The 99,823-nt window shown below is 72.0% G+C and carries 83 protein-coding genes, 2 tRNA genes, 2 pseudogenes and 1 riboswitch (1 of these 88 cut by a window edge); of the genes and pseudogenes, 34 read left to right on the top strand and 53 right to left on the bottom strand.

Annotated elements, in window-relative coordinates:
- The first annotated feature begins 302 nt into the window (after positions 1-302).
- On the top strand, positions 303-1,649 hold the full coding sequence (locus tag ACZ7OY_RS16995) for a UDP-glucose dehydrogenase family protein (protein ID WP_471912086.1): 1,347 nt from the start codon (positions 303-305) through the stop codon (positions 1,647-1,649).
- 157 nt (positions 1,650-1,806) lie between these two features.
- Here the strand turns inward: ACZ7OY_RS16995 and ACZ7OY_RS16990 are convergent, their stop codons facing one another.
- On the bottom strand, positions 1,807-2,313 hold the full coding sequence (locus tag ACZ7OY_RS16990; RefSeq protein ID WP_471912085.1) for a CGNR zinc finger domain-containing protein: 507 nt from the start codon (positions 2,311-2,313) through the stop codon (positions 1,807-1,809).
- Positions 2,314-2,433: 120 nt separating this feature from the next.
- Here ACZ7OY_RS16990 and ACZ7OY_RS16985 point away from each other — a divergent pair, with 120 nt between their 5' ends.
- A complete protein-coding gene (locus ACZ7OY_RS16985; RefSeq protein ID WP_471912084.1) occupies positions 2,434-2,793 on the top strand; it encodes a VOC family protein in 360 nt (119 codons plus the stop codon).
- A gap of 91 nt (positions 2,794-2,884) precedes the next feature.
- On the opposite strand, the gene ACZ7OY_RS16980 is transcribed toward ACZ7OY_RS16985, so the two are convergent.
- From ACZ7OY_RS16980 to ACZ7OY_RS16970, 3 genes are read right to left on the bottom strand one after another with little or no spacing between them, the layout of a single operon-like run.
- Positions 2,885-4,063 (bottom strand): dipeptidase, encoded by a 1,179-nt coding sequence (locus tag ACZ7OY_RS16980; RefSeq protein ID WP_471912083.1) that lies wholly within the window; start codon positions 4,061-4,063, stop codon positions 2,885-2,887.
- An 8-nt stretch (positions 4,064-4,071) separates the two neighbouring features.
- Positions 4,072-4,593 carry a 5-(carboxyamino)imidazole ribonucleotide mutase gene (purE, locus tag ACZ7OY_RS16975; protein WP_351620551.1) on the bottom strand — a complete coding sequence of 174 codons (522 nt, stop codon included), beginning with the start codon at positions 4,591-4,593 and terminating at the stop codon, positions 4,072-4,074.
- Positions 4,590-5,729 (bottom strand): 5-(carboxyamino)imidazole ribonucleotide synthase, encoded by a 1,140-nt coding sequence (locus tag ACZ7OY_RS16970; protein ID WP_351620548.1) that lies wholly within the window; start codon positions 5,727-5,729, stop codon positions 4,590-4,592. The genes purE and ACZ7OY_RS16970 overlap by 4 nt, the downstream gene beginning before the upstream one ends.
- Positions 5,730-5,927: 198 nt before the next feature.
- On the opposite strand from ACZ7OY_RS16970, the gene ACZ7OY_RS16965 reads away from it, so the two are divergent.
- Positions 5,928-6,428 (top strand): GtrA family protein, encoded by a 501-nt coding sequence (locus ACZ7OY_RS16965; RefSeq protein ID WP_471912082.1) that lies wholly within the window; start codon positions 5,928-5,930, stop codon positions 6,426-6,428.
- A 40-nt stretch (positions 6,429-6,468) separates the two neighbouring features.
- Here ACZ7OY_RS16965 and ACZ7OY_RS16960 read toward each other — a convergent pair whose 3' ends face one another.
- Positions 6,469-7,743, bottom strand: a complete 1,275-nt coding sequence (locus ACZ7OY_RS16960) for an ATP-binding protein (RefSeq protein ID WP_471912081.1) — start codon at positions 7,741-7,743, stop codon at positions 6,469-6,471.
- A 47-nt stretch (positions 7,744-7,790) separates the two neighbouring features.
- Positions 7,791-8,468 (bottom strand): response regulator transcription factor, encoded by a 678-nt coding sequence (locus tag ACZ7OY_RS16955; protein WP_471912080.1) that lies wholly within the window; start codon positions 8,466-8,468, stop codon positions 7,791-7,793.
- A gap of 560 nt (positions 8,469-9,028) precedes the next feature.
- Here ACZ7OY_RS16955 and ACZ7OY_RS16950 point away from each other — a divergent pair.
- The gene (locus ACZ7OY_RS16950) at positions 9,029-10,525 is read left to right on the top strand and encodes an oligopeptide:H+ symporter (RefSeq protein ID WP_471912079.1); all 1,497 of its coding nucleotides are present in this window, start codon (positions 9,029-9,031) and stop codon (positions 10,523-10,525) included.
- Positions 10,526-10,672: 147 nt separating this feature from the next.
- On the opposite strand, the gene ACZ7OY_RS16945 is transcribed toward ACZ7OY_RS16950, so the two are convergent.
- From ACZ7OY_RS16945 to ACZ7OY_RS16920, 6 genes and pseudogenes are all read right to left on the bottom strand, one after another.
- Positions 10,673-12,004 (bottom strand): hypothetical protein, encoded by a 1,332-nt coding sequence (locus tag ACZ7OY_RS16945; protein WP_471912078.1) that lies wholly within the window; start codon positions 12,002-12,004, stop codon positions 10,673-10,675.
- Entirely contained in the window at positions 12,001-13,206 is a 1,206-nt protein-coding gene (locus ACZ7OY_RS16940; RefSeq protein WP_471912077.1) for a hypothetical protein, read from the bottom strand. The genes ACZ7OY_RS16945 and ACZ7OY_RS16940 overlap by 4 nt, the downstream gene beginning before the upstream one ends.
- The gene (locus ACZ7OY_RS16935; protein WP_471912076.1) at positions 13,203-14,042 is read right to left on the bottom strand and encodes a COG1470 family protein; all 840 of its coding nucleotides are present in this window, start codon (positions 14,040-14,042) and stop codon (positions 13,203-13,205) included. Before ACZ7OY_RS16935 ends, ACZ7OY_RS16940 begins: the two co-directional genes overlap by 4 nt.
- A gap of 37 nt (positions 14,043-14,079) precedes the next feature.
- Positions 14,080-14,781 (bottom strand): LPXTG cell wall anchor domain-containing protein, encoded by a 702-nt coding sequence (locus tag ACZ7OY_RS16930; protein ID WP_471912075.1) that lies wholly within the window; start codon positions 14,779-14,781, stop codon positions 14,080-14,082.
- A gap of 310 nt (positions 14,782-15,091) precedes the next feature.
- Positions 15,092-15,628: an ATP-binding protein gene (locus ACZ7OY_RS16925; RefSeq protein ID WP_351613020.1), complete on the bottom strand. Its 537-nt coding sequence runs from the start codon at positions 15,626-15,628 to the stop codon at positions 15,092-15,094.
- Between the two features lie 358 nt (positions 15,629-15,986).
- Positions 15,987-16,364 (bottom strand): annotated as a pseudogene (locus ACZ7OY_RS16920) (STAS domain-containing protein); the annotation flags it as partial.
- Between the two features lie 249 nt (positions 16,365-16,613).
- Between ACZ7OY_RS16920 and ACZ7OY_RS16915 the strand changes: the two are divergent.
- Complete coding sequence (locus ACZ7OY_RS16915) at positions 16,614-17,531, top strand: RNA polymerase sigma factor SigF (RefSeq protein ID WP_471912074.1); 918 nt, start codon at positions 16,614-16,616, stop codon at positions 17,529-17,531.
- Between the two features lie 163 nt (positions 17,532-17,694).
- Positions 17,695-19,266: an RICIN domain-containing protein gene (locus ACZ7OY_RS16910; protein WP_471912073.1), complete on the top strand. Its 1,572-nt coding sequence runs from the start codon at positions 17,695-17,697 to the stop codon at positions 19,264-19,266.
- 6 nt (positions 19,267-19,272) lie between these two features.
- Here the strand turns inward: ACZ7OY_RS16910 and hutI are convergent, their stop codons facing one another.
- The 4 genes from hutI to hutU all read right to left on the bottom strand — a co-directional run bounded on the left by hutI (position 19,273) and on the right by hutU (position 24,759).
- Positions 19,273-20,454 carry an imidazolonepropionase gene (hutI, locus tag ACZ7OY_RS16905; RefSeq protein WP_471912072.1) on the bottom strand — a complete coding sequence of 394 codons (1,182 nt, stop codon included), beginning with the start codon at positions 20,452-20,454 and terminating at the stop codon, positions 19,273-19,275.
- 62 nt (positions 20,455-20,516) lie between these two features.
- Positions 20,517-21,875, bottom strand: coding sequence for a formimidoylglutamate deiminase (locus ACZ7OY_RS16900; protein ID WP_471912071.1), 1,359 nt, complete (start codon positions 21,873-21,875; stop codon positions 20,517-20,519).
- Positions 21,872-23,089: an allantoate amidohydrolase gene (locus ACZ7OY_RS16895; protein ID WP_471912070.1), complete on the bottom strand. Its 1,218-nt coding sequence runs from the start codon at positions 23,087-23,089 to the stop codon at positions 21,872-21,874. Before ACZ7OY_RS16895 ends, ACZ7OY_RS16900 begins: the two co-directional genes overlap by 4 nt.
- Positions 23,086-24,759 carry a urocanate hydratase gene (gene hutU / locus ACZ7OY_RS16890; RefSeq protein ID WP_471912069.1) on the bottom strand — a complete coding sequence of 558 codons (1,674 nt, stop codon included), beginning with the start codon at positions 24,757-24,759 and terminating at the stop codon, positions 23,086-23,088. The genes ACZ7OY_RS16895 and hutU overlap by 4 nt, the downstream gene beginning before the upstream one ends.
- 155 nt (positions 24,760-24,914) lie before the next feature.
- Here hutU and ACZ7OY_RS16885 point away from each other — a divergent pair, with 155 nt between their 5' ends.
- From ACZ7OY_RS16885 to ACZ7OY_RS16865, 5 genes are all read left to right on the top strand, one after another.
- Positions 24,915-26,306 carry a type III PLP-dependent enzyme domain-containing protein gene (locus tag ACZ7OY_RS16885; protein ID WP_471912068.1) on the top strand — a complete coding sequence of 464 codons (1,392 nt, stop codon included), beginning with the start codon at positions 24,915-24,917 and terminating at the stop codon, positions 26,304-26,306.
- Between the two features lie 254 nt (positions 26,307-26,560).
- Positions 26,561-26,968 (top strand): hypothetical protein, encoded by a 408-nt coding sequence (locus ACZ7OY_RS16880; RefSeq protein WP_450663255.1) that lies wholly within the window; start codon positions 26,561-26,563, stop codon positions 26,966-26,968.
- The gene (locus ACZ7OY_RS16875) at positions 26,965-27,783 is read left to right on the top strand and encodes a transcriptional regulator (RefSeq protein ID WP_471912067.1); all 819 of its coding nucleotides are present in this window, start codon (positions 26,965-26,967) and stop codon (positions 27,781-27,783) included. The genes ACZ7OY_RS16880 and ACZ7OY_RS16875 overlap by 4 nt, the downstream gene beginning before the upstream one ends.
- A gap of 46 nt (positions 27,784-27,829) precedes the next feature.
- Positions 27,830-28,498, top strand: a complete 669-nt coding sequence (locus tag ACZ7OY_RS16870; protein ID WP_471912066.1) for a roadblock/LC7 domain-containing protein — start codon at positions 27,830-27,832, stop codon at positions 28,496-28,498.
- A gap of 20 nt (positions 28,499-28,518) precedes the next feature.
- Positions 28,519-28,893: a roadblock/LC7 domain-containing protein gene (locus ACZ7OY_RS16865; protein WP_152890494.1), complete on the top strand. Its 375-nt coding sequence runs from the start codon at positions 28,519-28,521 to the stop codon at positions 28,891-28,893.
- A 37-nt stretch (positions 28,894-28,930) separates the two neighbouring features.
- On the opposite strand, the gene ACZ7OY_RS16860 is transcribed toward ACZ7OY_RS16865, so the two are convergent.
- The 3 genes from ACZ7OY_RS16860 to ACZ7OY_RS16850 all read right to left on the bottom strand — a co-directional run bounded on the left by ACZ7OY_RS16860 (position 28,931) and on the right by ACZ7OY_RS16850 (position 32,061).
- Positions 28,931-29,530 carry a hypothetical protein gene (locus tag ACZ7OY_RS16860; protein WP_471912065.1) on the bottom strand — a complete coding sequence of 200 codons (600 nt, stop codon included), beginning with the start codon at positions 29,528-29,530 and terminating at the stop codon, positions 28,931-28,933.
- 126 nt (positions 29,531-29,656) lie between these two features.
- Entirely contained in the window at positions 29,657-30,541 is an 885-nt protein-coding gene (locus tag ACZ7OY_RS16855) for a MurR/RpiR family transcriptional regulator (protein WP_384727313.1), read from the bottom strand.
- Positions 30,541-32,061 carry an aromatic amino acid ammonia-lyase gene (locus ACZ7OY_RS16850; protein ID WP_471912064.1) on the bottom strand — a complete coding sequence of 507 codons (1,521 nt, stop codon included), beginning with the start codon at positions 32,059-32,061 and terminating at the stop codon, positions 30,541-30,543. Before ACZ7OY_RS16850 ends, ACZ7OY_RS16855 begins: the two co-directional genes overlap by 1 nt.
- 313 nt (positions 32,062-32,374) lie before the next feature.
- On the opposite strand from ACZ7OY_RS16850, the gene ACZ7OY_RS16845 reads away from it, so the two are divergent.
- A complete protein-coding gene (locus ACZ7OY_RS16845) occupies positions 32,375-32,797 on the top strand; it encodes a hypothetical protein (RefSeq protein WP_471912109.1) in 423 nt (140 codons plus the stop codon).
- 411 nt (positions 32,798-33,208) lie between these two features.
- Here ACZ7OY_RS16845 and ACZ7OY_RS16840 read toward each other — a convergent pair whose 3' ends face one another.
- The gene (locus tag ACZ7OY_RS16840) at positions 33,209-34,597 is read right to left on the bottom strand and encodes a cystathionine beta-synthase (protein ID WP_471912063.1); all 1,389 of its coding nucleotides are present in this window, start codon (positions 34,595-34,597) and stop codon (positions 33,209-33,211) included.
- Positions 34,598-34,746: 149 nt separating this feature from the next.
- Between ACZ7OY_RS16840 and ACZ7OY_RS16835 the strand changes: the two genes are divergently transcribed.
- The 3 genes from ACZ7OY_RS16835 (at position 34,747) to ACZ7OY_RS16825 (ending at position 38,303) form a co-directional block, all read left to right on the top strand.
- Positions 34,747-35,802: an SGNH/GDSL hydrolase family protein gene (locus tag ACZ7OY_RS16835; protein WP_471912062.1), complete on the top strand. Its 1,056-nt coding sequence runs from the start codon at positions 34,747-34,749 to the stop codon at positions 35,800-35,802.
- Between the two features lie 133 nt (positions 35,803-35,935).
- Positions 35,936-37,156 carry an acetyl-CoA C-acetyltransferase gene (locus ACZ7OY_RS16830; protein WP_471912061.1) on the top strand — a complete coding sequence of 407 codons (1,221 nt, stop codon included), beginning with the start codon at positions 35,936-35,938 and terminating at the stop codon, positions 37,154-37,156.
- A 364-nt stretch (positions 37,157-37,520) separates the two neighbouring features.
- Positions 37,521-38,303 (top strand): hypothetical protein, encoded by a 783-nt coding sequence (locus ACZ7OY_RS16825; RefSeq protein WP_471912108.1) that lies wholly within the window; start codon positions 37,521-37,523, stop codon positions 38,301-38,303.
- 43 nt (positions 38,304-38,346) lie between these two features.
- Here ACZ7OY_RS16825 and ACZ7OY_RS16820 read toward each other — a convergent pair whose 3' ends face one another.
- The gene (locus ACZ7OY_RS16820) at positions 38,347-38,658 is read right to left on the bottom strand and encodes a hypothetical protein (protein ID WP_351618607.1); all 312 of its coding nucleotides are present in this window, start codon (positions 38,656-38,658) and stop codon (positions 38,347-38,349) included.
- A gap of 103 nt (positions 38,659-38,761) precedes the next feature.
- On the opposite strand from ACZ7OY_RS16820, the gene ACZ7OY_RS16815 reads away from it, so the two are divergent.
- A complete protein-coding gene (locus ACZ7OY_RS16815) occupies positions 38,762-38,992 on the top strand; it encodes a DUF4287 domain-containing protein (RefSeq protein WP_152890507.1) in 231 nt (76 codons plus the stop codon).
- Positions 38,993-39,167: 175 nt separating this feature from the next.
- On the opposite strand, the gene ACZ7OY_RS16810 is transcribed toward ACZ7OY_RS16815, so the two are convergent.
- The 3 genes from ACZ7OY_RS16810 to ACZ7OY_RS16800 form a co-directional block, all read right to left on the bottom strand.
- On the bottom strand, positions 39,168-40,076 hold the full coding sequence (locus tag ACZ7OY_RS16810) for a Bax inhibitor-1/YccA family protein (protein WP_471912060.1): 909 nt from the start codon (positions 40,074-40,076) through the stop codon (positions 39,168-39,170).
- 215 nt (positions 40,077-40,291) lie between these two features.
- Positions 40,292-41,467, bottom strand: a complete 1,176-nt coding sequence (locus ACZ7OY_RS16805) for a 4-hydroxybenzoate 3-monooxygenase (RefSeq protein ID WP_471912059.1) — start codon at positions 41,465-41,467, stop codon at positions 40,292-40,294.
- A 192-nt stretch (positions 41,468-41,659) separates the two neighbouring features.
- A tRNA-Leu gene (locus tag ACZ7OY_RS16800) sits at positions 41,660-41,742 on the bottom strand.
- A 428-nt stretch (positions 41,743-42,170) separates the two neighbouring features.
- Between ACZ7OY_RS16800 and ACZ7OY_RS16795 the strand changes: the two genes are divergently transcribed.
- Positions 42,171-42,971 (top strand): ABC transporter ATP-binding protein, encoded by an 801-nt coding sequence (locus ACZ7OY_RS16795; protein ID WP_471912058.1) that lies wholly within the window; start codon positions 42,171-42,173, stop codon positions 42,969-42,971.
- Positions 42,972-43,103: 132 nt separating this feature from the next.
- Complete coding sequence (locus ACZ7OY_RS16790) at positions 43,104-45,632, top strand: ABC transporter permease (protein ID WP_471912057.1); 2,529 nt, start codon at positions 43,104-43,106, stop codon at positions 45,630-45,632.
- 130 nt (positions 45,633-45,762) lie between these two features.
- Here the strand turns inward: ACZ7OY_RS16790 and ACZ7OY_RS16785 are convergent, their stop codons facing one another.
- The 16 genes from ACZ7OY_RS16785 to ACZ7OY_RS16710 all read right to left on the bottom strand — a co-directional run bounded on the left by ACZ7OY_RS16785 (position 45,763) and on the right by ACZ7OY_RS16710 (position 65,911).
- The gene (locus tag ACZ7OY_RS16785; RefSeq protein WP_471912056.1) at positions 45,763-47,052 is read right to left on the bottom strand and encodes a class I SAM-dependent methyltransferase; all 1,290 of its coding nucleotides are present in this window, start codon (positions 47,050-47,052) and stop codon (positions 45,763-45,765) included.
- Positions 47,053-47,255: 203 nt separating this feature from the next.
- Complete coding sequence (locus tag ACZ7OY_RS16780; RefSeq protein ID WP_471912055.1) at positions 47,256-48,638, bottom strand: NAD(P)/FAD-dependent oxidoreductase; 1,383 nt, start codon at positions 48,636-48,638, stop codon at positions 47,256-47,258.
- A gap of 454 nt (positions 48,639-49,092) precedes the next feature.
- A complete protein-coding gene (locus ACZ7OY_RS16775; RefSeq protein WP_471912054.1) occupies positions 49,093-50,034 on the bottom strand; it encodes a Ppx/GppA phosphatase family protein in 942 nt (313 codons plus the stop codon).
- On the bottom strand, positions 50,031-50,579 hold the full coding sequence (locus tag ACZ7OY_RS16770; RefSeq protein WP_351608034.1) for a DUF501 domain-containing protein: 549 nt from the start codon (positions 50,577-50,579) through the stop codon (positions 50,031-50,033). Before ACZ7OY_RS16770 ends, ACZ7OY_RS16775 begins: the two co-directional genes overlap by 4 nt.
- A gap of 29 nt (positions 50,580-50,608) precedes the next feature.
- On the bottom strand, positions 50,609-51,085 hold the full coding sequence (locus tag ACZ7OY_RS16765) for an FtsB family cell division protein (RefSeq protein WP_471912053.1): 477 nt from the start codon (positions 51,083-51,085) through the stop codon (positions 50,609-50,611).
- A 126-nt stretch (positions 51,086-51,211) separates the two neighbouring features.
- Complete coding sequence (eno, locus tag ACZ7OY_RS16760) at positions 51,212-52,498, bottom strand: phosphopyruvate hydratase (RefSeq protein WP_471912052.1); 1,287 nt, start codon at positions 52,496-52,498, stop codon at positions 51,212-51,214.
- Positions 52,499-52,815: 317 nt separating this feature from the next.
- Entirely contained in the window at positions 52,816-53,478 is a 663-nt protein-coding gene (locus ACZ7OY_RS16755; protein ID WP_471912051.1) for a transglycosylase family protein, read from the bottom strand.
- A 3-nt stretch (positions 53,479-53,481) separates the two neighbouring features.
- Positions 53,482-53,650: riboswitch (cyclic di-AMP (ydaO/yuaA leader) on the bottom strand.
- 345 nt (positions 53,651-53,995) lie between these two features.
- Positions 53,996-54,844, bottom strand: a complete 849-nt coding sequence (locus tag ACZ7OY_RS16750; RefSeq protein WP_471912050.1) for a transglycosylase family protein — start codon at positions 54,842-54,844, stop codon at positions 53,996-53,998.
- Positions 54,845-55,023: 179 nt separating this feature from the next.
- Complete coding sequence (locus ACZ7OY_RS16745) at positions 55,024-56,313, bottom strand: cytochrome P450 family protein (RefSeq protein ID WP_471912049.1); 1,290 nt, start codon at positions 56,311-56,313, stop codon at positions 55,024-55,026.
- Positions 56,314-56,385: 72 nt separating this feature from the next.
- Positions 56,386-58,362, bottom strand: coding sequence for a sel1 repeat family protein (locus tag ACZ7OY_RS16740; protein ID WP_471912048.1), 1,977 nt, complete (start codon positions 58,360-58,362; stop codon positions 56,386-56,388).
- Positions 58,363-58,442: 80 nt separating this feature from the next.
- Positions 58,443-59,411 carry a nucleoside triphosphate pyrophosphohydrolase gene (locus ACZ7OY_RS16735; RefSeq protein ID WP_471912047.1) on the bottom strand — a complete coding sequence of 323 codons (969 nt, stop codon included), beginning with the start codon at positions 59,409-59,411 and terminating at the stop codon, positions 58,443-58,445.
- 73 nt (positions 59,412-59,484) lie between these two features.
- Complete coding sequence (locus ACZ7OY_RS16730; protein WP_471912046.1) at positions 59,485-60,132, bottom strand: SurA N-terminal domain-containing protein; 648 nt, start codon at positions 60,130-60,132, stop codon at positions 59,485-59,487.
- 213 nt (positions 60,133-60,345) lie between these two features.
- Positions 60,346-61,173 (bottom strand): glycoside hydrolase domain-containing protein, encoded by an 828-nt coding sequence (locus ACZ7OY_RS16725; protein WP_471912045.1) that lies wholly within the window; start codon positions 61,171-61,173, stop codon positions 60,346-60,348.
- Between the two features lie 191 nt (positions 61,174-61,364).
- Positions 61,365-62,849, bottom strand: a complete 1,485-nt coding sequence (locus ACZ7OY_RS16720) for a protein kinase domain-containing protein (protein ID WP_471912107.1) — start codon at positions 62,847-62,849, stop codon at positions 61,365-61,367.
- A 38-nt stretch (positions 62,850-62,887) separates the two neighbouring features.
- Positions 62,888-63,571 (bottom strand): hypothetical protein, encoded by a 684-nt coding sequence (locus tag ACZ7OY_RS16715; RefSeq protein ID WP_471912044.1) that lies wholly within the window; start codon positions 63,569-63,571, stop codon positions 62,888-62,890.
- A 126-nt stretch (positions 63,572-63,697) separates the two neighbouring features.
- Positions 63,698-65,911, bottom strand: coding sequence for an N-6 DNA methylase (locus tag ACZ7OY_RS16710; RefSeq protein WP_471912043.1), 2,214 nt, complete (start codon positions 65,909-65,911; stop codon positions 63,698-63,700).
- Between the two features lie 195 nt (positions 65,912-66,106).
- Here ACZ7OY_RS16710 and ACZ7OY_RS16705 point away from each other — a divergent pair, with 195 nt between their 5' ends.
- Both ACZ7OY_RS16705 and ACZ7OY_RS16700 read left to right on the top strand, forming a co-directional pair.
- Positions 66,107-66,808 carry a hypothetical protein gene (locus ACZ7OY_RS16705; RefSeq protein ID WP_471912042.1) on the top strand — a complete coding sequence of 234 codons (702 nt, stop codon included), beginning with the start codon at positions 66,107-66,109 and terminating at the stop codon, positions 66,806-66,808.
- Between the two features lie 206 nt (positions 66,809-67,014).
- Positions 67,015-67,794 carry a hypothetical protein gene (locus tag ACZ7OY_RS16700; RefSeq protein ID WP_471912041.1) on the top strand — a complete coding sequence of 260 codons (780 nt, stop codon included), beginning with the start codon at positions 67,015-67,017 and terminating at the stop codon, positions 67,792-67,794.
- Positions 67,795-67,888: 94 nt separating this feature from the next.
- Here ACZ7OY_RS16700 and ACZ7OY_RS16695 read toward each other — a convergent pair whose 3' ends face one another.
- From ACZ7OY_RS16695 to ACZ7OY_RS16685, 3 genes and pseudogenes are all read right to left on the bottom strand, one after another.
- Entirely contained in the window at positions 67,889-68,011 is a 123-nt protein-coding gene (locus ACZ7OY_RS16695; protein WP_471912110.1) for a hypothetical protein, read from the bottom strand.
- Positions 68,012-68,135: 124 nt separating this feature from the next.
- Positions 68,136-68,180 (bottom strand): annotated as a pseudogene (locus ACZ7OY_RS16690) (hypothetical protein); the annotation flags it as partial.
- Positions 68,181-68,284: 104 nt separating this feature from the next.
- Positions 68,285-69,082, bottom strand: coding sequence for an HNH endonuclease family protein (locus ACZ7OY_RS16685; protein ID WP_471912040.1), 798 nt, complete (start codon positions 69,080-69,082; stop codon positions 68,285-68,287).
- A gap of 345 nt (positions 69,083-69,427) precedes the next feature.
- Between ACZ7OY_RS16685 and ACZ7OY_RS16680 the strand changes: the two genes are divergently transcribed.
- A complete protein-coding gene (locus ACZ7OY_RS16680) occupies positions 69,428-69,607 on the top strand; it encodes an antitoxin (protein WP_471912039.1) in 180 nt (59 codons plus the stop codon).
- Between the two features lie 126 nt (positions 69,608-69,733).
- Here ACZ7OY_RS16680 and mfd read toward each other — a convergent pair whose 3' ends face one another.
- The 3 genes from mfd to ACZ7OY_RS16665 form a co-directional block, all read right to left on the bottom strand.
- The gene (gene mfd / locus ACZ7OY_RS16675; RefSeq protein ID WP_471912038.1) at positions 69,734-73,267 is read right to left on the bottom strand and encodes a transcription-repair coupling factor; all 3,534 of its coding nucleotides are present in this window, start codon (positions 73,265-73,267) and stop codon (positions 69,734-69,736) included.
- Between the two features lie 247 nt (positions 73,268-73,514).
- On the bottom strand, positions 73,515-76,094 hold the full coding sequence (locus ACZ7OY_RS16670) for an ABC transporter permease (RefSeq protein ID WP_471912037.1): 2,580 nt from the start codon (positions 76,092-76,094) through the stop codon (positions 73,515-73,517).
- Positions 76,091-76,879 carry an ABC transporter ATP-binding protein gene (locus ACZ7OY_RS16665; RefSeq protein ID WP_471912036.1) on the bottom strand — a complete coding sequence of 263 codons (789 nt, stop codon included), beginning with the start codon at positions 76,877-76,879 and terminating at the stop codon, positions 76,091-76,093. The genes ACZ7OY_RS16670 and ACZ7OY_RS16665 overlap by 4 nt, the downstream gene beginning before the upstream one ends.
- A 466-nt stretch (positions 76,880-77,345) precedes the next feature.
- Here ACZ7OY_RS16665 and ACZ7OY_RS16660 point away from each other — a divergent pair, with 466 nt between their 5' ends.
- The 3 genes from ACZ7OY_RS16660 to ACZ7OY_RS16650 all read left to right on the top strand — a co-directional run bounded on the left by ACZ7OY_RS16660 (position 77,346) and on the right by ACZ7OY_RS16650 (position 81,224).
- Positions 77,346-78,848 carry an MFS transporter gene (locus ACZ7OY_RS16660; RefSeq protein WP_471912035.1) on the top strand — a complete coding sequence of 501 codons (1,503 nt, stop codon included), beginning with the start codon at positions 77,346-77,348 and terminating at the stop codon, positions 78,846-78,848.
- Between the two features lie 280 nt (positions 78,849-79,128).
- Complete coding sequence (locus ACZ7OY_RS16655) at positions 79,129-79,578, top strand: DUF485 domain-containing protein (protein WP_384736028.1); 450 nt, start codon at positions 79,129-79,131, stop codon at positions 79,576-79,578.
- Entirely contained in the window at positions 79,575-81,224 is a 1,650-nt protein-coding gene (locus ACZ7OY_RS16650; protein ID WP_471912034.1) for a sodium/solute symporter, read from the top strand. Before ACZ7OY_RS16655 ends, ACZ7OY_RS16650 begins: the two co-directional genes overlap by 4 nt.
- A 138-nt stretch (positions 81,225-81,362) precedes the next feature.
- Here the strand turns inward: ACZ7OY_RS16650 and ACZ7OY_RS16645 are convergent, their stop codons facing one another.
- The 3 genes from ACZ7OY_RS16645 to ACZ7OY_RS16635 form a co-directional block, all read right to left on the bottom strand.
- Positions 81,363-82,262: a cellulose-binding protein gene (locus tag ACZ7OY_RS16645; RefSeq protein WP_471912033.1), complete on the bottom strand. Its 900-nt coding sequence runs from the start codon at positions 82,260-82,262 to the stop codon at positions 81,363-81,365.
- A gap of 230 nt (positions 82,263-82,492) precedes the next feature.
- Positions 82,493-85,252: an SUKH-4 family immunity protein gene (locus ACZ7OY_RS16640; RefSeq protein WP_471912106.1), complete on the bottom strand. Its 2,760-nt coding sequence runs from the start codon at positions 85,250-85,252 to the stop codon at positions 82,493-82,495.
- Between the two features lie 8 nt (positions 85,253-85,260).
- Complete coding sequence (locus ACZ7OY_RS16635) at positions 85,261-86,283, bottom strand: SMI1/KNR4 family protein (RefSeq protein WP_471912032.1); 1,023 nt, start codon at positions 86,281-86,283, stop codon at positions 85,261-85,263.
- Between the two features lie 297 nt (positions 86,284-86,580).
- On the opposite strand from ACZ7OY_RS16635, the gene ACZ7OY_RS16630 reads away from it, so the two are divergent.
- Complete coding sequence (locus tag ACZ7OY_RS16630; RefSeq protein ID WP_471912031.1) at positions 86,581-87,117, top strand: YwqJ-related putative deaminase; 537 nt, start codon at positions 86,581-86,583, stop codon at positions 87,115-87,117.
- A gap of 46 nt (positions 87,118-87,163) precedes the next feature.
- Positions 87,164-87,658 carry an SUKH-3 domain-containing protein gene (locus ACZ7OY_RS16625; protein ID WP_471912030.1) on the top strand — a complete coding sequence of 165 codons (495 nt, stop codon included), beginning with the start codon at positions 87,164-87,166 and terminating at the stop codon, positions 87,656-87,658.
- A gap of 39 nt (positions 87,659-87,697) precedes the next feature.
- Here ACZ7OY_RS16625 and ACZ7OY_RS16620 read toward each other — a convergent pair whose 3' ends face one another.
- A complete protein-coding gene (locus ACZ7OY_RS16620; RefSeq protein WP_471912029.1) occupies positions 87,698-89,137 on the bottom strand; it encodes a sensor histidine kinase in 1,440 nt (479 codons plus the stop codon).
- A 390-nt stretch (positions 89,138-89,527) separates the two neighbouring features.
- Here ACZ7OY_RS16620 and ACZ7OY_RS16615 point away from each other — a divergent pair.
- The 6 genes from ACZ7OY_RS16615 (at position 89,528) to ACZ7OY_RS16590 (ending at position 94,340) form a co-directional block, all read left to right on the top strand.
- Positions 89,528-89,602 (top strand) — tRNA-Gln (locus tag ACZ7OY_RS16615).
- Positions 89,603-89,712: 110 nt separating this feature from the next.
- The gene (gene glmU, locus ACZ7OY_RS16610) at positions 89,713-91,161 is read left to right on the top strand and encodes a bifunctional UDP-N-acetylglucosamine diphosphorylase/glucosamine-1-phosphate N-acetyltransferase GlmU (RefSeq protein WP_471912028.1); all 1,449 of its coding nucleotides are present in this window, start codon (positions 89,713-89,715) and stop codon (positions 91,159-91,161) included.
- Between the two features lie 134 nt (positions 91,162-91,295).
- Positions 91,296-92,270, top strand: coding sequence for a ribose-phosphate diphosphokinase (locus ACZ7OY_RS16605; protein WP_384731477.1), 975 nt, complete (start codon positions 91,296-91,298; stop codon positions 92,268-92,270).
- Positions 92,271-92,492: 222 nt separating this feature from the next.
- The gene (locus tag ACZ7OY_RS16600) at positions 92,493-93,089 is read left to right on the top strand and encodes a 50S ribosomal protein L25/general stress protein Ctc (protein ID WP_471912027.1); all 597 of its coding nucleotides are present in this window, start codon (positions 92,493-92,495) and stop codon (positions 93,087-93,089) included.
- A gap of 83 nt (positions 93,090-93,172) precedes the next feature.
- Positions 93,173-93,775, top strand: a complete 603-nt coding sequence (pth, locus tag ACZ7OY_RS16595; protein WP_471912026.1) for an aminoacyl-tRNA hydrolase — start codon at positions 93,173-93,175, stop codon at positions 93,773-93,775.
- 64 nt (positions 93,776-93,839) lie between these two features.
- Entirely contained in the window at positions 93,840-94,340 is a 501-nt protein-coding gene (locus tag ACZ7OY_RS16590) for a hypothetical protein (protein ID WP_471912025.1), read from the top strand.
- A gap of 74 nt (positions 94,341-94,414) precedes the next feature.
- Here ACZ7OY_RS16590 and ppc read toward each other — a convergent pair whose 3' ends face one another.
- Entirely contained in the window at positions 94,415-97,150 is a 2,736-nt protein-coding gene (gene ppc / locus ACZ7OY_RS16585; RefSeq protein ID WP_471912024.1) for a phosphoenolpyruvate carboxylase, read from the bottom strand.
- 300 nt (positions 97,151-97,450) lie between these two features.
- Here ppc and ACZ7OY_RS16580 point away from each other — a divergent pair, with 300 nt between their 5' ends.
- Both ACZ7OY_RS16580 and ACZ7OY_RS16575 read left to right on the top strand, forming a co-directional pair.
- Positions 97,451-98,461, top strand: a complete 1,011-nt coding sequence (locus ACZ7OY_RS16580; RefSeq protein ID WP_471912023.1) for an acyl-CoA desaturase — start codon at positions 97,451-97,453, stop codon at positions 98,459-98,461.
- Complete coding sequence (locus tag ACZ7OY_RS16575; RefSeq protein WP_351609031.1) at positions 98,458-99,135, top strand: TetR/AcrR family transcriptional regulator; 678 nt, start codon at positions 98,458-98,460, stop codon at positions 99,133-99,135. The genes ACZ7OY_RS16580 and ACZ7OY_RS16575 overlap by 4 nt, the downstream gene beginning before the upstream one ends.
- A gap of 34 nt (positions 99,136-99,169) precedes the next feature.
- Here ACZ7OY_RS16575 and ACZ7OY_RS16570 read toward each other — a convergent pair whose 3' ends face one another.
- On the bottom strand, positions 99,170-99,532 hold the full coding sequence (locus tag ACZ7OY_RS16570; RefSeq protein ID WP_471912022.1) for a VOC family protein: 363 nt from the start codon (positions 99,530-99,532) through the stop codon (positions 99,170-99,172).
- A gap of 5 nt (positions 99,533-99,537) precedes the next feature.
- Positions 99,538-99,823: the 3' end of a trans-aconitate 2-methyltransferase gene (locus ACZ7OY_RS16565; RefSeq protein ID WP_471912021.1), read on the bottom strand. 533 nt of this gene lie beyond the right edge of the window; the window shows 286 of its 819 coding nt (coding positions 534-819); the start codon falls outside the window, past its right edge; the stop codon is at positions 99,538-99,540.

Raw genomic sequence — 99,823 nt, 5'->3', positions numbered from 1 at the left:
GGCCGCGAACGGGGCTATCTTCGCCTCGGCCAGCGAACGGACGGCGTCACGGAGCATGTCGTGCTCCTCGGACGGGCGGTACAGGTCGAAGTCAGCCGATCCGGCCAAGGTCTCTCACGCTCCAAGGAAACTGCGCTAACTACCGTTAAGTAACTCAAATTTTAGGGGCCCGCCCACCGGACAGATACGTGAGCTTGGCGACAGGAGGCAATCTGCCCGTTGAAGAGGCGCGGCACGCCCCGACTATGCTCGGGCGGCACCGCACAGCGCGTATCCGACGCCGTACACCCCAGGAGCACTGCATGGCCGCCCTCAGGATCACCGTGATCGGCACCGGTTATCTCGGCGCCACGCACGCCGCGGCAATGGCCGAGCTCGGCTTCGAGGTGCTCGCGCTCGACGTGGTGCGCGAGAAGATCGAGATGCTGGAGCGGGGCGAGACCCCGATGTACGAGCCCGGGCTCGAGGAACTGCTGCGCCGGCATGTCGCCGGTTTCGAGGGCACCACCGGCCGGCTGCGCTTCACCCAGGACTGGGCGGAGGTCGGGGCGTTCGGCGACGTCCACTTCGTGTGTGTGAACACGCCGCAGAAGCACGGCGAGTACGCCTGCGACATGTCGTACGTCGAGTCTGCCCTCTCCTCCCTCGCACCACACCTGAACAGGCCCACCCTCGTGGTCGGCAAGTCCACCGTTCCCGTCGGCTCCGCCGACCGGCTGGCCCGGATGGTCGCCGGACTCGCACCGGTCGGCGCGGACGCCGAGCTGGCCTGGAACCCGGAGTTCCTGCGCGAGGGCTTCGCCGTCCAGGACACGCTGCACCCCGACCGGATCGTGGTGGGCGTGCGCAGCGAGCGGGCGGAAAAGCTGCTGCGGCAGGTGTACGCCACCCCCGTCGGGGAGGGCTCGCCGTTCGTCGTCACCGACTTCCCCACCGCCGAGCTCGTGAAGACCTCCGCGAACTCCTTCCTCGCCACCAAGATCTCCTTCATCAACGCCATGGCGGAGATGTGCGAGGCCGCGGGCGGTGACGTGGTCAAGCTGGCCGAGGCGATCGGGCACGACGACCGGATCGGCAAGAAGTTCCTGCGGGCCGGCATCGGCTTCGGCGGCGGCTGCCTGCCCAAGGACATCCGGGCCTTCATGGCGCGGGCCGGCGAGCTCGGTGCCGACCAAGCGCTGACCTTCCTGCGCGAGATCGACTCCATCAACATGCGCCAGCGCGGGCAGATGGTGGAGCTGGCCCGCCAGGCGCTGGGCGGCGGTTCCTTCCTGGGCAAGCGGGTCGCCGTGCTCGGCGCCACCTTCAAGCCCGACTCCGACGACGTCCGGGACTCTCCCGCGCTGAACGTCGCCGGTCAGATACACCTCCAGGGCGGCCAGGTGACCGTCTACGACCCCAAGGGCATGGAGAACGCCCGGCGGGTCTTCCCCACGCTCGGCTACGCCGACTCGGCGCTGGAAGCCGTGCGGGGCGCCGATGTCGTCCTGCACCTGACCGAGTGGCGGGAGTTCCGCGAGCTGGACCCGGCGCGGCTCGGCGAGGCCGTGAAGGCCCGGCTGATCCTGGACGGGCGCAACGCCCTCGACCCCGAGCTGTGGCGCAAGGCCGGCTGGAGCTACCGGGCGATGGGGCGTCCGACCGCCTGACCGGCACGCAGAACGCGACGACGCCGGTTCGGCCGAGGCTCAGTCGGCCGAACCGGCGTTCTGCTGCATTCTGCCGCACCCGGCCGGCACGTGACGTAAGAACTTCCTGTGCGTCGCCGCCCTGGGCCGCACGCGACGCCCCGGGCGGGCCCGGCCCTCACCGGCCCTTGGCCCGGTAGCGGCGCATCTTCGCGCGGGCTCCGCACACCGACATCGAGCACCAGCGGGCCCGGCCGGCCGGGCTGCGGTCGTAGTACGCCCAGTGGCAGGTCACGTCCTCGCAGGCCTTCAGCCGGGTCCAGGTGCCCGCGACCAGGGAGTCCGCCACGGCGGCCGCGATCCGGGACCGCAGGGGCGCCTCGGCGCCGGGGATCAGCCGCGCGGAGCCGTCCCGGGCGTCGACCGCCACGTACAGCGGTGCCGCCGCCAGCAGGGCCCCCAGGTCGGTCACCTCGCGGTGCGGTGGATGACCCGCGTGGGCGAGCAGCGCGGCGCGCAGTGACTCGCGCAGGTCGCGGGCGTCCGCCAGCTCGTCGAGGGCGAGTCCGAGGCGCGCCCTGCCGTCGGGCGTGTCGAGCGCGTCGGCGCCGGACCCGAGGTCCAGCGTGTTCACCAGGGACTCGATCAGCGCCAGCCCGCCCGGTGCGGGCGATCTCTCACTCATGGCGGCGCGCCACCTCCGGTTCCCGGTATTTCCCTTGTGACGTTACCTCCAGTGGGGCAGCATGAGGTAACGGTTACTGGTTACCCGTCTCTACAGGTAACGCCGATCGAGGAGGAAGTCATGGCTCTCGCCAAGCTGGACACCGTCGTCCTGGACTGTCCCGACCCCAGTGCCCTGGCCGGCTTTTACGCCGCGCTGCTCGGCGGCACCCTGGAGGAGCAGGAGGACTGGGTCGACGTGAAGGTCGACGGCGCCCAGGTGCTGGCGTTCCAGGCCTCTCCCGGGTACGTACCGCCGAAGTGGCCCTCGTCCGACGGTTCGCAGCAGTTCCATCTGGACCTGACCGTCGACGACCTGGACTCCGCCGAGCAGGAGGTTCTGCGGCTCGGCGCCCGCCCGCTGGAGGTCGAGGACCGCTCGCGCAGCTTCCGGGTCTACGCGGACCCGGCGGGACACCCGTTCTGCCTGTGCCGGGCCTAGTACCGGTACGGGATCCGGCAGGAACGCGGGAGCGGGGCGGCCGTGCCGGCCGCCCCGCTCCCTTCCGTCAGCTGTCGGACGACTCGTCCGGTCAGCCGTCCAGCGACTCGATCGTCGCGTTGGACGGCGCCCGGGTGGCCCGCAGGTCGCGGGCCACGTCCTCGGCCGCGCCCAGCACCCGCACCGAGTTCTGCCAGGTCAGCTTGGCCAGGTCGGACCTGGACCAGCCGCGGTCGAGCAGTTCGGCGATCAGGTTGGGGTAGCCGGAGACGTCGTTCAGGCCGTCGGGGGTGAACGCCGTGCCGTCGTAGTCGCCGCCGATGCCGAGGTGGTCGATCCCGGCGACCTCGCGCATGTGGTCGAGGTGGTCGGCGACCGTCGCGACCGTGGCGACCGGCCGCGGGTTGCTCTCCTCGAAGGCGCGGTGCACCCGCATCGCCTCGGCCGTGGTGTCGAGGTGGTGGAAGCCGTGCGCCCGCATGTTCGCGTCGGCGGCGACCGTCCAGTCCACCGCCGCCTGGAGCACGAACTTCGGCACGAACGTCACCATCGCGACGCCGCCGTTGGCGGGCAGCCGCTCCAGCACGTCGTCCGGGATGTTGCGCGGGTGGTCGCAGACGGCCCGGGCCGAGGAGTGCGAGAAGATCACCGGCGCGGACGAGGTGTCCAGCGCGTCGCGCATGGTCGTCGCCGCCACATGGGAGAGGTCGACGAGCATGCCCAGGCGGTTCATCTCCCGGACCACCTCGCGGCCGAACGCCGACAGGCCGCCGACCGCCGGCTTGTCGGTCGCCGAGTCCGCCCAGGCCACGTTGTCGTTGTGGGTGAGGGTCAGATAGCGGACGCCGAGGTCGTACAGCCCGCGCAGGGTGCCGAGGGAGTTGGCGATCGAGTGGCCGCCCTCCGCCCCCATGAGGGAGGCGATACGGCCCTCGGCGCGCGCGCTCTCCATGTCGGCCGCCGTCAGCGCCCGGCGCAGGTCCGCCGGGTGGCGGTCGAGCAGCTGCCGTACGCAGTCGATCTGTTCCAGCGTCGAGGGCACCGCGTCGGGCAGGTCCGAACGGACGTACACCGACCAGTACTGCGCGCCGACCCCGCCCTCGCGCAGGCGGGGGATGTCGGTGTGCAGGTGGTCGCTCTGCCGGGCGGCGATGTCACGGGCTTCCAGGTCGTAGCGGACCTGCTCGCGCAGGGCCCAGGGCAGGTCGTTGTGACCGTCCACGACCGGGAACTCGGCGAGCAGCGCGCGGGCCTCTTCGAGGGACGTCATCCGCGCGCTCACTTCCCGAAGCCGAAGCCGGCCGTGCCCTCGACCTTGGCGCGCAGCCGTTTGCCCTTCTCGGTGGCCTGGTCGTTCAGCTCCTGCTGGAAGTCGCGCATCCGGGTGAGGAGCTCCTCGTCGTGGGTGGCGAGGATGCGGGCCGCGAGCAGACCGGCGTTGCGGGCGCCGGCGACCGAGACGGTCGCGACCGGCACACCGGCCGGCATCTGCACGATCGACAGCAGCGAGTCCATGCCGTCGAGGTACTTCAGCGGCACCGGGACGCCGATGACCGGCAGCGGGGTGACCGAGGCCAGCATCCCGGGCAGGTGGGCGGCGCCGCCGGCCCCCGCGATGATCACCTTGATGCCCCGGTCGGCGGCCTGCTCGCCGTACGTGATCATCTCGCGCGGCATCCGGTGCGCGGAGACGACGTCGACCTCGTAGCCGATCTCGAACTCGTCCAGGGCCTGGGCGGCGGCCTCCATGACGGGCCAGTCGGAGTCCGACCCCATGACGATGCCTACGACAGGGCTCATTCGGTGATCGTGCCTCTCAGGTAGCCGGCTGCGTGACGGGCGCGCTCCAGCACGTCGTCGAGGTCGTCGCCGTAGGTGTTGACGTGACCGACCTTACGGCCCTGCTTCACGTCCTTGCCGTACATGTGGATCTTCAGCTGGGGGTCGCGGGCCATGCAGTGCAGGTACGCCGCGTACATGTCCGGGTAGTCGCCGCCCAGGACGTTGACCATGACCGTCCACGGCGCGCGCGGACGCGGGTCGCCGAGGGGCAGGTCGAGAACGGCCCGGACGTGGTTGGCGAACTGGGACGTGATCGCGCCGTCCTGCGTCCAGTGGCCCGAGTTGTGCGGGCGCATGGCGAGTTCGTTGACGAGTATCCGGCCGTCCCGGGTCTGGAACAGCTCGACTGCGAGGTGGCCGACGACGCCGAGTTCCTTGGCGATGCGCAGCGCCATCTCCTCGGCCTTCAGGCCCACGGCCGGGTCGAGGTCGGGGGCGGGGGCGATGACCGTGTCGCAGACCCCGTTCACCTGGCGGGACTCGACCACGGGATAGGCGACCGCCTGGCCGTGCGGGGAGCGCACGACGTTCGCCGCCAGCTCCCGTACGAAGTCGACCTTCTCCTCCGCGAGGACCGGGACACCGGCCCGGAACGGGTCGGCGGCCTCCTCGACGGAGTCCACGACCCACACGCCCTTGCCGTCGTACCCGCCGCGGACGGTCTTGAGGACGACGGGGAAGCCGTCACCCTCCGCCGCGAAGGCGGCCACGTCCTGCGGGTCGGAGACGATGCGGTGCCGCGGGCACGGCACACCGATCGCGTCGAGCCTGGCTCGCATCACGCCCTTGTCCTGGGCGTGCACGAGCGCGTCGGGGCCCGGACGGACGGGGATGCCGTCCGCCTCCAGGGCCCTGAGGTGCTCGGTGGGCACATGTTCGTGATCGAAGGTGATCACATCGCACCCACGGGCGAACGCGCGCAGCGTGTCCAGGTCGCGATAGTCGCCGATGACGACGTCGCTCACGACCTGTGCCGCGGAATCCTGAGGGGTGTCACTGAGGAGCTTGAACCTGATGCCGAGCGGAATGCCTGCCTCGTGTGTCATACGAGCGAGCTGGCCACCGCCGACCATGCCGACTACCGGGAACGTCACGCCCCTAGGGTATCGGCCACACCGGGACGGCCGGATTCCGCGCCTCTTACCGACCGCTTTACTGCCTCATACCCGGCGTTTTCCGGGTTCTTTCCAAGCTGTTCCCGGCCTGTGGGCCGGTCCACAGGAAAGCCCGCGGGGGGCCGGTTAGCATGGCTGGGTTGACGTAAACCGACCCGGACGGGGGCACGCACAGCCATGGAACACGGTTCCTCGGGGCTGCGACGACTCGTGCGCGAGGTCGCGAAGTTCGGCGCCGTCGGCGGCGCGGGGCTTCTGGTCAATCTGGGTGTGTTCAACCTGGTGCGCCATGCGACGGACCTGCCCGTCGTGCGGGCCAGTGTCATCGCCACGATCGTCGCCATCATCTTCAACTACCTGGGCTTCCGCTACTTCACGTACCGGGACCGCGACCGCACCGGCCGCACCCGGGAGCTGACCCTGTTCCTGCTGTTCAGCGCGGTCGGTCTCGTGATCGAGAACGGTGTGCTGTACGCGGCGACGTACGGGTTCGGCTGGGACAGCCCGCTCCAGAGCAACATCTTCAAGTTCATCGGCATCGGCGTCGCCACGCTGTTCCGGTTCTGGTCGTACCGCTCGTGGGTGTTCCGGACGCTGCCCGCGCGGGAGGCCGTCGCGGACGCGGAGTCGCTGCTGAAGGCGGAGTCGAAGAGGACTCGGACCCAGCGGGTGAGCTGACCCGGCCTACGACGCGGAGTCCCGGCAGCAGAGCAGAGTCCTAGCGGACCGTCGGCTCGTCCTCCGTCACGAGCGTGCGCTTCAGCGGCGTACGCGACAGGAACAGGCCGAAGACCGGCGGCTGCGCCTGGAGCATCTCCAGCCGGCCGCCGTCCGCCTCCGCGAGGTCACGGGCCACGGCGAGACCGATGCCCGTCGAGTTGCGGCCGCTGATCGTCCGCTCGAAGATCCGCGCCCCCAGATCGGCCGGGACGCCCGGTCCCTCGTCGGTCACCTCGATGACCGCCTGGTTGCCGGTGACCCGGGTGCGCAGGGCGACCGTGCCCCCACCGTGCATGAGCGAGTTCTCGATCAGCGCCGCCAGCACCTGGGCGACCGCGCCGGGCGTGCCCACGGCCCGCAGATGGCGCTTGCCCGAGCTGACGATGGCGCGGCCCACACCGCGGTACGCCGGACGCCACTCCGCCAGCTGCTGCTGGATGACCTCGTCGAGGTCGAAGGAGACCGCCGAGCCGGTACGGGGGTCCCGGGCGTTGGTCAGCAGCCGCTCCACCACGTCCGTCAGCCGCTCCACCTGCGTCAGCGCGATGGTCGCCTCCTCCTTCACGATGTCCGGGTCGTCGGTGAGGGTGATCTCCTCCAGCCGCATGGAGAGCGCGGTCAGCGGCGTACGGAGCTGGTGGGAGGCGTCGGCCGCCAGGCGCCGCTCGGCGGTGAGCATCCGGCCGATGCGCTCGGCGGAGGCGTCGAGGACGTCCGCGACCCGGTCCAGCTCGGGGACGCCGTACCGCTTGTGCCGGGGGCGCGGATCGCCCGAGCCTAGGCGCTCGGCGGTCTCCGCGAGGTCGGTGAGCGGCGAGGCGAGGCGGTTGGCCTGGCGGACCGCGAGGAGGACCGCGGCCACCACGGCCAGCAGTGCCACCGCCCCGATGATCAGCAGGGTGCGGCCGACCTCCCGGGTCACGGACGAGCGCGGCTCCTCGACCGTGACCGTCTCGCCCTCCTCGCCCTTGGCGGTGGAGCGGATCACCTCACCGGCCGGCCTGGTGCCGATCTCGATCGGCCGCTGGCCGGGCATCACGATGCGGGCGTAGCGTTCCTGCGCCACCTGGCCGCGCAGTATCCCCGCGGTGACGGTCTCCTGGCCGAGCAGCCGGCTGTCCACGATGCTGGCCAGTCGCAGGGCCTCGGAGTCCACTCGTTCCTGGGCGCTGTTGCTGATCGTCCGGGTCTCGACGATCACCAGGGACACGCCGAAGACGGCGATGACGACGAGCACCACGGCGAGCGTGGACTGGATCAGTCGGCGGCGCATGACCTCTTACCTAGCGGACACGGACGCGTCACCCGGCAAACGCGGGTTCAGCTCTTCTCGAAGCGGAAGCCGACGCCCCGTACCGTCGCGATGTAGCGGGGGTTGGCCGCGTCGTCGCCGAGCTTCTTGCGCAGCCAGGAGATGTGCATGTCGAGGGTCTTGGTCGACGACCACCAGGTGGTGTCCCAGACCTCGCGCATCAGCTGGTCGCGGGTCACGACCCGGCCGGCGTCGCGGACCAGCACCCGCAGCAGGTCGAACTCCTTGGCGGTGAGCTGGAGTTCCTCGTCGCCCATCCACGCGCGGTGCGACTCGACGTCGATGCGCACACCGTGGGTGGCGGGCGGCTGCTGCGGCTCGGCGGCGCCGCGCCGCAGCAGGGCGCGGACGCGGGCGAGCAGTTCGGCGAGCCGGAAGGGCTTGGTTACGTAGTCGTCGGCGCCCGCGTCGAGACCGACGACGGTGTCCACCTCGTCGGCGCGCGCGGTCAGGATGAGGATGGGCACGGCGTGGCCCTCGGCGCGCAGCCGGCGGGCCACCTCCAGGCCGTCCATGCCGGGCAGGCCCAGGTCCAGCACGACCAGGTCGACGCCGCCCTGCATTCCTGCCTCGAGCGCGGTGGGGCCGTCCTCACGCACCTCGACCTCGTACCCTTCCCGGCGCAGGGCGCGGGCCAGCGGCTCCGAGATGGACGCGTCGTCCTCGGCGAGCAGTACACGGGTCATGAGGTGATGGTAGTCCGCCCCGGACGGCCGCCGAGGTGTGATCGCCCTTGCGGTTTCTTACCGAGGGACATGCCGGACATGGTCCGGGATCGGCCGCCTCGCGCACTTCTCCGGACGCGCCCGCGATCTTGTTACGGATCAGGGAACAGAAGATGTCATCCTTGGATCGGCACGTCGGCCTTCGAATGAACGCAATCAGTTCCATGATCGCCTGTGATCCCCGTCTCAACTCCTTCCATATCAGGCACTGTCCTGACGTATGGTGAATCAACGCCTCTAGCACAGCGGGGACCTTTGGCGAAGTGTGACGCTGAAGGTCTCTTTCATGTGCGGGCTGGCCACGCCAGCCTCGAGCAGGAATGACCTGTGGCCGGGCCTCTCAGCGCATTGACGCGCGTAGAGGCGTGGATCCCGGTGGTCGTCGTCCACCGCTCCGTGATCCGGAGCGGACCCCCTGTGGGCGTGGGGTGGACGTGACAGGACCGCCGGTGCCGGCCGCCCCCCACCGGGCGCCGCGACGCTCCAGCAGCGCGCGCGTCCCGAGCAGCAAGGAACGACCAATGGCGTCCAGCCTGACGAAGGATTCGGTCCGTCCGGGCACCCCCGGCTCCGAGAAGACCTTCTTCGGCCACCCCCGCGGACTGGCCACTCTCTTCATGACCGAGATGTGGGAGCGTTTCTCCTACTACGGCATGAAGGCCCTGCTCCCGCTGTACCTGGTGGCACCGGGGGGCCTGCACATGAGCGCGGCCACCGCCACGGCCATCTACTCGGTGTACCTGTCCCTCGTGTACCTGCTCGCCCTCCCCGGCGGCTGGTTCGCGGACCGGGTCCTCGGCCCCCGCAAGACCGTCGCCGTCGCCGGCGTCATCATCATGCTGGGCCACCTCACGCTGGCCCTGCCCTCGTCCGGCACCTTCTTCGCGGGCCTCGGCCTGGTCGCGATCGGCTCCGGTCTGCTGAAGTCCAACATCTCGACGATGGTCGGCCACCTCTACAAGGGTGCGGACGACGCGCGTCGTGACGGCGGCTTCACCCTCTTCTACATCGGCATCAACCTCGGCGCGTTCGCCGCGCCGCTGGTCATCGGCACCGTCGGTGAGAACGTCAACTGGCACCTGGGCTTCGCGCTCGCCGCGCTCGGCATGGCGCTGGGTCTCGCCCAGTACCTGCTGGGCTCCCGCCACCTCGACGCCCAGTCGAGCGTCGTCCCCACGCCGCTCTCCCCCGCGGAGAAGTCGGCCACGCTGCGCAAGTCGGCCCTGTGGGCGGCCGTCGCGGCCGTCTTCTACACGGTCGTCGTCGTCACCGGCCACTACACGCTGAACTGGCTGCTGGTCCCGATCACCATCGCCGGTCTGCTCATCCCCGTCCTGGTCATCGCCCGGATCAAGCGGGACAAGGACCTCGACCGCGCCGACCAGTCGAAGATGTCCGCGTACATCTGGTTCTTCGTCGCCGCGGCCGTGTTCTGGATGATCTACGACCAGGGCGGCTCCACGGTGTCCCTGTTCGCCGACTCCTCGGCGAAGAACACCATCTTCGGCTGGGACTTCCCGGTCTCCTGGTACCAGTCGGTCAACCCGGTCATGATCATGGCGCTGGCCCCGGTCTTCGCCTGGGCCTGGCTGGCGCTCTCCCGGCGCGGCAAGGAGCCGAGCACCGCGACGAAGTTCGCCATGGGCCTGGTCCTGATCGGCGCGTCGTTCTTCCTGTTCCTCGCCCCGCTGGCGATCGCCGACGGCGGTCACAAGGCGGCCGCGATGTGGCTGGTGGCGATCTACTTCGTCCAGACCGTCGGTGAGCTGACGCTCTCCCCGGTCGGCCTCTCCGTCACCACGAAGATGGCGCCCGCGAAGTACGCCTCCCAGATGATGGGTGTCTGGTTCCTGGCCGTCACCGCCGGTGACGCCACCACCGGTCTGCTCTCCATCGCCGGTGTCGACCTCAACAAGACGGGCATCGTGGCCTTCCAGGCCGTGCTCGCCGTGGCCGCCGGTGCCGCGGTGTGGATGTACCGCAAGAAGGTCAAGGAGCTCATGGGCGACGTCCACTGACGTCCCCCCGAGGCCGCCGACGTCCACCGGCGTCCGGCCGGGGCTGATCCACACGAGGGCCGCCGTACCCCCACCGGGGTGCGGCGGCCCTCTTGTGTGTGTCGGCGCCGGACCCGCCGCGCCGGGGCCGGTCCGGCGGACCATGCCCTACCGCGTCCGCCGGCGCGGCATGAACGTGAACACCGCACCGCCCAGCAGGATCGCCGTCCCCGCGACCAGGCCGAGGGCCTTCAGGGCGCCGTGGTCGCCCGCGCCCGTCTCCGCGAGGCCGCCGCCGGTGGAGGTGCTGCCGGAGGAGGTGCCGGAGGAGGTGGACCCGGAGGCGCCGCTCGCCTGTTCGGTGGTGTCCAGGGTCAGGGAGACCTCGGACGACGCCGGCGTGCAGGTGGTCGTCGTACCGAGGGCCTCGATCGTCAGCACGCCCGGGGCCAGCGTCGACTCACCGCTCGCGCCCGGCTTGTAGGTGCCGGTCAGATCGGGGATCTCGATCGGGTCGCCCGATTTGATCACGTCCGCGTTCAGCGGGCCCTCCACGTGCACCGTGCCGTGGTCGGCGCCGCCGAGCACGACCTCCATCGACGGCTTGACCGAGCCCTTCGGGATGTCCGCGGGGCTGTCCATCACCGACTGCCCGAACTTCACCGTGAGCGCGAAGTTCCCGCCGTCCTTCCGCGCGTCGATCTGCACGGCCGAGGTGGCGTTCTTGTCGCCGATGGGCGTCTTGCACGCGTACGGGACCTGCACCTGCTTGCCGGTGAAGTCGGTCTGCCCGGTGCCGTCGCTCGCCGACGCGGACGCGGACGCGGAGACCGAGGCGGAGGCGGACCCGGTCGGGGACGCCGTGTCCGTCGGGGACCCCGAGGGCGTCACGGACGCGCTGGACGAGGAGCTCGACGTGCCCCCGCCCCCCGCCGACACCTCGATGCTCGCCGCCTGCTGCACCGCCGACGTGGGTGTGCACCTGGTGTCCGTCGACATGGCGTTGACGGTGTAGGCGCCCGGGGTCAGCGTCACCGTCCCGGGCGTCGTGAGCTTCAGGGTGCCCTTCATGTCGGACAGCACCATCGCGGCGCCCTTGGGGATCGCCGGGTTCTCGCGCGGCCCCTGCATCGCGATGTCGGCGCTCTGCGCGCCGGCCGCCTTGAGGGTGCCGGACGGCTGCACCGAGTTCGCGGGCAGGTCGATGATGTCGGGGTTCTTCGAGGCGGCCTGGACGAACTTCCACACCACCTCGACCGTGTCGCCCACCTTCGCGGTGGCCGGCGCGGTGATCTCGACCTTGGTGGTGCCGTCCACGGGGTCGAGGCCGGCGGGCGGCACGCAGTGTGTCGCGAACGACACCTCGGCGGCCTGGGCGGGCATCGCGGCCACGCCCAGCAGGAGTCCCGCGCCACCCAGCACCAGCGCGGCCCCCGCCGCCCCGGCTCTGCGTACGCCGCCGGGGCGGCCGACCGGTGTGACTCTCCTTCGCATGCTCACGTGGGTCCCTTCGTGACGGGAGTCGTAGGACTCGCCGGGTTGTCGTCGTGCGGTGCGGAGAGCCGACCGGCCGCCGTGCCCGGAGCGGAGTCCGGGGTGAACCACGGCAGGGTCGAAGTCGGGCCGGGCCCGGCGGCGGCCGCGCCGGTCGCGTACGCCCCGTCCTGCGCGTCCGGTGCGTCCGGTACGTGGGGTGCGTCCGGTGCGTCCGTGCGGTCGCCGCGGCGCAGCCCCGGCAGCCACGGAAAACGAGCCGGCGAAGTCCGGCCGGTGGGCCGCCCACGGTGGGCCCGTCGCAGCCCGCGCGAGCGCCGTGACCGGTGCGGCCGGTGCGGCCGGTGCGGCCGGACGCGGTCCACCACCGCCATCCCGATACGGAACACCGCCACCGGTACGACCACGCAGAGCAGGATCCAGAACAGGGTCACGCCCCAGGGACGGCCGACGCCCCACGGCTGCTCGCCGAGGACCCGGCCGCCGTACGCGAGGGAGACGGTGTAGTCGCCGTGCGCCCCGGCGGAGAGCTCGACCGGCAGCCTGATCCGGGCCTTCCCGCCGGGCGCGAGGGTGCCCCGCCACTGCTGCTCGTCCCACTGCGGGGCGAACACGCCGTGGGAGACCCCGACCCGGAAGACGGGGTCCGTCACTGGGTCGGAGCCGACGTTGCCGACGGTGAGGACCAGCGTGCGGGAGGGCGGGGCGCCGAACCAGGTCAGCACGCCGCTCGATCCGTCGAGCCGGATGTCGGTGAGGACGGACAGCCGTCCGCCGTCGGTCCGCGCGGGCAGCGGCCGCACCGGGTGCCCGGCCACCCGCAGGACCGCGTCGGCCTGCGCCTTGGCGCCGGTCACGGTGGCGACGTGCACCACGCAGGGACACGGCACCGGCGGTTCGGTCACCGGCAGCACGCGGCTGAAGCGGCCGTCGGCGTCGGTGGTGACGGCCCGCCCGTCGGCGTTCGCGCAGGAGTTGGTGCCGCCGAGCACGCCCCGTGAGGGCGCCGACTGCCCGCACACCAGCAGCATCAGCAGGGCGTGCGACCGCCAGCCGCTGCCGCTGACGGTGATCGAACCGCCGGTTCCGGCCTGTGTCCGCGACAGTTGGACGCTGGGCCCGACGGCCGTCGCCGGTGCCGTGGGGGTCAGCACGAGCAGCGCCGCGAACGCCGCCACCAGCACACCGATCCGCCGTCTGCCGCTCACCGCAGCCCTCCCGTCGACTCGACCCGCGCACCCGGCCGCCGCGCCGCGGGACGGCCCGCCCTGCGGGCCCCGCGCCGCCGTACGGCGAGAAGTGCGGCGGCGGCCGCCCCCGCGGCGCCCGCCGTCCCGCCGACCGCACCCCAGGGCACGAACCGCGCCGACCCGCTCGCCGTGTCCCGGGCGCCGCCCGGCGCCGTCGCGGTCAGCGTCACGTCCACCGCGTCGAGGACGGGCCGGCCGGGCCAGGGTTCGCTGAGCTTCAGCCGGTGTCCGGGAGGCAGTTCGACGGGCAGGGCGCGCGGGGCGCGGTCCAGGAGCCGGCGGCCGAACAGGCCGTTCGCGCGTACCGCCAGCCGCGGGGCGAGCACCGTGGTGCCACGGTTGACCAGTTCGTACGTGATGCGGTCGGCGTGCACGGTGACGTGTTCGACGGTCAGCGCGGACAGTTCGGGTCCGCCGACCCGCAGTCGCAGCGGCACGGTCGCCGTACGGCCGTCGCCGCCGCGCGCCACGATCGTGCCGGAGCGGTCACCGGGGGCCGCGTCCGCCGGGACGGCCACCGTGAAGGGGACGTCGGCCCGGGTGCGGGCGGGGATCCGCACCTCGGCACCGGCGAACGTCACCGGGACGCCGGTACCCCGCAGCCGTACGGTGACCGGCCGCCGCCCGCGGTTGGTCAGGGACACCGTGTCCTGCTGGACGGCGCCGGGCGTGCCCTCCAGGTAGAAGGCCGGGCGGCCGTCGCCGGCGGGCGCGGCCGACCAGCCGTCGCCGGCGGGCGCGGCACCCAGCAGCAGCAGGACGGACAGGGGCAGGACGCGGACGGCGTACGACATCGGCGGCTCCATCGGGCAGGGGCGTCGCGACGGACGGTCAGTGGCGTTCCCGTGCCGTCTGGTTCCGGCGGGTCAGCCACAGCACGCCCGCCGCGCCGGCCAGGAACACGGTGCCGCCGAGCGTGCCGAGGGCGACGGCCGAGTCCGCGGGCCCGGTCTGCGGAAGTGCCGTACCGGAACCGCTGTCGCTGTGTGTGCCCCCGGTCGAGCCGCCGCTCGTGCCGCCGCCCGCCGACGTCACGTCGAGGGTGAGCGAGGGCCCGGGGTTGTTGGCGGGCGTGCACGTGGTGGTCGTACCGAGCGCCTTGATGGTGAGCACGCCCGCCGTGAAGGTGACCTTGCCGGTCGCCTTCGGGGTGTACGTGCCGCTCAAGTCATTGATCTTTATGGGCGTGTTGGCCGGGATGGCGGCCTGGTTGGCGGCGCCCGTGACGGTGAGGGTGCCGCTGTCGGCGCCGCCCAGCCTGACGGTGGCGCTCGGATTCATCGCGCCCTTGCCCAGTTCGACCGGGCTGGACGAGACGCCCTTCTGCCAGGACATGGTGATCCGGTAGCCGCTGCCGCTCTTGACGCCTTTGATGTCGATGGGCGAGACGGCGCTCTTGTCGCCGATCGGCGTCTTGCACTGGTAGTTGACGTTCACGACCTCGGCCCGGGCAGCCGGGGCGGTGAGCAGGACCGCCGAGCCGGCCAGGGCCGCGACGGACGCGAACGCGGCGGTTCGTTTCTGGTACGACACGGTCCCCTCGTTTCTGACGGAACATCAGATCGGCCGTCAAGGTACGCCCGGGGCCGCAAGGAGGGAAGACAAGGCACACGCCGGAGTTGCGCCGGTGTGATGGACATGAAGAGGAGGCCGCGTGAGCAACTAGAGCAGTCGACCCGGGAGTTCGGCCGAGGTCCCGGGAGTTCGACCGCGGGCCCGGCCTGAGGGCAACCGCGAGCAAGGGCCTGAGGGTCGGTCAGGTCCCGCGGACGGTGACGCCCCCGGGACCGGGTGCGGCGGAGCGGCTTCTCACCGGCTCATGCCGGAGCGGCTTCCCACCGGCTCATGCCGGTGCGCCCAGTTCCGCCCACACGGTCTTGCCGGTCACGCCCGGCGCGCGGACGACACCCCAGTCCAGACACAGCCGCTGCACGATGAACATGCCGTGCCCACCGGGCCGGCCGGCGCGGTGCGGGGTGCGGGGAGCCGGCTGGCCGGTGCCGCGGTCGGCGACCTCGACCCGGATCACCTTGTTGTCGCAGGAGATCCGGAGCGACTCGGGCCCCTCGGCGTGCAGACAGGCGTTGGTGACCAGCTCGGACACGACGAGCAGCACGTCCTCGGCGGCCGCCCGGCGGTCCGCGGTGGCGGCCGGCAGCCAGCCCCACGCGTACAGCGCCTGGCGGGCGAAGTCGCGGGCGAGCGGCACGACGCCGCTCTGGCCGTCCAGGCTCAGCCGGCGGACCTGACGACCCGTCGACGACGCGACCGCGTCCTCGCGGGACACGCCGCCACCTGGCACGTCACCCTCGGACGCCCCCGAAGCGCCGATCGGCTCCGGGCCGCGGTCGCCCGGCGAGCAGGGCCGGGTGGTGCTCATCAGCGCTTCACCTCACCGATTCACCAGTTCACGATTCAAGAGTCAGTACGTAGGCCGACGGCGATTCCGTCGACACGGCGCCGACACATTCAGGATGTCTCCTGCCCGACCGGGCCGACCGAACACCCCCCTGTCGGTACGAGCCGACGTCACCCGGGCACCGGTCCACGAGCGGACGCACAGGTTCACCCGAGCGGCGGCCGGACCGCACCCGGACGCGAGGGCCGGGAACGCCGGACGGCGGACCGGCTCAGGCCGACTCGCCGGACTCCCCCGCCGCACGGCCACCTCCGGTGTCCTTCGCCACATCGCCGCCGTCGTCATCACCGTCGCCGTCGCCACTGTCGTCGCCACCGCCGTCGGCGCCGTCGTCGGCCAGAGCCGAATCGACCGAGTCGTGGACGGTGAAGACCGCCTCGGCCCCGGTGATCTCGAACACGCGCGCCACCACGGGCAGCATCCCCGCGAGGTGCACCCCGCCTCCGGCGGCCTCCGCCTTCAGCCGCGCGCCCAGGAGCACGTTCAGCCCCGTGGAGTCGCAGAACTCCAGGCGCGAGCAGTCCACGACCAGCCTGCTGAAACCCTTGGAGAGGCAGTCGTCGAGGGGGTCGCGCAACAGATCCGCGGTGTGGTGATCGAGCTCACCCACCGGCGTCACGACGGCGCTGGAGCCCTCTTCCCGCACCTCCACCAGAAGCCGGCCCGACTGCGCGCTGCCGACCGTCCCGCGGTCCATGCGTCTCTCACTCCCGAGATCGTGACTGCTGACAGATGCTCTCGAACACTACGCCTTCTCCACACACCCTGACACCCGAACAACCGCCCAGAAACGGACATTTACCACCGAAACGGACTTGCGGTGGGCTCGGTGGAACGGGTAGGGCTAGTAGAGACACGTACCCGACACGGCCGGCTTTGGAGGCGCCGCACACCGCAGTGCAGCACTGGCTTCGGCAGCCATACGCCGAGAACGATGGAGGACATCATGTCACCCCGGCTCGACGCGTCGCATACCCATCGGACGACGCCGACACCCCTTCCGGAACATCTGGATCCCATCGAGCGGAACCACCCCGCGCCCGTCCCGCAGGACGACGTGCTCGCCGGGCTTCCGGAGATTCCCCCGTACGAAGAGGTCGGCCCCGTCGACGCGCGGGCCCTGTCCAAGACGCTGTTCGACCGGCTGGAGTCGCTGGAGGAAGGGACGCACGAGTATTCGTACGTCCGCAACACCCTCGTCGAACTCAACCTCGCCCTGGTCAAGTTCGCCGCCTCCCGCTTCCGCTCGCGCAGCGAGCCGATGGAGGACATCGTCCAGGTCGGCACCATCGGCCTGATCAAGGCGATCGACCGCTTCGACCTGGCCCGCGGCGTCGAGTTCCCCACCTTCGCGATGCCGACCGTCATCGGCGAGATCAAGCGCTTCTTCCGCGACACCTCCTGGTCCGTGCGCGTCCCGCGCCGGCTCCAGGAACTCCGGCTCGACCTGGCCAAGGCCGGTGACGAACTGGCCCAGCAGCTCGACCGCGCCCCGACGGTGGCCGAGCTGGCCGAACGCCTCGGCATCGGCAGGGACGAGGTCGTGGAGGGCATGGCGGCGTCGAACGCGTACACCGCCGCGTCGCTGGACGCGCAGCCCGAGGAGGACGACTCCGAGGGAGCGCTCGCCGACCGCATCGGGTACGAGGACCACGGGATCGAGGGCATCGAGTACATCGAGTCCCTGAAGCCGCTGATCGCCGGACTGCCGCCCCGGGACCGGCACATCCTCTCGCTGCGCTTCGTCGCCAACATGACCCAGTCGCAGATCGGCGAGGAACTCGGCATCTCCCAGATGCATGTGTCGCGCCTGCTGTCACGGACCCTGGTGCGGCTGCGGAAGGGCCTGACGGCCGAGGAGTGAGGGGTGCCCGGCACCGCCGCAACTCCACGCGCCAACAGCCACTTTGATTACCCGGAGATAACCCTTTACCCAAAGCCTCTCCTCCTTCACCATGGGCATCCCAAACTGGCTGGTACGTCAGGACGGTCGGGTGACCGCCGGGGTGCAAGGAGGGCCGGAGAACATGGCACAAGGTGGCGGCGATGCCCATACGGGGGCGTCCGATGCCCGGCTGACCGAACTGCTGCGCGCCGACACCGCGTCCGCCTATCCGGCGCTCCAGGAGATCCGGACCCGCCACCAGCCCTCGGTCCTCGCCTACGCCCGCCTGTGCGTGACCGGCGAGGCCGCGGCGCGTCAGCTGGCGGCGCAGACCTTCACCGCCGCGGCCCGCGAGACGGCACGCGGCACCGACCCCGACGTCCCGCTGCGCCACCGGCTCCTGCTGCTCACCGGCAGCGAGGCCGCGTCCTGGGCCACCGACGGGCGGGCCGCCGGCCTCGACCCCGGGCTGCTGCTGGTCCTGAACACCGCCCGGCCGGACGGCCCCGTCCCGCCCATGCTCGCCGCGTTCCGCTCCCTGCCGTCCCGCACACAGGGCCTGATCTGGTACGGCGTCGTCGAACGGGAGCCGGAGAGCCGGACCGCCGGTTTCCTCGGGCTCACCGAGTGGGACGTCCGGCACGGCATCCCCCAGGCGCTGCCGGCACTCGGTCAGGCCTGTCTGCGTGCCCGGCTGGCCGCCTCCGACGACCCGCGCTGCGGCGACTTCCGCAGGCTGATCGAGGAGTCCGCGCGGCCGGACAACCCCCGCCACAGCCCCGACCTGCACGCCCACATGACGCGCTGTCCGCACTGCACGAGCGCGTACGAGGAGCTGTCCGCCCTGCGCGACGACCCGCGCACGGCGCTGGCCGAGGGACTGCTGCCGTGGGGCGGCACGGCGTACGCCCAGAGCGGCGCGGCTGCCGCGACGCGCGTCATCCCGCGCGCCGATGCGCGCGTCACTGATCCTTCCGCGCCCCGGACCCGGACCAGGACCCGGACCCGGACCCGGCCGCAGTCCCGGCGCATCGTCCTGGCCTCGGCGGCGCTGAGCGCGGTCCTGGTGCCGCTGCTGCTGTTCCTGAACTCCTCGGACGGCTCGCAGGACCGGCAGCAGTCGGCGGGCGCGGCGGCCGTCCCCTCCAGCCCTCCGGTGACGGTCACGGCGACGGCCACGTACTCCGCTCCGGCCCCGTCCGCGTCCCCGACCCGCACCTCACCCTCGCCGAGCCACAGTTCGGCCCGCCCGAGGCCGACCACCCGAAAGCCGACTCCGCCCCCGACCCCCTCGCCCGCCGCACGCCCGCCGGGCGCGGCCTACTCCCAGGTCGTGAACGTGTCCACGGGCCGCTGTCTGGACGTCGCCGGGGACTTCGACAACGGCACGGACGTCGTCACCGCGCCCTGCTCCGCCTCGGACACCCAGCGCTGGCGGGTCGACGCGGACCGCGGTGTCCTCCAGTCGTACGCCGACCCCGACTTCTGCCTCGACAGCCGCGGCGACGTCGACAACGGCGTCGGTGTCTGGAGCTGCGACTCGGTCTACGGCAGCCACGGCCAGAACCTCACCTTCACGGTCGACGACGACGGGGTGATCCGTCCCGCGATCGCGATCGAGACCGGGGTGACCCCGCAGTCCTACGGTGACGGGGTGTCACTGGAGCCGCTGAGCGGGGGTCCGGCGCAGCGGTGGCGGGCGGGTTCCGCCTGAGACCGGTCAGAGCACCCGCGCACCCCGCCGCCACACCTTGCTGACCAGGGGCACGCCCGGCCGGTAGGCGAGATGGACGTGGCTCGGCGCGTCCAGGAGGATCAGGTCGGCGTACGCGCCGGGCGCGACGCGGCCGATGTCGTCGCGGCGCAGGGCCGCCGCGCCGCCCGCCGTGGCCGACCAGACCGCCTCGTCCGGCGTCATCCCCATGTCCCGTACCGCGAGCGCGATGCAGAAGGGCACGGAGGACGTGAAGGACGATCCCGGGTTGCAGTCCGTCGACAGGGCGACCGTGACGCCCGCGTCCAGGAGGCGTCGGGCGTCGGGCCACTGCGCGCGGGTGGAGAACTCGGCGCCGGGCAGCAGGGTGGCGACGGTACGGCCGTGCGCGAGGGCGTCCACGTCGGCGTCGGTGAGGTGGGTGCAGTGGTCGGCGCTCGCCGCGTCCAGTTCGACCGCGAGCTGGACGCCGGGGCCGTACGAGAGCTGGTTGGCGTGGACGCGCGGGTGCAGGCCCTTGGCCCGGCCCGCCGTGAGGATCGCGCGGGCCTGGTCGCCGTCGAAGGCGCCCTTCTCGCAGAAGACGTCGATCCAACGGGCGTACGGGGCACAGGCGTCGAGCATCTCGCCGGTGACCAGGGCGACATAGCCGGCCGGGTCGTCGGCGAAGTCGGGCGCGACGATGTGCGCGCCGAGGTAGGTCACCTCGTCGGTGTGCCGGGCGGCGATGCGCAGCGCGCGGGCCTCGTCGGCGACCGTCAGGCCGTAGCCGGACTTCGTCTCGAAGGTCGTGGTGCCCTGGCGCAGGGCCTCGTCGAGGTGGTGGGTGAGGTTGCGTTCGAGGTCCTCGTCGCTGGCCGCCCGGGTCGCCGCGACGGTGGTGCGGATGCCGCCGGCGCTGTAGGCCCGGCCGGACATACGGGCGTTGAACTCCTCGGTGCGGTCGCCCGCGAAGACCAGGTGGGAGTGGGAGTCGACGAAGCCGGGCAGCATCGCGCGGCCGCCGGCGTCGACCCGGTTGTCAGTGGCGGGTGCTTTGCTTGATTCACCGGTCCACACGACACGGTCGCCCTCGATGACGACGGCCGCGTCCCGGACCAGACCGAGGGGAGAGCCGTCACCGAGGGAGGGATCGTTGGTGACCAGAGTGGCGATGTTGGTGACGACGGTGCTGACCGTGCTGCTCATGGCGTCCTCGTGGGGGGCGGCGGGGCTGGATGCGGGTCGGGGGGCGGGCGCCTGGCGTCCGGTCAGGCGTGCAGTGCTTCGACGGCGGCCGCCAGTGCCCGCGGCACGTCGGGGACGAGCGTGTGCACCCCGTCCCGTACGACCTGACGGCCACCGACGACCGTGTGGCGCACGTCCGCCGCGGTCGCCGCGAATACGGCCGTCTCGGCGCCGAGCCTGGGCACCGGTCCCGCTGTTCTGACCGAGTCGAGCGCGACCGTCGTGAAGTCGGCGAGCGCGCCCGGTTCGAGAGCGCCCGCGTCGGTCCAGCCCAGTGCGGCGTGACCGTCGGCGGAGGCGGCGCGCAGCAGTGCCGCGGCCGTCCAGTGGCCGCGGGTGCGGGTGCGCAGCCGCTCGTTCAGCTCCATCGCGCGCGCCTCTTCGAGCAGGTCGATGACGGCGTGGCTGTCGGAGCCGAGGGAGAGCGGGGAGCCGGCCCGCTGGAGGGCGACCGCGGGGCCGATCCCGTCGGCGAGGTCGCGTTCCGTGGTGGGACACATGCAGGTGCCGGTGCCCGAGTCGCCGAGCAGCGCGATGTCGGCGTCGGTGAGGTGGGTGTTGTGCACGCCGGTGGTGTGCGGGCCGAGCACGCCGTGGTCGGCGAGCAGCTGCGTCGGAGTACGGCCGTGGGCGGCCAGGCAGGCGTCGTTCTCGGCGGTCTGCTCGGACAGGTGCACATGCAGCGGGGCCCGCCGCTCCTGTGCCCATCGCGCCACCGTGGCCAGCTGGTCCGCGGGCACGGCCCGTACGGAGTGGATCGCGGCCCCGATCCGTGCGTGATCCCGTTCCTTGAGAACTGAACAGCGTTCGGCCCAGGCGTCCGCGCTGCCGTCGGAGAAGCGCAGCTGGTGGCTGTTGGGCGGCTCGCCGAAGCCGGCCGAGAGGTAGGCGGTGTCCAGGAGGGTGATGCGCACGCCGGCCTCGGCGGCGGCCGCGATCAGGGCCTCCCCCATCGCGTTGGGGTCGGCGTAGGGGGTGCCGCCGGGGGCGTGGTGGACGTAGTGGAACTCGCCGACCGCGGTGATGCCGGCCAGCGCCATCTCGGCGTACACGGCGCGGGCGAGGGCGTGGTAGGTCTCCGGGGTCAGCCGGTCGGCGACGGAGTACATCACCTCGCGCCAGGTCCAGAAGGTGCCGGAACCCACCTGGACCGTGCCGCGCAGGGCGCGGTGGAAGGCGTGGCTGTGGGCGTTGGCGAGGCCGGGCAGGGTCAGGCCTCGCAGGGTCTCCGCGCCGGGCGGCGGGGTGGCGACGCCGGTGCGGACGGCCGTGATCCGGCCGCCGGACACCTCCAGGGCCACGCCCGGCTCGACCCGGGTGTCGAGCCAGGCATGCTCCAGCCAGTACGTCCGTGTGTGGGTCTGCGGGTGGTTCCGGTTCACCTGCGGGCCAGCCCTTCCAGTACGTCGGCGAGCGCGCTCACCCCGGCCGTGCAGTCGTCCTCGGCCGCGAACTCGGCCGGGGAGTGCGAGACGCCCGTGGGGTTGCGCACGAACAGCATGGCGGTCGGGACGCTGCCGGAGAGGATCCCGGCGTCGTGTCCCGCCCCGGTGCCGAGGACGGGCACCTTCAGCTCGGTGCCGGTGCCCAGGATGCGGGCGAGTTCGTCGCGCAGGGCGTGGTCGAACTCGACGACCGGTGTGAACGACTCGCGGACGACGTCCAGGTCGACGCCGTGGCGCTCCGCGTGGGCGCGGGCCGCCTTCTCGATGGCGGTGAGCACGGTGTCGAGGGTCTCCTGCCCCGCGGCCCGCGAGTCGAGCCAGCCCCGCACCAGGGAGGGGATGGCGTTGACGCCGTTCGGCTCGACGGAGATCTTGCCGAAGGTGGCGACGGCCCCGGCGAGTTCGGCCTCGCGGCGGGCGGCGAGGACGGTCTCGGCGTATGGCAGCATGGGGTCGCGCCGGTCCGCCGGCCGGGTGGTGCCGGCGTGGTTGGCCTCGCCGCGGAAGTCGAACCGCCAGCGTCCGTGCGGCCAGATGGCGCTGGCGATGCCGATCCGGTCGCCGGACAGGTCCAGCGCCCGCCCCTGCTCGACGTGCAGCTCGACGAAGGCGCCGATCCGGGCCAGCCGTTCGGGGTCGGGGCCGATGGCCTCGGGGTCGTATCCCGCGGCCTCCATCGCCTGCGGCAGGGTGATGCCGTCGCCGTCGGTGAGGCGGTGCGCCTGCTCTGCGGTGAGCGCTCCGGCGGTGAGCCGGGAGCCGACGCAGGCCAGCCCGAACCGGGCGCCCTCCTCGTCGCCGAAGTTGACGACGGCCAGCGGCCGGTCGAGCCGTGCGCCGCGGGCGCGCAGCTCGTCCAGGGCCGCGAAGGCGGACACCACACCCAGCGGTCCGTCGAAGGCACCGCCGTCGGGCACGGAGTCGAGGTGCGACCCGGTGACCACCGCGTCGCCCTGAGCGGGGTCGCCGAGCCAGGCCCACTGGTTGCCGTTGCGGTCGAGTTCACAGGCCAGCCCGCGGGAGCGGGCCTGCTCCTCGAACCAGGCCCGGCACTCGGCGTCGGCGGCGGTCCAGGCGAAGCGGCGGTAGCCGCCGGAGGCGGAGCTGCGGCCGATCGGCAGCAGCTCCGCCCACATGCTGTGGAACGTCACGCGGAGGCCTCTTCCTGACCTTCGCGCATCGGCACCCTGACACCGCGCTCGTCCGCCACCGACTCCGCGATGTCGTACCCGGCGTCGACGTGCCGGATGACGCCCATGCCCGGGTCGTTGGTGAGCACCCGGCGGATCTTCTCGCCGGCGAGCTTGGTGCCGTCGGCGACGGAGACCTGGCCGGCGTGGATGGAGCGGCCCATGCCGACGCCGCCGCCGTGGTGGAGGGAGACCCAGGACGCGCCGGAGGCGACGTTCACCATGGCGTTCAGCAGCGGCCAGTCGGCGATCGCGTCGGAGCCGTCGAGCATGGCCTCGGTCTCGCGGTACGGGGAGGCGACGGAGCCGCAGTCGAGGTGGTCGCGGCCGATGGCGAGGGGGGCGGCGAGCTCACCGGACGCCACCATGTCGTTGAAGCGCTCGCCGGCCTTGTCGCGCTCGCCGTAGCCGAGCCAGCAGATGCGGGCGGGCAGGCCCTGGAAGTGGACGCGCTCGCCGGCCATCTTGATCCAGCGGTGCAGCGACTCGTTCTCGGGGAAGAGGTCGAGGATCGCCTTGTCCGTCTTGTGGATGTCGGAGGCCTCGCCGGACAGGGCCGCCCAGCGGAAGGGGCCCTTGCCCTCGCAGAAGAGGGGGCGGATGTAGGCGGGGACGAAGCCGGGGAAGGCGAACGCCCGCTCGTACCCGGCGAGCTGGGCCTCGCCGCGGATGGAGTTGCCGTAGTCGAAGACCTCGGCACCGGCGTCCATGAAGCCGACCATCGCCTCCACGTGCCGGGCCATGGACTCGCGGGCGCGGGTGGTGAAGCCCGCCGGGTCCTTGGTGGCCGCGTCGGCCATGTCGTCGAAGTCGACGCCGACCGGGAGGTAGGCGAGCGGGTCGTGGGCCGAGGTCTGGTCGGTGACGATGTCGACGGGCGCGCCCTCGGCGAGCATCCGCGGCAGCAGTTCGGCGGCGTTGCCGAGCAGGCCGATGGAGAGCGGCTTGCGCTGGTCGCGGGCCTCGACGGCGAGCTGGAGGGCGTGCTCCAGGGAGTCGGCCCTCACGTCCAGGTAGCGGTGCTCGATCCGGCGCTCGATGGCACGCGGGTCGCAGTCGATGCAGATGGCGACGCCGTCGTTCATCGTCACGGCGAGCGGCTGGGCGCCGCCCATGCCGCCGAGGCCGGCGGTGAGGGTGATCGTGCCCGCGAGGGTGCCGCCGAACTTCTTCGCGGCGACCGCGGCGAAGGTCTCGTAGGTGCCCTGGAGGATGCCCTGGGTGCCGATGTAGATCCAGGAGCCGGCCGTCATCTGGCCGTACATGGTCAGGCCGAGCTGCTCCAGGCGGCGGAACTCCTCCCAGTTGGCCCAGTCGCCGACCAGGTTGGAGTTGGCGATGAGGACGCGCGGGGCCCACTCGTGGGTCTGCATGACGCCGACCGGGCGGCCGGACTGGACCAGCATGGTCTCGTCCTGCTTCAGCGTCCGCAGGGTCCGGACCATGGCGTCGAAGGAGCGCCAGTCGCGGGCGGCCTTGCCGGTGCCGCCGTAGACGACCAGCTTGTCGGGGTGCTCGGCCACCTCGGGGTCGAGGTTGTTCTGGAGCATCCGCAGGGCGGCTTCCTGCTGCCATCCCAGGGCGCTCAGTTCCGTACCACGCGGGGCTCGTACGGGGCGGGGTCCTGACATGGTCTGCCTCCTAGCGGATTGTTGCTGCCGTTATTCACATCCTGACTACCTGAATAGAACTAGTCAACACATGGGCGCGTCGACGTGCGCGGGTCGCGGGTGTTTGGCTGAATGCAGGGCACGCAAGTCGCAGGCCGACCCGACGGGGGGACACAGTGGACAACGACGGCAGCGGAGGCGAGCGGGCCGCACGGCGCGACGACGCGGTGCGGGCCGCGGTGGAACAGGGGCTGCTCACCCCCGGCACCCCGGTCGTCGGGCTGCTCGACGTCACCGGCATCAGGGAGTCGGCGGCGGCGCTGCGGGCCGCGTTCGACGCCGTGGTGGCGCCCGGCACCCCCGTGCTGCACGCCTTCGCGGTGAAGGCGACGCCGCTGGTGCCGGTGCTGCGGCTGCTGCGCGAGGAGGGCATCGGCGCGGAGGTGGCCAGCCCCGGCGAGCTGGCGCTGGCACGGGCGGCCGGGATGCCGGCGACCCGCACCGTGCTCGACTCGCCCGCGAAGACCCCCGCCGAACTGCGTGAGGCGCTGGCGTTCGGCATCGCCGTCAACGCCGACAACCCGCAGGAGCTGGAGCGCATCGACGCCCTCATGCGGTCGGCCCGCAGCCGCTCCCCGCTCGGCGTCCGGGTGAACCCGCAGCTCGGCGCGGGCTCCATCGAGGCGATGTCCACCGCCACGGCCACCTCGAAGTTCGGGGTGGCGCTGCGCGACGAGGGAGCGCGCGAGTGGGTCGTCCGGGCCTTCATGGACCGGCCGTGGCTGAGCCGGCTGCACACGCACACCGGGTCGCAGGGCATCCCGCTGTCGCTGATGGCCCGCGGGGTGGCGGAGGTCCACGCGCTCGCCGAGGAGATCAACCGGCGGATCGGGCGGCCGCAGATCGACACGATCGACATCGGCGGCGGACTGCCGGTGAACTTCGGCTCCGACGTGACGACCCCGACGTACGCGCAGTACGCGCGGCTGCTGCGCGAGACGGTGCCGGGGCTGTTCCACGGGCGGTACGCGCTGGTGACCGAGTTCGGGCGGTCGCTGCTGGCCAAGCACGGCACGGTGGTGGCGCGGGTGGAGTACGCCAAGAGCGCCGGCGGGCGCCGGGTCGCGGTCACCCACGCGGGTGTGCAGGTGGCGACCCGGACGGTGTACGCGCCGGAGTCCTGGCCGCTGCGGATCGCCGGGTACGACGCGAAGGGGCGGCCCAAGAAGGGTCCCCCGGTCGTGCAGGACGTGGCCGGACCCGCCTGCTTCGCGGGCGACCTGCTGGCCCGGGGCCAGGCGCTGCCGCAGCTGGAGCAGGGGGACCACGCGGCGGCGCTGGACACGGGCGCGTACTGTTTCGCGCACCACTACGCCTACAACTCGCTGGCCCGGCCGGGCATCTACGGCTTCGCCCCGGACGACGCCGGCCGTACGGTCTTCGCGACGGTGCGCGAGCCGCAGACGGCCGAGGAGATCGTCGCCGAGTCGGGAGGGGCGTACGCGTCCGCGCTCACCACCCTGCACGCTCCCGGACGCGCTCGCCCGCACGGGTGGAACTCCGACTGACCCCGCCACCCGCACGGGTGGCCGGAGCGCCGGGACGGGCGCAGGCCGGACCCGGCGGCGGGTATGCGGCCTCGGCGTACGGACGGATACACAGGCGGATATGCAGGTCATCCCGTAGGAAAACCTGCACAGCCGACCCACCCTAGCCACCGTCAGCATGTTCCACCGGGAAATGCCATATCCCCACCAGTCGCCCGCGACGGTGCGTAGTTTCGTGGTCACTCAGCCGGACCCCAGGTGGGAGGGGAGCGACGGTGCCCGGAATCGACGAGTGCCTACTGGAAGCGATGCGGCTGCCCGGCGCCCGGGGGGCGGCATTGGTCGACTGGACCAGCGGGCTGGCCCTGGGCGTCGTCGGGGAGTCACCGGGCGGCGACCACGAGGCGGCCGCCGTCGAGGCCGCGGAGCTGGCCCGGCTGGCCGCCGAGCACCGGGCGTTCGCGCCCGGCGACGGCGGCGCCGGGGCACCGGGCGGCGCCACGGCGTTGCCGGTCGAGGATCTGATCCTCAGCAACCGCGACAGCTACCACCTGCTGCGGTTCGTGCCCACACCGTTCGACAGCAGCGTGTTCCTGCACGTGTGGCTGGCCCGCGCGGAGGGCAACCTCGCGCTGGCCCGCATCCGGCTGGGCGAGATGGCCGGACGGCTGGTGCTCGGATGACCGTGATCGGCACCACTCCGCCGCCCCGGCTCCCGGTGCGGGACCGGACGGCGGCGCACGAGGGGGCGGGCGGCCTCTCGCCGATGCTCACCCGGCTCGCCGCCGAGCGGGCCACCGGCGTCCTCGTCCGCGAGCACGGCACGCTGCACCTCGCCGACGGCGAGGTGGTGCACGCCGAGAGCCCGTACGCGCCCGGCTTCGACGTGCTCCTGACCACCCACGGCACGCTCGACGCCACGACCTGGCAGCAGGCCCTGACCGAGACCGGCAGCAAGCCCGGCGCCGTCCGGCTGGTGGTCGACCGCGGCCGGCTCACCGCGGGCGCGCTGGAACTGTGCCACCTGGGGGCGCTGTTCGACGCCGCCTACTTCGCCCTCGCGCCGAGCAGCACCCCGGGCCGCTTCCGGTACGGCGACGGGCACCAGCCCGGCGCCGTACGCCCGGTCACCGTGGACGTCGTGGAGCGCGAGACGCTCCGCAGGCGCGAGCTGCTGCGGCGCGTGTGGCCGGATCCGCTGGCCGACAGCGCACCGCTGGTCCGGGTCGCCCCGGCGGCGGCGCCCGCGGTCACCGCCCGCCAGACGGCCGTGCTCACCCTGGTGAACGGCGTGCGCACCGCGACCGACATCGCCCGGGAGCTGGGCAGACAGGCGTTCCACACGCTGGTGGACGTACGGCGGCTGGCGGCGGCCGGGCTGGTGGCGCCGCAGCCGCCGCCCGTCCTGGTGTCCCCGCCCGCCCCGGCGGTCCTTTCCGTGCCCGATCCCGACATCACGCTGCTGAAGAGGCTCAGGGATGCGCTGGAGGCCCTTTGAGCGGCAGAGCCCGCGACAGCGACCCCGTGCCGAAAGGAGAGAGCTGATGGCGGCCGAGCCCGACATACGCGAGGAGCTGTGCCGGCTGAGGGCCCGGGTGCCTCAGCTGACCGGCGCCCTCGTGGCGAGCACGGACGGTCACGTCCTCGCCCAGGACACCCCCGGTGTGGCGCCGGAGACGGTGGCCGCGCTCACCGCCACGGCACTCGGCGTCGTGGCGCGGCTGTCGGACGCGACCGGCCAGGGCGAGTTCCGTGAGCTGCTCGTACGCGGGGTGTACGGCTATGTCGCCGCGTACCCGGCGGGCCGCGGCGCCGTGCTGACGCTGCTCGCCCAGGACCGGGTCAACGTCGGTCGGCTGCATCTGGAGGGCCGCCGGGCGGGCGTGCGGATCGGCGAACTCGTCGACGCGGAGACGGCGGCCACCGCCGTGCCCCGGGCCGCGCCCGCCGAGCTGCCCGCCTCCTCGGGCCCCGCCGCTCCCCCGCCCCCCGCCAAGCCTCCGGTGGTACAGCCCACCGGACCGCCCACCGGACCCACCGGTCCGCCGACCGAACCGCCGACCGAACCGCCGACCGAACCGTCGGCCGAACCACAACCCGAGTCGGCACCCAGGACACCGGCCAAGGCACCGGCCAAGTCCGCCGCCGCCCGGACCAGAACCCCTCGCGCGCCACGCACCACCGGCAACGCGCGTACCACCACCGAAAGTTGAGAGAACGAGGAGACTCAGTCATGGCCAACACCGAGACCACGCTGAAAGAGGCGCTCGCCTCCATCGAGGGCGCGACCGGAGTCGCGCTCGTCGACTACACCAGCGGGATGGCGCTGGGCACGATGGGCGGCAGCAAGGGCTTCGACCTGAACGTCGCGGCCGCCGGCAACACCGACGTCGTACGCGCCAAAATGCGCACGATGGAGCATCTGGGCCTCAAGGCTCAGATCGAGGACATCTTGATCACCCTGTCCGACCAGTACCACCTGATCCGGCTGATCAGCGGACGCGGGGGCAACGGTCTGTTCATGTATCTGGTGCTGGACGCCAAGCGCGCCAATCTGGCGATGGCCCGCCACCAGTTGAAGAGGATCGAGGAGGACCTCGAGGTCTGATCCCGGTCCGGATGTCCGGACCCTCGTGAACGACCGGCTACACCAGCGCCGCGGTGCGGCGGCGTGCCCCGCCCGGGGACGCGTCGCCCGCCGCGATGCCGGTGCCGCGGTAGCCCTTGACGGCCGGGCCCGCCGGGCGTCCGGCCCGCGCGTCGAGCCAGTCGACCCGCACCCACAGCAGCGTGTCCTCGGCCCGTTCGCGCCGCCCGAGCCAGGCGGCCTTCAGCCGCAGCCCGACACCGGCGCCGACCAGCAGCATGCCGCCGGCGGCGGGTACCGCGAGGGAACTGCCCAGCGCGGCCAGGAAGGCCAGCAGCAGCCACCAGCGGTGGGCGTGGCGCCAGTTCCGCACCGTCACCGCACGGTCCTGGAGCACGTCGTGCCGACCGGCCCGGGCGGCACCGCGGGCGAGGGCGCCATAGCGCTTGCGCCGGCCGTACGACACCACGGCGGCCGCGACCAGGAACAGCGCCGCCCCTGCCATGACCCCGATCCGGCGGCCGGTGAAGCCCGGCACCAGGACACCGACACCACCCGCGAACACTCCGGCGCTGCACAGCGGTGCCGCCCCGGCCCGCACCACGACGGCCACCCGGGCCAGTCCCTGGCCTCCGCGCCCCTGACTTCCGCGTGCCACGTCAACGCCTCCTCGCCACCGGCACAGTCCTGCAAGTGCGCACACGCTAGCGAGCGAACGTGAGACGAATCTGAGAGCACCGCCGGGTGCCCCCGCCTCGACGCGGCGAAGAACCCGGCCCGCGGCTCACTCCACGAACAGCCCCCGCGCCGCCGCCCGCGCGTCGAACTCCTCCAGGCGGGTCTGCGCGTCGGGCAGGTCGTCGCACATGGCCTCCAGCAGCACCCGTCCGAGCAGCATCGGCGCGCACGCGGTGTCGAAGGCGAGCCCGGTGCCGACCGCGGCGGGCAGCAGCAGGTCGGAGACCTTGGCCACGGGCGCGAACGCGGAGTCGGCGACGGTCACGACGGTCAGCCCGGCCTCCTTCGCATAGGCGAGGGTGTCCAGGACCTCGCGGGGGTGCCGCGGCAGCGCGAAGCAGAGCAGGGCCGAGGCACCGGCCCGTACGGCGGCGTCGATCCGGTCGTGGATCATCGTGCCGCCCTCGTGGACCAGCCGTACGTCCGGGTGGACCTTGGCGGCGAAGTACGCGAAGCCGTAGGCCTGGGACGCGGCGGCGCGCAGCCCGAGCACCGGCAGCGGCCTACTGGCGGCCAGCAGCCGGCCCGCCCGCTGCACCGGCCGCGGGTCCGCGAGCACCTCCGCGAGGTGCCGCAGGTTCTCGATCTCCGCCTCGACGGCCTGCTGGTACTCGTTGTACGCCCGGACGCCTCCCGGCTGTTCCGCCGGCGCGACCTCGCGCAGATGGCGGCGCAGGGCGGGGTAGCCGTCGAAGCCGAGGGCGACGGCGAAGCGGGTGACGGAGGGCTGGCTGACCCCGGCCAGTTCGGCGAGCTCCACGCTGGACAGGAACGGCACGTCGGCGGCCCGCCGCACCATGCTGTGCGCGATGCGCCGCTGGGTCGGCGTCAGCCGGTGCCCCTCGAAGAGCGCCTGGAGCCGTGCGGCGGGGCTGTCCGGTCCGCCGGTGTCCCTGTCCGCGCCCGTGTCCGCGCTCGTGTCCGCGGTCATCACTCGCTCTCCCTCCAGATCTGCGTGAACCGGTCGAGCAGCCGGGCCGCGGCCGTCACGTCCCGGGTGAGCGGCCGGTCGGCCATGTCCTCGTCGAGCACCGACTCGGCGATCGCCAGCGCCCGGCCCACCGGGAGCCCTGGTTCGGGCCGCAGGTCGCGCAGCCGCAACGCCCTTACCGCGGCGACGAGTTCGCAGCCCACGACGAGACGGTACGCGTCGCACGCACGCAGTGTCTGGCGGGCGGCGAGCGAGGCGAAGCTCGCCTGCTCCTCGACGCCCCGGGACAGTACGGCGTGGCCGAGCGAGGCCGGCGCCGAGCAGGCGCGCAGCTCACCGAGGGCGGCCCCGGCCGCGTACTCCAGGATCATCACCCCGGACGAGGCGGGTTCCTGGTCGGCGAGGAAGGGCTTGAGCCGGGTGAAGGCGGGCTCGTTGAGGCTGGACAGCCGGGACGTCGACAGCCGGGCCACCTGGGTCACCGCCAGCCGGAAGTGGTCGAGCGCGAGGACGAGCTGGGCCATGTAGAAGCCGCCGTGGTGGTAGGCGGCCATGCCGTCGGGGGAGATGAGGGGGTTCTCCGCGGCCGAGTTGAGCTCGATCGCGAGCACCTCCTCCAGCGCGTCGGCCGCGTCCTGCGCGGGTCCGTGGATCTGCGGCAGGCAGCGGAAGCCGTACGGGTCCTGGATCCGGCCGAGCGGCGGCGCCGGCCGGTCCTCGGCGCCGATCAGCTTCCGCATCCGGCGGGCGACCTCGCCCGTTCCCCGGTGCGGACGGGCCGCGTGCACGGGGGCGGCGTACGCCTCGTGGGAGCCGTCGACCGCGAGCAGGGACAGCCCGGCGACCACCTGGGTGGCCTCGATCAGCCCGCGCAGCTCGTGCAGGGCGAGCGCCGACTGGCCGAGGGTGAGGGCGTTGCTGCTGATCAGGGCCAGCGCGTCGTTGTTGTCGAGGGGCTGGGGGGCGGGCGCGCCCGGGCCGCGCCACGGGTGTTCCCCGGCGAGGGCCAGCCCGAGCTGGGCCAGCGGCGCGATGTCGCCGGTGCCGACCGAGCCGAACTCGTTGACGACCGGGTGGGCGCCGCCCTCCAGCGCCTCGCACAGCGCCGTCACGACGCCGGGGCGCAGTCCGGCGCCGCCCGCCAGCAGCTGGTTGGCCCGTACGGCGAGCATCGCCCGCACCTGCCGGGCCGGCAGTTCCTCGCCTATGGCACCGGCGTGGCTGCGCAGCAGGCGCATGCCGTGGCCCGCGGCGGCCTCGGTGGGCACGGTCTCGTTCCGGTTCGCGCCGACGCCGGTGGAGCGGCCGTACACGCGACCCGTCGCCGCGATCCGCCGGGCGGCGTCCCAGGACTCCTCGGCCCGCCGCAGCGCCTCGCCCGCCGGGACCGGCCGTGCGCTCCCGTCGGCGAGGCGGACGACGTCGTCGACGCCGAGGCCGGTCCCGTCGAGGACCACGAGACCCGCAGGCCCGGGGTGCACCGCATGCGCGTCCGGCGCGTCCACGGTCCGAGACGACATAGGACCCGAGCTCCCCTCAACCCTCGATCCGGACACCGGATCTCTCCTGCCGGCCCCCGGTCACCGCGGACCGGCACCCGGGCATGGCCAGGCATGGACGACCTATTCAGACACCTAGAACTCTGCATGACGATATACAGCCGGGCAAGGCACGTCTCATGATCCGGCTCGACGGACCGCCCCGCCCCGCGCCCCGGTCCGGGACCGAGGCGCGGGCCGGGGCGCGGGCCGGGGCGGAAGACGGGGGCTATCCCCAGTGCGCCGGGGCCGCCCGCTGCCTAGCGTGAGTCCCATGACGGGAATGGAGACGATCATGGACGCGCGGGACGCCGACCTCAAGAAGGAACTCGACGCCACCCTGCACGCCCGCAGGGAACTGGGCGAGGAGTACGAGTCCGCACTGGTCGACTCCTTCCTGGAGAAGGTCGACCAGCGCATCGACGGCGCGGTCGAACGCCGGGTGCGCCGTCATCTGGCCGAGGCGCAGATGACCGTGGCCCGCAACTCCCGCTCCCCGAGGCCCACGGACTCGTGGGGCGAGCGCTTCGGCTTCGGCATCGTCTCGCTGGTGCTGGCGGTCCCGCTGTCCGCGATCGGTGCGGGCACCGCGCATCTGCCCGGCCTGATCGTGTCCTGGATCGGCATCGTCGGCGTCAACGCCGTCCAGGCCGTCCGCACGAACCCCGGCCTCTTCGGCCGCCGCCGGGCGTCCGGGGACGGCGACTGGGAGAACTGACCGGAACGCGGGCGCGGGCGCGCAAGGGCGGGGATCTCGGGCCGGCACCCGGCCGGAAAAGGCTGCGCGCGGGGACCGCCGCACCCCCGTTGCCGGGGGGCGGGACGACGGCGGTCCCCGCGAGGGACGCGTGCCGGGTCAGGCCGGGCGTTCGCGTCCTTGGCGTCGGTGGAGGTCCGGGAGCCGCTCCGGAGGTCCTTGACGCCGTTTTGGTGCCGGCCGGGGCGGGGAGCCGCTCCCGCCCTGCCGACACCCCTCAATGTGCCGGACTCGTGTTAAGCGTGTGCTGCGTGTACGTGACACGCTCGTACCACTTCCGCGAAGTCCGCCCTCCCGGCGGGACGCCCGGGGGTCCGCCCGGGCGTCCGACCGGGGGTCCGCCGCACATCCCGGCTGTTCACCGCAGGTCTGCTAGTTCCCGCCCTTGGCGAGGAAGGACAGCAGGTCCTGGCGGCTGACCACACCGGTCGGCTTGCCCTCGACGAGGACGATCGCCGCGTCCGCACGGCCCAGCACGGACATCAGGTCCCCGACCGGCTCGCCGGAGCCGACCTGCGGCAGCGGGGCGGACATGTGCTTCTCCAGCGGGTCCTCCAGCGAGGCACGCTGGGTGAACAGCGCGTCGAGCAGTTCCCGCTCCACCACGGACCCCACGACCTCGGCGGCCATGACGTCGGGGTGACCGGCGCCCGGCTTCACGATCGGCATCTGCGAGACGCCGTACTCGCGCAGCACCTCGATGGCCTCGCCCACGGTCTCGTCGGGGTGCATGTGGACGAGGGAGGGGATGGTGCCGCCCGCCTTGTGGCTGAGCACGTCGGCGACCCGGGCGCTCGGGCCGGAGTCCTCCAGGAAGCCGTAGTCGGCCATCCACTCGTCGTTGAAGATCTTGCTGAGGTAGCCGCGCCCGCTGTCGGGGAGCAGGACGACCACGACGTCGTCCGGGCCGAGCCGCTCGGCGACGCGCAGCGCGGCGACCACGGCCATGCCGCAGGAGCCGCCCACCAGCAGGCCCTCCTCCTTGGCCAGCCGGCGGGTCATCTGGAAGGAGTCCTTGTCGGAGACGGCGACGATCTCGTCGGCGACGGTCCGGTCGTAGGCGGTGGGCCAGAAGTCCTCGCCGACGCCCTCGACGAGGTACGGGCGCCCGGAGCCGCCGGAGTACACGGACCCCTCGGGGTCGGCGCCGATCACCTGGACCCGGCCGTCACTGGCGTCCTTGAGGTAGCGCCCGGTGCCGGAGATGGTGCCGCCGGTGCCCACACCCGCCACGAAGTGGGTGATCCGCCCCTCCGTCTGCTCCCACAGCTCGGGGCCGGTCGAGTGATAGTGGGAGAGCGGGTTGTTGGGGTTGGAGTACTGGTCGGGCTTCCAGGCGCCCGGCGTCTCGCGCACCAGACGGTCGGAGACGTTGTAGTACGAGTCCGGGTGCTCGGGGTCCACGGCGGTCGGGCACACGACCACCTCGGCGCCGTACGCGCGCAGCACGTTGATCTTGTCCGTGGACACCTTGTCGGGGCACACGAAGATGCACTTGTACCCCTTCTGCTGCGCCACGATCGCGAGCCCCACACCGGTGTTGCCGCTGGTGGGCTCGACGATGGTGCCGCCGGGCTTGAGCTCGCCGCTCTTCTCCGCCGCCTCGATCATGCGCAGGGCGATGCGGTCCTTCACGGATCCGCCCGGGTTGAAGTACTCCACCTTGGCCAGGACGGTCGCCTGGATGCCCTCGGTCACGTTGTTGAGCCTCACCAGCGGGGTGTTGCCGACGAGGCTGATCATCGAGTCGTGGAATTGCACCGTTGTCTCCGGTCGCTTGCAACAGATGTGGTCGAAGTGGTTCAGCCAGCCTACGGCCCGGCGCGGACGTTCACTCCAGGTTGCGATTGGCCGACGCCCTGTACGGGGCAAGGAGTGGTTGTACGGCTACGAGGAGGTGGCGGCGAGACATGACGAGCATGTCGAGGGCGCGAGTGGCCCGCCGTATCGCGGCCGGGGCCGCGTACGGCGGCGGCGGCATCGGCCTGGCCGGTGCGGCGGCCGTCGGTCTGCTGCTGGCGGAGGTCCAGCTGGCCCGGCGCCATGTGGGCAACGGTGTGCGCCCCCACGTACCGAGCGCGGAGGGCCGCTACGGCCATGTCTACGACATCCCCGGCGAGGCCCCCCTGCGCCTGACCATGCTGGGCGACTCCACGGCCGCGGGCCAGGGTGTCCACCGGGCCGGCCAGACACCGGGCGCGCTGCTCGCCGCGGGGCTGTCGGCGGTCGCGGAACGCCCGGTGGTGCTGCGCAACGTGGCGGCGCCCGGCGCCCAGTCGGACGATCTGGACCGCCAGGTGGGGCTCGTCCTCGCGGGGCCGGACGAGGTCCCCGACATCTGCGTGCTCATGATCGGCGCGAACGACGTGACCCACCGGATGCCGCCGACCCGTTCGGTGCGCCATCTGTCCTCGGCGGTACGGCGGCTGCGCACGGCGGGCGCGGAGGTGGTCGTCGGCACCTGCCCCGACCTGGGCACGATCGAGCCGGTGCAGCAGCCGCTGCGCTGGCTGGCCCGGCGGGCCTCCCGCCAGCTGGCGGCGGCGCAGACGATCGGGACGGTCGAGCAGGGGGGCCGGACGGTGTCGCTGGGCGACCTGCTGGGCCCCGAGTTCGCGGCGAACCCGCGCGAGCTGTTCGGCCCCGACAACTACCACCCCTCCGCGGAGGGGTACGCCACGGCCGCGATGGCGCTGCTGCCGACGGTCTGTGCCGCGCTGGGGCTGTGGCCCGCGGAGGAGGAGCGTCCCGATGCCTCCCGCCGCGAGGGCTTCCTGCCGGTGGCCCGCGCCGCGGCCGAGGCCGCGTCCGAGGCCGGTACGGAGGTCACGGCCGCGATGCCGACGGGCCCGCGGGGCCCCTGGGCCCTGCTCAAGCGCCGCAGGCGGCGGCGCGTCCCGGAGACGGCCCCGGCCCCCGTCGACACCCCGGGGCGCCCCCGGACACCCCTCGGCGACCCCGGCTGACCCCGGCTGACCTCAGAGAAAGCAAGCGCTTGGAAACTGCGGCCAGGGTCACATCGCAACCCACGTGACCTGAACCATACGTACGGGTAACTTCCCAGACAGTCCGCCTTGCCGTCCCGTCTCTGGAGCCGTGATGCCCGAAGCCGTCATCGTCTCGACCGCCCGCTCCCCCATCGGCCGCGCTTTCAAGGGCTCCCTGAAGGACCTGCGCCCGGACGACCTCACCGCCACGATCATCCAGGCGGCCCTCGCCAAGGTTCCGGAGCTGGACCCCCGGGACATCGACGACCTGATGCTCGGCTGCGGTCTGCCCGGCGGCGAGCAGGGCAACAACCTCGGCCGTATCGTCGCCGTCCAGATGGGCATGGACCACCTGCCCGGCTGCACGGTCACCCGTTACTGCTCCTCGTCGCTCCAGACGAGCCGCATGGCGCTGCACGCGATCAAGGCCGGCGAGGGCGACGTCTTCATCTCGGCCGGTGTCGAGATGGTCTCCCGGTTCGTGAAGGGCAACTCCGACAGCCTGCCGGAGACGCACAACCCCTTCTTCGCCGAGGCCGAGGCCCGCACCGAGGCCGTCGCCCAGCAGGAGGGCACGACCTGGCACGACCCGCGCGAGGACGGCATCGTCCCGGACGCGTACATCGCGATGGGCCAGACCGCGGAGAACCTCGCCCGCTGGAAGGGCGTCACCCGCCAGGACATGGACGAGTTCGGCGTCCGCTCGCAGAACCTCGCCGAGGAAGCCATCAAGAACGGCTTCTGGGAGCGCGAGATCACCCCGGTGACGCTGCCCGACGGCACGGTCGTCAGCAAGGACGACGGCCCGCGCGCGGGCGTCACCCTGGAGGCCGTCCAGGGCCTCAAGCCGGTCTTCCGCCCCGACGGCCTGGTCACCGCGGGCAACTGCTGCCCGCTCAACGACGGCGCCGCCGCGCTCGTCATCATGTCCGACACCAAGGCCCGCGAGCTCGGCCTGACCCCGCTCGCCCGCATCGTCTCCACCGGCGTCTCGGGCCTGTCTCCCGAGATCATGGGCCTGGGTCCGGTCGAGGCCTCCAACCAGGCGCTGCGCCGGGCCGGGCTGACCTCCGCCGACATCGACCTGGTCGAGATCAACGAGGCGTTCGCCGCCCAGGTGATCCCCTCCTACCGCGACCTCGGCTTCGACCTCGACAAGGTGAACGTCAACGGCGGCGCCATCGCCGTGGGCCACCCCTTCGGCATGACCGGCGCCCGGATCACCGGCACGCTGATCAACTCCCTCCAGTTCCACGACAAGCAGTTCGGCCTGGAGACCATGTGCGTCGGCGGCGGCCAGGGCATGGCCATGGTCATCGAGCGCCTCAGCTGACACCGCGTCCGACGCACGCCCGGCCGGCGACCGGTTCACGCCGGATCGTGCGCCGGAACACGCGCCGCACAAGAGCCTCGGCGAGCTGTCGGTAGCCGCCGTTCGACCCAGCGTCATGCATCGGCCCGGAACCCGGAAACCGCCCGGGTTCTGGGCCGTTTTGTGATCCAATCTCACCCAGGATGTGACCTATCTCGCTCAGGTGAGGCATCTCCGCAGGTCAGGGCCGTTCCGCCAGGAAACCCCAGGAGCAGAATCCTGCCCCTTTCGTGACGTTACGCACTGACAGCTGGATGGTCCGCCCTTCAAGCTGATGTAGGAAGTCGGGGGTCGACTTTGAACCGGGAGTACGTCAGTGAGCGCCATGCCGATCGCCCTGCTGCTCACCACGGCCGCCACTGGCGCCGTGGGCGTCGCCGTCCTGCGCACCCTGATGGTGCTGCGCCGGCAGGTGACGGCCCTGCACACCGAGATCGCGCGGGGCAACGCGACCGCGGCCCGGGGTCTCGTCCCCGCCGCCCGGCACGCCGCCGACGCGAATGAGATACGCGCGGCCGTCGCCGAGGCGCTCGCCGAGGAGCGGGAGCGCGAACTGGCCGAGGCGCGCGCCTTCTGGGCGGCCCAGGAGGCCCGTGACGGCTCCGACGCCCCCTCCCTGCTGGGCCTGCCGGACAGCGAGCTGTTCCTGCCCCGGCAGAGCGACTTCGCGGGCCTGGAGTCCCTCGAACCGGTGGCCGAGCCGGGCGCCGACGCGGACGAGTTCGCCGGGGAGTCCCCCGAACTGGCCGCGGCCCGCCGCCGGCACCCCTCGCACCCCGACTTCGTACCGGTGCAGTCCCCGGTCGTGAACGACCACGAGCGCACGGTCGCCACCCTGGAGGAACTGGCCTCCTCCGGCGTCGAACTGACGGACGTCCGTCCGGGGCCGCTGGGCACCCTCGACGTCTATGTGTTCGCCGACGGTACGACCCTGTGCATGACCCCGGGGCACCGCGAGACCGCGGAGCGCCTGGCCGCCGCGCTGCGCGCGGGCGAGGTGCCGGTCCTGCTCGGCGGCTCGGGCATCTCGGGCGCCTACACCCTGACCTTCGCCTGCGGCGAGGAGACCGTCTACATCCTGGCCGACCGCGTCATAGCGTCCCTCTGAGGAACCGTCACGGCCACGGGCCGTCCTCGGCGCCGGGCCGGACTCACACGCCCGCCCGGCTCTGCGCCTCCTCCACCAGTCCCACCGCGTCGGCGACTTCGGCCTCGCTGCGCAGCACGACCGCCAGATCGTGCCCGGCGACGGTGATCTGATCGGCGACGGCGAACATCCCGGCGTCCGGCATCTCCCTCGGCTCGGTGCCCGGTTCCTCCACGCTCTGGGTGCGCCGCGCGAACTCGCGGGCCAGTTCCAGCGCCGCGGCGGCGGCGCTGCGCTGCAACCGGCTCTGGGGCGCGGCCCGCAGAAGGTCGGCGAAGTGATCCACTGCACGGGTCAGGGGCGTCGTATCAACCACGTCGCGAGACTACGCGCCGTACCGGCACTGTTGCCAACGCGCCAACGCTCAGGCACGGTGACGTGAAGGACCGGCTTACACCCCATTGCGTCCGGAGGCGCCGATGTCCCACGTCCTCTCCGAGGAGACCCATCGCAACATGCTCGCCCGCATCCCCCACTGCACCGGTCGTGAAGTCTCCGACTGGCTGCGCACCGTCGACGAAGGCCCGTCCCTCTTCCGCTTCGAGGAGAAGGTCAGCTGGCTGCGTCACGAGTACGACCTGGCGTACGGGCACGCCAAGGCGATCGTCCACGAGTACGACCTGAGGAGGGCCGCGCGCAAGCTGCTCTAGGGCCTGTCCGGCGGATCAGTTCGCAGGAAAGCAGCGATCAAGTCGCAGGAGAAAGCAGCCGACAGGCGTTCGGGCAGGTCCCGGCCGCGCAAGCACGCAGGACACGACGAAGGGCCCCGGGGGAACCCGGGGCCCTTCCGCGCTCGGTCCGCGATCACGTGTCGCGGCCGATCGGCTAGTCGTTGCTGTTGAGGATCGCGATGAGTCGCAGGAACTCCATGTAGATCCACACCAGCGTCACCGTGACGCCGAAGGCGGCCAGCCAGGCCTCCTCGCGCGGGGCGCCGTAGGCGATGCCGTCCTCGACCTGCTTGAAGTCGATGGCGAGGAAGCAGGCGCCGAGGATGATGCCGATGATGCCGAACATGATGCCGAGGCCGCCGCTGCGGAAGCCGAGGCCGTCACCGCCGCCGAAGACCGCGAACAGCAGGTTCACCATCATGAGCAGGACGAAGCCGAGCGTGGCCGCCATCACGAAGCCGTAGAAGCGGCGGTTGACGCGGATCCAGCCCGCCTTGTAGGCGACCAGCACACCGGCGAAGACCGCCATCGTGCCGAGCACGGCCTGCATGGCCGCACCGCTGGCGATGCGGTTGTCGACGATGCTGGAGACGACTCCGAGGAAGACACCCTCGAGACCCGCGTAGGTCAGGATGAGGGCCGGCGACGCCTTGCGCTTGAAGGACTGCACGAACGCCAGCACCATCGCCACCAGCGCGGCGCCGATACCGATGCCGTACGAGCGGCCGATGTTGGCGTCGTCGACCGGCAGCAGCGCCCAGGAGAGCGCGGCCGTCACGATCAGCAGGCCGAGCGTACTCGCGGTGCGCATGACGACGTCGTCCATCGTCATCCGGCCGGTGGTGACCGGGGCCTGGGGCGCGCCGTGCTGAAGGTCCTGCTGGGCGTACGGGTTCTGCGCGTAGGGGTTGCCGGACGGCTGGGCGTACGGATTGCCCTGCGCGTACGGGTTCGCCTGCGTGCCGACTGCGGGTCCCCCGGCCTGCGGCGCGGTGTTGAAGCCCGCGTAGCCGTTGTCGCGGCTGAACCCCCGTCGCGAGAAGACCGGGTTTCTGCTCCTCATTTCACTCCTCCATGGCCACTCTGCGTGGGCCTTGGCTCAAGAGTAATAGGTAGGCAAAGGATTGACCCTAGTGCTTGGGGAGGATCTTTCCCTCGTCGTGCTGCGCAACACGCTACGCGGAACCTTGATTCCCAGGGGCGGAGGGCGGCATTCATGACCAAGCTGCTACACGCCCGGAACCGGTCGGAGATCAGCCGTTCCGCGGACACGGGCGTTCACCCGAACGGAAACCCGGTGTAGCCCTCGGCCAGGTCGGTCTCCGCCGCGCGCGAGCCGGCGATCCGCTCCAGCCGGGCCAGCTGGAGGCGGTCCTCGAAGGGGGTGGCGCCGGGGATGCGGTGCAGCATCGTGGTCATGTCGTAGGAGAACCGCTCGGCCTGCCAGACCCGGCGCAGACAGGTGGCCGAGTAGGCGTCGAGGAGCTCCGCCGAGCCGGTCTCCTTGCGATGGGCCAGGGCACGCGCGAAGGTGACCACGTCGCCGATGGCGAGATTCAGCCCCTTGGCCCCGGTCGGCGGCACGATGTGGGCGGCGTCCCCGGCCAGGAAGAGCCGGCCGTACCGCATGGGCTCGTGGACGTAGGAGCGCATGGGGGTGACGGATTTCTGGGTGACGGCCCCCCGCCGGAGCGTGAAGCCGTCGTCGGTCTCCAGGCGCCGGTCCAGTTCGCTCCAGATCTCGTCGTCGCTCCACGCCGCGGCGTCCGTCCCCTCGGGCACCTGGAGGTAGAGCCGGGAGACGGACGGGGAGCGCATGGACAGCAGGGCGAAGCCACGGTCGTGGCGGGCGTAGACGAGTTCGTCGTGGGAGGGGGCGACGTCGGCGAGGATGCCGAGCCAGCCGAAGGGGTACGTCCGCTCGAAGACCCGGGTGAGCTCGGCCGGGATCGCCGTCCTGGCGACCCCCCAGAAGCCGTCGCAGCCGACGACGTAGTCGCACTCCAGGACGTCCTCGGCGCCCTCGTGCCGGAAGCGGACGCGCGGGCTGTCGGTGGCGGCGCCCTCCACCGCGAGGGCCTCCGCCTCGAACAGCAGCGGGCCGCCGTCCCGCAGCCGCAGGGCGATGAGGTCCTTGCAGACCTCGGTCTGGGCGTAGACCATCACCGAGCGGCCGCCGGTGAGGGCGGGGAAGTCCACCCGGTGACGCCTTCCGGCGAACCGCAGTTCGATGCCGTCGTGCGGCAGGCCCTCGCGGTCCATGCGTTCCCCGGCCCCGGCCGCGCGCAGCACGTCCACCGTCCCCTGCTCCAGGATCCCGGCCCGCTGCCGCTGTTCGACATAGGCCCGGTCGCGGCTCTCCAGGACGACCGAGTCGATGCCGGCCCCGTGCAGCAGCCGGGCGAGGAGGAGGCCGGCCGGACCGGCGCCGATGATCCCGACGGTGGTGCGCATCGGACGTTCCCTTCGGACGGGGCCTGTTGCGCTCGTTCGCGCTCGTTCACGCTTGTTGGCGCTTGTTCGCGTGGTGAAATTTTCTTCACCTTGTGGGCGTGAGTCTGCGCGCGCGGACACCCGCTGTCAACGGCCGTACGGGGGAGAACCACCTCGGCGCGGACGGCGCAGGGAGGCGATCGACGTCGGAGATGCCCGGAACCGGACTCGAACCGGTACGCCCGCGAGGGGCAGCGAGGTTTAAGCTCGCCGTGTCTGCGTTCCACCATCCGGGCAGGCCATGGCTCCGCGTCGAGACCCCGAGCCTATCGGGGTGCACCCCTCGAACAGCCGCCGGGCGAACCGATGTTGTCTTATTTTATTGATGCCTGAGGGATCATCAGCATGCGGAACTGGCCATCCGCACTTGCCAATAGCCTCGCGTGCGCAGCCCGGGCGCGTATGCGGAATGACGGAATTTCACCGCCCGAACAAGGGTGCCCCACCTGTTATCCACGTCAGCGCCCTCAGGGTCGGCCGTCATCCCCAGGTATGACTGCGCGCGGTGTGGTCCGCCGGAAGTCTGCCCCCGGAACCGGAACAGCGGCTGACTCCACCGCGCCCGGCGGCCCCGACGATGGTGTGTATCCCCAGAACCCGGATCCGGATCCCCGGAACCCGTGACCCCGGACCATCGTCTTCCCCTGCAAGGAGCACCCTTCCCGTGACCACCACCCCCGTCGCCGGCCGGAGCACCGCCGTGGCAGCGCGCGCCACGGAGCTGTCGAAGATCTACGGACAGGGCGAGACCCAGGTGGTCGCCCTCGACCGGGTCTCCGTCGACTTCCGGCAGGCCGAGTTCACCGCGATCATGGGGCCGTCCGGCTCCGGCAAGTCCACCCTGATGCACTGCGTGGCCGGTCTCGACACCTTCAGCAGCGGCTCGGTGCGCATCGGCGAGACCGAGCTGGGCTCCCTGAAGGACAAGCAGCTCACCAAGTTGCGGCGGGACAAGATCGGCTTCATCTTCCAGGCGTTCAACCTGCTGCCGACGCTGTCGGCGCTGGAGAACATCACGCTCCCGATGGACATCGCCGGCCGCAGGCCCGACAAGGAGTGGCTGGACTCGGTGATCCGGATGGTGGGGCTCGCCGACCGGCTCGGCCACCGGCCCTCCCAGCTCTCCGGCGGACAGCAGCAGCGGGTCGCCGTCGCCCGTGCGCTGGCCTCCCGGCCGGACATCGTCTTCGGCGACGAGCCGACCGGCAACCTCGACTCGCGCTCCGGCGCCGAGGTGCTGGGCTTCCTGCGCAACTCGGTGCGGGAGATGGGGCAGACGGTGGTGATGGTGACCCACGACCCGGTGGCCGCGGCGTACGCGGACCGGGTGGTGTTCCTGGCGGACGGGCGGATCGTCGACGAGGTGTACGAGCCCACCGCGGACTCGGTGCTCGACCTCATGCGCAGCCTCCCCGGCGGAAACCGCCAGGCCGCCGGCTCCGACACCGGAAGCCGGGCGGGCTGACGCCGGCCCAGGACCTCTCGTCCGGCTCGGGCCGCCCATGACCCGCGCCGCGGGCCGCCGGGCCGATCCGGACGACAGGCCCGGCGCCTCCCGACGCTTCCTCACCCTCGTACCCCTGGACTGAGACAACCCATGTTCCGTACCGCCTTGCGCAACGTACTCGCGCACAAGGCCCGGCTCCTGATGACCGTGCTCGCCGTGATGCTCGGCGTGGCGTTCGTGTCGGGGACCCTGGTCTTCACCAACACCCTCTCCAACGCGTTGCAGAAGAGCTCCGCCAAGGGCTTCGACCGGGTCGACGTGGCCGTGCAGCCCAAGTGGCAGAAGGGCTCCGGTGACACGGTCGGCAAGGCGCCCGAGCTGACCCAGGCGCTGCTCGACGCCAGCGCGCGGGTGCCGGGCGCCGCGTCCGCGGTCGGCGTCGTCAACGGCTTCACCGCGATCGCCGACAAGGACGGCAAGCTCATCGGCGGCGGCTTCCAGTCGCAGGGCGGGAACTACTCGGGGACGAAGGACCCCCGGTACCCGCTCGTCGGCGGCCGCGCCCCGAGCGGCGAGGGCGAGGTCCTGATCGACTCCGCGACCGCGAAGCGGGCCGGCTACCGGGTCGGCGACACCGTCCGCATCTCCGTCGACGGCCCGGTGCTGACCCCGAGGATCACCGGCATCTTCACCACCGACGACGGCAATGTCGCGGCCGGCGGCAGCCTCGCCCTGTTCGACACGACGACCGCCCAGCAGCTGTTCGGCAAGCCCGGCACGTACGACGAGATCGACGTGACCGCGAAGGCCGGCACCGGCCAGTCGGCGCTGGCGGCCGAGCTGGACAAGGCGCTGCCCGCGGACCGCACCGAGACCGTCACCGGCGAGAAGCTCGCCGCCGACCAGGCCGAGATGATCACCGCGTCGATGAGCGGGCTGAAGCAGGGGCTGCTGGTGTTCGCCGGCATCGCGCTGTTCGTCGGCACGTTCATCATCGCCAACACCTTCACCATGCTGGTCGCCCAGCGCACCAAGGAACTGGCCCTGCTGCGCGCCGTCGGCGCCTCCCGCCGCCAGGTCACCCGGTCCGTGCTGATCGAGGCGTTCGTGGTCGGCGCGGTGGCCGGGGCGACCGGGCTGGTCGCGGGCATCGGCATCGGGGCCGGGCTGCGCTCGCTGCTTGGCGCGCTCGGCGCGACCGTCCCCGACGGGCCGCTGGTCGTCTCCCCCGACACCGTCGTCGCGGCCCTGGTGGTCGGCGTGGTCATCACCATGCTCGCCGCCTGGCTGCCGGGCCGCCGGGCCGCGAAGATCCCGCCGGTCGCCGCGATGAGCAGCCTGCACGCGAAGGCGACCACCCGGTCGCTGGTGCTGCGCAACACGATCGGCGCGCTGTTCTCGGCCGCGGGCGTCGCGGTGGTCCTGGCGGCCACGACGATGAACGGCTCGGACGGCCAGGCCCCGATGGGGCTCGGCGCGGTGCTCCTGATCATCGGCGTGTTCGTGCTGACGCCGCTGCTGTCGCGGCCGCTGATCGCGGCCACGGCCCCGGCGCTGCGCGCGTTCGGCGTGGCGGGCAAGCTGGCCCGCCAGAACTCGGTGCGCAACCCGCGCCGTACCGCCGCGACGGCCTCCGCGCTGATGATCGGGCTGACCCTCATCACCGGTATGACGGTCGTGGCGGGCAGCCTCCAGCACTCGATCGACAAGATGGCGGCGGCCGCGATCAAGGCCGACTACGTGGTGTCGATGGCGAACGGCAACTCCCTGTCCACGGACGTCGACAAGAAGCTGAGGACGACCGCGGGGGTGACCGCCACCAGCCCGCTGCGCAACGCGCCCTCGCGCATCGACGGCATGTCCGAGTACCTGACCGGCGTCGACGGCTCCGCCATCGGCGAGCTGACCGCGCTGACCCTGGACGGCGGCGCGTTCGAGGTCGGCGGCACCCGGGTCGTCGTCGACGACCGTACGGCCAAGTCGCACCACTGGAAGGCGGGGTCGTCCTTCACCGTCAACTACGAGGACGGCAAGCAGCAGCAGCTGACCGTGGCCGGGGTCTACGAGGCCAACGAGATGATGCGCGGCATCATGCTCGACAACGCCACGCTCGCCCCGCACCAGTCGCACGTGACCGACATGCAGGTCATGGTGAAGACGTCCGGCGGCGCCTCCGACGCCACCAAGGACAAGCTGGAGAAGGCGCTCGGCTCCAACCCCGGCATCAAGGTGCAGAGCAAGCAGGACATCTCCAACAGCATCGCGAGCATGTTCACGCTGGTGCTGAACATGCTCTACGGCCTGCTCGCCATGGCGGTGATCGTCGCCGTCCTCGGTGTCGTCAACACCCTGGCCATGTCGGTCTTCGAGCGCTCCCAGGAGATCGGGATGCTGCGCGCGATCGGCCTCGACCGCCGCAACATCAAGCGGATGGTCCGCCTGGAGTCCCTGGTGATCTCCCTCTTCGGCGGCGTGCTCGGCATCGGTCTGGGCGTGTTCTTCGGCTGGGCGGCCGGTGAGCTGCTGGGCACGAAGATGACGACGTACGAGCTGGTCCTGCCGTGGGCGCGGATGGCGCTGTTCCTGCTGCTGGCCGCTACGGTCGGCGTCCTTGCGGCGCTGTGGCCGGCCCGGCGGGCGGCCCGGCTGAACATGCTGACGGCCATCAAGTCCGAGTAGGCGTCCCGCCACGGCACAGGGGCCCCGTCCAAGCAGGGCCTGTCCGACCGTTCCCGTCGTCCGCCCGGAGGGCGGGGCAGGCGCGAATGGTCGGACAGGCCCTGGGGACGGGGCCCCTGGCGCGTCCGGCTCAGTTCCAGGTGCGGGCCCTGAGCGGCATCGCGGAGGTGCCGGACTCGGGGGTGCGTACCGCCAGGACCTGGTTGACGCCGATGTGGTTGCGTTCGAAGGACACCGCGGAGGCCGCCATGTACAGCCGCCAGACGCGGGCGCGGCCCGGACCGCTCAGCTGCACCGCCCGGGCCCAGTCGGCCTCCAGGTTGGCGACCCACTCGCGCAGGGTGAGGGCGTAGTGCTCGCGGATCGACTCGACGTCACGCACCTCGAAACCGGCCCGTTCCAGCTGGGTGACGGTGGTGCCGATCGGGGCGAGCTCGCCGTCCGGGAAGACGTAGGCGTCGATGAACTCGTCCACCCGGTAGGCCGATTCGTCATGGTGCGGACGCCGGGCGATCTGGTGGTTGAGGAGCCGCCCGCCGGGCCGGAGCAGGGCGTGGAGGCTCTCGGCGTACTCCAGATAGCGTTCGGCGCCGACGTGTTCGGCCATGCCGATGGAGGAGATCGCGTCGTAGGGGCCGTCGCGGACGTCCCGGTAGTCCTGGACCCGGATCTCCACCCGGTCCGTCAGCCCCTCGTCGGCGACGCGCTTGCGGGCGAACGTGGCCTGCTCCTGGGAGAGGGTGATGCCGACGACCCGCACCCCGTGCTCGCGGGCCGCGTGGACGGCCATGGAACCCCAGCCGCAGCCGACGTCGAGCAGGCGCATCCCCGGTTTCAGGCCGAGCTTGCGGCAGACGAGTTCGAGCTTGTCGCGCTGGGCGTCCTGGAGCGTGCCGCCGTCGTCCCAGTAGGCGCACGAGTAGACCATCGACGGGCCGAGGACCAGCTCGTAGAAGTCGTTGCCGACGTCGTAGTGGTGGCTGATGGCGCGGCGGTCGGTGCGCCGGGTGTGCAGGTGCCCACGGGGCCTGCGGATCTCCTCCCGGGGCGGGGCGGGCGGCAGCGGGGGTCCGGCGAGTCTGACCAGACCTCGGACGGCGGCGCGCACGTCCGGGTCGCGCAGGGCCTGGGCGAGGGTCCTGGCGTCGTCGCCGCGCTCCCAGAACAGGCCCGACAGCAGCCTCAGGGCGCTGTACAGGTCGCCCTCGATGTCCAGGTCCCCCGAGACCCAGGCGCGGGCCAGGCCCAACTCGCCGGGCTTGAACAACAGTCGGCGCAGTGCGCGCCGGTTGCGCACGATCAGTGTCGGCGTGCCCGGCGGGCCCGCCTGCGAACCGTCCCAGGCGCGAACGCGCACGGGAAGCGGTACTCCCAGCAACTGTCCGAAAAGGCTCTCCAGCCGCAGCGCGGCGTCGGCCATGGCGCACACCTCCATGAAGGAATTGGCCCACCGGTTCGCTCAGAGCAACGATCGTGCACCATCGAGTCATTCCCCGGCCGTCACCATGCCGCACCCCACGGATGGCGGTACGGGATTGCCCGCGCCGGATCCGGACATGCCGAAGGGGCCGCCCGCACCACGGATGGCGGACGGCCCCTTCGGGGTGGATCAGTGACCGGAGGTCAGGCCTTCGCCTCGGTCTTCTCGGTCTTCGGCGCGGCGGCCACCGGGGCCGGCTTGGCGGCCTCGTAGAACTCCTCGCGCGGGGTCTCCAGCGCGCCGAGCGCGACGACCTCGCGCTTGAGGAACATCGCGAGCGTCCAGTCGGCGAAGACACGGATCTTGCGGTTCCAGGTCGGCATGGCCATACCGTGGTAGCCACGGTGCATGTACCAGGCGAGACGGCCCTTGAGCTTGATCTTCATCTTGCCCATGACGATCATCGCGACGCCCTTGTGGAGGCCGAGGCCCGCCACCGCGCCCTTGTTGGAGTGGGCGTACTCCTTCTGCGGGAAGCCCCGCATGCCGGCCACCACGTTGTCGCCGAGGACCTTCGCCTGACGCAGCGCGTGCTGGGCGTTCGGCGGGCACCAGGCGTTCTCCACACCGGCCTTGCGGGCGGCCATGTCCGGCACCTGGGCGTTGTCGCCCGCGGCCCAGATGTAGTCGGTGCCCTGGACCTGGAGGGTGGGCGCGCAGTCGACGTGGCCGCGCGGGCCCAGCGGCAGGCCGTAACGGGCCAGCGCCGGGTTCGGCTTGACGCCGGCCGTCCACACGATCGTGTTGGAGTCGACCTCGAGGCCGTTCTTCAGCACCACGTGGCCGTCGACGCAGGAGTCCATGGAGGTGGAGAGGTAGATCTCGACCCCGCGGCCCTCCAGGTGCGCCTTGCCGTACTGGCCGAGCTTGGGGCCGACCTCGGGAAGGATCTTGTCGGCGGCGTCGACGAGGATGAAGCGCATGTCCTCGCGGGACACCGTCTTGTAGTACTTGGCCGCGTCGCGGGCCATGTCCTCGACCTCACCGATGGTCTCCGCACCGGCGAAGCCGCCGCCGATGAAGACGAAGGTGAGCGCCTTGCGGCGGATCTCCTCGTCGGTGGTGGAGTCGGCCTTGTCGAGCTGCTCGAGGACGTGGTTGCGCAGGCCGATGGCCTCCTCGACGCCCTTCATGCCGATGCCCTGTTCGGCCAGGCCGGGGATCGGGAAGGTGCGGGAGACCGCGCCGAGGGCGACGACCAGGTAGTCGAAGGGCAGCTCGTACGCCTCGCCGACCAGCGGGGCGATCGTGGCGACCTTGCGGTCCTGATCGATGGTGGTGACCCGGCCGGTGAGGACCTCCGCCTTGGGCAGCACGCGTCGCAGCGGGACGACGACGTGACGCGGGGAGATGCTGCCGGCGGCGGTTTCGGGGAGGAAGGGCTGGTAGGTCATGTACGACCGGGGGTCGACGACCGTGACGGTCGCCTCGCCGTAGCGCATCTTCTTCTGGATACGCCGAGCTGCGTACAGGCCTACGTACCCACCGCCTACTACGAGGATCCTGGGACGCTCCGTGGTGCTCATGGCATCGAGTATCCACCCGCCCCCAGGGGGTCGCTCGTGCGCCCCTTCACAAGCTCCGACAGGGGGTGTGTTATCCTCCGCGACCCGAGTGATCCACATCATGGCGCGGAGCGGGAACCCGTGTATCCCAAAGGGCGTTGTCAATGCCGCGTGAGCTGCTCCTCCTGGCCGGAAGAGGGGTGTCCAGGACTCCGGAGGACGCGCGCCCGACATCTCCGCGAAACGTCCCCGCACGCCTCTTTTGAACATGTTCACACAGACGCGGGGACCCCGGAAGGGCCAACCGACCCCGTTCCGTACCCCGACAGGACCGAATTCCTTGTGAAGAACTTCACGAAGGTTTCCGGCGAGGACTCGCGGAGGGGCCCGACAGGACCCCTCCGCCGCGCTCAAACGCACTTCCTGCCTGCTCAGCAGAGTGCGAGCCGGGCCCCGCGAACGGCTCCGTGAGCGGCTAGGCGATCGACCAGGCGATGCCGTCGAGGATGTCGTGCTCGCTCACCACGACCTCCTCGGCCCCGATCCGCTCCATGATCGAGAGCAGCACGAGGGCGCCCGCCCCGATCACGTCGACCCGGCCCGGGTGCATCGAGGGGATCGCCGCGCGCTCGGCGTGCGCGGAGCGCAGCAGCCGGTCGGTGATCTCGCGGACCCGGTCGTGGGAGACCCGGGAGTGATGGATGGCCGCCGAGTCGTAGGCGGGCAGGTCCTGCGCGATCGCCGACACGGTGGTGACGGAACCGGCGAGACCGACCAGGGTGTGCGCCCGGCGCAGCGGGACCGTCCGCTCGGCGAGGTCTAGGGCCGCCTCGATGTCGGCGCGCATCGCCGCGATCTGACCGGCCGTCGGCGGGTCGGTGATCTCCCCGTCCACGACCAGATGCCGTTCGGTCATCCGTACGCAGCCGACGTCGACCGAGCGCGCGGCGTCCACCTGCTCGCCGCCGACGACGAACTCGGTCGAGCCGCCGCCGATGTCCACCACCAGATAGGGCCGGGCCAGGTCCTCACGGCCCATCAGCTCCTTGGTGGCGCCGGTGAAGGAGAACGCGGCCTCCTGGTCGCCGGAGATGACCTCGGGCTCGACGCCGAGGATGTCCAGCACCCCGCGCACGAACTCGTCCCGGTTCTCGGCGTCCCGGGAGGCGGAGGTGGCGACGAAGCGCAGCCGCTCGGCACCGAACTCCTTGATGACGTCCGCGTATTCACGGCAGGCGGCGAAGGTGCGCGCCAGCGCCTCGGGGGCGAGCCGGCCGGTGCGGTCCACACCCTGGCCGAGCCGGACGATGGTCATCCGGCGGTCCAGGTCGACGAGTTCGCCCGTCTCGGGGTCGGCGTCGGCCACCAGCAGCCGGATGGAGTTCGTGCCGCAGTCGATCGCGGCCACCCGGGTCACTGGTCGCCCTCCGCGGACTTCCCGCACTCCCCGGCCGGGACGACACAGGCGCCCTTGCGCCACCACTCCGGCAGCATCGCGAGCGCCTCGTCGCCGAGCGGGTTCACGCCCGGACCGGCCGCCAGCGAGTGCGCGACCAGGACATGCAGGCACTTCACCCGGTCCGGCATGCCGCCGGCGCTCGGGAAGCCCGTCAGCTCCTCGATCTCGTCGCGCCGGCGGATGTAGTCCTCGTGCGCGCCGCGGTAGGCGGCGGCCAGTTCGGGGTCGGTCGCGAGCCGGTCGGTCATCTCCTTCATCACGCCGTTCGCCTCCAGCGTGCCGATCGCGGAGTTCGCCTTCGGGCACGTCAGGTAGTACAGCGTCGGGAAGGGCGTGCCGTCGGGCAGCCGGGGGGCCGTCTCCACGACGTCCGGCTGGCCGCAGGGGCACCGGTGCGCGATGGCGCGCAGCCCGCGCGGCGGCCGCCCGAGCTGCTGCTTGAAGGCCTCGACGTCCGCGTCGGTGGGCTCGGTGCGAGGAGTGGTCGGCGGGGGCGTTTCCATCTGTCCTGAGCTTGTCTTTCTGCTATCCGTCATCGGTCGGAGGCGTCGGACTTGTCGACTCCGTCCCAGACGTTCGAGTACCAGGGGCGGCGCGCCGCCCCGCGGGCGGCCCGCGACTGCTTGACCGCGTCCGGGTCGATCACCACGTAACCGGTCTCGCCGGGCATCACGTAGTGCAGCCGCTGCCGGATCTGCTGCTCGGCGTACGCGTCGTCCTGCCAGCGTGCCTTGAGGTCGCGCAGTTCCTCCACGCGCTCCCTGGCCTGCTGCTTCTGCCGCTCCATGTCGGCGATCTCGGCGCGCTGCGAGACGTACTGCCTTATGGGGTAGGCGAGGGCCACGACCAGCGAGCACAGCACGAGGGCGAGCAGCGCGGCCCGGCCGGTGAGCCGGGAGCGGCGGGCCTGGCGTCTGGTCTGGGAGCGGTAGACGCGGGCCGCGGTCTGCTCGCCGAGCGCCCGCAGCCTGGTCGCGGTGGAGAAACGGTCCCGGTCCTTCACGGCCATCTGGCTCTTCGCCTCCCCTTCGCACCCGTTGTCACCCGCGCCGTCACACGCGTACGTCCCCGGACACGGTACGGGACCGGGTACGGGGACGTACGTACGACTGGCTCAGGCTTGACCCTGTACGGCTCAGCCCTTGAAGCGCGGGAAGGCGCTGCGGCCGGCGTACACCGCGGCGTCGTCGAGGATCTCCTCGATGCGCAGCAGCTGGTTGTACTTGGCGACGCGGTCCGAGCGGGCCGGGGCGCCGGTCTTGATCTGGCCGCAGTTCACGGCGACCGCGAGGTCGGCGATGGTGACGTCCTCGGTCTCGCCGGAGCGGTGGGACATCATGCACTTGAAGCCGTTGCGCTGGGCGAGCTCGACGGCGTCCAGGGTCTCGGTCAGCGAACCGATCTGGTTGACCTTGACGAGCAGGGCGTTGGCGGAGCCCTCCTCGATGCCGCGGGCCAGGCGCTCCGGGTTGGTGACGAAGAGGTCGTCGCCGACGATCTGGACCTTGTCGCCCAGCTGGTCGGTGATGATCTTCCAGCCGGCCCAGTCGTCCTCGAACAGCGGGTCCTCGATGGAGACCAGCGGGTACGCCGCCACGAGCTCGGCGTAGTACTCGGTCATCTCGGCGGCGGTGCGCTCCTTGCCCTCGAAGGTGTAGACGCCGTCCTTGTAGAACTCGGAGGCGGCGACGTCGAGGGCGAGGGCGATCTGCTCGCCGGGGGTGTAACCGGCCTCCTTGATGGCCTCGACGATGAGGTCGAGGGCGGCGCGGTTGGACTCCAGGTTCGGGGCGAAGCCGCCCTCGTCGCCGAGACCGGTGGACAGGCCCTTGGTCTTCAGCACCTTCTTGAGGGTGTGGTAGACCTCGGCGCCCCAGCGCAGCGCCTCGGAGAAGGTCTCCGCGCCGATCGGGGCGATCATGAACTCCTGGATGTCCACGTTGGAGTCGGCGTGCGAGCCGCCGTTCAGGATGTTCATCATCGGAACGGGCAGCAGGTGCGCGTTCGGGCCGCCCAGGTAACGGAAGAGCGGGAGGTCGGACGCCTCGGAGGCGGCGTGCGCGACGGCGAGGGAGACGCCGAGGATGGCGTTCGCGCCGAGCGAGCCCTTGTTGTCGGTGGCGTCCAGGTCGAACATCGCCTGGTCGATCAGGCGCTGCTCGGTGGCGTCGTAGCCGACGAGCTCCGGACCGATCTGCTCGATGACGGCGAGGACGGCCTTCTCGACACCCTTGCCCTGGTAACGGTTGGGGTCACCGTCACGGAGCTCGATGGCCTCGAAGGCACCGGTGGAGGCGCCGGACGGGACGGCGGCACGACCCGTGCTGCCGTCGTCGAGGCCGACCTCGACCTCGACCGTGGGGTTGCCTCGGGAGTCCAGGATTTCCCGGGCTACGACGACGTCGATGGACGGCACGAGCATCTCCTTCTGGGATGTGACGCAAGCTACGCCGGGCCGGAGAGCCCGGTGGTGATGCGCAGGCCTGTGGTGGCCGCGCGGGACTGAGCCTAACCGTCCCGGGGCGATCAACCGGTCGTTGACCGCGTCATGGACGGAACCGAGAGTAAATTGTTTCCGAACGGAACAAAGCCGGTTCGACAAAAAACCCCGTCCCGGTGCGTACGGGGGAAGAACGCACCGGGACGGGGAGCCCGTGGGGACGGGGGGCGGCCCTCACGTGGCCTCCACAATGAAGGACACGGCTGGGAGGCCGCCGTGGTTCAGCTACGAGCGCGCTGTCACTTCAGGTGCAGCTGCTGGCCCGGGTAGATGACGTCGGCGTTGGCGACGACACCCTTGTTCAGCTTGAACAGCGCCTGCCAGCCACCCTTGACCTGGTGCTTCTGGGCGATGCTGCTGAGCGTGTCACCCTTGACGACCTTGTACTCGCCGTCACCCTTGGCGACCTTCTGGCCGGCCGGGGTGGTGACGGTCTGCGCGACGGCCGGGCGCTCGGCGGAGCGGGAGGCGGTCTGCGTCTCGGTCGAGCGGGTGGCGGTGCTCGGCGCGGGGGCGGCAGCGGCGTAGGGGGTGCGGGACAGACCCTTGCCGCAGACCGGCCAGGCACCCTTGCCCTGGGAGGCGAGGACCTTCTCGGCGATGGTGATCTGCTGGGCCTTGGTGGCCAGGTTGGCCTGCGAGGCGTACTGCTTGCCGCCGTACGCAGCCCAGGTGGAGGCGGAGAACTGGACACCGCCGTAGTAGCCGTTGCCGGTGTTGATGGCCCAGTTGCCGCCGGACTCGCACTGGGCGACGGTGTCCCACTCGGCGGCGGTGGCGGCGGAGGCGTTGCCGGCCGCGAACAGCGGGGCGGCGATGGCGACACCGGCGACACCGGCGAGCGCGGCGATGCGGGTGGCCTTGGACGGGCGGCGGTGCGTGCCCTTACCGGAAAACAGCATGGTGGATCCCCTCACCGACGCCTGCGAGGTGAGCTGTCGGGTTCGGGCCGGTTGAGTTGCCCGGCCACGCCCCTCACGGGACGCGGCTTCACCCCGAGCCGGCACCAGCTTCAACCGCTGGGCCCGGCGCTTACCTTGGGTCCCCCGCTCCTGCCGACGGCGCTTGACGCGACGAATGTTCCCGGGCAGCCGCTGGCAGGATTCGGCGTTGCGGCGGCCGGTGCCCGCTGTGGCGAGCGGTCTCGACCGTAGGCAGGCGATCCGGTTATTTCCAAAGACGATCAGGGCTTCTGAGACTCATCCCACAGTTTCACCAAAACGGACATTTAGCGGTGAAACGGGACGTCAACTCTCGCCGCTTTACGCCCGTTTAGACAGGTGCCTCCCCGGCCTGACCGGGGAAGACACGGTCCCGGCCGGCACCACTCGCCTCCTGCTCACCATGCGGAGCAGGCGCCGTCCGTCGCGGGAATGCGGAGGGCCGGTCCGGGGGTGGCGGACCACCCCGGCGAGCGGGTCAGGAACCGTAGGCGGTCGAGGCGTGCCGGCCGATGAAGGACAGGTCGGCGTCGACGGAGGACGTGTCCTCGTCGGCGCTGGCGCCACGGTGGCGGCCGGTGCCGGTCAGGTCACCCGTGTCGACCAGGCCCGAAGCGCCGATGGCCTGCCGGGAGTTGGCGGAATTGTCCACCTCTGCATCGCCTGCGGAGGAATCGTCGCCTTGAGCGCCACTCGTGGCGGTATCCGCACTATTGTCCGTCTTGTCCGTCGCGCTCGCGGAGGGCGCGGCGGTGGAGGCCGTGCCGGAAGGCAGGGCGGAGGGGTCGGCGGACGCGGTACCGGCGGCGGGCGTCGAGGACGGGTCGGTGGAGGCTCCGGCGGAGGAGTCGGGCAGACCGAGCACGTCCGACACCGAGGTCGAACCGCTCGCGTCGGACGCGTCGCTCGCCGAGTCGCCCGCCACACCCGTGTCGACGACGGACGTCGCGGAGTCCTGGGCGAGCCCCGAGGTCAGCCCGCACGTGGACCAGGCACCGGCGCCCTGGGCGGCGAGGATCTTCTCGGCGACGGCTATCTGCTGGGACCGGCTGGCCAGATCGGCCCTGGCGGCGTAGTCGAGACCGCCGTACTGCTCCCAGTCCGCCTGGGTCAGATGCAGGCCACCGAAGTGCCCGTCACCGCTCTCGGCGCTCCAGGAGCCGCCGGTCTCGCACTGCGCGACCTGGTCCCAGGTGCTGCCCTCGGCCGCGCTCGCGCCGCCCGCGCCCAGAAGCGGGATGGCGATGGCGGAACCTGCCACTCCTGCCGCGACGAGCAGTGCCGGAGCCTGGCGGGGACGACGGTGACGACCGTTTCCGGAGAGCATGCGGAAACCTTTCGTGCGACAGCAGTGACCGACACGGCGTGAGGCTGCGCCGTGTTGATGATTGAACGTATCGGCACACGATCACTTGTCACAAGTTCATGCCACGGAGATCACGCGAAGATCACAATGTTGACGGTACGTCACCCGGGTCCGGAACCCTCACGACTGCCGCCAATCGGTCAGACCGCCGTGAACTCCACAGGCAGGGCACGCAGTCCGCGCATGATGAGTCCACCACGCCATCTCAAGTCCGCCGGTTCCGCGGCGAGTTGCAGGTCGGGGAGCCGGGTGAGCAGCGTGGTGAGCGCGGTGCGTCCCTCCAGCCGGGCCAGCGGCGCACCCAGGCAATAGTGGATTCCATGGCCGTAACCGAGGTGCTGGTTGTCACTGCGAGTGAGGTCGAGCACATCGGGATCGGTGAACCGCTCCGGGTCCCGGTCCGCGGCCGCCAGGACGACGAGGACGGGGTCCCCGGGGGCGATGTCCTGGCCGCCGATGGTCAGCGGCCCGGTCGCGAACCGCCAGGTCGCCAGCTCCACCGGCCCGTCGTAACGCAGGAGTTCCTCGATGCCGGTCTCCATCAGTGCGGATTCGCCCGCGGCCAGGGACGACTGGAGGCGCTCACGCTGAGCGGGATGGGTCAGCAGCGCGTACATACCGTTGCCGATGAGGTTGACCGTGGTCTCGAACCCCGCGAACAAAAGGATGAACGCCATGGCGGCGGCCTCGTTCTCGGTGAGGTGCTCGCCGTGGTCGGAGGCGCGGATGAGACCGGAGATGAGGTCCTCGCCCGGAGCGGCGGTCTCGGGCAGCGCCTCCCGCTTGCGGTGGATGAGCTCGGCGAGATAGCCGCGCATCTTCTTCACCGACCGCGCGACCCCGCCCCGCGGCCCGCCGCCGTGCCGGATCATCATGCCCGCCCAGTCCCGGAAGTCGTCCTGGTCCTCGCGGGGTACGCCGAGCAGGTCGCAGATGGCGTAGATGGGCAGCGGGAAGGCGAACTCGTGGATGAGGTCGGCGGAGCCCCGGCCGGCGAAGCCGTCGATCAGCCGGTCGGTCAGCTCCTGCACGCGCGGCGCGAACTCCGCGACCCGGCGCGGGGTGAACGCCGTGCTGACCAGCCGCCGGAGCCTGGTGTGGTCCGGCGGGTCGATGTTGAGCAGATGGGTCATCAGCTCGGCCTTGCGCTCACCGGGGATGCCGGTCTTGCCCTTGGCGTGCGCGGGCTCGTCGTGATGCGCGGGGTTCTTGCTCAGCCGCTGGTCGGCGAGGGCCTGCCGGGCGTCCGCGTACCGGGTGACCAGCCAGGCCTCGACCCCGCTGGGCAGCCGGGTGCGGTGCACGGGGGCGTGCTCGCGCAGCCAGGCGTAGGCCGGGTACGGATCGGCGGCGAACTCCCAGGTGAAGAGGTCGGGGGCGGGGCTGTCGGGCACGGGTACGGGGTCGCCGGGGGCGGGCTGGTTGGTCACGCCTCGACGTTAGCTGGCTTTCATCGTTCGGCTTGCGGGGGTGGAAGCGGGGCCGTGGGCGGCGGTACGCCGTCAGTGGTCCCGCTCCCAGCCGGTGTCGGCAGCCCATGTCGGCAGGTCGTACGAAAGCTGCGCCCGAGCAGTGTCCTTGAGGCGGCCTGCCGTCAGCTCGCGCAGCCGGCGCTTCGCCTCCTCGTGGCCGCTCTCGGCCGCCGTCCGCAGCCAGTGCTCGGCCAGGACCAGGTGGGCCCGGCCGAGCAGGTGGGTCACGTGTGCCTGCGGGGCGTCCGCGACCGCCGCCCGCAGATACGGCAGGGCCTGCTCGGCCTGCCCCTGCCCGAGGAGCAGTTCCCCCACCCGTGCCGCCAGGTCCGTACGCCCGGCGTCGGCCGCCTTGCGGAACCACTCCAGCGCGGTGGCCTCGTCCTCCACGTCCGCACCCAGCTCGCCCAGGAGGTGCATGGCCTCGGTGTCCCCCGCTTCGGCTCTCGGGGCGAAGACGGCGTGGGCGGTCCTGCGGACGTTGTGGTGCACGTCGGCGTCGTGGCGCGTCCCCTCCAGCGCGCAACGCCAGACGGCCGCGCGCACCGGCACCGGCGTCCGCCGCGCCCGCGCGACCAGCGATCCGTACGGCCGCCACGCCGCCGCCTCACCCTCCTCCGCGCCCGGCCCCGGTACGGGGACCAGCAGCCCCGCCACTCCGTGCCGCGGTGCGGCCGCCCAGGCCGTCGCCTCCCGGAAGGACTCCCCGCCCGGCCGCCTTCCGCCGTAGCACGAGGCCGCCTCCGTCAGCAGGAGGTCCGGTATGCCTCCGGTGACTCCGCAGCGCGCGAGGTCGACGGCCGCCCGGACCAGCAGATGCCCGTACGGATGACGGCTGTTGGACCACCCGGAGCTGTGCCACAGGTCTTCGAGCTCGGGGCCGAGCGCGAGGAACTGGGTGACGCCCTCGTCGGACCACTCCCACGCGTCGGCGAGCCGGTCGTCGTCGCGGTGCCCGGCCAGCCGGGCGAGTTCGTGCTCGCTCCACCGGGAACCCACGCGCGCCACCCGCGCCCGGGCCAGCAGCTTGGACGCGGGGCCGTCGCCGAAGCGGTGTTCCTCGTAGACCTCGTCGCGCAGGGTGGCCACCACGGGGACGCGCAGTGCGGAGAGCCGGCCCAGCAGTCCCAGGTTCAGGCCGTGTTCGCCGAGGTGGTCCTCCAGCTGGTCGAGCCACAGGACATGGCGGCCGGCCCGGCCGTGCAGCGCCTCCGGCAGGCCGCGCAGATCCGTACCGGGTGCGGGCGCGAAGACCCGGGCGGTGGGCCCGGCGGCCCGGGCCCCGGCGTACCAGGCCGTCCGTGACTTGCCGGACAGCGGGCCGCCGGTGACGACCAGGAGGTCGTCCCGCTCGTGCCAGCCGCGCAGCCCGGCGTCGATGTCCCGTTCCACATAGGCCGGAAGACGCGCGAGGTCCGCGCCGCCCGGCCGCCGCGTGGGCCGTACGCCCAGGGTGACCGGGTCGACCTCGTCCGGCGTCGGCCAGCGGCCGGGGTCGGGGAGCGCGGCGCCGGGGTGGTTGACGTAGGTGTGCTGGCTCCCCACGACCGGTCCGTGGAAGGAGCCCTGCCGGAAGTCGACGTGGTCCCCCGCGACGCCCGGCTCCCCGGGTGCCCCGGGCTTCTCGGGTGCTCCGGGCTTCTCGGCGGGAGGCGGGACGGCCTTGTCGCGCTTGAGGATGCGTCCGGTGACGACCGCCGCCCGGTCGGCGGTACGGCGGGCCTCAGCGGGTGCGGAGAACCGGCCGATCAGGGCCGCGAGCCCGCCCGCCGCCTCGTGGTCGGCCGAGTTCGTCAGCACATCGAGAAAAACGCCCGTCCACCGCGTAAGGGAGTACGACAGCCTGCTCGCCGGCCCCCGCAGCAGATCGGATTGATCGGCCCACCCCACCCGCTCGAACCATGTCGCGAACGCCTCGCGCACCAGTGCCGCCTCGCCCGACCGGTGCAACCCGGCGACCAGCGCCTGCGCCCCTCTGGCCGCCAGGTCCTCCAACTCCCGTTCCACCCAAGCCCCCTGGCCCCTCGACCGTCCCTGGGTCAACCGTACTGACCCCGGTGGCCGTCATCGCACGGCTCGGCCGAAGGTCAGTCCTCCGCGGCCCGGATCGCGTCCCGGTACGCCCGCGCCGCCGCTCTCAGCGCCGCCTCCGGGTCGACGCCGCCCGACTCGGCCCGTACCGCCAGGGCCAGCAGTTCGTAGCCGATGCCTTCGCCCTGCGGGACCGGGACGTCCAGGCCGGCCGTGCGGGCGCGGGAGGCCAGCTTGGCGGCGAGGGCCAGGCCGGGCTGGTGCACGGGGATGCCCTCGGTGACGGAGGTGCGCCGCTTCTCCTCGGCCTTGGTCCGCAGCCAGTGCTCCTTGACCTCCTCGGGGGTGGTGGCGGTCTCGTCGCCGAAGACGTGCGGGTGGCGGTGGATGAGCTTGGTGACGATGCCCGCGGCCACGTCGTCGACGGAGAAGGGGGCCTCGGGGTCCTCCTCGGCGATACGGGCGTGGAAGACGACCTGGAGGAGCACGTCGCCGAGCTCCTCGCGCAGCTCGTCCCGGTCGCCGTCCTCGATCGCCTCGACGAGCTCGTACGCCTCCTCGATGCCGTACTTGGCCAGGCCCTTGTGGGTCTGCCGGGACGACCACGGACACGCGACGCGGATGCGGTCCATGACCTGGACGAGGTCGAGGAGGCGGGCGCCGGGGAGGTCGTAGGAAGCGGGGAGCAGCTCCAGTTCCGGCATCGCGACGCGGCCGGAGCCGGCCAGCCTGGCGAGGCCGTCCGTCAGCGCCGGTTCGCCCTCGGCGGTGGCCACGACCACCACCGTGTGACCGCCCGTGCAGAGGTCGACCAGGTCCTCCGCGGCCGGGGACGCCTCGTCGACGGTTATCCCCGCCTCGCGCAGATACGGCAGCTGCGGGTGGGCCGCGTCCGCGCACAGCACGCGGTCGGCCGTGCGCAGCGCCTGCCAGGCGGGCCAGGACAGCAGGCCCGGGGCGACCCGGTGGCTGGTGGTGAGCAGGACGACGCGGCCGGTGGCGGCTTCGGGGCTGGCTGTGTTCACCCCTCGAACGTAACGCACGGCACCGACAGCCCCGGGAGCCGTCCCCTGGCGGTGCGGCCCCGCCGCGTACCCGTCAGGCCGTCTGCTGCGAACCCGCGGCCGCGACCTCCCGTACCCACGGGGTCTTCGCGTCGACGCGGCTGACCTTCTGGGCGTCCCAGTCGCCGTAGCGCGGGTTGAGGTCGACGTGCAGTTCCTTGGACGCCGCGGACAGAGCCTTCCAGAAGGCCGGCTGGCTGGTCTCGGTGCCGAGGTGGGCGGCGAGCTTCTGCGCCTGGAGCTGGAGGCGGAGGTTGTCGTCGAGGCGCTGCGACGGGACGTCGTACTGCTGGAGCCAGGCCGCCTCCAGCCCCGCGGCGCCACCCGCCTGCTGCTCCAGGCCCGCGCGCATCCGCTGGATCTCGTTGCGGGTGACGGTGACGCCCGCGTCCTGGGCGGCCCGCTGGAGGACCCGGTCCAGGACCATGCCGTGCAGGGTGTCGCGGGTGAGGCTGCCGGTGGTGGCGACGACGCGCGCGTACTGCGCCTCGTCCGGCGCCGCCGCGCGCTGTGCGTCGCGCACCTCCTGCACCCTGCTCTCCAGCTGTGACACGGTGATCCGCTGGTCGCCGACGACGGCCGCGGCGCCGGGATGCGCGTCGTTTCCGCAGGCGGCGAGGAGCGGGGCCGCGGCGACGAGCGCGGCGGACAGGACGAGCGCGGTGCGACGGCGGCGGTGCAAGGAAACCTCCCGAGGAGATTGTGCGACGGTGCACAAAGTCTTGCGGTGATCGATGGTAGGCAGTGGCCAGGCTCTGGCCAACCCATTCGACCAACGATTCACCGGGACTTCGGGCACCGCCTCGCCGCCGCCGCACCCCCGCCGTGTGAACAGTCGTGCGAACGGCTGCGCGGGCGGATGTCCGGGCAGCCGTGCCGACGGCCGGGCGGACGCTCAGCCGGTGATGGCCACCGGGCCGTCCCAGGCGTCCCGGTCCACGGTGATCGTGACGCCGCCGATGGTCTCCTTGCTGTTGACCATGTACTGGTGGCCCCGGCTGTGGTTCGTCCACTGGCTCGCGGCGAACGGCCAGTCGCTGGTGGTGGTGTTCGTCTTGTCCCACAGGGCGTACCACATGTTGCCCGGCAGGTCCGTCTTGTCGGTGGCGTTCGCGATCGCCTTCGCGCTGGAGCTGGTGAAGCCGTAGTAGCCGGAGCGGTACGTCTTGGCGCGCAGGGCCTTGTCGAAGGCGCGTACGTACGTCAGGACGGCGTCGTTGCACGCCTTGTTCGTGATGTCGTACGACTCCATGTCGAGGTAGACCGGGCTGCCGGCCTTCATCCCGAGGGCGGAGGCCTTGGCGACCGCGTCGGCGGCGTCGCTCGCGCCGAGCGAGGCGGCGGTGGCGGCGCTGATCTTCTCGGGGCTGGACCCGGTCTGGCAGGGCGGCTGGGCGCCCACGTAGAGCGGGATGAGCTTCCAGCCGAGGGTGCTGACCGACTTCACCCAGGACGCCGTGAGGTTGGCCTGGGCGCAGCCGCGGTTCTTGCCTCCGATGTACACGGCGGCGGCACCGTAGAAGCCGGTGTGCCAGGCCTTCATCGCGGACAGGGAGGGCGCGGCGCAGGTGTCGAAGGCGCGGCCGGTGAAGGTCTTCTGCGCGGGCCAGGTGGTGGCGGCCATCGAGGTCTGCGCGGCGATACCGGCCCCGGCGACGACGGCGACCCCTGCCACCCCCCACGTGACGTACCTGCGCTTGCGGGACAGCCGATGGCTGGACATGTGTGACCCCACCCCTGGTTGTGCCGGCGGTGCCGGCGAGTTGTGCGACGACCGCGCACGCGGCGCGGCGCGAAAGCGCGTGTAGCGCGAAACGGATCGCAACTTAACCGGTGCGCATCCTTGTTCGGGAAAGCGCGCCCCTAGGCACTCACAATATTCCTTCAGGGCACAGCAAAATCTGTCGGCCCGAGCTATCCGCGCACCTGCCCCAGCCACTGCAACGTCCGCCGGATCTCCGCCGCGAGCGGATGTCCGGGGCCGCGCTGTCGCTCCACGTCGAGCAGCAGCCGGGCCAGCGTGTCGTGGGCGGCGGCGCGGTCGCCGAGCGCCAGCAGCAGGTGCCCGATGCGGCGGCGGACGTCGAAGGCCGACTCCGGGTCCCCGGCGACGTACTGGTTCTCGTAGTACGGCAGCAGGGCGCGGTACTCGGCGAGCGCCGCCGCCGGTTCGCCCAGTTGCTCCAGGCACTGCGCGGACTCGTGGCGGTAGCGCAGGGACTGGGGGTCGGCCTGGCCGGCCTCGGCGGCGCGCTCGTCCGCGAGGCGGCGCAGTTCGGGCAGCGCGCGCCGGTACTGGCCGTCGTCCATGAGCGTGGCCGCGTACTGCTTGCGCAGGGTGCGCACGACCGGGGAGTGCTCGCCGTGCTGCTGGGCGGCGGCGGGCAGGATCGCACCGAGGATGTCGACGGCCTGGGTGATGCGGCCCTCGCCGAGGAGTCGCTTGACCTCGTCGACGGCACCGGCGACATCGGGCTTCTCGGCGACCGGCGCGACGGGCGCGGGCTGCGGGGCGGGGGTGCGGGCCCGGTCCGGCCAGGGAGCGTGCGGGCGCAGGAACGGGCGCGTGGGGTCGAGCGGCGCCCCGGTGGGCATCCCGCGCGCGGGCAGCAGCAGCGCCAGGTGCTCGTACACCTCCTGTGCGGAGGCGGGGCGGTGCTGCGGGTCCTTCGCGAGCAGGCGCAGGACCAGGCTCTCCAGCGCCTCCGGCACCTCCGGGCGCAACCTGCGCACCGGCAGCGGCGGCTCGTACAGGTGCCGGTGCAGCACCCCGAGTGCCGTCGAGCCCGCGAACGGCACCTGACCGCTGAGGAGTTCGTGCATCAGCACACCGAGCGCGTACAGGTCGGTGTACGGGCCGACCGCACCGCCCATCGCCTGCTCGGGCGCCATGTACGCGGGCGAGCCGATGGGTGAACCGGTGTGCGTGAGACGGGTGGTGTCGGTGTCCATGACGGAGGCGACACCGAGGTCGAGGACGGTGACCGTGCCGTCCTGCTTCACCATCACATTGCGCGGCTTGAGGTCGCGGTGGATGATCGGCACCGCGTGGACGGCGCTCAGCACCGCGCACAGCTGCGCGGCGACCGCGACCGTCCACTGCCACGGGTACGGGTCGTGCTCGGCGAGGTGGTCGGAGAGGTCGGCCCCGTCGACGTACTGCATGACGAGGAACAGCTCCTCGCCCTCGCTGCCCGCGTCGTGCACGGTGACCAGGCCGGGATGGTCGACCTGGGCGGTCACCCGGCACTCGCGCACGAAGCGGCGGCGCAGTTCGTCCGCCTCCTGGCCCGCGACCTTGTCGGGGCGCAGCAGCTTCACCGCGACCCGTCGGTCCAGCCGCCGGTCGTAGGCCGTCCAGACCTGGCCCATGCCGCCCTGCCCGATGAGCGTGGCCAGTTCGTACCGGTCGGCGACGACGCGGCCTGTCGTCGCGGTCACCGGCCGCCCTCGGGCCGGCCGTCCCGCGGGTCCTCGTGCTTGCGCAGATAGTCGCTGAGCTCGTCGAGCTCGGCGCGCACCTGGTCGATGCGGGCGGGCGCAGGTCGCTGCGGCGGCGGGGTCTGCGACAGCGGCGGCTGCGGCACGGGCGTCTGGGGCACGGGTGTCTGGGGCATGGACGTCTGGGGCATGGACGTCTGGGGCATGGACGGATTCGGTATGTACGCCTGGGCCACGGGGGGCCCTGGCGGGACGGGCGTGCTCGCGTACGGCGAGACGGGCGGCGCCGGATGCGGGTAGCCGTACGGCACCTGGACGGTCTGCGCGTGCGGCGGCGCATAGCCCCCGAAGCGGCGCGCGGCCTGACCCATCCGGATGTCGGTCACCAGGTAGTAGGCGGCGCTGCCGGCGCCGAGGATCAGCACCACGGCCAGCGCGACATCGCTCCTGACGTCGGTCTCCGGCACGCTGCCGACGACCGCCAGGGCGCCGATGGACAGCGGCAGGGACACCCAGGCCGCCGTCCAGTCGAACCACCGCCCGCGCAGGATCGCCACCCGGAACAGCGGGACACAGGCGAGCAGACCGCACGACAGGATCCCGGCTGCCGCGAGCAGCACGCGCACGATGACGACGGTACCCGCGCTGCGGGTGGGCGGCGGCGCGCCGTGGCCGTACATGACTGCTCCCGGGCCTGGTTCGATATCGGAGTTCGAGCGTATAGGCCGACGCGGACAACCGGTCCCGGGTTGTGCCGAACCGTTGTCATGCTGATCACTTCGTAAGACTTCGCAGGCCCTCGGGGCTCAGCCCGGGGCCACCGTGCCGTCCGTCAGCCCGTCGTACATACCGCGTACGAGCTCGTCCCCCAGCCGGCCCGCGTACCGCAGTGCCCGCTCGAACTCGTCGAGCGCGCGGAACCTGGCGCCGTAGCGCCGCTGTTCGTCCAGCGGGAGCCGGGGCAGCTGCAGCCGGCGCACGTCGAGCCGGGTGGCGGTGGACGCGTAGCTGCTGGCCTGGCGGTTGTTGGCGGTACCCCGCAGGAACCCGGCGAGGAACCAGGGATCGAGCGCCGTGGGATCGGGGCGCAGCAGCACGAGGTTGCGCCCCAGCGCGGCGCCCGCCGTCTCGCCGTCGACCACCCTGGCCACCGAGCCGCCGCCGAGCACCGGCACGACCACGTCGCCCGCCTCCGTCAGGACGGCCTCCTCCTCGCTCTCGGGCAGCGTCCCCGAGGGGCCGGTCCCGGCGAGGACGTCGTGGTCGGTGAGGACGGGCGTGCGTGCGGGACCGCCGGTTCCGCCCGTGCGCAGCACCAGGGCGCCCCCGCGGGCGAGTTCACCGACGGTGGTGAGCGGCCAGCGGGCGGGCGGTGCGGTCACGGCGGGCGGCGGGGTGAGACCGGTGGTCAGCCGCAGCGTCTCGCCGAGGCGCTCGCGCACGGCCGTGAGCTGCTCACCGCCGTCGGCCGCCGTCGGGGGCGGCAGGTGGCGGGCCGGGGCGAGGTCGACGTCGTCGTCGAGGAGTTCGATGACGGGCACGGAGCGCGCCAGGCCGGGCCGTTCCGTGAGGGTGCCGTCCCGGTCGTGGGCGCGCCACGCGTCGAGCACGGCTTCCTTTACGGCCTGCCAGTCGGGCCCGCCGCGCCCCTCGCCGGCGAACTGCCCGGCGTCGGCGAGCAGCACCTCGGGCTGACCGGGCGCCTTCTCGGGCCGGCGCAGCACCCACAGGTGCAGCGCGATGTTGTGCGGGGGTGCCGCGCCGACCGGCAGGGCGACGACGGCCCGCAGCGCGCCCCGGCGCAGCAGGTCGGCGCGGATGCGGCGGCCGGAGCGGCGGGAGGCGGCGGCGGGCGGCATGAGCAGGACGGCGGTGCCGCCGTCCCGCAGCCGGGCGAGCGCGTGCTGCACCCAGGCCAGCTCGGACTCGGCGCGGGCCGGGAAGCCGTACTCCCAGCGGGGGTCGTAGGCGAGTTCGTCGTGGCCCCAGTTGCGTTCGTTGAACGGGGGGTGGCACAGGACCGTGTCGGCGCGCAGGTGCGGCCAGGCGTCCGCACGCAGGGTGTCTCCGACGGCTGCGCGCACGGTGGCCCGGCCGTGCAGGGCGAGCCGGAGCGCGGTGAGCGCGGCGAGTTCGGGTGCGCTGTCCTGGCCGTAGAGCTCCTGACCGGGGCGGGGGTCCAGGGCGCGCAGCAGGGCGCCGGTGCCGCAGGCCGGGTCCAGGACGGTGCGGGCGGGGCCCGCGAGGTCGGCCATGAGGCGGGCCAGCTCGGTGGGGGTGAGCGTGTACTGGCGCGGGTTGGCGTCCAGGTGCCGCCCGAACAGGAACTCGAAGGTCTGGCGGGCGCCCAGGTCGGCGGCGAGCTCGGCCACCCCGCGCAGGAGCGGGGCGGAGGGGAGGAGCTGAGGGCTGGTCGGGATGTGGACCGCGGGGGTGGTGGCAGTGGCAGGGGTGGCGGAGGTGGTCGGGGTGGGGGTGGGGTGAACCGCCGGGGTGACGGGGGCGGGCGGGACGGTCCACTCCCCCGGGACCGGTTCCGGAGTGTTCACAGCGGGCGGTCGGTTCACAGCCTCCGGAGTCGCCGCGCTCCCATGAGCGTGAACACCACGCCCGCTCGCGGCCGGGGGGCCGAACCGTGGGGTGATCACCTGCTCCAGCGCGGCCGGCAGCAGCGCGGCGAGGCGCTCGTCGGAGCCCGCGCCCACCTCCAGCCAGACCGTCGGCCGGTCATGGATGAGCAGCAGGACGCAGCCGGCGTGGACGAGCGCGGTGACGGGACCCTCGGGGTGTCCGGCCAGTTGCTGCCAGACCCGCTCCCGCAGCGGCACTTCGGCGAGTTTCCCCTGGTGGCGCAGCCAGGCCTCGACGTCCGCGAGCGCGAACGACGGGCTGGTCTCCGTGCCGCCGACGGGCTTGGGGAAGTCGGCGTGCCGACGGCGCCAGTTGCTCACGGCCGCACGGCCGACGCCGGCGAGCCGTGCGATCCCGGCGGCGGTCACCTCAGTCGCGTTGTCCTGCACCCGCGTCGCTCCCCTCGTCCCGCTCGCTCATGCGTGGCGTCGAGCATACCGACGCAGGCAAGATCTACCCATTCACGGCGTGTACGCAAGAGACTTTGTGAACCGTGTTGACTCGGTTCACAGGCTCTGGTCTTATTGACCCAGCGAACGAGCGGCCCCATCAAGGCGGCCGCCACGCCAGGGGAGGGGACAGCCATGGGGATGAAGGGCAAGGTCGCGCTGGGCGCCGTGGTGGGGATCGTCGTCATCGGTGTCGTCTCGGCGAACGCCGGCGACAACGGTGCCGGCGGCACGGGCAACACCGCCGACAAGGGCTCTTCGACGTCCGCGGCGCAGCAGCCCGACAGCAAGAAGGACAGCGGCGGCGGCAAGGCCGAGGCGTCCGGGAAGAAGAAGGCCGCGTTCGAGGGGGACGGCGAGTTCCGGGTCGGCTCGGACATCAAGCCCGGCACCTACCGCACCACCGGCAACGCCGACGGCATGTGCTACTGGGAGCGCGCCAAGGACGCCTCGGGCGAGATGGACTCGATCCTGGCCAACGACAACGTCACCGGCACCAGTTACGTCACCGTCAAGGCCACCGACAAGCTCTTCAAGTCCACCGGCTGCAAGGACTGGGAGGCCGTCGCCGACGGCCGGGCCAAGAGATCCTCCGCCACCGGCATGGACGGCGACGGCGGCATGTTCGCGGTCGGCCCGGACATCGCCCCCGGCACCTACCGGTCCACCGGCAACGCCGACGACTCCTGCTACTGGGAGCGCACCAAGGACGCCGACCACGGCCTCGACTCGATCGTCGCGAACAACAACGTCACCGGCACGGCCGTCGTCACGATCAGCGCCAAGGACGCCTACTTCAAGACGTCCGGCTGCGGGGACTGGAAGAAGTCCGGCTGACCGGACCGGTCGTGTCCGGGGCGCGGCGCCACCGTCCGGCGCCCGCCCCGGCGCCCGCCCCCCGCTTCACCGCGTCACCGCACCCCGCTTCACCTTCGCCTTCACCCCCACGTTCCCCCCGACTTCGTCTTCACCCGCACCTTCGTCTTCAGACCCACCTTCGTTTTCACCCCCACCTTCGTCTTCACCTTCATCGAGGAATCGCCATGCGTCGTACCGCACTTGCCGCCCTCTGTCTCGCCACCGCGGCCACCGCGGGCCTCACCGGCTGTCTGTCCGGCCAGGACAAGGCGGACGACAAGACGGGCACGTCCCACACCTCCGCCTCCGCCAAGCCGAAGGAGCCGTTCGCCGGTCTCACCGGCGGGGAGATCGCCGACCGGGCCCTGAAGGCCACCACCGGCGCCACCTCGCTCCGGATGAAGGGCGATATCGCCGACGACGAGAGCAAGGGCACGATCCGCATCGACATGGCCCTGAACCGGCAGGGCGAGTGCGCCGGCACCATGGGCATGGGCGGCCAGGGCAAGGCCGAACTGATCAAGACCGGCGACATCGTGTACATGAAGTACGACGAGGCGTTCCTGCGCGCCCAGAGCGAGGGCGAGTCGAAGTCGGACACCGACGCGGCCGTGGCCATGCTCGCCGACAAGTGGACCAAGATGGCCGCGAAGGGCCAGGACGCCAAGGACATCGCGGGCTTCTGCGACCTGGACTCGGTGCTCGGCGGCGCGGAGGACGGGAACTCGGACGCCACCCGCGGGCAGACGACCACGGTCGAGGGCACGCCCGCGATCGTGCTGCACGAGAAGGACGGCAAGGACCGGTACACGCTGTACGTCGCCACCGAGGGCAAGCCGTACCTGCTGCGGATCGACAGCACGACCGGCAAGGAGCCCGGCTCGCTCACCTTCAGCGACTACGACAAGCCGGTCCCGGCGCAGAAGCCCGCGGGCAACATCCTGGACCTGGACGCGCTCGGCTGACGGACCTCGGACTCCCGTACGCCCCGGCGGGGGGCCGGAGCATACGGGTGAGGGGGAACGGGGGCAGGGGGACGGGGGAGGACCCGGCCGGGGATCAGCGGGCGCGGAAACGCGCCGGCGCCTCGGTCGGGTTGCCTCCCGTGGGGAGCTTCTGGTCCGGGCAGCCGGAGAGGACCTTCTCCATCGCGGCCTTCTCCGCGGCGCTTCGTCGACGCACCGTTCCCGTCATGCTCAGTCGGTGTCCGTCGCGGCCGGCACCGCCAGCCGTCGGCGTTCCGAAGTGACCGCGGCGAGGCCGATGCCCCAAGCCACGCGACCAGACGGCCGTAGGCTCCGCGAACGCCGGAGTTGCAGGCCCCTCCCGTGGAAGCGGCGGCGAACAGCACGGTCCGGCTTCCCGTCAGCGCCCCCGGCCGAGGAGACGAGCCGCAATGCCTGGGCGGCGTTCCCGCAGCCGGGGGAACATGTTCTCCTCACCGTCACGGCACAGTCAGCCGCCGCACTGCTTCAGCATCGTCTCCTTGTCGGCTGCCGTGACCGGCAGGTCGTACTTCAACGACACCTGCGCCACCCGGACCGAGTAGGAGCAACGGATCTGCTTGTTCGGGGGCAGCCAGGTGGCCGGGCCGGAATCGCTCTTGGCGCCGTTGGTGGGGCCGTCCACCGGGATCAGGTTGAGCGGGTCGTTCGCTATGTCCTCCCGCTTCCCCTTGGACCAGCGGGAGGCGCCCATCTGCCAGTCGTAGGAGAGCGGCATCACGTGGTCGATCTGGACCGCGGTGGCCTTCGACTTCGTCCAGTCGATCGTCCTGCCGGTATACGGGTCATGGAGGGACATGGAGACGACGACACAGTCCGATCCACTGCGGAACCGGACCTTCTCGCCATCGCGTTTCAGCAGATCGTTCCGCGAGTCACACCCGTTGTGAGCGAAGGGGACGTCACCGGGTGCCGAATCCATCCATGCGTAGCCGAACTCAGCGCGGGCGTAACCCGTCTTCGGACCGCGCCCCTTCGTGGTCACCTTCTGGATCAGGGCTCGGGCCTTTGCCTTGTCCCCGGCAGAGGTGATGGCCGCCAGGCCCGGCTTCGTCCCGTCCGGATTGTCCAGCGGGCTCACGGCATGCCCGTCCCGGGACGTCGGTGCGGCGGAGCCGGACGGGGCGTTGGGGGCCGGAAGGTCGACGTCCTTGCACCCGGTTGCCAGCAGGGGCAGGCCGAGCAGTGCGACTCCTGCCAGTACCCGCCCGGTCACGCTCACGTGCCTCACATGCCTCGTGTCACGCATGGCAAGCCACCCCCCTGCATGAGCTTGACGGTCAGCGAGCGGGCCGCGGCGAGCGCTGCGCCGCCGCTCCCGGTCTCGGCGGGCCCCGCGGAGCCCGTGTTCCGGTCCTTGCATCCGGTCACGGTGATCGCGGTCATGACGGCGATCACCGTCCCACCCCTCAGACGCCTCACGAGCGCCCCTCCCCTTGCTGCGTGGTTCCCGCTCCCTACGGAGCGTCTTCCCCGTAGCGGTCCGTGCACACCGTAATCGCCCCGAGGTCCAGACCACTCGGGGGCTCAGGTGCACATTCCTCGCAACTCCGGCGTATCGTCAGTCACAGCCGTCCTCCGGAAGGAGCTCTGGATGGGCATCTTCGACAGGTTCAAGCACCACGGGCAGGACAAGGCCAAGGACATCTCCGACACCGCGGAGAAGAAGGTCAACGAGAAGACCGGCGGGAAGTACGAAGGCCAGGTCGACCAGGCCCAGCAGAAGATAGAGGGCTCACTCGGCACGGACCGCGACCGGCCCGACCGGCCGTAGCGACCTTCCGGCCCCACACGGCAACGGCACCCGCCGGGGCATCCGGGGCCGTCTTCGCCCGAACCCGAGCCGCCCACGCCTCACGCGTGGGCGGCTTCGCCCGTTCCGCCCTCGTGGCCCTCTTCGCTACGACCCCAGGACCGTCGCCAGGAACTCTCCGACCCACCCGAGGAGTTCCCGTCCGACCAGCGGCTTGCCGCCGACCTTCGCGGTCTTCGGGCGGGGCACCAGGATCTGGTGGACGGCCGGCTTGATGACCGTCCCCGGGTACAGCCGCTTCAGACGCAGCTCCTGCGACTCGCGCAACTCCACCGGCGCGAAACGGATGTTGGTGCCCTGGAGCACGATCTCGCCGACCTCGCAGGCCCGCGCGAGCATCCGCAGCCCCGCCACCAGCAGCAGGTTCTCCACCGGCTCGGGCAACTTGCCGTAACGGTCGACGAGTTCCTCGCGGACGGCCTTGATGTCCGCCTCGGAGTTGGCGGAGGCGATCGCTCGGTAGGCCTGGAGACGCAGCCGCTCGCCCGGCGCGTAGTCGTGCGGGACGTGCGCGTCGACCGGCAGCTCGATCTTGACCTCCAGCGGCGGCTCCTCCTCGACCCCGCCCGTCTCCAGCTGACGCCGGTAGTCGGCCACCGCCTCGCCCACCATGCGTACGTACAGGTCGAAGCCGACGCCCGCGATATGGCCGGACTGCTCGCCGCCGAGCAGGTTGCCGGCGCCGCGGATCTCCAGGTCCTTCATCGCCACGTACATGCCCGCGCCCATCTCGGTGTGCTGGGCGATGGTGGCGAGGCGCTCGTGGGCCGTCTCCGTCAACGGCTTCTCCGGCGGGTAGAGGAAGTAGGCGTAGCCGCGCTCGCGGCCGCGGCCCACCCGGCCGCGCAACTGGTGCAGCTGGGACAGGCCGAAGGTGTCGCCGCGCTCCACGATCAGCGTGTTGGCGTTGGAGATGTCGATGCCGGACTCGACGATCGTCGTCGAGACCAGCACGTCGAACTTCTTCTCCCAGAAGTCGACAACGACCTGCTCCAGCGCCTGCTCCGACATCTGGCCGTGGGCGGTGGCGATCCGCGCCTCGGGGACGATGTCGCGCAGCCGCGCCGCCGCCCGGTCGATCGACTCGACCCGGTTGTGGATGTAGAAGACCTGGCCCTCGCGCAGCAGTTCACGGCGGATCGCGGCGCCGATCTGCTTCTCCTCGTACGGGCCGACGAAGGTGAGCACCGGGTGGCGCTCCTCCGGCGGGGTGGTGATCGTCGACATCTCGCGGATGCCGGTGACGGCCATCTCCAGGGTGCGCGGGATCGGGGTCGCGGACATCGTCAGCACGTCGACGTTGGCCCGCAGCTTCTTCAGCTGCTCCTTGTGCTCGACGCCGAAGCGCTGCTCCTCGTCGACGATGACCAGTCCGAGGTCCTTGAACTTCGTCTCCGAGGAGAACAGCCGGTGGGTGCCGATGACCACGTCCACCGCGCCCTCGCGCAGACCCTCCAGGGTGCCCTTGGCCTCGGTGTCGGTCTGGAAGCGGGACAGGGCGCGCACGTTCACCGGGAACTGCGAGTACCGCTCGCTGAACGTGCCGAAGTGCTGCTGCACCAGCAGCGTCGTCGGCACCAGCACGGCCACCTGCTTGCCGTCCTGTACGGCCTTGAAGGCGGCGCGGACCGCGATCTCCGTCTTGCCGTAGCCGACGTCGCCGCAGATCAGACGGTCCATCGGGACCGTCTTCTCCATGTCGTCCTTGACCTCGGCGATGGTGGTGAGCTGGTCGGGGGTCTCCGCGTACGGGAAGGCGTCCTCCAGCTCGCGCTGCCAGGGGGTGTCGGTGCCGAAGGCGTGCCCGGGGGCGGCCATCCGCGCGCTGTACAGCTTGATCAGATCGGCGGCGATCTCCTTGACGGCCTTCTTCGCGCGCGCCTTGGTCTTGGTCCAGTCGGCGCCGCCCAGCCGGTGCAGCGTGGGGGCCTCGCCGCCGACGTACTTGGTGATCTGCTCCAGCTGGTCGGTGGGGATGTAGAGGCGGTCACCGGGCTGGCCGCGCTTGGCGGGGGCGTACTCCACCACCAGGTACTCGCGGGTCGCGCCCTGCACGGTGCGCTGCACCATCTCGATGTAGCGGCCGACGCCGTGCTGCTCGTGGACGATGTAGTCGCCCGCCTCCAGCGTCAGCGGGTCGATGGTCTTCCTGCGGCGCGCCGGCATCCGGGCGCCGTCCTTGCCGGCCGCCTTCTGGCCCGAGAGGTCGGTCTCCGTCAGGACGGCCAGTTTCAGCGCCGGGTCGACGAAGCCGTAGTCGATCGAACCGCAGGCCACGTGCACGACCGACGGGGAGAGGTCCACGAGGTCGGTGTCCAGGCGGGCCGCGATGCCCTCGCCGCCGAGCACCTCGACCGTACGGGCGGCCGGGCCGTGCGCCTCGGTGACGAAGACCGTGCGCCAGCCGTCGGCGAGCCAGCCCTTGGTGTCGGCCAGCGCCTTCGCGGTGTCGCCGCGGTAGGTCTCGGTGGCGCGCATCCCTAGCTGGAGGGTGTCCGCCTCCAGCTCCAGGTCGGCGGCGAACGGCGACACCGACCACCACATCATGTCCAGCTCGCGGGCCCGGTCGCGGACGTCCGCGATGGACCACAGGGAGGCCGCGCCGACGTCGATGGGCGCCTCGCCGCCGCCCGCGGTGGCCGCCCAGGACGCCTGGAGGAACTCCTGGGAGGTCGCCACCAGGTCCGCGGCACGGGTGCGGACCCGTTCCGGATCGCAGACGACCGCCATCGCGCCCTTCGGCAGGACGTCGATCAGCAGCTCCATGTCGTCGACCAGGACCGGGGCGAGGGACTCCATGCCCTCCACGGCGATCCCCTCGGCGATCCGGCCGAGCAGCTCGCCCAGCTCCGGGTGCTGCTCGGCGAGGGCCTGCGCGCGGGCGCGCACCTCGTCGGTGAGCAGCAGTTCCCGGCAGGGCGGCGCCCACAGGCCGTGTTCGGCGACCTCCAGGGAGCGCTGGTCGGCGACCTTGAAGTAGCGGATCTCCTCGACCTCGTCACCCCAGAACTCCACGCGCAGGGGGTGTTCCTCGGTGGGCGGGAAGACGTCCAGGATGCCGCCGCGTACGGCGAACTCGCCGCGCTTCTCGACCAGCTCGACCCGGGAGTACGCGGCCGCGGCGAGGGCTTCCACCACCTCGTTCAGGTCGGCGTTGCGGCCGGTGCGCAGCGCCACGGGCTCCAGGTCGCCCAGGCCCTTGACCTGCGGCTGGAGCACGGACCGCACGGGGGCCACGACGACGGAGACCGGGCCGGTCTCGGGGTCGTCGGCGCGGGGGTGGGCGAGTCGGCGCAGCACGGCGAGGCGCCGGCCGACGGTGTCGCTGCGGGGGCTGAGCCGTTCGTGCGGCAGGGTCTCCCAGGACGGGTACTCCGCCACCCCGTCCGGCGGCAGCAGCGAGCGCAGGGCCGCCGCCAGGTCCTCCGCCTCGCGGCCGGTGGCCGTCACCGCCAGTACCGTGCGGCCGGTCTCGCGGGCGAGCGCGGCGATCGCGAGGGGGCGCGCGGCGGGCGGGCCGACGAGGTCGACATGCATCCGGTTGCCGTCGGAGGCCGCCTTGGCCGCTTCCGCGAGGGCGGTGTCCTTGACTACGGCGTCGAGCAGACCGTGCAGGCTCATGGAGGGCTTTCCGTCCGAGGGCCCGCGGTACACCGGGGGCGTACCGGGGGCCGGGTGGGCAACGCGAAGGGCCCGACGCGTGTCACGGGCCGGGGGTGTCCAGAGTACGACGGTGCGCCGCCCGGCGCCGGGGCTGTGGACAACGCCCCGAGGGTGACGGAACGCAGCCGGCGCCGGAGAGTCCCCGCAGGGCTCTCCGGCGCCGGTCTTTCCTCCGCAACCCCCGTATGCGGTGGCCGCTCCCTGATCAGTCCGTGGCGATCGCGTTCAGGACGTTCATCCGGCCCGCCCGGAACGCCGGGACGAGGGCGGCGAACAGGCCCACGAAGGCCGAGCCGATGAACACGCTGATGATCGTCGGCCAGGGGATGTCGAGGACCTTCAGTCCCTCCAGGGCGAGCAGCTGCTGGGCGGTCGCGCCCCAGCCCATGCCCAGGCCGAGGCCGAGCAGCGCGCCGAAGAGGGCGATGACCACCGACTCCATCCGGATCATGCGGCGCAGCTGGCGGCGGGAGAGGCCGATGGCCCGCATCAGGCCGATCTCCCGGGTGCGCTCGACCACGGACAGGGCGAGCGTGTTCACCACACCGAGGACCGCGACGATGATCGCGAGCGCCAGCAGGCCGTAGATCAGGTTCAGCATCTGCCCGATCTGGTCCTTCAGCGCCTGCTTGTAGTCGGTCTGGTCGCGCACGGTGTACTGCGGGTAGTCGTGCAGCACGGTCTTCAGCGACTTGTACGCGGCCGCCTGCTGCCCGTCCTTCGCCGAGGCGAAGACCATCTGGTCCAGGGGCGTCTTCGCGGCGGGCACGTACTTGGCGAGCGTGGCGGTGGAGATGTACTTCGCGCCGGAGTCGATGACGACGTCGCTGCTGGTGATGGCGCGGACCGTCAGTTCGGCGGTGGCGCCGTCCTTGAAGGCGACCTTGATCTTCGAGCCGAGGTGGACGCCGTGCGCCTCGGCGAACTTCTCGTGCACGGACATCGAGTCCGGCAGGTAGGCGTCCTTCAGGTCCCCGGCGACCGTCTTGGTGCGCAGGTCGGTGGCGTACGTCGGGTCGGCGGCCGTGATGTCCGTGTCCTTGAGCGTCTTGCCGTCGGGGGTGGTGTAGTCGGCCGAGGTGACCTTGTACTCGGTGACCCGGGCCAGCCCCGGCACCGACTTCACGGCCTGGACCGCCTGTGCGGTGATGGGCTGCCCGCGGTCGCTCTGGATGATGAAGTCCGTGCCGACGGTCTTGTCGAGCTGGTCGGTGGCGGAGGCGACCATGGAGGAGCCGACCACCGACAGGCAGGCGACCAGCGCGAGGCCGATCATCAGGGCGGCGCCGGTGGCGCCGGTGCGGCGCGGGTTGCGCAGGGCGTTGCGTTCGGCCATGCGCCCCACCGGGCCGAAGGCCCGCAGCAGGACCGCGCCGAGGACGCGCACCACGCCGCTCGCGAGCAGCGGGCCGATCACCACGAACCCGAGCAGGCTCAGCACCACGCCGAGGCCGAGCCACAGCGAGCCCTCGGTCGCCTTGGCGGCGGTGGAGGCGAGGTAGAGGCCGGTGCCGCCGGCGCCGGTGAGGACCAGACCGAGCACGGCCCGTACGACTCCGGCCCTGGCGTCGGCGGGGGCGCCCGCGTCGCGCAGGGCGGCCATCGGGGAGACCCTGCCGGCCCGGCGGGCGGGCAGGTAGGCGGCCAGGACCGTGACGACGATGCCCAGGAGCATGCCGATCACCGGGGTCGTCCAGGCCACCGTCAGGTCGTCGGTGGACAGGTTCATGCCGGTCATGCCCATGAGCTTCATCAGGCCGACGGCGATGCCGACGCCCGCGCCGACGCCCAGGACGGAGCCGGTCACGCCGAGCAGCAGCGCCTCGACCAGCACCGAGCGGTTGACCTGCTTGCGGCTGGAGCCGATGGCCCGCATCAGACCGATCTCGCGGGTGCGCTGGGCGACCAGCATCGAGAAGGTGTTGATGATCAGGAAGATGCCGACCAGGAAGGCGATCCCGGCGAAGCCGAGCATCGCGTACTTCATGACGTCCAGGAAGCTGCCCACGTCCTTGCGGTTGGCGTCGGCGGTCTCCTTGGCGGTCTGCACCTTGTAGGCGGCGCCGACGCCGGCCGTGACGTTCTTCTTCAGCTGTTCGTCGCTGGTCCCCGCGGCCGCGGTGACGTTGACGTTCGTGTACACGCCGGTCTGCCCGACGAGCGCCTGCTGGGCGGTCGCGGTGTCCAGGTAGAAGATCGCCGCGCCGGGGTTGGTGACGGTGAAGGTGGCGATGCCGGAGATCTTCGCGGTGTGCGTGCCGACCGCGCTGATCACGCCGATCTCGTCACCGAGCTTCAGGTCGTGCTTGTCGGCGGTGTCCGCGTCGACCATCACCTGGCCGGAGCCCTTCGGCGCCGCACCGGAGGTGACCTTCATGGTGCGGGCCTCGTTGGCGTTCCAGCTGCCGACGATGGTGGGCGCGCCGCTGGACGGCGACAGGTTGTCCTTGTCGGCGTCGACGACGGTCACGGCGCTGGAGAAGACGGCCCCCTCCGCCGACTTCACGCCGGGCACCCCGCGGACCTTGTCCAGGACGGCGGCCGGCATGACCGGCGGCCTGCCGTTCCCGGACGTGGTCTCACCGGTGTCCGAGGCACTCTTCGCGCTCACCGTCACATCGGAGGAGGTGGCCGCGAACAGCTTGTCGAACGTCGTGTTCATCGTGTCGGTGAACACCAGCGTGCCGCACACGAACGCCACCGACAGCAGGACGGCGACGGCCGACAGGGCCATGCGCCCCTTGTGCGCGAAGAAGTTGCGCATCGAGGTCTTCAGGACGGTCATGACGTACGCCCCCGGGCGTCGAAGTCCTTCATGCGGTCGAGGACGGTGTCGGCGGTCGGCTTGAGCATCTCGTCGACGATCCGGCCGTCGGCGAGGTAGAGCACGCGGTCGGCGTACGAGGCGGCCACCGGGTCGTGCGTGACCATCACGATGGTCTGGCCGAGCTCGTCCACGGAGCGGCGCAGGAAGCCCAGGACCTCCGCGCCCGCGCGGGAGTCGAGGTTTCCGGTCGGCTCGTCACCGAAGATGATCTCGGGGCGGGCGGCGAGCGCACGGGCCACGGCGACGCGCTGCTGCTGGCCGCCGGAGAGCTGGCTGGGCCGGTGCTTGAGCCGCTCGGCGAGGCCGACGGTCTCCACGACCTGGTCCAGCCACCCCTTGTCGGGCCTGCGCCCGGCGATGTCCATGGGCAGCGTGATGTTCTCCAGGGCGTTGAGCGTCGGCAGCAGGTTGAAGGCCTGGAAGATGAACCCGATCCGGTCCCGGCGCAGCTGCGTGAGCTTCTTGTCCTTCAGGCCGGTGATCTCGGTCTCGTCCAGGAAGATCTGACCGCTCGTCACGGTGTCGAGCCCGGCGAGGCAGTGCATCAGGGTGGACTTGCCGGACCCCGAGGGGCCCATGATCGCGGTGAACCGGCCGCGGGCGATGTCCACGTCGACGTGGTCGAGCGCGACGACACGGGTCTCGCCGGCCCCGTAGGCCTTGACGACCTGCCGCGCTCGCGCGGCAACGGCCGTACGCCCTCCAGTGCCCCCGTGCCTGGTGATGGTCACAGCCGATGTCACGGTTTGTCTCCTATATCAGTCAGCAAGTAGGCCGCACCGGTCCCGGGTGGGGTCGGTGCGCGTGTGCGTGTGCGTCGGTACGTCGTACGCCGGCGCGGGTGTGGCGGAACTCCGCCACCTCGTCCGTACGCCGCCCAGTCTGTCGGCGGGAGAGGGTGCGGCGCGCTGGTGCTCGGCACCCTCTTTCCGGGGGGTTAACCCCACCCTCCGACGGTGGCGGCGGGGCGTCCCGGCGACGTAGGACCAATGTAAGGACGGCACCCGGTCCGTCTCCTCCTCCGCCGGTACGAACCCTCCCCGACCCCCTGTGCGGAGATACCCCTAGGGGTCGTCCGCCCTCGGGTGGAGACGCTCTCGGGGTCACCTCCACCCGGTGGCGGGATCACCCTCCACCCTGCCGTCGCGTCAGGGGCAAGTGGGAAGCTGTCGTACGAGACAGCTGCAGGGGGCACGGAGAGGGGATCCGGTGAGCGGTACGACACCTGCGACACGCGAAGCCGTACAGCGCACCGGCACCCGGCAGCGGGGCGCGGTGGTCGCCGCGCTGATGCTCGCCATGGCCCTGCCGGCCCTCGACTCCACGGTGGTCTCCACCGCCGTCCCGCAGATCGTCGGCGACCTCGGCGGCTTCTCCGTCTTCTCCTGGCTGTTCTCCGGCTATCTCCTCGCGGTGACGGTCAGCCTGCCGGTCTACGGCAAGCTCTCCGACACCTTCGGCCGCAAACCCGTGCTGGTGGCCGGCGCGGCCGTCTTCCTGCTGGGCTCCCTGCTGTGCGGGCTCGCCTGGAACATGGGCGCGCTGATCGCGTTCCGCATCGTGCAGGGGCTCGGCGGCGGGGCGCTGCAGGGCACGGTGCAGACCCTCGCGGCCGACCTGTACCCGCTGGCCGAGCGCCCGAGGATCCAGTCGAGGCTGTCCACCGTGTGGGCGGTGTCGGCGGTCGCGGGTCCGGGCCTGGGCGGCGTGCTGGCGGCCTACGCCGACTGGCGCTGGATCTTCCTGGTCAACCTGCCGATCGGCGCGGTCGCGCTGTGGCTGATCGTCCGTCATCTGCACGAGCCGCGCCGCCCGGCCCGCGCCCGTGTGCGGGTCGACTGGGCGGGCGCGCTGACCGTGTTCGCCTGCGGCGGCGTCCTGCTGACGGCGCTGGTGCAGGGCGGGGTGGCCTGGCCGTGGCTGTCGGCGCCGTCGATCGCCCTGTTCGCCGCGGGACTCGCGCTGGCCGCGCTGGTCGTGGTGGTCGAGCGCCGGGCCGCCGACCCCATCATCCCGGGCTGGGTCTGGCGCCGCCGTTCGATCGCCGCGGTCAACCTCGCGCTGGGCGCGCTCGGCCTGCTGATGGTGGCGCCGAGCGTGTTCCTGCCCACCTACGCGCAGTCGGTACTGGGCCTGGCCCCGGTGGCCGCCGGATTCGTCCTGTCCGTATGGACGCTGAGCTGGCCGGTGTCGGCCGCGCTCAGCCAGCACGTCTACCGGCGGATCGGCTTCCGCGACACCGCGATGCTGGGGATCGGCGCGGCCGCGGTGATCCTGCTCGCGTTCCCCTTCCTGCCCTACCCCGGCGCGGCCTGGCAGCCGGCCCTGCTGATGCTGCTGCTCGGCGCCGCCCTGGGCCTGTTCCAGCTGCCCCTCATCGTCGGCGTGCAGTCGACGGTCGGCTGGGCGGAACGCGGCACGACCACCGCCTCCGTCCTCTTCTGCCGCCAGACCGGGCAGACGATCGGCGCGTCGGTGTTCGGCGCGGTCGCCAACGGGGTGCTCGCCGCCCGCCTGGGCGGCGCGGGGGACCTGGACTCCGTCACCCGCGGCCTGGACGGGGGCACCGTGCCGGAGGCCACCCGGCGGGCCGTCGCGGACGCCGTGCACGCGGTGTACCTCGGCGCGTCCTGCGCCGCCGCACTCGCCTTCCTGGTGCTGCTGTTCGTCGCACCGCGTCGCTTCCCGGTGCTGCGGGACCCCGCCGACTGACCCCGCCGACCGACCCCAACGCACCGACACCACCGCACCGACACCACCGCACCGACATCCGTCACCGCACCGGCATCCCCGCACTGTCACCGGCGGTAACACCGCGCACAACACCGCAGGTCGGTCAGGCAAGCGCGTACCTACCGCCCAGTTCGGCGAAAAGCCCCCACACCGGTCAACGGCCCGAGTAGCGTGCGTGACCCGCACCCCCACCTCCTGACCCGCACCCCACCTCCCTGCGGTCCGCCGCCACGGACCCGAGCCACGCAAGGAGCCCGGGATGAGCCACGACCCGTTCCCGTCGCACCCGCACGCCCACCCCCACGCCCGGCCGCACCCGCAACAGCCGCCGTCCCCCACCTACCCCTGGCAGCCGAAACCGCCACCGGAGCCCGCACCACGCCGCCGCCCGCACCGCGAATCCCTCGGACGCCACAGCGACCTGCGGATCCTGCGCGGCGCCTACCGCAGGCAGCGCCGCGTGGCCACCCTCACCGCACTCGGCTACTTCACCCTCTTCCTGCTGCTGTCCGCCCTGGCCCCGTCCTTCATGACCCGCATGCCGACCGAGGGCCTGCCCACCGGCCTGCTGCTCGCCCTGCTCCAGCTCCCCGTCACCTGGCTGGCCGTCGCGCTCTACGAACACACCGCCCGCCGCCGTGTCGACCCCCTCGCCGACCGCATCCGCACCCTGGCCGAACTGGACGCCAGGCGAGGAGCCGGCCGATGACCGGGTTCAGCGACAGCGCACAGACCATGTCCCTGATCGCCTTCACGACCGTGGCCACCCTCACCCTGCTGCTGTGCGTGATCACCGGCCCCGACCACGACGACCTCGACGCGTTCTACACCGGCGGATCCCTCTCCCCGCTGCGCAACGGCCTCGCGATCGCCGGTGACTACATCTCCGCCGCGACCGTCCTGGGCACCGGCGGCGTGATCGCCCTGTGCGGCTACGACGGGATCGTCCTCGCCCTCAGCACCGCACTGTCCCTGATGCTGCTGATGTTCCTGCTGGCCGAACCCCTGCGCAACGCGGGCCGGTTCACCATGGGCGACGCCCTCGCCCGCCGGATGCCAGGACGTGCCGTACGCATCGCCTCCTGCGCGGTCACCCTCGCCGCGCTGCTGCCGCTGATGCTGGTGCAGCTCGCGGGCACCGGCCAGCTCCTCGCCTTCATCCTCGGCTTCTCCGGCGACTCGCTGAAGACGGCCTGCGTCCTGGGCATGGGCGCCCTGATGATCAGCTACGCGGCCATCGGCGGCATGAAGGGCACCGCCCTGATCCAGATCCTGAAGATCGTGACACTGCTCGGCTCGGGCGCCGTGGTCGCCGTACTGATCCTGCGCCGCTTCGACTGGAACCCGGGCACCCTCTTCGCCACGGCCGCCGCGCAGAGCGGGGTCGGCGCCGCCTTCCTGCGCTCCGGCCTCGAGTTCGCGGACAGCCCGTACCCACGCATCGACATGATCACGTCCCAGCTGTCGGTGGTGCTCGGCGGCGCCTGCCTGCCGCACATCACCATGCGCATGTACACCGCCGCCGGCGCCCGGCAGGTGCGCCGCTCGCTGTCCTGGGCGGTGTCCGCGGTGGGCCTGTTCGTCCTCGTCATCACGGTCGTCGGCGTCGGCGCCACCGCGCTGATCGGCCGGGAGGCGATAGCCCGGGAGGACCCCCAGGGCAACACGGCCTACCTGCTGGGCTCGCGCGCCGCCTTCGGCCCCGACGTGTCGACGGCCGAGACCCTGCTGTTCACCACCGTCACCACGGCGCTCTTCCTCACCCTGCTCGCCTCCGTCGCCGGAATGATCCTCGCCTGCGCCGACTCCCTCGCCCACGACGTCTTCGCCACCCGCGGACGGAAGCCGACACCGCGCCGCGAGATGCTGCTGGCCCGCCTGTCGGCCCTGGCCGTCGGGCTCCCCGCGGTCCTGCTGGCCACCCAGGTCCAGCACCGCAGCCTCCAGCCGCTGGCCACCGTCTCCTTCTGCCTGGGCGCCTCCGCGCTCGCCCCCGCCCTCGTCTACAGCCTCTTCTGGCGCCGCTACACCCGAACCGGTCTGCTGTGGACCCTCATCGGCGGCTCCCTCGCGGTCCTGGTGCTGATGCCGGGCACCAACCTGGTGTCGGGCTCGCCCGCCTCCGCCTTCCCCGAGGCCGACTTCAACTGGTTCCCGTTCACCACCACCGGCCTGGTCACCATCCCGCTGGGCTTCGCCCTCGGCTGGCTCGGCACCCTCGCCTCGGGCCGCCGGCAGGCGGAGGAGCAACGCCGCCAGTACGAGGCGGTGGAGGCGTGGATCCTGGCAGGAGCGGCCCGCGGCGGCACGGAAGCGGCACCCGGGGAGACGGGAGCGCCGCCCGGGGGGAGGTGAGCCCGCCCCGAGCCCGGGCTCCCACCGCGCTGCCGCCTGCTCCCGCCGCGCCCGGCCCGCCCGGCGTGCCCTGCCCGTCCGGGCGTCCACTTCATCCGCACCCCGCCCGGGCGGGCGGTCACTCCGTCGGCGCGCCCGTCAGGGTGCCTGCTCCACCGGCGCCGTGCGGCCCGTCAGGGCGCTGAGGCGGCTGCGCACATGGTCCATGTGGGCCCGTACCTCGTCCCACTGCTCCCCGTGCTCGCGCAGCACCTGCTCCGTGTCCCGGCTGATCCCCTCCGCCTGCGCCCGGGCTCGCGCCAGCAGTCCGGCCGCCTGCGCCTGCGCCTCCTCCTGCCGCCGGGCCGCCGACTGCTCGGCGTCGGCGAACGCCCGCCTCGCCTCGGCGAGGGCCGCCTCGGCACGCGCGACCAGACCGGCCTGGTGCGCGTCGAGCGCGTCAGCGCGCGCGAGCGCCGCGCGCTCCTCCTGCGCCCACTGCTCGGCCTGCTCCTTCGCCTGTGCGTCACGCATCGCGGCGGTGCGCGTACGCGCCTCCCGCAGCGCCGACAGGACCTCGCCGCGGGACCGCTTCACCTCGCGCCGGGTGGCGATCCGGATCCCGTCGGCCTCGGCGCGTGCCGTGAGCAGCCACTGCCGGGCGGACTCCTCCGCCTGCGCACCCACCTCGTCCGCGTGCTCCCGCGCCGCCCGGCCCGCCTCCAGGGCGTCCGCCTCGGCCTGCGCGGCCTGCTCCCCCGCCTGCTCCCGCGCGTGCTCCCGGACCGCCGCCGCCTCGTCCCGTGCGAGCCGCAACAACGACTGCGCACGCTCCCCGAGCCCCTCGTACGTCTGCGGGGCGAGCCGCGCGACCGTCTCGCGCAGCCCGGCCGCCTGCGCCTCCATCTCCTTGGCCAGCACGGTGAGCCGGGCGGCGCGCTCCCAGGCGGCGTCGCGGGCGCGGGAGAGCGCGGCGGCCTGCGCATCGACCTGTTCGGGACGGTAACCGCGCCGCCGTACGGTCACGAAACCGTACGGCGACACCGATGCGCTGCTCATCCTGGAAGCCCCTCTCCACCCTGCACACACGAAACGACGATTGCGCGCACATACTGATGGATCAGGCATAAGCGTTCATAACGCGACACTCCGCGAGTGCGTCACGGCCGCGAACACGACCGGCGCAACCGCAGCCGCCGACCGACGAGAACGACATACGAAAAAGGGGGTGGCCCCGGTCCACCGACCGGGGCCACCCCCTGCCACGCTTCAGCCGACGTCCGCCCCCGTCAGAGCAGCCCGTCCCACATCTGCTCCAGCAGCACCGACCACCAGCTCTCCGGCGAACCCAGCGCCGCCGGGTCCAGCGAGACCAGCTGGCTCTGGAAGTCGACCGTCCAGCGGCCCGCCTGCTCCTGGTTCAGACCGAAACGCAGCCGCCACATCCGGCCGAGCAGCGCCAGACAGCGCGCGAACTCCGGCAGCCCGGTGTTGACGAACTGCGGCGGCACCGACGCGCCGCCCGGCCCCGCCTCCACCGGCACCGCGACGATGTTCGCCGTGCCGTACTGCACACAGATCGCCTTGCCGAAGTCGCTGCCCATCACCAGGTACGAGCCCGCGTCGGGCGCCGGCCGCACCCCGCGCTCCTGCGCCAGCTCCGCCAGGGTCGGCACCGGCCGTCCCGGCTGGGCCTGCGCCCAGAAGAACGGGCCCATGTCCGCGGGCAGACCCGCCACCACCAGCGTGTGCGCCACGACCGGCGGCACACCCTGCCGGGACACCGCGGCCTGCTCGAACCGGAACACGCCCGGCCCGAACGCCGCCGCCAGCTCCTGCGCGATGCCCTCCGGCGGGATCGGCGGCGCGGGCTGCACCGGCGGCAGCGGCGCCCGCACCGGCGCCGGACGCGCCGGACCGTCCGCGACCTGATGCAACTCGCCCTGATGCGCCAGCAGTTGCTGCATGCCCTGCTGCCGGCTCGCATGATCCGTGCCGTACGGCGCGATGCTCGCGATCCGCGCCTGCGGCCACTGCTCCCGGATCATCCGCGCGCAGTACGCACCCGGCAGCTCGCACGACTCCAGCTCGGTGTGCAGCTCCAGCACCTGCCCCGGCGGCACGTTCATGCCGCGCAGCTCGTGGAAGATCTGCCACTCCGGGTGCGGGGTGCCCGGCGCCGAACGCCGGATCAGCTGCTGCTCGGAACCGTCGTGCGCGCGGTAGCGCAACACGGCCTGATAGCCGGGACCGACCGTCGGCTGGGCACCGGGCGGCGGCACCGGCGGACCCGACGGCACCGCACCGGGCGGCACGGCACCGGGCGGGACCGGACCGGGCGGCATCGGCTGCGCAATCCCCGCGGGCGCGCCGGGCACACCGGGGGCAGGCGGCGGGAACGCGACGGGGGCACCCACCGGGGGCGCCGCCAGCACGGTCTCCGCATGGTGCACCGCACCCTGCGGCCCCCCGGCGGAGGCCGGCCCGCCGGGAGCACCCGGCGGGTTCGGCGCGAACGGCGCACCGGGCACACCCGGAGGCTGCGGCACACCCGGAGACTGCGGCGCGCCCGGGACACCCGCGCCCGGCCGGCCGGGATCGGCCAGCATCGTCGCGGCGTGAGGACCGTCGGCACCGCCCGGAGGCGTACCGCCGGGCACGCTCGGCGCGCCGGGCGGGTTCGGGACGGCCGGCGCCCCCGGAGGCCCCGGAGGCTGCGGCACCCCAGGCCCCTGTGGCCCGTCGGGCCCGAGCGCCGACACCAGCTGCGTGGGCACATAACCGCCCGCACCCGCACCCGGCGCACCCGGACCGGACGGCGCGGGAGGCGGCGTACCGCCCGGCCGCGCGCCCGGAGCACCCGGGAGGCCCGGCGGATGCGGCGGCTCACCCGCGCCCCGCGCCCGACGCGGCGGCGCCGCCTTGCTGGTCGCGGCGTCGGCGATGTCCCCGGCGTTCGGCGCAAGCGGCCGCTGCGGCGCACCCGGACCGGACGGCGCGGGCGCACCAGGCGCAGCGCCCGGCGCCGCCGCCGGAGCACCCTGGGCACCGGGCGTCTGCGGGTACCCGTACACCGCGGCACCGGGCGGCGTGGCCCCCGGCACCGGAGCCGGACCCGGCACACCCGGCGCAGGCGTGCCCGGAGCCGGCGGCGGGCCCTGCGGGTATCCGTACGACACGGCACCGGGCGGCGGCGTCCCACCGGGCACCGGCGCCGGCCCGGCCGCGGCACCCGCACCCTGCGGATAGCCGTACGTCGCGGGCGCACCGGGCGCGGGCGAGGCGTCGAACACCGGCGTCACCGCCGTCGGCGGAAGCCGGCTGCCGCCCGAGATCAGCTCCGTCTTGGCGTCCTGCATCCCGTCGCCGCCGTCACCCACCGGCGGCGCGAACACCGTCGCGGGCAGCGGTACGGAACGGTCCTCCCCGAAGTCCGCATTGGTGTCCGTACCCGCCCAGGGCGTCGCCCCCGCGGACCCGCCGGGCGCTCCCGCGCCCTCCTCGCCGCCGGCCACCGGCCACGACACCCCGGCACCCGACGCGGCACCCGCGCCTGACTGCGCCCCCGGCACCCCCGCCTGGGTCTGCGGCAGCGAACCCCCGCCCGCGGCACCCCCGCCGGTCCCGACGGCACCGGACGCGGCCCGCGCCCCCTCGCCCCGCCGGTCCGGAATACCGAGCTTGTCCGCCGCCTCCTGCAACCACTCCGGCGGACTCAGCAAGAACGACGTCTGATTCAAATCCACCCGCGCCGCGGGAGCCGGAGCCTCGTCCGCCGCCCCCTCCTCGGCACGCCCGTACTCCTCCTCGTACCGGCGGATCACCTCGCCCACCGGCAGCCCCGGCCACAGCGTCGCGTCCCCGCTGTCCCGCGCGATCACCAGCCGCTGCGCGCCCCCGTCCGAACGCGGCCCGTCCACCCGGTCCTCGGCCCACACCACGAAGCCCAGCCCGAACTCCCGCACCCGCACCTCACGGTGCTGATACGCCGGCACATCGCCGTTGACCCACTCCTCGGCGCGCTCCTGCGCCTGCGCGTACGTCACCATCGCCGAAGTCACTCCCCCACCGAAGACGCAGAAGACGCAGAAGACGCGGAAGGCACCGAGGACACCGGCACCGCACGCGCGAAACCACCGTCCACCATCAGGTTCGCCACCGTCTCCAACTCCGGCGGACTGCCCGCCAGACGCGACAGGAACACATCGAAGTCCTCACCGCACGGCAGCAGCAACCGCTCCACCCGCTCCGCCGGCGACCACCCCGGATCCACGTCCCGCACATCGTCGTACGCGCAGAACCACACCGAACCGATCCGGTCGCCCTTCACCTTCACGGCCAGCAACCCGCCCTGGACGAAACCGACCCCCAGGTAATCCTTCGTCAGATGGTCACGCAGACACTTGTTCACATACACCAGGTCATTGACCGCCGCCTCGTCCCGCACCGTGAAGAACGGCTGGTCGATCAGCAGCCCCAACTCCGCGTCCAGCGCGGTACCCACCGGCGCGCAACCGCCCGCCGCCTTCAGGAACGACCGGTACGCACCCGGCAACCGGTACCCCAGGTCCTCCTCGACCCCCTGCACCTGCTGCTCCGACACCGCCACACCCGACTTCGACAGACCGAAGTGAGCAGGCCGCGTCTCCTGCAACGGCCGCGTCCCCCGCTTGCCGTGGTCCACCACCGCCGTCGCCACCCCACCGTGGTGCCGCAACAACGCCTTCACCTCGACCGGCACCAGCTCCAGCCGCCGCGAACCCACCACGTGATGCCACGTCCAGCCGTGCGGAGTCGCCACATCGGCCACCGTGTCCCACAGCTCGTGCCCCGCCGCGGCCGACGCCGCGTTCGCCGACACATAGTCCGTCAACCGCAGCTCGTCGACCCCGAAACCCTCCGGCGGCTCCGCGATCTCGGCCACCGCACGCGCGTACGGCGAGAAGTCGGGATAACCGCCCTCATCGACCCGCACCCCCCTCGGGTGCCGAGCGGCCCGGACCGGATCCGGAAAGTGCACGACCTGCCCGGCATAGGCCGCGTTCGGCGGCGCGGCTTGCCCGAGCCGACCTGTCGTCATGACGGTTGCCCCCTGCGGCACTCTGTACAGGCCCGGCCCCGGCACCCTTCCGGTCCCGGAACACCACGACCCGTAGCGGACTGTCTCCTACGTCTCCCACGCGCGTCGACCGCACGCAGCACGGTGGCGACAGCCTATGCGGTACGCCGACACCGGTCACCGGGCCTCCACTTCAGTGACCAGCCGTCACCCCGCCGTGACGAGCCGCCAGGAACCGAGCGTGTCGCACCGCCCCAGTTACCGCAGCAGCCACGCGATTTGGCACCCTGGGTCCACCGGGGGGATGCTCGGGAGGGGATGACGATCATGAATGCCACACAGACAGGGCCGCACGCCGGACCCGACACCGCCATGTCCGGAGACCCCAGGGTCGACTGGAGCGCCAGCGAGACACCGCACGCCCCCGCCCTCCACCACCGCCGCGACGGCATACTCCCCACCATCGCCGCCGCCCTCTCCGTCCGCGGCGCCACCCTCACCGGCACCGCCGCCCGCGGCGACCAGCCCCCCGCCCTGCACCCCCTGGTCCAGGACTTCCTCGACAGCCTCGGCAGCGCCCAACGCGACCGCTCCACCGGACGCTGCGCCGAAGCACTCCTGATCTCCCGCCACATCGCCGCCGCCGACGCCGCCCGCACCAAACGCGCCGCACGCAAACCGATGACCAACGGCGAAGCCCGCCGGCTCCTCAGAGCGGCCAAACTCACCACCCGCCGCATCCGCGAGGACGGCGACCCCCTCCACGGCAGCTTCGCACCGCCCTGCCGCGCCTGCACCGCCCTCAGCGCCCACTTCGGCGTACGCATCGTCGACCCCGCGGCGACCGACGACTGACCCCCGCCCCCACACCCCACCCACGACGCCGACGAACGCAGGGCACATGCACGCCGACCACACCTCATCCACCCGCTTCTCCGTGACCGTCGACGCCGCCCTGCGCGCCGCCGGCTGGCAACCCGGACGCTGGGACATCAAGCAGGCCGAGATATGGGCCGACACCCTGCGCGAACACACCTCACCCGCAGGACACCGCCACACCGTCTTCCCCGCCGCCGTCGAGGCCTGGGCCGAATTCGGCGGCCTGCGCATCGCGCCCCCCGGCGCCGGCCGCCAGGTCGCCCCCGCCGCACTCCACCTCGACCCCCTGCACGGCCTGCACATGGCCCGCACCCTCGGCGACCTCGGCCGCGCCCTCGGCACCGAGGTCTGCCCCCTCGGCACCGAGACCGACACCCAGGCCGTCCTCACCATCGACACCGAAGGCCGCGTCTACACCCTCGACCACACCGGCGACTGGTACCTCGGCCCCGACATCGACCACGCCCTCGCCCTCCTCGTCACCGGCATCGAACCGGCACGGCTCACCGCGGGCTGAACCACCGCACCGCGGGAGCACGCCGACGGCACCGCGCGATTACACCGACGGCACCGCGGGACCGGACGCCACACCCGACGCCGAGGACACCGACGCCCCGGACGACCCCGAGCCCGAGCCCGACGCCGAGTCCGACGGCACGGACGCGCCCGAAGCACCCGCCCCGGCGGACGACGCCGACGGAATCACCGCCGACACCCGGAAACCCCCCGCATCCGTCGGCCCCGACACGAACACACCCCCGAGCGCCAGCACCCGCTCCCTCATCCCCACCAGCCCGTTGCCCCCCGACGGCAACCCCGCCGCCGACCCCGCCGAACCCTCCGGCGGCGCCCCGTTCTCCACCTGCATCGCGATCTCCGACACCCGGTGCGCCAACCGCACATACGTCTTCGCACCCGCCGCATGCTTGTGGACGTTCGTCAGCGCCTCCTGCACCACCCGGTACGCCGTCTGCTCCACCTCCGGCGCATACGACCGCGACTCCCCCTCCACCGACAGATCCACGACCATCCCCGCGGCCGCCGACTGCCCCACCAACTCCTCCAGCTCCTCCAGACACGGCCCCTCGACCTCGTCGGCCGCCCGCGAAGCCGCCGCGGCCGCAGCCGCCCCCACCGCCGCCAACGGCACCGACGCCCCCTCCCGCCGCGCCACACCGTCCCCGCTGCGCAGCACCCCGAGCATCTCCCGCAACTCGGTCAACGCCTGCCGCCCCATGTCCCCGACCAGAGCGGCGTTCCGCACCGCCTTCTCCGGATCCTTCCGGGCCACCGCCTGCAACGCCGCCGCATGCACCACCATCAGACTCACCCGGTGCGCGACCACGTCATGCATCTCCCGAGCGATCCGCGTCCGCTCCTCGTTACGCGCCCACTGCGCCCGCTCCTCGGCCCGCTCCGCCAACAGCTGAAGCTCCCGCTCCAGACTGTCCGCCCGCTCCCGCAGGCTCTCCATCAGCCGCCGCCGCGCCCCCACATACAGCCCCAGCAGCACAGGCGGCGCCGTCAGCCCCAGCGCCGTCGTGATCGAAGCGAACGGAATGAACCAGTCACCCAGCGCGAAATCACCCCGCGCCATGTCCTGCCGCACCCGCACCAGCATCACGATGAGCATCCCCACCAGGGACATCCCCGCCAGCGACGCGATGATCCGCCGCGGCAGCTCGGACGCGGCCAGCGTGTAGAGCCCGACGATGCCCATCAGATAGCCCATCTGGGCCGGAGTGATCGCGATCGACACCAGCACGACCGCGATCGGCCACTTGCGCCGGATCAGCAGCGCCGAACCGGCCAGCAGCCCGAAACCCGCCCCCGCGGCCGCCGGGATCCCCGCGTCCCGGCCGAACCGCACACCCTCCAACGCACACTCCAGCGCGGACGCCACCGCGAGCGCCACGTCCAGCGCGGCACTACGCCACCGCGCCCACCACCACGGCCCCGTCCGGGCCGCGGAGTGGTCTTCCCCCGTCGTGGTCATGCCTCCAGCCTACGGGCGGCGGGCCGGGCTTTTCCGGCTAGTTTCCGCGACCCGCCCACACCACACCGCGTAGTCGAATAGCTACAAAACTCTCCGCTATCACCCGAACTGCTCAACTACCGATCACCTGACCCCGGAATCACCCAGTCCGCCCAGAGGTCATGCCCATGGCGCCGTCGGCGTCGAGGTCACGGGCTTCCAGCGCGCCACGCTCAAGCAGCACAACCCCGGGACGAACAGGGAGAACACCGGCGAGGCCCGTCACGGCCGCCTGATCGTCCGCGTCACCAAGAGCGCGGAGTCGTACCGTCGCACGGAGGGCGCCTGGTACGGCATAGTGTTGGGTGCCACCTCGGCAGCCTGACCAAATGTCTGGTTTAGCCGATATGTTCCCCTGTGGTGTAATTGGCAGCACTGTGGCTTTTGGTGCCATCTGTCCGGGTTCGAGTCCTGGCGGGGGAGCCATATCAGAGACGGGCCCTGACAGCACTGTCAGGGCCCACTCCCATGTCCCCCATGAGACGCCCCGGTATCCTGCGGTTGTCCCCACCTCTCCACAGCCGAAGGACAACTCCGTGAGCGCCATCCGCCCGGCCGCCGTCGTCGTACTCGCAGCGGGTGAGGGCACCCGTATGAAATCGGCCACACCCAAGGTCCTGCACGACATCTGCGGTCGCAGCCTGGTGGGCCATGTGCTGGCCGCCGCCCGTGAGTTGGACCCCGAGAACCTCGTCGTCGTGGTCGGCCACGCCCGCGAGAAGGTCACCGCGCACCTCACCGAGATCGACCCCCAGGTCCGTACGGCCGTCCAGGAGCGGCAGAACGGCACCGGGCACGCCGTCCGGATGGCGCTGGAGGAGCTGGGCGGCCCGGTGGACGGGACCGTCGTGGTGGTGTGCGGCGACACTCCGCTGCTGACCGGTGAGACCCTCGGGCGGCTCGCCGCGACGCACGCCGCGGACGGCAACGCGGTGACCGTGCTGACGGCCGAGGTGCCGGACGCGACGGGGTACGGCCGGATCGTGCGGGACGGCGCGTCGGGTGCCGTGACCGCGATCGTGGAGCACAAGGACGCCAGCGACTCGCAGCGGGCGATCCGCGAGATCAATTCGGGTGTGTTCGCGTTCGACGGCCAGCTGCTCGCGGACGCGCTGGGCAAGGTGCGTACGGACAACAGCCAGGGCGAGGAGTACCTGACGGACGTCCTGGGGATCCTGCGCGAGGCGGGTCACCGGGTGGGTGCCTCGGTGGCGGTGGACCACCGGGAGATCGCGGGGATCAACAACCGGGTGCAGCTCTCCGAGGCGCGGCGGATCCTGAACGACCGGCTGCTGACCGCGGCGATGCTGGCCGGGGTCACGGTGGTCGACCCGGCGACGACGTGGGTGGATGTGACGGTGACGTTCGAGCAGGACGCGATCGTGCATCCGGGTACGCAGCTGCACGGTGCGACGCATCTGGGCGAGGGTGCGGAGGTCGGTCCCAACTGCCGGCTGAAGAACACCACGGTGGGTGCGGGGGCCCGGGTGGACAACACGGTGTCCGACGGGGCGGTCGTGGGTCCGCAGGCGAGCGTGGGGCCGTACGCGTACCTGCGTCCCGGTACGCGGCTGGGGCTGAAGTCGAAGGTCGGTACGTACGTGGAGACGAAGAACGCGTCGATCGGCGAGGGGACGAAGGTGCCGCACCTGTCCTATGTCGGGGACGCGACGATCGGCGAGTATTCAAACATCGGTGCGGCGAGTGTCTTCGTGAACTACGACGGCCAGGACAAGCACCACACGACGGTGGGCGCGCACTGCCGTACGGGTTCGGACAACATGTTTGTGGCGCCTGTCACCGTCGGGGACGGTGCGTACACGGCTGCCGGGTCCGTGATCACGAAGGATGTGCCGCCCGGTTCGCTGGCCGTGGCCCGCGGTCAGCAGCGGAATATCGAGGGTTGGGTGGCCCGTAAGCGGCCGGGGAGCGCGGCGGCGAAGGCGGCCGAGGCGGCTTCCCGGGAGCCGGGCGGCGAGGGCTGACCGGAAACGGCTGCGCCTGGGACGGCGTACCGTGATAGGTGCACACCCGCACCCCACCAGCTGAGACGGCCGTTCGTAGCCAGCTGCGCAGGCCTCTCGACACCCAGCTGAGACACCTCTGAGGAGACAGTGCTGTGACCGGGATCAAGACGACCGGCGAGAAGAAGATGATGTTCTTCTCCGGCCGCGCCCACCCCGAGCTTGCCGAGGAGGTCGCCCAGCAGTTGGGTGTCGGGGTCGTCCCGACGAAGGCCTTCGACTTCGCGAACGGCGAGATCTATGTGCGTTATCAGGAGTCGGCGCGTGGCGCGGACTGCTTCCTGATCCAGAGCCACACGGCTCCGATCAACAAGTGGATCATGGAGCAGCTGATCATGATCGACGCGCTGAAGCGTGCGTCGGCCCGCTCCATCACGGTGATCGTGCCCTTCTACGGTTACGCGCGGCAGGACAAGAAGCACCGTGGGCGTGAACCGATCTCGGCGCGTCTGATCGCGGACCTGATGAAGACGGCGGGTGCGGACCGTATCCTCACCGTCGATCTGCACACGGACCAGATCCAGGGCTTCTTCGACGGTCCGGTCGACCACCTGTTCGCGCTGCCGCTGCTGGCGGACTACGTGGGTCGGAAGGTGGACCGTGACAAGCTCACGGTGGTCTCGCCGGACGCCGGCCGGGTGCGGGTGGCGGACCGGTGGTGCGACCGTCTGGGTGCGCCGCTGGCGATCGTGCACAAGCGGCGCGACAAGGACGTGGCGAACCAGGTGACCGTCCACGAGGTCGTGGGTGAGGTCAAGGGCCGGGTGTGTGTGCTGGTCGACGACATGATCGACACGGGTGGCACGATCTGCGCCGCGGCGGACGCGCTGTTCGCGCACGGCGCGGAGGACGTCATCGTGACGGCGACGCACGGTGTGCTGTCGGGTCCGGCGGCGGACCGGCTGAAGAACTCGAAGGTGAGCGAGTTCGTGTTCACGAACACGCTGCCGACGCCGGGCGAGCTGGAGCTGGACAAGATCACGGTGCTGTCGATCGCGCCGACGATCGCGAGTGCGGTGCGTGAGGTGTTCGAGGACGGTTCGGTGACGAGCCTCTTCGACGAGCAGTAGGCAGACGAGCAGGGGGAATCCGGCGGAGAATCCGGCGCCGGAAGATCCTTTTGGGTGCGGCCTTCCTCTCCGAGTAGACTGTCGAAGTTGCTCGGCGAGGGAGGCCGTTCTCCGTTTTTTTTCACGGGGGATGCGGCTGTCCGTTATCGACGCGCTCTTCGTAGCAGGCCGTTCGTGGCCGGGTGACCACGTCCGTGCTTTCTGACACTACGAGGAGTGATCATGTCCGAGGTCAAGATCTCCGCCGAGACCCGTTCCGAGTTCGGCAAGGGTGCCGCCCGCCGTATCCGCCGTGACAGCAAGGTCCCCGGCGTCCTGTACGGCCACGGTTCGGACCCGATCCACCTGACGCTGCCGGGTCACGACCTGCTGCTGGCGCTGCGTACGCCGAACGTCCTGATCTCCCTGGACATCGACGGCAAGACCAACGAGCTGGCGATCCCGAAGGCCGTGCAGCGTGACGCGGTCAAGGGCTACCTGGAGCACGTCGACCTTCAGCTCGTCAAGCGTGGCGAGAAGGTCACCGTCGAGGTGCCGGTGCAGGCCGAGGGTGAGCTCGCCGCCGGTGGCAACCTGCTGGAGCACGTGCTGAACGCGCTTCCGGTCGAGGCCGAGGCCACGCACATCCCGGAGGCCGTCACGGTGTCGGTCGAGGGCCTGGAGGCCGGTGCCTCGGTGCTCGCCAAGGACATCACCCTGCCGTCCGGTGTGACGCTGGCCGTGGACGCGGACGCCGTCGTGCTCCAGGTGCTGGCCGCGCAGGCGGAGGAGGCGCCCGAGGGTGCCGAGGGTGAGGGCGAAGAGGCCGCCGAGGCCTGATTCTCGCCGTCGTAGTTGTCTCGTCAGCCGCTGTTCCCTTCAGGTTTGGATGGGGGCAGCGGCTGGCGCGTATCCGAGGAGACATGCACGTGACGACCGATGCCAACGCCCCCTGGCTGATCGTGGGGCTGGGCAATCCCGGGCCGGAGTACGCGATGAACCGGCACAACGTGGGGTTCATGGTGGCCGATCTGCTGGCCGGGCGGATCGGGGGCAAGTTCAAGCGGGCGGGCAAGGCGCAGGCGCAGGTCGTCGAGGGGCGGATCGGCCCGCCGGGGCCGGCGAACCGGCGGGTGATCCTGGCGAAGCCGATGTCGTTCATGAATCTGTCGGGTGGTCCGGTGAACGCGCTGCGGGACTTCTACAAGGTTCCGCTCGCTCATGTGGTGGCGGTCCATGACGAGCTGGACATCGACTACGGGGTGCTGCGGCTGAAGCTGGGTGGCGGCGACAACGGGCACAACGGTCTGAAGTCGATGACGAAGGCGATGGGCGCGGACTATCACCGGGTGCGGTTCGGGATCGGGCGGCCGCCGGGGCGGATGCAGGTCGCGGACTTCGTGCTGAAGGACTTCGCGTCGGCGGAGCACAAGGAGCTGGACTACTTCGTGGACCGGGCGGCGGACGCGGTGGAGTGTCTGGTGATCGAGGGACTGGAGCGGGCGCAGGGGACGTACAACTCCTGAGCCTCGGGCCGCGGCGACCGGCCGACATTGACTTTCCGCCAGGTGATGGCCAAGGATCACCGCCATGCCTGCCACAGCCCGTACCGCGACCGGTCGTCAGGGTGCCCGCACCGCAATGCGCTTCGGGCAATTCGCGGCCATGGGGGCGGTCGCCGTACTGATCCTGATCGCCGGGGTGTGGGCCTCCTGGGGGACCGCCCAGCACGTGATGCTGACGAAGGGCCGGGAGAGCGGCACGGTCATGGTGACCGGCTGTGGCGGGGACACCTGCACGGGGCCGTACACGCCGTTGTCGGCCGGTTCGCGGGCCCGTGCGTCGGTCGTGATCGAGAAGTCGGTGGCGGTGCGCAAGGGGCGGATCTACACGGTCGTGATGAAGCCGGACAGCGACGAGGTGGTCCGCTCGGGTCCGGCCGGGGTGCTGTACGCCTGGGTGCCGCTGGGCGGGGCGCTGCTGCTCGCCGCGGTGGTGGTCGCGGGCGGGCTGCGCCGCACCCGGGTGGCATGGGCGATGGCGGGCGCGGGGGCGCTGCTGCTGACGTCGGCGTTCGTCGCGGTGCAGTAGGAGGTCGTACGGACGCACGAGTGCCCCCGGCCCAAGCGGGCTCGGGGGCACTCGTGTGTGCGTTGCGGGGCGGGTCAGCCGGTGTTGCGCAGGCCCGCCGCCACGCCGTTGACGGTCAGCAGCAGGGCCCGGGACAGCAGCGGGTCGGGCTCCTCGCCGGCCGCGGCGGCGTCGCGCTGCCGCTTGAGCAGGGTGACCTGGAGGTAGGAGATCGGGTCGAGGTAGGCGTCGCGGATGGTGAAGGTCTGCTTCAGGACGGGGGTGGCGTCGAGCAGTTCCGGTTCGCCCGTGATGCGCAGGACCTCGCGGACGGTGAGTTCGTGCTCGGCCTTGATGGTGTCGAAGACGTGCTTGAGCTCGTCCGGGACGAGGGTGTCGACGTAGTGCCGGGCGATGCGCAGGTCGGTCTTGGCGAGGGTCATCTCGACGTTGGAGATGAAGTTGCGGAAGAAGTGCCACTGGTCGTGCATCTCGTCGAGCACGGTGTCGAGGCCGGCTTCGCGCAGTGCCTTGAGGCCGGAGCCGACGCCGAACCAGCCGGGGACGATCTGCCGGGACTGGGTCCAGCCGAAGACCCACGGGATGGCACGCAGTCCGTCGAGCGAGACGCCCGAGCCGGGGCGGCGGGAGGGCCGCGAGCCCAGGTGCAGGTCGGCGAGCTGGTCGACCGGCGTGGAGGCGAGGAAGTACGTCGGCAGGTCGGGGTCCTCGACGAGCCGGCGGTAGGCGGCGTGGGCGGCGTCGGAGACGACGTCCATCGCGGCGTCCCAGCGGGCGAGGGCCTCGTCGGACTGGCGGGGGGCGGTGTGCAGGGCGGAGGCCTGGAGGGTGGCGGCGACGGTCAGTTCCAGGTTCTCCCGGGCCAGGGAGGGGATCAGGTACTTGTCGGAGATGACCTCGCCCTGCTCGGTCACCTTGATCTCGCCCTCCAGGGTGCCCCAGGGCTGGGCGAGGATCGCGTCGTGCGAGGGGCCGCCGCCGCGGCCGACGGTGCCGCCGCGGCCGTGGAAGAGGCGCAGGCGGACGCCGTAGCGGTGGGCGACGTCGCGCAGCCGGCGCTGGGCGCGGTGGATCTCCCACTGGCTGGTGGTGATGCCGCCGAACTTGGAGGAGTCGGAGTAGCCGAGCATGACCTCCTGGACGTCTCCGCGCAGCGCGACCAGGCGCCGGTAGGAGGGGTCGGAGAGCATCTCCTCCAGGATGGTGTCGGCGGCCTTGAGTTCGTCGGTGGTCTCCAGCAGGGGCACGATGCCGATGTGGGCCCAGCCGCCGTGCAGGTCGATCAGGCCGGCCTCGCGGGCCAGGACGGCGGCGGCGAAGACGTCGTCGGCACCCTGGCACATGGAGATGATGTACGACTCGATGACCTCGGGTCCGAAGACCTCCAGGGCGCGCTTGACGGTCTGGAACACGCCGAGGGTCTTGGCTCCTGCCTCGTCCACGGGTGCCGGGGTGGGGCCGAGCGGCCGGCGCGAGCGCAGCTCCTTGGCCAGCAGCTTCGTACGGTACTCGCGGGGCATGTCGGCGTAGCGCCAGGACTCCTCGCCGAGCCGGTCGAAGAGCTGGCCGAGGGCGTGGTGGTGGGCGTCGGCGTGTTCGCGGACGTCCATGGTGGCGAGCTGGAGGCCGAAGGCGGCCAGGGTCCTGATGGTGCGGTCCATGCGGCCGTCGGCGAAGAGGCCGCCGCGGTGTGCGCGGAGTGAGGTCTGGATCAGCGTCAGGTCGTGCAGCAGCTCGGAGGTGCCGAGGTAGTCGTGGCCGGGGTCGTGGGGGGTGCCGGTGGCCAGGCGCTGCTTGGTGTTCTCCAGCTTCTGCCGGATGCAGGTGGCCTTGAGCCGGTAGGGCTCCTCGGCGTTGAGGCGCTTGTAGCGGGGGCTGATCTCGGGCAGCCGGTCGAGGTCGGCCCGCAGGGAGTCGAGGAGTTCCTCGGTGGCGCCGGCGTAGCGGATGGAGTTCGACAGGAAGCCGCGCAGCTCGTCGATCATCTCCAGGGCGTCGTTGATGCCGTGTTCGTGCTGGAGGATCAGGACGTCCCAGGTGACCTGGGGGGTGACGTTGGGGTTGCCGTCGCGGTCGCCGCCGATCCAGGTGCCGAAGGTGAGGGGGCGGGTGTCGTCGGGGAGCTTGACGCCGACGCGCTCCAGTTCCGCGGTGAGGTCCTCCAGGACGTCGCCGACGGCGTTGGCGTGCAGCTCGTCGAGGTAGTAGATGGCGTTGCGGGCCTCGTCGGCGGGTTCGGGGCGCACGACGCGCAGTTCGTCGGTCTGCCAGACGAGGTCGATGTTCTCGGCCAGACGGGTGTCGTAGCGGCGGCGGTCGGCCTCGATGACGGGGCTCTCCAGGAGCGCGGCGATGCGCCGGAGCTTGTTGAGTACCGACCGGCGTGCGGCTTCGGTCGGGTGTGCCGTGAACACCGGGCGAACGTTGAGGTTCTTGACGGTCTCGCGCAGGTGGTCGGGGTCGGCGTCCTTGAGCCGGTCGGCCGTGCGGGCGAGGAGGCCGCCCTCGGCGGCGCGGCGGGCGCGCAGTTCGCGGCCGCGGTGCACCTGTTCGGTGACGTTGGCCAGGTGGAAGTAGGTGGAGAAGGCGCGGACCAGCTTGGCCGCGGTGTCCAGTTCGATGCCACGCAGCAGTTCGGCGGCGGCGTCGCCGTCCTCGCGGGTGAGACGGCGGACCTTCTCGACCAGGTCGAGGAGTTCGGGGCCTTCCTGCCGGACGAGGGTCTCGCCGAGGAGGTCACCGAGGCGGCGGATGTCGGCGCGCAGTTCACTGCCGGTCGTCGTCGTGGTCTGGTCGTCGGCACTGCTCACAGGTGCGGCTCCTTGCAGTGTTGAAGCTCGTCTGGGAGGGGAACCCGGAAGAACGCCTCTCGCGCGGCGGCTGCCGCATACGGGTCGGGCATCCGGGAATGAATCAGAGCGGACCGCGCTGTCCGACCGACTCCAAGGATAGGTGTCCATGCGGACGCGCAGGCTGTCGGGCTCTTGCCGTCGAGGGGCGCGCTGCCATACTTACGACGCCGTAGGTTACGGAAGCGTAGGAAAGGCCACTCGGTTCCCCGGACCCGTACGCCGCCCCCCTCTCCTCCTTCGATCCCACAGGGGACGCCCATGACCACCCATCCCGACGTGATCAATGACGCCCCGAAGGCGCCCGGCGACAAGCCGATGCCCTCGGCCACGCTGGGCGGTGAGCGGAAGGGTTCGATCGAGCAGATCACCCTGCTGTTGTTCATCGTCGTCCCGTTCCTCGCGCTGCTCGCCGCGGTTCCGCTGGTGTGGGGCTGGGGGGTGAGCTGGCTGGACATCGGCCTGCTGGTGTTCTTCTACTATCTCGGCTGCCACGGCATCACGATCGGTTTCCACCGTCACTTCACGCACGGTTCCTTCAAGGCCAGGCGGCCGCTGAAGATCGCGCTGGCGATCGCGGGGTCGATGGCGGTGGAGGGTCCGCTGGTCCGCTGGGTCGCGGACCACCGCAAGCACCACCGGTTCTCGGACGCCGAGGGCGACCCGCACTCGCCGTGGCGGTACGGGGAGACGGTTCCCGCGCTGCTGAAGGGCCTGTGGTGGGCGCACATCGGCTGGATGTTCGACGAGGAGCGGACCTCGCAGGAGAAGTACGCGCCGGATCTGATCAACGACCGGACGCTGCGGGCGATCTCCCGTCAGTTCATTCTGTGGACACTGCTGTCGCTGGCGCTGCCGGCGGTGATCGGCGGGCTGGTGACGATGTCCTGGTGGGGCGCGTTCACCGGTTTCTTCTGGGGCTCCCTGGTCCGGGTGGCGCTGCTGCACCACGTCACGTGGTCGATCAACTCGATCTGTCACGCGGTCGGCAAGCGGCCGTTCAGGTCGCGGGACCGCTCGGGCAACGTGTGGTGGCTGGCGGTGCTGTCCTGCGGTGAGTCCTGGCACAACCTGCACCACGCCGACCCGACCTCGGCGCGGCACGGGGTGGAGCGCGGGCAGCTGGATTCCTCCGCGCGGCTGATCCGCTGGTTCGAGCTGCTGGGGTGGGCGTCGGACGTGCGCTGGCCGTCACGCTCGCGTATCGATTCGCGCCGGAAGACGGAGATGGACGGTTCCCGGCAGGAGAGGGCGACCGCCGACGCGGCATGATTGACGCCGTGGCGACCGATCCCAGCAGCACCCCCAGCAATGAGAAGCCCCGGCGTGCTCGTCGCACCCGTATGACCGGTGCCGAGCGCCGCCAGCAGCTGCTGGAGATCGGTCGCACGCTGTTCGCGGCGAAAGGTTTCGAGGGCACCTCGGTGGAGGAGATCGCCGCCAGGGCGGGGGTGTCCAAGCCGGTGGTGTACGAGCATTTCGGCGGCAAGGAGGGCCTGTACGCGGTCGTCGTGGACCGGGAGATGCGGCGGCTGCTGGACATGGTGACCGGTTCGCTCACCGCGGGGCATCCCCGTGAGCTGTGCGAGCAGGCGGCCTTCGCGCTGCTGGACTACATCGAGGAGTACACGGACGGTTTCCGCATCCTGGTCCGTGACTCGCCCATTCCGCAGTCGACGGGGTCCTTCGCCTCGCTGATCTCGGACATCGCCACCCAGGTGGAGGACATCCTGGGCCGTGAGTTCAAGAATCGCGGCTTCGATCCGAAGCTGGCGCCGCTGTACGCCCAGGCACTGGTCGGGATGGTCGCCCTGACCGGTCAGTGGTGGCTGGACGTGCGGCGTCCGCGCAAGGCGGAGGTGGCGGCGCATCTGGTGAACCTGGCGTGGCACGGGCTGGACGGGCTGGAGGCCAAGCCGCGGCTGATAGGGCATCGCAAGAGCTGAGCGGTGCGGCGCGTCACCCGGTCGGCGCGCCGCCTCACCCGGTCGGCTCAAGGAACTCCAGCCGGTTGCCGACCGGGTCCTCGGAGTAGAAGCGCCGGTGGCCCGGCAGATCGTCGTCCCAGACGACTTTCGCGCCGTGGGACGACAGCCGGGCCGCGTACGCGTCGATGCCGGTGACCCGCAGCCCGGGGTGGGCCTTGCGGGCGGGACGGAAGCCTGTCTCGATACCGAAGTGCAGCCGGACGGTGCCGGCCTCGAACCAGCAGCCGCCGCGCGCGGCGAGCACGGGCGGCTTGGGGATCTCGGTCATCCCGAGGATGTCGACGTAGTACGGGCGCAGCAGGTCCTCGGCGCCGGGCGGAGCGGCGAGCTGGATGTGGTCGAGGGCGGTGAGCACGGTTCTCAGGCCTCCTTGCGGGCGACCGCGAAGACGCGGCGGAACGGGAACAGGGTGCCGTGGGCGCCGGCCGGGTAGGCCCCGCGCAGGGCGGTGCGGTAGGCGGTGAGGAACTCCTCGCGGGCCGCCGGGTCGTCGTCGAGGGCGGTCAGGACCGGCCGCAGTCCGGTGCCCTTCACCCAGTCGAGGACGGGGTCCTCGCCGGTGAGCAGCTGGACGTACGTGGTCTCCCAGGCGTCGGTCGCACAGCCCAGGTCGGCCAGGTGCTCGAAGTAGGCCTCGGGGGTGTGG

It is taken from the genome of Streptomyces sp. NPDC107559 (assembly GCF_055657365.1).
This window is presented reverse-complemented; position numbering and strand designations above follow the sequence as displayed.

What these genes read in the sequence shown, in the direction of transcription:
- ACZ7OY_RS16995 (WP_471912086.1), top strand. Translation starts at nt 303, where the DNA reads ATGGCCGCCCTCAGGATCACCGTGATCGGCACCGGTTATCTCGGCGCC.
- ACZ7OY_RS16990 (WP_471912085.1), bottom strand. Translation starts at nt 2,313, where the DNA reads ATGAGTGAGAGATCGCCCGCACCGGGCGGGCTGGCGCTGATCGAGTCC.
- ACZ7OY_RS16985 (WP_471912084.1), top strand. Translation starts at nt 2,434, where the DNA reads ATGGCTCTCGCCAAGCTGGACACCGTCGTCCTGGACTGTCCCGACCCC.
- ACZ7OY_RS16980 (WP_471912083.1), bottom strand. Translation starts at nt 4,063, where the DNA reads ATGACGTCCCTCGAAGAGGCCCGCGCGCTGCTCGCCGAGTTCCCGGTC.
- purE (WP_351620551.1), bottom strand. Translation starts at nt 4,593, where the DNA reads ATGAGCCCTGTCGTAGGCATCGTCATGGGGTCGGACTCCGACTGGCCC.
- ACZ7OY_RS16965 (WP_471912082.1), top strand. Translation starts at nt 5,928, where the DNA reads ATGGAACACGGTTCCTCGGGGCTGCGACGACTCGTGCGCGAGGTCGCG.
- ACZ7OY_RS16960 (WP_471912081.1), bottom strand. Translation starts at nt 7,743, where the DNA reads ATGCGCCGCCGACTGATCCAGTCCACGCTCGCCGTGGTGCTCGTCGTC.
- ACZ7OY_RS16955 (WP_471912080.1), bottom strand. Translation starts at nt 8,468, where the DNA reads ATGACCCGTGTACTGCTCGCCGAGGACGACGCGTCCATCTCGGAGCCG.
- ACZ7OY_RS16950 (WP_471912079.1), top strand. Translation starts at nt 9,029, where the DNA reads ATGGCGTCCAGCCTGACGAAGGATTCGGTCCGTCCGGGCACCCCCGGC.
- ACZ7OY_RS16935 (WP_471912076.1), bottom strand. Translation starts at nt 14,042, where the DNA reads ATGTCGTACGCCGTCCGCGTCCTGCCCCTGTCCGTCCTGCTGCTGCTG.
- ACZ7OY_RS16925 (WP_351613020.1), bottom strand. Translation starts at nt 15,628, where the DNA reads ATGAGCACCACCCGGCCCTGCTCGCCGGGCGACCGCGGCCCGGAGCCG.
- ACZ7OY_RS16915 (WP_471912074.1), top strand. Translation starts at nt 16,614, where the DNA reads ATGTCACCCCGGCTCGACGCGTCGCATACCCATCGGACGACGCCGACA.
- ACZ7OY_RS16910 (WP_471912073.1), top strand. Translation starts at nt 17,695, where the DNA reads ATGGCACAAGGTGGCGGCGATGCCCATACGGGGGCGTCCGATGCCCGG.
- hutI (WP_471912072.1), bottom strand. Translation starts at nt 20,454, where the DNA reads ATGAGCAGCACGGTCAGCACCGTCGTCACCAACATCGCCACTCTGGTC.
- hutU (WP_471912069.1), bottom strand. Translation starts at nt 24,759, where the DNA reads ATGTCAGGACCCCGCCCCGTACGAGCCCCGCGTGGTACGGAACTGAGC.
- ACZ7OY_RS16875 (WP_471912067.1), top strand. Translation starts at nt 26,965, where the DNA reads ATGACCGTGATCGGCACCACTCCGCCGCCCCGGCTCCCGGTGCGGGAC.
- ACZ7OY_RS16870 (WP_471912066.1), top strand. Translation starts at nt 27,830, where the DNA reads ATGGCGGCCGAGCCCGACATACGCGAGGAGCTGTGCCGGCTGAGGGCC.
- ACZ7OY_RS16865 (WP_152890494.1), top strand. Translation starts at nt 28,519, where the DNA reads ATGGCCAACACCGAGACCACGCTGAAAGAGGCGCTCGCCTCCATCGAG.
- ACZ7OY_RS16855 (WP_384727313.1), bottom strand. Translation starts at nt 30,541, where the DNA reads ATGACCGCGGACACGAGCGCGGACACGGGCGCGGACAGGGACACCGGC.
- ACZ7OY_RS16850 (WP_471912064.1), bottom strand. Translation starts at nt 32,061, where the DNA reads ATGTCGTCTCGGACCGTGGACGCGCCGGACGCGCATGCGGTGCACCCC.
- ACZ7OY_RS16845 (WP_471912109.1), top strand. Translation starts at nt 32,375, where the DNA reads ATGGACGCGCGGGACGCCGACCTCAAGAAGGAACTCGACGCCACCCTG.
- ACZ7OY_RS16835 (WP_471912062.1), top strand. Translation starts at nt 34,747, where the DNA reads ATGACGAGCATGTCGAGGGCGCGAGTGGCCCGCCGTATCGCGGCCGGG.
- ACZ7OY_RS16830 (WP_471912061.1), top strand. Translation starts at nt 35,936, where the DNA reads ATGCCCGAAGCCGTCATCGTCTCGACCGCCCGCTCCCCCATCGGCCGC.
- ACZ7OY_RS16825 (WP_471912108.1), top strand. Translation starts at nt 37,521, where the DNA reads ATGCCGATCGCCCTGCTGCTCACCACGGCCGCCACTGGCGCCGTGGGC.
- ACZ7OY_RS16815 (WP_152890507.1), top strand. Translation starts at nt 38,762, where the DNA reads ATGTCCCACGTCCTCTCCGAGGAGACCCATCGCAACATGCTCGCCCGC.
- ACZ7OY_RS16810 (WP_471912060.1), bottom strand. Translation starts at nt 40,076, where the DNA reads ATGAGGAGCAGAAACCCGGTCTTCTCGCGACGGGGGTTCAGCCGCGAC.
- ACZ7OY_RS16805 (WP_471912059.1), bottom strand. Translation starts at nt 41,467, where the DNA reads ATGCGCACCACCGTCGGGATCATCGGCGCCGGTCCGGCCGGCCTCCTC.
- ACZ7OY_RS16790 (WP_471912057.1), top strand. Translation starts at nt 43,104, where the DNA reads ATGTTCCGTACCGCCTTGCGCAACGTACTCGCGCACAAGGCCCGGCTC.
- ACZ7OY_RS16785 (WP_471912056.1), bottom strand. Translation starts at nt 47,052, where the DNA reads ATGGCCGACGCCGCGCTGCGGCTGGAGAGCCTTTTCGGACAGTTGCTG.
- ACZ7OY_RS16780 (WP_471912055.1), bottom strand. Translation starts at nt 48,638, where the DNA reads ATGAGCACCACGGAGCGTCCCAGGATCCTCGTAGTAGGCGGTGGGTAC.
- ACZ7OY_RS16770 (WP_351608034.1), bottom strand. Translation starts at nt 50,579, where the DNA reads ATGGAAACGCCCCCGCCGACCACTCCTCGCACCGAGCCCACCGACGCG.
- ACZ7OY_RS16765 (WP_471912053.1), bottom strand. Translation starts at nt 51,085, where the DNA reads ATGGCCGTGAAGGACCGGGACCGTTTCTCCACCGCGACCAGGCTGCGG.
- eno (WP_471912052.1), bottom strand. Translation starts at nt 52,498, where the DNA reads ATGCTCGTGCCGTCCATCGACGTCGTCGTAGCCCGGGAAATCCTGGAC.
- ACZ7OY_RS16755 (WP_471912051.1), bottom strand. Translation starts at nt 53,478, where the DNA reads ATGCTGTTTTCCGGTAAGGGCACGCACCGCCGCCCGTCCAAGGCCACC.
- ACZ7OY_RS16750 (WP_471912050.1), bottom strand. Translation starts at nt 54,844, where the DNA reads ATGCTCTCCGGAAACGGTCGTCACCGTCGTCCCCGCCAGGCTCCGGCA.
- ACZ7OY_RS16725 (WP_471912045.1), bottom strand. Translation starts at nt 61,173, where the DNA reads ATGTCCAGCCATCGGCTGTCCCGCAAGCGCAGGTACGTCACGTGGGGG.
- ACZ7OY_RS16715 (WP_471912044.1), bottom strand. Translation starts at nt 63,571, where the DNA reads ATGTACGGCCACGGCGCGCCGCCGCCCACCCGCAGCGCGGGTACCGTC.
- ACZ7OY_RS16705 (WP_471912042.1), top strand. Translation starts at nt 66,107, where the DNA reads ATGGGGATGAAGGGCAAGGTCGCGCTGGGCGCCGTGGTGGGGATCGTC.
- ACZ7OY_RS16700 (WP_471912041.1), top strand. Translation starts at nt 67,015, where the DNA reads ATGCGTCGTACCGCACTTGCCGCCCTCTGTCTCGCCACCGCGGCCACC.
- ACZ7OY_RS16685 (WP_471912040.1), bottom strand. Translation starts at nt 69,082, where the DNA reads ATGCGTGACACGAGGCATGTGAGGCACGTGAGCGTGACCGGGCGGGTA.
- ACZ7OY_RS16680 (WP_471912039.1), top strand. Translation starts at nt 69,428, where the DNA reads ATGGGCATCTTCGACAGGTTCAAGCACCACGGGCAGGACAAGGCCAAG.
- mfd (WP_471912038.1), bottom strand. Translation starts at nt 73,267, where the DNA reads ATGAGCCTGCACGGTCTGCTCGACGCCGTAGTCAAGGACACCGCCCTC.
- ACZ7OY_RS16670 (WP_471912037.1), bottom strand. Translation starts at nt 76,094, where the DNA reads ATGACCGTCCTGAAGACCTCGATGCGCAACTTCTTCGCGCACAAGGGG.
- ACZ7OY_RS16655 (WP_384736028.1), top strand. Translation starts at nt 79,129, where the DNA reads ATGAGCCACGACCCGTTCCCGTCGCACCCGCACGCCCACCCCCACGCC.
- ACZ7OY_RS16650 (WP_471912034.1), top strand. Translation starts at nt 79,575, where the DNA reads ATGACCGGGTTCAGCGACAGCGCACAGACCATGTCCCTGATCGCCTTC.
- ACZ7OY_RS16645 (WP_471912033.1), bottom strand. Translation starts at nt 82,262, where the DNA reads ATGAGCAGCGCATCGGTGTCGCCGTACGGTTTCGTGACCGTACGGCGG.
- ACZ7OY_RS16640 (WP_471912106.1), bottom strand. Translation starts at nt 85,252, where the DNA reads ATGGTGACGTACGCGCAGGCGCAGGAGCGCGCCGAGGAGTGGGTCAAC.
- ACZ7OY_RS16635 (WP_471912032.1), bottom strand. Translation starts at nt 86,283, where the DNA reads ATGACGACAGGTCGGCTCGGGCAAGCCGCGCCGCCGAACGCGGCCTAT.
- ACZ7OY_RS16630 (WP_471912031.1), top strand. Translation starts at nt 86,581, where the DNA reads ATGACGATCATGAATGCCACACAGACAGGGCCGCACGCCGGACCCGAC.
- ACZ7OY_RS16625 (WP_471912030.1), top strand. Translation starts at nt 87,164, where the DNA reads ATGCACGCCGACCACACCTCATCCACCCGCTTCTCCGTGACCGTCGAC.
- ACZ7OY_RS16620 (WP_471912029.1), bottom strand. Translation starts at nt 89,137, where the DNA reads ATGACCACGACGGGGGAAGACCACTCCGCGGCCCGGACGGGGCCGTGG.
- ACZ7OY_RS16600 (WP_471912027.1), top strand. Translation starts at nt 92,493, where the DNA reads ATGTCCGAGGTCAAGATCTCCGCCGAGACCCGTTCCGAGTTCGGCAAG.
- pth (WP_471912026.1), top strand. Translation starts at nt 93,173, where the DNA reads ATGCACGTGACGACCGATGCCAACGCCCCCTGGCTGATCGTGGGGCTG.
- ACZ7OY_RS16590 (WP_471912025.1), top strand. Translation starts at nt 93,840, where the DNA reads ATGCCTGCCACAGCCCGTACCGCGACCGGTCGTCAGGGTGCCCGCACC.
- ACZ7OY_RS16580 (WP_471912023.1), top strand. Translation starts at nt 97,451, where the DNA reads ATGACCACCCATCCCGACGTGATCAATGACGCCCCGAAGGCGCCCGGC.
- ACZ7OY_RS16575 (WP_351609031.1), top strand. Translation starts at nt 98,458, where the DNA reads ATGATTGACGCCGTGGCGACCGATCCCAGCAGCACCCCCAGCAATGAG.